Source organism: Vibrio sp. 14N.309.X.WAT.E.F5, assembly GCF_030397615.1.
GTDB classification, from domain to species: domain Bacteria; phylum Pseudomonadota; class Gammaproteobacteria; order Enterobacterales; family Vibrionaceae; genus Vibrio; species Vibrio lentus.
The window spans coordinates 115,343-230,685 of sequence record NZ_JAPNXR010000004.1; the positions used below are offsets into that span (position 1 = coordinate 115,343).

The 115,343-nt window shown below is 44.2% G+C and carries 96 protein-coding genes, 1 tRNA gene and 1 other RNA gene (2 of these 98 running past the window's edge); 37 read left to right on the top strand and 61 right to left on the bottom strand.

The annotated features are described in order from the left end of the window. The 17 genes from secA to rsmI all read right to left on the bottom strand — a co-directional run. Positions 1 to 1,031, bottom strand: partial view of a preprotein translocase subunit SecA gene (gene secA / locus OW495_RS06770; protein WP_289885717.1) — the 5' end (the start) only. Its footprint begins 1,699 nt before the window's first position; the window shows 1,031 of its 2,730 coding nt (coding positions 1–1,031); the start codon lies at positions 1,029 to 1,031; the stop codon falls past the left edge of the window. Positions 1,032 to 1,419: 388 nt separating this feature from the next. Beyond that, the gene (gene lpxC / locus OW495_RS06775; RefSeq protein WP_017087510.1) at positions 1,420 to 2,337 is read right to left on the bottom strand and encodes a UDP-3-O-acyl-N-acetylglucosamine deacetylase; all 918 of its coding nucleotides are present in this window, start codon (positions 2,335 to 2,337) and stop codon (positions 1,420 to 1,422) included. A gap of 96 nt (positions 2,338 to 2,433) precedes the next feature. Then, positions 2,434 to 3,663 (bottom strand): cell division protein FtsZ, encoded by a 1,230-nt coding sequence (gene ftsZ, locus OW495_RS06780; protein ID WP_017084771.1) that lies wholly within the window; start codon positions 3,661 to 3,663, stop codon positions 2,434 to 2,436. A gap of 31 nt (positions 3,664 to 3,694) precedes the next feature. Beyond that, positions 3,695 to 4,963, bottom strand: a complete 1,269-nt coding sequence (ftsA, locus tag OW495_RS06785) for a cell division protein FtsA (RefSeq protein ID WP_004729844.1) — start codon at positions 4,961 to 4,963, stop codon at positions 3,695 to 3,697. Continuing rightward, on the bottom strand, positions 4,956 to 5,735 hold the full coding sequence (locus OW495_RS06790; RefSeq protein ID WP_017109276.1) for a cell division protein FtsQ/DivIB: 780 nt from the start codon (positions 5,733 to 5,735) through the stop codon (positions 4,956 to 4,958). Before OW495_RS06790 ends, ftsA begins: the two co-directional genes overlap by 8 nt. Before the next feature lie 191 nt (positions 5,736 to 5,926). Continuing rightward, a complete protein-coding gene (gene murC, locus OW495_RS06795; protein ID WP_102298449.1) occupies positions 5,927 to 7,387 on the bottom strand; it encodes a UDP-N-acetylmuramate--L-alanine ligase in 1,461 nt (486 codons plus the stop codon). 13 nt (positions 7,388 to 7,400) lie between these two features. Next, positions 7,401 to 8,462, bottom strand: a complete 1,062-nt coding sequence (murG, locus tag OW495_RS06800) for an undecaprenyldiphospho-muramoylpentapeptide beta-N-acetylglucosaminyltransferase (protein ID WP_102513245.1) — start codon at positions 8,460 to 8,462, stop codon at positions 7,401 to 7,403. A gap of 12 nt (positions 8,463 to 8,474) precedes the next feature. Next, positions 8,475 to 9,671 (bottom strand): cell division protein FtsW, encoded by a 1,197-nt coding sequence (ftsW, locus tag OW495_RS06805; RefSeq protein ID WP_102513244.1) that lies wholly within the window; start codon positions 9,669 to 9,671, stop codon positions 8,475 to 8,477. 22 nt (positions 9,672 to 9,693) lie between these two features. Next, entirely contained in the window at positions 9,694 to 11,010 is a 1,317-nt protein-coding gene (murD, locus tag OW495_RS06810) for a UDP-N-acetylmuramoyl-L-alanine--D-glutamate ligase (protein ID WP_289885718.1), read from the bottom strand. A 58-nt stretch (positions 11,011 to 11,068) separates the two neighbouring features. Then, positions 11,069 to 12,151: a phospho-N-acetylmuramoyl-pentapeptide-transferase gene (gene mraY, locus OW495_RS06815; RefSeq protein ID WP_017109281.1), complete on the bottom strand. Its 1,083-nt coding sequence runs from the start codon at positions 12,149 to 12,151 to the stop codon at positions 11,069 to 11,071. Continuing rightward, positions 12,148 to 13,521: a UDP-N-acetylmuramoyl-tripeptide--D-alanyl-D-alanine ligase gene (gene murF / locus OW495_RS06820; protein ID WP_102513242.1), complete on the bottom strand. Its 1,374-nt coding sequence runs from the start codon at positions 13,519 to 13,521 to the stop codon at positions 12,148 to 12,150. The genes mraY and murF overlap by 4 nt, the downstream gene beginning before the upstream one ends. Next, the gene (murE, locus tag OW495_RS06825) at positions 13,521 to 15,005 is read right to left on the bottom strand and encodes a UDP-N-acetylmuramoyl-L-alanyl-D-glutamate--2,6-diaminopimelate ligase (protein ID WP_102513241.1); all 1,485 of its coding nucleotides are present in this window, start codon (positions 15,003 to 15,005) and stop codon (positions 13,521 to 13,523) included. The genes murF and murE overlap by 1 nt, the downstream gene beginning before the upstream one ends. Positions 15,006 to 15,023: 18 nt before the next feature. Next, complete coding sequence (locus tag OW495_RS06830) at positions 15,024 to 16,781, bottom strand: penicillin-binding transpeptidase domain-containing protein (protein WP_102513240.1); 1,758 nt, start codon at positions 16,779 to 16,781, stop codon at positions 15,024 to 15,026. Next, positions 16,778 to 17,095 (bottom strand): cell division protein FtsL, encoded by a 318-nt coding sequence (gene ftsL / locus OW495_RS06835; protein ID WP_017056040.1) that lies wholly within the window; start codon positions 17,093 to 17,095, stop codon positions 16,778 to 16,780. Before ftsL ends, OW495_RS06830 begins: the two co-directional genes overlap by 4 nt. A 3-nt stretch (positions 17,096 to 17,098) precedes the next feature. Next, complete coding sequence (gene rsmH, locus OW495_RS06840) at positions 17,099 to 18,049, bottom strand: 16S rRNA (cytosine(1402)-N(4))-methyltransferase RsmH (protein WP_017084764.1); 951 nt, start codon at positions 18,047 to 18,049, stop codon at positions 17,099 to 17,101. 228 nt (positions 18,050 to 18,277) lie between these two features. Continuing rightward, an RNA gene (gene rnpB, locus OW495_RS06845) (RNase P RNA component class A) lies at positions 18,278 to 18,717 on the bottom strand. Positions 18,718 to 18,893: 176 nt separating this feature from the next. After that, entirely contained in the window at positions 18,894 to 19,760 is an 867-nt protein-coding gene (gene rsmI, locus OW495_RS06850) for a 16S rRNA (cytidine(1402)-2'-O)-methyltransferase (protein ID WP_017106823.1), read from the bottom strand. A gap of 61 nt (positions 19,761 to 19,821) precedes the next feature. Here rsmI and OW495_RS06855 point away from each other — a divergent pair, with 61 nt between their 5' ends. The 4 genes from OW495_RS06855 to OW495_RS06870 are packed head-to-tail and all read left to right on the top strand — an operon-like array spanning position 19,822 to position 23,239. Then, complete coding sequence (locus tag OW495_RS06855) at positions 19,822 to 21,639, top strand: penicillin-binding protein activator (RefSeq protein ID WP_102513239.1); 1,818 nt, start codon at positions 19,822 to 19,824, stop codon at positions 21,637 to 21,639. Further along, entirely contained in the window at positions 21,626 to 22,024 is a 399-nt protein-coding gene (locus OW495_RS06860; protein ID WP_102513238.1) for a YraN family protein, read from the top strand. Before OW495_RS06855 ends, OW495_RS06860 begins: the two co-directional genes overlap by 14 nt. Positions 22,025 to 22,026: 2 nt before the next feature. Further along, positions 22,027 to 22,617, top strand: coding sequence for a phosphoheptose isomerase (locus OW495_RS06865; RefSeq protein ID WP_010434705.1), 591 nt, complete (start codon positions 22,027 to 22,029; stop codon positions 22,615 to 22,617). 16 nt (positions 22,618 to 22,633) lie between these two features. Continuing rightward, positions 22,634 to 23,239 carry a BON domain-containing protein gene (locus OW495_RS06870; RefSeq protein WP_102513237.1) on the top strand — a complete coding sequence of 202 codons (606 nt, stop codon included), beginning with the start codon at positions 22,634 to 22,636 and terminating at the stop codon, positions 23,237 to 23,239. A 146-nt stretch (positions 23,240 to 23,385) separates the two neighbouring features. Here OW495_RS06870 and sspB read toward each other — a convergent pair whose 3' ends face one another. From sspB to zapE, 8 genes are all read right to left on the bottom strand, one after another. Beyond that, on the bottom strand, positions 23,386 to 23,880 hold the full coding sequence (gene sspB, locus OW495_RS06875) for a ClpXP protease specificity-enhancing factor (RefSeq protein ID WP_017106827.1): 495 nt from the start codon (positions 23,878 to 23,880) through the stop codon (positions 23,386 to 23,388). Between the two features lie 4 nt (positions 23,881 to 23,884). After that, positions 23,885 to 24,520, bottom strand: a complete 636-nt coding sequence (gene sspA / locus OW495_RS06880; RefSeq protein WP_009848943.1) for a stringent starvation protein SspA — start codon at positions 24,518 to 24,520, stop codon at positions 23,885 to 23,887. A gap of 97 nt (positions 24,521 to 24,617) precedes the next feature. Next, on the bottom strand, positions 24,618 to 25,355 hold the full coding sequence (locus OW495_RS06885) for a cytochrome c1 (protein ID WP_017106828.1): 738 nt from the start codon (positions 25,353 to 25,355) through the stop codon (positions 24,618 to 24,620). After that, a complete protein-coding gene (locus OW495_RS06890; RefSeq protein ID WP_009848941.1) occupies positions 25,352 to 26,617 on the bottom strand; it encodes a cytochrome bc complex cytochrome b subunit in 1,266 nt (421 codons plus the stop codon). Before OW495_RS06890 ends, OW495_RS06885 begins: the two co-directional genes overlap by 4 nt. After that, positions 26,617 to 27,207 carry a ubiquinol-cytochrome c reductase iron-sulfur subunit gene (gene petA, locus OW495_RS06895; RefSeq protein ID WP_010434692.1) on the bottom strand — a complete coding sequence of 197 codons (591 nt, stop codon included), beginning with the start codon at positions 27,205 to 27,207 and terminating at the stop codon, positions 26,617 to 26,619. The genes OW495_RS06890 and petA overlap by 1 nt, the downstream gene beginning before the upstream one ends. A gap of 331 nt (positions 27,208 to 27,538) precedes the next feature. Further along, a complete protein-coding gene (gene rpsI / locus OW495_RS06900; protein ID WP_004740758.1) occupies positions 27,539 to 27,931 on the bottom strand; it encodes a 30S ribosomal protein S9 in 393 nt (130 codons plus the stop codon). 15 nt (positions 27,932 to 27,946) lie between these two features. Next, a complete protein-coding gene (gene rplM / locus OW495_RS06905) occupies positions 27,947 to 28,375 on the bottom strand; it encodes a 50S ribosomal protein L13 (RefSeq protein ID WP_010434689.1) in 429 nt (142 codons plus the stop codon). 247 nt (positions 28,376 to 28,622) lie between these two features. Beyond that, positions 28,623 to 29,726: a cell division protein ZapE gene (zapE, locus tag OW495_RS06910; protein WP_102513236.1), complete on the bottom strand. Its 1,104-nt coding sequence runs from the start codon at positions 29,724 to 29,726 to the stop codon at positions 28,623 to 28,625. Between the two features lie 219 nt (positions 29,727 to 29,945). Here zapE and zapG point away from each other — a divergent pair, with 219 nt between their 5' ends. The 3 genes from zapG to degS all read left to right on the top strand — a co-directional run bounded on the left by zapG (position 29,946) and on the right by degS (position 33,105). Next, complete coding sequence (gene zapG, locus OW495_RS06915) at positions 29,946 to 30,401, top strand: Z-ring associated protein ZapG (protein WP_017109290.1); 456 nt, start codon at positions 29,946 to 29,948, stop codon at positions 30,399 to 30,401. Positions 30,402 to 30,526: 125 nt separating this feature from the next. After that, positions 30,527 to 31,882 carry a Do family serine endopeptidase gene (locus tag OW495_RS06920; RefSeq protein ID WP_076670669.1) on the top strand — a complete coding sequence of 452 codons (1,356 nt, stop codon included), beginning with the start codon at positions 30,527 to 30,529 and terminating at the stop codon, positions 31,880 to 31,882. Between the two features lie 158 nt (positions 31,883 to 32,040). Then, positions 32,041 to 33,105: an outer membrane-stress sensor serine endopeptidase DegS gene (degS, locus tag OW495_RS06925; RefSeq protein ID WP_102270896.1), complete on the top strand. Its 1,065-nt coding sequence runs from the start codon at positions 32,041 to 32,043 to the stop codon at positions 33,103 to 33,105. Between the two features lie 128 nt (positions 33,106 to 33,233). Here degS and parC read toward each other — a convergent pair whose 3' ends face one another. The 6 genes from parC to nudF all read right to left on the bottom strand — a co-directional run bounded on the left by parC (position 33,234) and on the right by nudF (position 40,180). Next, positions 33,234 to 35,492: a DNA topoisomerase IV subunit A gene (parC, locus tag OW495_RS06930; protein WP_065105598.1), complete on the bottom strand. Its 2,259-nt coding sequence runs from the start codon at positions 35,490 to 35,492 to the stop codon at positions 33,234 to 33,236. Positions 35,493 to 35,495: 3 nt separating this feature from the next. Then, the gene (parE, locus tag OW495_RS06935) at positions 35,496 to 37,376 is read right to left on the bottom strand and encodes a DNA topoisomerase IV subunit B (protein WP_017106834.1); all 1,881 of its coding nucleotides are present in this window, start codon (positions 37,374 to 37,376) and stop codon (positions 35,496 to 35,498) included. A gap of 239 nt (positions 37,377 to 37,615) precedes the next feature. Next, entirely contained in the window at positions 37,616 to 38,221 is a 606-nt protein-coding gene (gene yqiA / locus OW495_RS06940; RefSeq protein ID WP_102269520.1) for an esterase YqiA, read from the bottom strand. Beyond that, on the bottom strand, positions 38,221 to 39,045 hold the full coding sequence (cpdA, locus tag OW495_RS06945) for a 3',5'-cyclic-AMP phosphodiesterase (RefSeq protein ID WP_017106836.1): 825 nt from the start codon (positions 39,043 to 39,045) through the stop codon (positions 38,221 to 38,223). Before cpdA ends, yqiA begins: the two co-directional genes overlap by 1 nt. 60 nt (positions 39,046 to 39,105) lie before the next feature. Next, positions 39,106 to 39,546 (bottom strand): DUF1249 family protein, encoded by a 441-nt coding sequence (locus OW495_RS06950; RefSeq protein WP_017106837.1) that lies wholly within the window; start codon positions 39,544 to 39,546, stop codon positions 39,106 to 39,108. 4 nt (positions 39,547 to 39,550) lie between these two features. Beyond that, positions 39,551 to 40,180: an ADP-ribose diphosphatase gene (gene nudF / locus OW495_RS06955; protein WP_017106838.1), complete on the bottom strand. Its 630-nt coding sequence runs from the start codon at positions 40,178 to 40,180 to the stop codon at positions 39,551 to 39,553. A gap of 227 nt (positions 40,181 to 40,407) precedes the next feature. On the opposite strand from nudF, the gene tolC reads away from it, so the two are divergent. Next, positions 40,408 to 41,751 (top strand): outer membrane channel protein TolC, encoded by a 1,344-nt coding sequence (gene tolC / locus OW495_RS06960; protein ID WP_102485478.1) that lies wholly within the window; start codon positions 40,408 to 40,410, stop codon positions 41,749 to 41,751. Positions 41,752 to 41,918: 167 nt separating this feature from the next. On the opposite strand, the gene hldE is transcribed toward tolC, so the two are convergent. The 3 genes from hldE to OW495_RS06975 all read right to left on the bottom strand — a co-directional run bounded on the left by hldE (position 41,919) and on the right by OW495_RS06975 (position 47,787). Continuing rightward, positions 41,919 to 43,349 carry a bifunctional D-glycero-beta-D-manno-heptose-7-phosphate kinase/D-glycero-beta-D-manno-heptose 1-phosphate adenylyltransferase HldE gene (hldE, locus tag OW495_RS06965; RefSeq protein ID WP_102513987.1) on the bottom strand — a complete coding sequence of 477 codons (1,431 nt, stop codon included), beginning with the start codon at positions 43,347 to 43,349 and terminating at the stop codon, positions 41,919 to 41,921. A 122-nt stretch (positions 43,350 to 43,471) separates the two neighbouring features. After that, the gene (gene glnE / locus OW495_RS06970) at positions 43,472 to 46,321 is read right to left on the bottom strand and encodes a bifunctional [glutamate--ammonia ligase]-adenylyl-L-tyrosine phosphorylase/[glutamate--ammonia-ligase] adenylyltransferase (RefSeq protein WP_102513988.1); all 2,850 of its coding nucleotides are present in this window, start codon (positions 46,319 to 46,321) and stop codon (positions 43,472 to 43,474) included. Between the two features lie 209 nt (positions 46,322 to 46,530). After that, positions 46,531 to 47,787, bottom strand: a complete 1,257-nt coding sequence (locus OW495_RS06975; protein WP_289885737.1) for a methyl-accepting chemotaxis protein — start codon at positions 47,785 to 47,787, stop codon at positions 46,531 to 46,533. A 97-nt stretch (positions 47,788 to 47,884) separates the two neighbouring features. On the opposite strand from OW495_RS06975, the gene OW495_RS06980 reads away from it, so the two are divergent. Continuing rightward, positions 47,885 to 48,634 (top strand): potassium channel family protein, encoded by a 750-nt coding sequence (locus OW495_RS06980; RefSeq protein WP_017106843.1) that lies wholly within the window; start codon positions 47,885 to 47,887, stop codon positions 48,632 to 48,634. A gap of 51 nt (positions 48,635 to 48,685) precedes the next feature. On the opposite strand, the gene OW495_RS06985 is transcribed toward OW495_RS06980, so the two are convergent. Beyond that, positions 48,686 to 50,203, bottom strand: coding sequence for an inorganic triphosphatase (locus tag OW495_RS06985; protein WP_102327052.1), 1,518 nt, complete (start codon positions 50,201 to 50,203; stop codon positions 48,686 to 48,688). A 207-nt stretch (positions 50,204 to 50,410) separates the two neighbouring features. Between OW495_RS06985 and OW495_RS06990 the strand changes: the two genes are divergently transcribed. From OW495_RS06990 to OW495_RS07000, 3 genes are all read left to right on the top strand, one after another. Then, complete coding sequence (locus OW495_RS06990; protein ID WP_029223333.1) at positions 50,411 to 51,091, top strand: TIGR00153 family protein; 681 nt, start codon at positions 50,411 to 50,413, stop codon at positions 51,089 to 51,091. 128 nt (positions 51,092 to 51,219) lie between these two features. Continuing rightward, complete coding sequence (locus tag OW495_RS06995) at positions 51,220 to 52,482, top strand: inorganic phosphate transporter (protein ID WP_017084749.1); 1,263 nt, start codon at positions 51,220 to 51,222, stop codon at positions 52,480 to 52,482. Between the two features lie 205 nt (positions 52,483 to 52,687). Beyond that, on the top strand, positions 52,688 to 53,299 hold the full coding sequence (locus OW495_RS07000) for a TIGR04211 family SH3 domain-containing protein (RefSeq protein WP_017080238.1): 612 nt from the start codon (positions 52,688 to 52,690) through the stop codon (positions 53,297 to 53,299). A 137-nt stretch (positions 53,300 to 53,436) separates the two neighbouring features. On the opposite strand, the gene OW495_RS07005 is transcribed toward OW495_RS07000, so the two are convergent. Both OW495_RS07005 and OW495_RS07010 read right to left on the bottom strand, forming a co-directional pair. Continuing rightward, complete coding sequence (locus OW495_RS07005) at positions 53,437 to 54,354, bottom strand: general secretion pathway protein GspB (RefSeq protein WP_289885745.1); 918 nt, start codon at positions 54,352 to 54,354, stop codon at positions 53,437 to 53,439. Further along, on the bottom strand, positions 54,354 to 56,024 hold the full coding sequence (locus OW495_RS07010; protein ID WP_198599799.1) for an ExeA family protein: 1,671 nt from the start codon (positions 56,022 to 56,024) through the stop codon (positions 54,354 to 54,356). The genes OW495_RS07005 and OW495_RS07010 overlap by 1 nt, the downstream gene beginning before the upstream one ends. A 36-nt stretch (positions 56,025 to 56,060) precedes the next feature. On the opposite strand from OW495_RS07010, the gene OW495_RS07015 reads away from it, so the two are divergent. Further along, positions 56,061 to 57,377 (top strand): multifunctional CCA addition/repair protein, encoded by a 1,317-nt coding sequence (locus tag OW495_RS07015; RefSeq protein WP_102513990.1) that lies wholly within the window; start codon positions 56,061 to 56,063, stop codon positions 57,375 to 57,377. An 88-nt stretch (positions 57,378 to 57,465) separates the two neighbouring features. On the opposite strand, the gene OW495_RS07020 is transcribed toward OW495_RS07015, so the two are convergent. From OW495_RS07020 to folB, 3 genes are read right to left on the bottom strand one after another with little or no spacing between them, the layout of a single operon-like run. Next, positions 57,466 to 58,269, bottom strand: coding sequence for an undecaprenyl-diphosphate phosphatase (locus OW495_RS07020; RefSeq protein ID WP_004735967.1), 804 nt, complete (start codon positions 58,267 to 58,269; stop codon positions 57,466 to 57,468). A 15-nt stretch (positions 58,270 to 58,284) separates the two neighbouring features. Beyond that, the gene (gene folK / locus OW495_RS07025) at positions 58,285 to 58,767 is read right to left on the bottom strand and encodes a 2-amino-4-hydroxy-6-hydroxymethyldihydropteridine diphosphokinase (RefSeq protein ID WP_017106849.1); all 483 of its coding nucleotides are present in this window, start codon (positions 58,765 to 58,767) and stop codon (positions 58,285 to 58,287) included. Next, positions 58,764 to 59,123 carry a dihydroneopterin aldolase gene (gene folB / locus OW495_RS07030; RefSeq protein ID WP_004735969.1) on the bottom strand — a complete coding sequence of 120 codons (360 nt, stop codon included), beginning with the start codon at positions 59,121 to 59,123 and terminating at the stop codon, positions 58,764 to 58,766. Before folB ends, folK begins: the two co-directional genes overlap by 4 nt. 137 nt (positions 59,124 to 59,260) lie before the next feature. Between folB and plsY the strand changes: the two genes are divergently transcribed. After that, positions 59,261 to 59,857: a glycerol-3-phosphate 1-O-acyltransferase PlsY gene (gene plsY, locus OW495_RS07035; RefSeq protein WP_004735970.1), complete on the top strand. Its 597-nt coding sequence runs from the start codon at positions 59,261 to 59,263 to the stop codon at positions 59,855 to 59,857. A 92-nt stretch (positions 59,858 to 59,949) separates the two neighbouring features. Here plsY and OW495_RS07040 read toward each other — a convergent pair whose 3' ends face one another. Together OW495_RS07040 and tsaD are read right to left on the bottom strand one after the other, a co-directional pair. Further along, positions 59,950 to 60,765 carry an alpha/beta hydrolase gene (locus tag OW495_RS07040; RefSeq protein WP_102513991.1) on the bottom strand — a complete coding sequence of 272 codons (816 nt, stop codon included), beginning with the start codon at positions 60,763 to 60,765 and terminating at the stop codon, positions 59,950 to 59,952. A gap of 124 nt (positions 60,766 to 60,889) precedes the next feature. Then, a complete protein-coding gene (tsaD, locus tag OW495_RS07045) occupies positions 60,890 to 61,906 on the bottom strand; it encodes a tRNA (adenosine(37)-N6)-threonylcarbamoyltransferase complex transferase subunit TsaD (protein ID WP_010434613.1) in 1,017 nt (338 codons plus the stop codon). Between the two features lie 258 nt (positions 61,907 to 62,164). On the opposite strand from tsaD, the gene rpsU reads away from it, so the two are divergent. The 5 genes from rpsU to OW495_RS07070 all read left to right on the top strand — a co-directional run bounded on the left by rpsU (position 62,165) and on the right by OW495_RS07070 (position 66,903). Further along, the gene (rpsU, locus tag OW495_RS07050; protein WP_004396009.1) at positions 62,165 to 62,380 is read left to right on the top strand and encodes a 30S ribosomal protein S21; all 216 of its coding nucleotides are present in this window, start codon (positions 62,165 to 62,167) and stop codon (positions 62,378 to 62,380) included. Between the two features lie 25 nt (positions 62,381 to 62,405). Further along, the gene (locus OW495_RS07055; protein ID WP_017106852.1) at positions 62,406 to 62,849 is read left to right on the top strand and encodes a GatB/YqeY domain-containing protein; all 444 of its coding nucleotides are present in this window, start codon (positions 62,406 to 62,408) and stop codon (positions 62,847 to 62,849) included. 119 nt (positions 62,850 to 62,968) lie between these two features. Next, positions 62,969 to 64,720, top strand: a complete 1,752-nt coding sequence (gene dnaG / locus OW495_RS07060; protein ID WP_102281938.1) for a DNA primase — start codon at positions 62,969 to 62,971, stop codon at positions 64,718 to 64,720. Between the two features lie 99 nt (positions 64,721 to 64,819). Beyond that, positions 64,820 to 66,664 carry an RNA polymerase sigma factor RpoD gene (gene rpoD / locus OW495_RS07065; protein WP_017106853.1) on the top strand — a complete coding sequence of 615 codons (1,845 nt, stop codon included), beginning with the start codon at positions 64,820 to 64,822 and terminating at the stop codon, positions 66,662 to 66,664. A 163-nt stretch (positions 66,665 to 66,827) separates the two neighbouring features. Then, positions 66,828 to 66,903, top strand: a tRNA-Ile gene (locus OW495_RS07070). Between the two features lie 174 nt (positions 66,904 to 67,077). Here the strand turns inward: OW495_RS07070 and OW495_RS07075 are convergent. After that, positions 67,078 to 67,941: a phage integrase N-terminal domain-containing protein gene (locus tag OW495_RS07075; RefSeq protein WP_289885750.1), complete on the bottom strand. Its 864-nt coding sequence runs from the start codon at positions 67,939 to 67,941 to the stop codon at positions 67,078 to 67,080. Between the two features lie 860 nt (positions 67,942 to 68,801). Between OW495_RS07075 and OW495_RS07080 the strand changes: the two genes are divergently transcribed. The 4 genes from OW495_RS07080 to OW495_RS07095 all read left to right on the top strand — a co-directional run bounded on the left by OW495_RS07080 (position 68,802) and on the right by OW495_RS07095 (position 74,069). Beyond that, positions 68,802 to 69,941, top strand: a complete 1,140-nt coding sequence (locus tag OW495_RS07080) for a DNA cytosine methyltransferase (protein ID WP_244268261.1) — start codon at positions 68,802 to 68,804, stop codon at positions 69,939 to 69,941. Positions 69,942 to 70,039: 98 nt separating this feature from the next. Next, positions 70,040 to 71,995: a DUF262 domain-containing protein gene (locus OW495_RS07085; protein ID WP_289885757.1), complete on the top strand. Its 1,956-nt coding sequence runs from the start codon at positions 70,040 to 70,042 to the stop codon at positions 71,993 to 71,995. Next, positions 71,992 to 73,128: a DUF3696 domain-containing protein gene (locus OW495_RS07090; RefSeq protein WP_244268260.1), complete on the top strand. Its 1,137-nt coding sequence runs from the start codon at positions 71,992 to 71,994 to the stop codon at positions 73,126 to 73,128. Before OW495_RS07085 ends, OW495_RS07090 begins: the two co-directional genes overlap by 4 nt. Further along, positions 73,125 to 74,069 carry a hypothetical protein gene (locus tag OW495_RS07095; RefSeq protein ID WP_061033559.1) on the top strand — a complete coding sequence of 315 codons (945 nt, stop codon included), beginning with the start codon at positions 73,125 to 73,127 and terminating at the stop codon, positions 74,067 to 74,069. The genes OW495_RS07090 and OW495_RS07095 overlap by 4 nt, the downstream gene beginning before the upstream one ends. Before the next feature lie 209 nt (positions 74,070 to 74,278). Here the strand turns inward: OW495_RS07095 and OW495_RS07100 are convergent, their stop codons facing one another. The 4 genes from OW495_RS07100 to OW495_RS07115 form a co-directional block, all read right to left on the bottom strand. Further along, positions 74,279 to 75,532 carry a VapE domain-containing protein gene (locus OW495_RS07100; protein ID WP_289885761.1) on the bottom strand — a complete coding sequence of 418 codons (1,254 nt, stop codon included), beginning with the start codon at positions 75,530 to 75,532 and terminating at the stop codon, positions 74,279 to 74,281. Continuing rightward, positions 75,529 to 75,717 (bottom strand): AlpA family phage regulatory protein, encoded by a 189-nt coding sequence (locus OW495_RS07105; RefSeq protein WP_061033557.1) that lies wholly within the window; start codon positions 75,715 to 75,717, stop codon positions 75,529 to 75,531. The genes OW495_RS07100 and OW495_RS07105 overlap by 4 nt, the downstream gene beginning before the upstream one ends. 493 nt (positions 75,718 to 76,210) lie before the next feature. Further along, positions 76,211 to 76,477, bottom strand: coding sequence for a hypothetical protein (locus OW495_RS07110; protein ID WP_289885763.1), 267 nt, complete (start codon positions 76,475 to 76,477; stop codon positions 76,211 to 76,213). A gap of 159 nt (positions 76,478 to 76,636) precedes the next feature. Next, positions 76,637 to 77,932 carry a site-specific integrase gene (locus tag OW495_RS07115; protein ID WP_289885764.1) on the bottom strand — a complete coding sequence of 432 codons (1,296 nt, stop codon included), beginning with the start codon at positions 77,930 to 77,932 and terminating at the stop codon, positions 76,637 to 76,639. 425 nt (positions 77,933 to 78,357) lie between these two features. Here OW495_RS07115 and OW495_RS07120 point away from each other — a divergent pair, with 425 nt between their 5' ends. Beyond that, positions 78,358 to 79,626: an O-acetylhomoserine aminocarboxypropyltransferase/cysteine synthase gene (locus tag OW495_RS07120; protein WP_102513992.1), complete on the top strand. Its 1,269-nt coding sequence runs from the start codon at positions 78,358 to 78,360 to the stop codon at positions 79,624 to 79,626. Positions 79,627 to 79,737: 111 nt separating this feature from the next. On the opposite strand, the gene glmS is transcribed toward OW495_RS07120, so the two are convergent. Both glmS and OW495_RS07130 read right to left on the bottom strand, forming a co-directional pair. Further along, on the bottom strand, positions 79,738 to 81,570 hold the full coding sequence (gene glmS / locus OW495_RS07125; RefSeq protein ID WP_017104455.1) for a glutamine--fructose-6-phosphate transaminase (isomerizing): 1,833 nt from the start codon (positions 81,568 to 81,570) through the stop codon (positions 79,738 to 79,740). A 107-nt stretch (positions 81,571 to 81,677) separates the two neighbouring features. Beyond that, positions 81,678 to 82,448 (bottom strand): DeoR family transcriptional regulator, encoded by a 771-nt coding sequence (locus tag OW495_RS07130; RefSeq protein ID WP_102513993.1) that lies wholly within the window; start codon positions 82,446 to 82,448, stop codon positions 81,678 to 81,680. 429 nt (positions 82,449 to 82,877) lie between these two features. Here OW495_RS07130 and pykF point away from each other — a divergent pair, with 429 nt between their 5' ends. Both pykF and OW495_RS07140 read left to right on the top strand, forming a co-directional pair. After that, positions 82,878 to 84,290, top strand: a complete 1,413-nt coding sequence (pykF, locus tag OW495_RS07135; protein ID WP_017104457.1) for a pyruvate kinase PykF — start codon at positions 82,878 to 82,880, stop codon at positions 84,288 to 84,290. 180 nt (positions 84,291 to 84,470) lie between these two features. Further along, positions 84,471 to 85,142, top strand: a complete 672-nt coding sequence (locus OW495_RS07140) for a GntR family transcriptional regulator (protein ID WP_017104458.1) — start codon at positions 84,471 to 84,473, stop codon at positions 85,140 to 85,142. A gap of 616 nt (positions 85,143 to 85,758) precedes the next feature. On the opposite strand, the gene OW495_RS07145 is transcribed toward OW495_RS07140, so the two are convergent. From OW495_RS07145 to OW495_RS07190, 10 genes are all read right to left on the bottom strand, one after another. Beyond that, a complete protein-coding gene (locus tag OW495_RS07145) occupies positions 85,759 to 87,642 on the bottom strand; it encodes a diguanylate cyclase (RefSeq protein ID WP_102327044.1) in 1,884 nt (627 codons plus the stop codon). A gap of 113 nt (positions 87,643 to 87,755) precedes the next feature. Then, a complete protein-coding gene (gene ilvN, locus OW495_RS07150) occupies positions 87,756 to 88,250 on the bottom strand; it encodes an acetolactate synthase small subunit (protein WP_008219984.1) in 495 nt (164 codons plus the stop codon). A 1-nt stretch (position 88,251) separates the two neighbouring features. Next, a complete protein-coding gene (locus OW495_RS07155) occupies positions 88,252 to 89,991 on the bottom strand; it encodes an acetolactate synthase 3 large subunit (protein ID WP_065105564.1) in 1,740 nt (579 codons plus the stop codon). A gap of 460 nt (positions 89,992 to 90,451) precedes the next feature. After that, on the bottom strand, positions 90,452 to 92,260 hold the full coding sequence (locus OW495_RS07160) for a long-chain fatty acid--CoA ligase (RefSeq protein ID WP_065105563.1): 1,809 nt from the start codon (positions 92,258 to 92,260) through the stop codon (positions 90,452 to 90,454). A 201-nt stretch (positions 92,261 to 92,461) separates the two neighbouring features. After that, complete coding sequence (leuO, locus tag OW495_RS07165) at positions 92,462 to 93,421, bottom strand: transcriptional regulator LeuO (RefSeq protein WP_017109318.1); 960 nt, start codon at positions 93,419 to 93,421, stop codon at positions 92,462 to 92,464. Positions 93,422 to 93,767: 346 nt separating this feature from the next. Next, a complete protein-coding gene (locus OW495_RS07170) occupies positions 93,768 to 94,823 on the bottom strand; it encodes an MJ1255/VC2487 family glycosyltransferase (RefSeq protein ID WP_102513541.1) in 1,056 nt (351 codons plus the stop codon). A gap of 94 nt (positions 94,824 to 94,917) precedes the next feature. Then, positions 94,918 to 95,442 carry a phosphatase PAP2 family protein gene (locus OW495_RS07175; protein ID WP_012603172.1) on the bottom strand — a complete coding sequence of 175 codons (525 nt, stop codon included), beginning with the start codon at positions 95,440 to 95,442 and terminating at the stop codon, positions 94,918 to 94,920. A 291-nt stretch (positions 95,443 to 95,733) separates the two neighbouring features. After that, the gene (locus tag OW495_RS07180; RefSeq protein WP_102513542.1) at positions 95,734 to 98,841 is read right to left on the bottom strand and encodes an efflux RND transporter permease subunit; all 3,108 of its coding nucleotides are present in this window, start codon (positions 98,839 to 98,841) and stop codon (positions 95,734 to 95,736) included. Next, positions 98,838 to 100,169 (bottom strand): HlyD family secretion protein, encoded by a 1,332-nt coding sequence (locus OW495_RS07185; RefSeq protein ID WP_289885774.1) that lies wholly within the window; start codon positions 100,167 to 100,169, stop codon positions 98,838 to 98,840. The genes OW495_RS07180 and OW495_RS07185 overlap by 4 nt, the downstream gene beginning before the upstream one ends. Continuing rightward, positions 100,169 to 100,828 (bottom strand): TetR/AcrR family transcriptional regulator, encoded by a 660-nt coding sequence (locus OW495_RS07190; RefSeq protein ID WP_065113143.1) that lies wholly within the window; start codon positions 100,826 to 100,828, stop codon positions 100,169 to 100,171. Before OW495_RS07190 ends, OW495_RS07185 begins: the two co-directional genes overlap by 1 nt. Positions 100,829 to 101,396: 568 nt before the next feature. On the opposite strand from OW495_RS07190, the gene leuA reads away from it, so the two are divergent. The 5 genes from leuA (at position 101,397) to OW495_RS07215 (ending at position 107,239) form a co-directional block, all read left to right on the top strand. After that, complete coding sequence (leuA, locus tag OW495_RS07195; protein WP_009847816.1) at positions 101,397 to 102,944, top strand: 2-isopropylmalate synthase; 1,548 nt, start codon at positions 101,397 to 101,399, stop codon at positions 102,942 to 102,944. A gap of 97 nt (positions 102,945 to 103,041) precedes the next feature. After that, the gene (leuB, locus tag OW495_RS07200; RefSeq protein WP_017109323.1) at positions 103,042 to 104,133 is read left to right on the top strand and encodes a 3-isopropylmalate dehydrogenase; all 1,092 of its coding nucleotides are present in this window, start codon (positions 103,042 to 103,044) and stop codon (positions 104,131 to 104,133) included. 117 nt (positions 104,134 to 104,250) lie between these two features. Further along, the gene (leuC, locus tag OW495_RS07205) at positions 104,251 to 105,663 is read left to right on the top strand and encodes a 3-isopropylmalate dehydratase large subunit (protein ID WP_102513544.1); all 1,413 of its coding nucleotides are present in this window, start codon (positions 104,251 to 104,253) and stop codon (positions 105,661 to 105,663) included. 14 nt (positions 105,664 to 105,677) lie between these two features. Beyond that, positions 105,678 to 106,280 carry a 3-isopropylmalate dehydratase small subunit gene (gene leuD / locus OW495_RS07210; protein WP_102513545.1) on the top strand — a complete coding sequence of 201 codons (603 nt, stop codon included), beginning with the start codon at positions 105,678 to 105,680 and terminating at the stop codon, positions 106,278 to 106,280. 176 nt (positions 106,281 to 106,456) lie between these two features. Further along, positions 106,457 to 107,239, top strand: coding sequence for a DUF547 domain-containing protein (locus OW495_RS07215; RefSeq protein WP_102513546.1), 783 nt, complete (start codon positions 106,457 to 106,459; stop codon positions 107,237 to 107,239). A gap of 100 nt (positions 107,240 to 107,339) precedes the next feature. Here OW495_RS07215 and OW495_RS07220 read toward each other — a convergent pair whose 3' ends face one another. After that, the gene (locus OW495_RS07220; protein ID WP_102513547.1) at positions 107,340 to 107,885 is read right to left on the bottom strand and encodes a DUF924 family protein; all 546 of its coding nucleotides are present in this window, start codon (positions 107,883 to 107,885) and stop codon (positions 107,340 to 107,342) included. A gap of 56 nt (positions 107,886 to 107,941) precedes the next feature. Further along, positions 107,942 to 108,796, bottom strand: a complete 855-nt coding sequence (djlA, locus tag OW495_RS07225) for a co-chaperone DjlA (protein WP_102513548.1) — start codon at positions 108,794 to 108,796, stop codon at positions 107,942 to 107,944. 149 nt (positions 108,797 to 108,945) lie between these two features. Between djlA and lptD the strand changes: the two genes are divergently transcribed. The 6 genes from lptD to OW495_RS07255 form a co-directional block, all read left to right on the top strand. Continuing rightward, positions 108,946 to 111,279: an LPS assembly protein LptD gene (gene lptD / locus OW495_RS07230; RefSeq protein WP_102513549.1), complete on the top strand. Its 2,334-nt coding sequence runs from the start codon at positions 108,946 to 108,948 to the stop codon at positions 111,277 to 111,279. Between the two features lie 43 nt (positions 111,280 to 111,322). Beyond that, positions 111,323 to 112,618, top strand: a complete 1,296-nt coding sequence (surA, locus tag OW495_RS07235; protein ID WP_102513550.1) for a peptidylprolyl isomerase SurA — start codon at positions 111,323 to 111,325, stop codon at positions 112,616 to 112,618. After that, on the top strand, positions 112,608 to 113,597 hold the full coding sequence (gene pdxA / locus OW495_RS07240) for a 4-hydroxythreonine-4-phosphate dehydrogenase PdxA (RefSeq protein WP_102513551.1): 990 nt from the start codon (positions 112,608 to 112,610) through the stop codon (positions 113,595 to 113,597). Before surA ends, pdxA begins: the two co-directional genes overlap by 11 nt. After that, a complete protein-coding gene (gene rsmA, locus OW495_RS07245; RefSeq protein ID WP_009847826.1) occupies positions 113,594 to 114,409 on the top strand; it encodes a 16S rRNA (adenine(1518)-N(6)/adenine(1519)-N(6))-dimethyltransferase RsmA in 816 nt (271 codons plus the stop codon). The genes pdxA and rsmA overlap by 4 nt, the downstream gene beginning before the upstream one ends. A gap of 81 nt (positions 114,410 to 114,490) precedes the next feature. Continuing rightward, entirely contained in the window at positions 114,491 to 114,871 is a 381-nt protein-coding gene (gene apaG, locus OW495_RS07250) for a Co2+/Mg2+ efflux protein ApaG (protein WP_009847827.1), read from the top strand. 29 nt (positions 114,872 to 114,900) lie between these two features. Next, positions 114,901 to 115,343, top strand: the 5' portion of a protein-coding gene (locus tag OW495_RS07255; RefSeq protein ID WP_102513552.1) for a symmetrical bis(5'-nucleosyl)-tetraphosphatase. The gene runs 361 nt beyond the window's last position; 443 of the gene's 804 nt are visible here — the first part of the coding sequence; the start codon lies at positions 114,901 to 114,903; its stop codon lies off the right edge, out of view.

Below are 115,343 nucleotides of genomic sequence, written 5' to 3' on the forward strand. Positions count from 1 at the left end.
GTACGACCAGTATGTTCATCAACGATAACCACTTCGCCTTCTTCAGTAACGATGTAGTCGACATTTTTCTCAAACAATACGTGTGCACGAAGCGCAGCATTCACATGGTGCAATAGGCTGATATTGGTTGGAGAGTAAAGTGTGTCACCCTCTTCCATCAAGCCGTTTTTGACCATTAGTTCTTCTACAAATTCTTGACCGTTTTCAGTCAGGTGAACCTGTTTTGATTTTTCGTCCATGGTGTAGTGACCTTCACCACGGTACTCTTCTGAATCTTCTTTATCTTGACGCTCTAGAGAAGGAATTAGAGTGTTAATGCGCGTATAAAGGTCAGAACTATCTTCAGCGGGGCCAGAGATAATTAACGGAGTACGAGCTTCATCAATTAAGATTGAGTCAACCTCATCGACTACAGCAAAGAAGCGCTCACGTTGAACTCGGTCTTCAGCACGGAAAGCCATGTTGTCACGAAGGTAATCAAAACCAAACTCGTTGTTTGTTCCGTATAGGATGTCAGCTTGGTACGCTTCTTTTTTCTCTGGCGGAGCCATGTTTGCCACATTCACGCCGACAGTCATGCCAAGGAATTCAAATAATGGGCGGTTTGTTTCTGCATCACGCTTCGCTAGGTAATCGTTCACCGTTATTACGTGAACACCTTTGCTTGGTAGCGCGTTTAGATAAGCTGGTAGGGTTGCGGTAAGTGTCTTACCTTCACCAGTACGCATCTCTGCAATTTGGCCAGCATTTAGAACCATGCCACCAATCATTTGCACGTCAAAGTGACGCATGCCGTAAACACGCTTCGACGCTTCACGTACCGTAGCGAATGCTTCAGGTAGAAGTTGATCTAACGATTCACCTTTATCTAAGCGCTCACGAAACTCAACCGTTTTTGCTTTTAGCTCTTCATCAGAAAGTGCTTCAAACGTTGGTTCGTAGTTATTAATTTCTTTTACAATTTTTCTAAGGCGGCGCAGTGTTCTGTCATTGCGACTGCCAATTACCTTTGTCAGCAGCTTAGTAATCATGTGCTTGGAATCTCTTCGTTCTCAGATCGTCCGCGATCTATTTTAAATGCCGTCAGTCTCTACTAGCTATGAACTAGTCTTCAGTTACTAACCAAGGATACTGAGATAAATCTAGTATCTTTGATATTGTACTTGAGAGTAGAGTTTTCAAGGCTTGAGTTAAAATTAATGCCCTTTAGTGTAAGTAATTTTCACACTAACGACCATTTAGAACACCATTTGTTTGATGTGCTTGGAACTTTTCTTTCTAATTGCTGATGGATTAAGCAGACTGCGGCCCATTGGCCAGCAATTTCCGGAGGTTAACGACACTGTATCTGGAAAATAGATACAAAAAAACCAGGCCGATGACCTGGTTTTTGAAATCTTATATTGTTGTAAACAACAATTACGCTAGAACCATACCCGGTTCTGCGAAAGCAACTGGAGAGCCAGCTTCTTCTTCGAATGTTGCCCATTCCCAAGCTTCTGCGTCAGCAAGTACTGCGCGTAAAAGTTGGTTGTTTAAGCCGTGACCTGATTTGTATGCACGGAACTCACCAATGATAGCGTGTCCACACATGTAAAGGTCACCAATCGCATCCAATACTTTATGAGTTACAAACTCATTGTCGAAACGAAGGCCTTCTTCATTAAGAATTCGGTATTCGTCCAGTACGATAGCATTATCAAAGCTACCGCCAAGTACTAGGTTTTGAGACTGAAGGTACTCAATATCACGCATAAAACCGAAAGTACGAGCGCGAGAAATCTGCTTCACAAAACCTTGTGATGAGAAATCAAACAACAAACGTTGCTCATCGGATTCAATTGCAGGGTGGTTAAAGTCGATCTCAAAGTCCATACGGAAGCCGTTAAATGGAACAAACTCTGCCCATTTATCGCCATCTTCAAAACGAATAGGCTTTTTGATTCGAATAAAACGCTTCGCTGCATTCAGTGTTTCTACACCCGCTTGCTGTAACAAGTATACGAATGGGCTTGCGCTACCATCCATAATTGGAATTTCTGGAGCATCTACTTCAACAATAATGTTGTCGATACCCATTCCGGCTAGAGCTGCGTTAAGGTGCTCCACTGTAGAGATACGTACGCCTTCGTCATTAACAAGAGCGGTACATAGCATAGTGTCACGAACTGATGCTGGATCAGCTGGGAAATCTACAGGTGGATTTACATCTGTACGACGATAAACAATACCTGTATTTGCAGCTGCCGGGCGAAGAGTAAGTGTGACTTTACGACCAGAGTGGAGACCCACACCAGTTGTTTTCACAATTTCTTTCAGAGTACGTTGTCTGATCATCTGCTTGCCTCGTTATCAGTGCTACAAATCACGGTCAGTATTTACCGACCGCGAATTTTACCATTAATTCGACGATAGTCAAATTTTGGGTATTTGTTAATCAGCCTGACGTCGTAAAAATGCTGGGATATCTAAATATCCGCTCTCTTTCTCAGCTTTAGGTGCAGCACTCTGGCTAGCGCCTGTACCTGAAGAAACAGGTGACGTTGTTGGCTGTGGTTTAACTTGAGGTTTTACCTCAGTTTTTTCCTGCAATGGTTGTGCCACTTTCTCTTCCACTTTTGCTGCTGTTTGAACAGCAACTTGAGGTTGAGGCGTTGGCGCTACTTTTGCTTTACCACCAGCAACTAAAGTAATGTCTGGTTTTTTCTCTGTGCCGATACCTGTTGCAACAACAGTTACGCGGATTTCATCCGTCATATCAGGGTCTAGAGAAGTACCAATAACAACCGTTGCGTTATCAGAAGCGAATGCCTTAACTGTATTACCCACAGTTTCGAATTCATCTAAGCGCATATCTAGGCCTGCAGTGATGTTAACAAGAACGCCACGAGCACCAGCTAGGTCGATGTCTTCTAATAATGGGCTAGAAATTGCCGTTTCAGCAGCTTCTTCAGCACGGTCTTCACCTTTTGCGATACCGCTACCCATCATTGCATGACCCATTTCCGACATCACAGTGCGAACATCCGCGAAATCGACGTTGATCATACCAGGGCGAGTAATTAGCTCAGCGATACCTTGTACAGCGTTTTTAAGTACATCATTTGCACTTGCGAAAGCTTCTAGCAATGTTACGCCACGGCCAAGTACTTTAAGTAGCTTTTCATTTGGAATCGTAATTAAAGAATCCACATGTTTAGAAAGCTCTTCGATACCTTGCTCAGCAAACGCTAAACGCTTTTTGCCTTCAAAGCTAAATGGCTTAGTTACAACAGCAACTGTTAGCACACCCAACTCTTTCGCAACTTCAGCAATAACTGGAGCAGCACCTGTACCTGTACCACCGCCCATACCAGCTGCGATAAATACCATATCGGCGCCAGTTAGAACTTCTTTAATTCTTTCTCGATCTTCGAGAGCTGCATCACGGCCTACTTGTGGGTTTGCACCAGCGCCCAAGCCTTTAGTGATATCACCACCAATCTGGATCACGCTGCTCACGCTTGTTTTACGAAGAGCTTGAGCATCAGTGTTAACACTGATGAATTCTACGCCTTCAATTGACTCACGTACCATGTGCTCAACAGCGTTACCGCCACCGCCACCAACTCCAACGACTTTAATTACTGCATCGTCAGACATTTCCATCATCGGTTCAAACATGTGTTATCTCCGTTTTTTCCTGCAACTCAGGTTAAAACTCTTTTTGTATCCAATTACGCAATTTACCAAATAAACCTGACATAGAAGGTGCTGAACGCTTAGGTTCGCTGTAATCACCCTCATCACTTATCTGACAATCTCTTGCGTAATGAAGTAAACCAACCGCCGTAGAATGATACGGCTCTTTAACATAGTCAGTTAAGCCACTAACTTCTAACGGCTTACCAACTCGAACTTGATTGCGGAAAACACGTTCCGCACACTCTACCAATCCGTCAATTTGTGCCGCTCCACCAGTGAGAACGACGCCAGCTGCAAGGTGGTGCTTAATACCCTCATCTCGTAGCTGCAATTGAACCGTATCAATAGTTTGGTTAACGAGACCCATAAGTTCAGTGTAACGTGGTTCAATCACTTCCGACAAAGTTTGTCTTTGCAAACTTCTCGATGGACGGCCACCTACACTAGGGACGTTAACAGAATCATCCTTGCTTACGAGCTCACTCAGAGCGCAACCATGGTTTACTTTTATCTCTTCAGCATCGCTCACTGGCGTGCCAAAAGCGAAGGCAATATCACTGGTTACTGCATTTCCTGCGTAGGAAAAGACTTCTGTGTGTCGCAGTGCGCCGCCAGTCCAAATGGAAATATCCATCGTACCGGCACCAATATCAACAACACATACCCCAAGCTCTCTCTCGTCGTCAGTAATTACCGCATTACTTGAGGCAAGTCCTGAAAACACGATTTGTTCTACAGTGAGACCACATCGTTCAACAGCTTTAATAATGTTTCTCGCCATGTCGCTATGGCAAGAAATTAGATGAACACTGACTTCCATTCGAACACCAGATAAACCAAGCGGATTCTTAATGCCTTCTTGGTAGTCGATGGTAAATTCTTGTGGAATCACGTGCAGAATTCTCTGCTCATCACCTATTTTAATCGATTTCGCGGTATGGATCGCTCGATCCATATCGTCTTGAGACACTTCTTCATCTGAAATAGTGCCCATGCCTTTTTCAATTCGGCTTGCGATATGCTTACCGGACAGCGAGATAAATACATTGCTGATTTGGCATTCAGCCATCAACTCTGCTTGATCAATCGCTCGCTGAACCGACTTCACTACCGACTCTAGGTCGTTTACACCACCTTTATCCATACCTCTGGATGGGCTTTGCCCTGAACCAATGATATTGATTTGACCATCAGGCAGTATTTCACCAACTAGAGCTGATATGGTCGCAGTGCCTATATCAAGACCAACGATTATGTTGTCATCTGCGGTCTTAGTCATTTCTGCTCTCTTCTAACTCTTGCTCTGGAAACCAGCCTACAGCGGCTCCCGTATCATACCTGAGGTCGATGTAGCTCACTTGATTCGCTTTACTTCCTAATTCGTTATAAAGCGAAATAAAGCGTTCAACACGCTCATCTAAAGAATCTTTACCTAGTTCTAAACGGATACCGTTATCTAGGATTATTTGCCAAGCGCGACGTTCATTAAGAACGAGTGAGGTAACGGTTAATCCTAGACTGTTAATCAAAGGAGTAATCTGTCGCCATTTTGCTATCACTTCTTGGCTGGTCCCTTCCGGGCCATAAAGCTTAACTCTATCACCCTTTAACAGGCCGATATCGCCATTAAACACTTGACCGTTTTCGTTCAGCAGCATGTTGCCATTCCAGATTGCTGCCGCTTGGTACTCAGTCAAAAATACTTTTATTGTGTCTGGCCACTGTTTACGAATTGAGACAACAGATACCCAAGGTAACGCTTCTAAACTGTCTTGTAACACCCCAATATCTTGCGACATGAAGGTGCCAATATGTTCTAACTCGCCAAAAGCATGCTGAACATCACCAGCCGTTACATAAGTTAAGTCGCCTTGAAGTACTATTTTGGAAAGAGGCAATCGCTGATCGTCCCACATCCAAGTCAGTGTGGTATAGAAAAGAAACCCAATGAATAGCAATACCACGACTAAAAAAGACCCGCCTAAGGCGTGTTTCTTGAGCGATGGTAAACTGAATAGGTGGCGGTTTTCGCTAAAAGTACTTTCTACCAAAGCCCGCATTCCCTGTCGTTGGTTCGCAATTCTATTCCCTATCTTCGTAATAGAGGTAAAAGCACTTACTTTAACCTATGAATTATACTGAGCAAAATCAAACTATCAAACGTTGATAATAAGATTTTTGGTCAATTTTAGGTCAATCGCAAGAAGTGAGCGATTGACCACAGTCTGTAGACAGTATTCTGCTACGCGTTCTGCATATTATTAATGTCTAACTGTAACGATTCGAGTTGCTTAGCAACACGACCAACATCACCTGCACCCTGCGTTAAAACAAGGTCACCGCCTTGAATGACGTTGGCTAGAACCGATGGCAGCGTGTTGATATCAGCAACGAAGATCGGATCAATCTTACCACGCCCACGAATAGTTCGACTTAACGAGCGCCCGTCTGCCCCTGCAATCGGTTTCTCACCTGCAGAGTACACATCTAATAAGATTAGAACATCAACCTGCTCAAGAACGTTAGCAAAGTCATCATACAGGTCACGCGTTCGGCTGTAGCGGTGTGGTTGGAAAATCATCACAAGACGTTTGTCTGCCCAGCCACTACGGGCAGCTTGAATTGTTACGTCGACTTCGGTTGGGTGATGACCGTAATCATCAACCAACATTGCAATACCCTTACCCGTTTCGTACTCACCAAGGTGATCAAAACGACGGCCAGTGCCTTCCGTTCCCGCCATCGCTTTTAGAATCGCTTCATCGCTGATGTCGTCTTCAGTCGCAACCGCAATCGCCGCTGATGCGTTCAGTGCGTTATGGCGACCTGGAATGTTCAATGTAATATCTAGGTTCGCTTTGCCTTCACGTACCACAGTGAACTTGCCTTGTTGGCCTTCTTGTACGTAGTTTTCAATACGGATATCCGCATCTTCTGAGAAACCGTAGGTAATCACTTGGCGGCTCACCTGAGGAATAAGCTCACGTACTACCGGATCATCAACACACATCACAGCCTGACCGTAAAATGGCAGATTGTGTAAGAAATCAATGAACGTCTGTTTTAGCGTTTCGAAATCGCCGCCGTAGGTATCCATATGATCCGCTTCAATGTTAGTAACGATACTAACCATTGGTTGCAGATGTAAGAATGATGCATCACTTTCATCGGCTTCAGCGATAAGAATACGACTCGAGCCTAGACGAGCATTCGTGCCCACACTCTTCACCAAACCACCGTTTACGAAGGTTGGATCTAAACCCGCTTCCGAGTAAATCTGTGTCACTAGCGCAGTTGTCGTGGTTTTACCGTGCGTACCTGCCACAGCAATACCATGACGAAAACGCATCAGCTCAGCCAGCATTTCAGCACGACGAACGATAGGTGTGCGCGCTTCACGAGCGGCAATAATTTCTGGGTTTTCTTCGTTGATAGCGGTTGAAACCACTACCACACTTGCGTCGGCAACGTTGCTTGCTTGGTGACCGATATAAACGGTCGCACCCTTGCTAACTAAACGATCGGTCACTGGATTTTGAGCTATGTCAGAACCTGTAATCTGGTAGCCTTCATTAAGCAAGACTTCAGCAATCCCGCTCATTCCTGCACCACCAATACCAATGAAGTGGATAGATTTAACACGGCGCATCTCTGGCACCATTGCACGGATTTGCGCTAAGTCTTGGGTATGTTCAATCGTCATCAATTCAATCTCATTATTTTGCTAAAGCTTTAATCGCTTCAGCGACGGTCACATCAGCATCAAGCTTGGCTGCTTGACGAGCTTTTGTTGCCATCATTTTTAATTCATTTCTATCAAGCTGAGCAATAGTGTTCGCTAGCTTATCAGCCGTCAATTGAGGCTGTTCAATCATTAACGCTGCGCCACATTCAACGAGGTGATCGGCATTCAGCGCTTGCTGTCTGTCTTTATGCATAAACGGAACGAAGATAGAACCCACACCGGCTGCAGACACTTCTGATACGGTTAATGCACCTGAGCGACACACTAATAGATCTGCCCACTCATAAGCTTGCGCCACATCATCAATAAATTCAGTCACTTGAACATTATCTACAGAATGTGATTTGTATTGTTCAATCACTTGCTGTTGATTGTTCTTACCGGCTTGATGCATCACAGTAAAACCGTCACCAAGCTGGGCCATCGTAATTGGCAAGGTATCGTTCAAGATCTTAGCGCCCTGACTGCCACCCATCACGAGGATACGAATATCGCCATCACGCTCTGCCATGCGTTGCTCGGGTTCAGCTAAGGCAACAACATCTTCACGTACTGGGTTACCCACCACCTCTGCAGTAGGAAACGCGCCAGGGAAAGCTTGGAACACTTTTTTAGCAATTTTAGATAGCCATTGGTTGGTTAAACCTGCCACTGCATTTTGTTCATGCAAAACCACAGGAATACCGGATAACCATGCTGCGATGCCACCAGGACCACTCACGTAACCACCCATTCCAAGCACAACATCTGGTTGCCATGCCTTAATGTGCTGTCTTGCTTGAAGTATGGCATTAATAATCTGGAATGGCGCTTTAATTAGCTTGCTAATGCCTTGACCACGCAGGCCTTTCACCTTAATGAAGTCGATCTCAATACCATGCTTTGGCACCAGATCCGCTTCCATTCTGTCCGCAGTTCCTAACCAGCGAATTTCCCAACCTTGTTGCTGAAGCTTTTTAGCCACGGCTAAGCCAGGGAAAACGTGACCGCCAGTACCACCAGCCATCACCAAAAGTTTTTTGTTTTTTTTCATCACGTTAGATTCTTATTCTACTAATTCGTTTTGATTGTCGGCTTGTTCTTTTTGTTGTACTCGGCACTCGTGATCGATACGTAGCAGCATCGAAACCGCCACCGACATCACAATCAAACTTGACCCGCCGTAACTGATCAATGGCAATGTCAGACCTTTGGTTGGAACGATTCCTGAAGCGGCACCTACGTTAACAAGCGTCTGAAATGCAAACCAAATACCAATACCAAAGGCAAGGTAGCCACTAAATAACTGGTCGTTCTCGAAGGCTTTCTTACCAATTAGAATCGCTTTAAGCACCAAACTAAAAATAAGGATCAGCACTAAAGTCACGCCAACAAAGCCTAACTCTTCAGCCAATACAGCAAACACAAAATCGGTATGTGCTTCTGGTAAATATTCTAACTTCTGAACCGAGTTACCAAGACCTTGTCCCATCCAATCACCACGGCCAAATGCCATCAATGATTGAGTTAGCTGGTAGCCACTGCCAAACGGGTCATTCCAAGGTTCCCAGAATGAGGTCACACGTCGAACACGGTAGGGTTCAATAACAATCAAGCCAACGACCGCAGCAATACCCGCGACCATCAAGGCAATAAATTGTGAAAGCTTGGCTCCTGCGATAAACAGCATGCCAAACAAGGTAACCAGCATTACAACAACGGTACCTAAATCGGGTTGGCCAAGAAGTAGTACCGCAAAGGCACCAAACACCATAATTGGCTTACCGAAACCACCGAAGAAGGTTTTTCTCACTTCGTCTTGTTTACGAACTAAATAACCCGCCATAAAGATAAACAGCGATAATTTAGCGACTTCGGCCGGTTGTAAGTTAAACAACCCAAGCGGAATCCAGCGCGATGCACCGTTAACCGACTTACCGACAGCCAATACCACGACCAGCAAAAAGAAGGATAAACCCAGTAGATACATGCTGTATTGAAACCAACGCTTCATTGGAATTTGAAGTATTACGCTGGATACGATTAACGCTAACACCAAGAAAATGGCGTGACGGAACATAAAGTGAAACGGCTGATCGGTTAAACGTGCACTGATTGGGAAGGAAGCCGACGTTACCATTACCAAGCCCGTCAGCATCAGTCCAAGAGCAATCCATACCAACTGACGATCGTAGAGCGCCTCTGGTGTGGCACGGTTAAGCCATTGCCAAATAGATTGATTAATCTCTTTCACTCTTTGCACTGAATGTCAGTCCTTCAACACGTTAGGCGTACTCATGAGCAAGTTCAGTGAACGCGTCACCTCTCGCCATGAAGTTATTAAATTGATCGAAGCTTGCACATGCAGGAGACAACATCACCATGTCACCCGACACCAATTGTGCAGAGATACTCTCGATGATGTCACGCATGGTACCAAACGTCTTAGCCGATGGATGTAATGGCATAAATTGCGCAGCATCTTCACCGAAGCAACACAGTTGTACGCGGTCTAGTTGCGCCAACACGGGGTTAAGCTCGCTAAAGTCAGCGCCTTTGCCCACACCTCCGACTAAGAGATACAAAGTACCTTGGTATTCTAATCCCGACAGAGCCGCTAATGTACTGGCTACGTTGGTCGCTTTCGAGTCATTAACCCATTTAATTTCGCGTTTGTCAGCCACAACTTGGCAGCGATGCGTTAAACCATTGTAGGCTTTCAGAGCTTCAAGGCTTTTGTTGTAATCAATACCGACTTGCTTCAATAACGCTAACGAGACTAACGCATTCGCCACGTTATGACGTCCAACCAATGTTAAATCTTGGGTGGCAAGTACTGACTTACCATTATCCACTAGCCATTCGGTGCCATCGACCATTGATACACCAAACTCTTGGTCATCAAGTCCAAATGTCACCAATGACATCGTATGGTCAGGATAAGTCTCTTTGTCTTCGCGGTTTACAATCGCGTACTGAGCATTATTAAAAATTCTTAATTTAGCGTCACGGTAGTCGGCCATGCCTTGATAGCGATCCATATGATCTTCTGACAGGTTCAAAAAAGCCGCCGCTGCAAGATTTAGACTGGATGTTGTCTCTAGCTGAAAGCTTGAAAGCTCAAGGACATACAAGTCAGCATCAAGCTCAAGAAGGTCCAAGGCAGGAATACCGATGTTGCCACCAACACCAACATTAAGACCGGCTGCTTTAGCAAGCACACCCGTTAGATCGGTCACAGTACTCTTACCATTGGAGCCTGTTATTGCCACGACGGGTTTGTTTACCGCCCAACCAAACAGTTCAATATCGCCAACAACCGGAGTTCCCGCTTGAATAACATCTTGTATTTCAGGAGTCGCTAATGCGATACCTGGGTTAGCAACCACTAAATCAGCTTCCGCTAACCATTGGCTATTCCAACTTCCAGAATGCAGCTCTACCGATTCAGGCAAAGATTCTTTTCCTGGTGGTAGCTCTCGCGTATCAATTACCTTCACATGCGTATGAGGTTGATATTTTACGAGATGTTTAACGACAGAGAGCCCGGTAATACCGAGCCCCGCAACCACTACATTTTGAATATTTTGCCAACGTTCCATTTAAACAAGATGCTCTTAATAGTTTTAAAGAGCCTCTCATTAAGAGGCTCACATAGGATTAACGAACTTTCAGCGTTGCTAGGCCAACCAGTACTAATACCATTGAGATGATCCAAAAACGCACGATTACACGCGGTTCTGGCCAACCTTTCAGTTCATAGTGGTGGTGAATCGGTGCCATGCGGAAAATACGCTGACCACGCAATTTGTAAGAGCCCACCTGCAGAATCACTGACAGAGTCTCCATTACAAACACACCGCCCATAATAACCAGTACCAACTCTTGGCGAACTAACACAGCAATCACACCCAATGCACCGCCAAGTGCTAGCGAGCCAACATCGCCCATGAATACTTGTGCTGGGTAGGTGTTGAACCATAGGAAACCAAGGCCCGCACCCACGATAGCGGTACAAACCACAACCAGCTCAGAGGTGTATGGAATGTATGGAATGTGTAGATATGCCGCGAAGTTAACGTTACCTGTCGCCCAAGCAATTACAGCAAAACCAGCCGCAACCATAACCGTTGGCATAATAGCCAAGCCGTCTAGGCCGTCTGTTAGGTTTACCGCGTTACTTGTACCCACAATAACAAAATAAGTCAGTACGATGTACAATAAACCTAGTTGTGGCATCACATCTTTAAAGAAAGGAACTACCAATTGAGTTGCTGCAGTATCGTGCCCGTGAGCATACAGAGCAAACGCCACCACTAACGCAATTGCTGACTGCCAGAAGTACTTCCAGCGAGCGATCAAACCATCGGTATTCTTACGAACCACTTTACGGTAGTCATCAACAAAACCGACCGCGCCATAACCAGCAAGTACAACTAATACAGCCCAAACATAAGGATTCGAGAGATCAGCCCACATCAATACCGTAATAATGATCGCAGCCAGGATCATCACTCCGCCCATGGTTGGCGTACCACGTTTGCTGAAGTGAGATTCAGGGCCGTCATTACGAACAACTTGGCCAATTTGTAGCATTTGCAGACGCTCAATTAAACGAGGTCCCATCCACAGCGACAGACATAAAGCCGTCAAAATACTCGCGATTGCTCGAAACGATAGGTATTCGAACAAACGGAAAAAAGAAAAGTATGGCTGTAGTAGCTCTGCAAGCCAAATTATCATGAAAAGTTCTCCTTTAAAGCAGCGGCTATTTTACTCATCCCTGCACTGTTTGCGCCTTTCACCAACAAGGTGTGTGACACGTTATTCGGCAAGCATAAGTGCTGCTCTATGTGTGCGATCATCGCTTGATGCGTTGCGAAGTGGGTGCCATTACAGACCTCACTAATCACCTTGGTATCATCACCGTAAGTGAGTACATGCTCAAAAGCGAATGGGGCAGCATATTCACCGACTTGACGGTGAAGTGCAAGACTTTCGTCGCCTAATTCAGCCATATTGCCTAAAATCAGCCAACGTTGACCTTTAAAGCTCGACAGCAGTTTAGCTGCCGCCTTCATTGCAGGCACGCTAGCGTTATAACTGTCATCTATCAGCTTGATATTCTGACTTAATTGTTGAACCTCAACTCGTCCTTTGACCGAGATAAGGTTCGCTAAACCACTTTTTATTTCATCAAGCGTTGCACCAAATTGAATGCTCAACGCTGCAGCCGCCAACGCGTTCGCCACGTTGTGCTGACCAATAATACCAAGTTCAACAGCCGTAACACCTAATGGCGTTTGCATATCAAAGCAAGCTTCGCCTTGGTCATTGATTTCGATGTTTTCAGCAAAATAATCGGCTTCATGGTTACTTTCAGAAAATGTTAGCACCGCTTTATCTGCAAGGACTTCATTCCAAAAGCCCCCACCGTTGCTCTCTAGATTAACAATAGCAGTATCACCGGCAGCAAGCCCCTGAAAGATTTCACCTTTCGCTTGTTTCACGCCATCGATAGAACCAAAGCCTTCTAAGTGAGCCGCGGCCACATTATTCACCAAAGCAACTTGTGGTTTGACTAGTTGCGTGGTGTAGGCGATTTCACCAATATGATTAGCGCCTAATTCGATCACTGCATAGTCATCGCTTGGTTCACTGCGTAACAAAGTCAAAGGCACACCAATATCATTATTGAAGTTACCTGCCGTAAACAGCACCTTGCCACGCTGTTGTAGAATACTTGCCACCATCTCTTTGACGGTCGTTTTGCCACAGCTGCCTGTAATCGCCATGGTTGGAACATTACATTGCTCATGGATCCAAGCACTTAGCTGACCTAAAGCAAGTTTAGTGTCTTCAACAACAACTTGAGTAATATTTAGGTCAAGTTTTCGTTCGACTAACAACGCGCTCGCGTTTGCCTCAACGGCTTGATGGCAAAAGTCATGCGCATCAAAGCGCTCTCCAACGATAGCGACAAACAATGCGCCTTCTTCAACGGTACGAGTATCCGTTGAAACTGCATTGATTACGGTATTGTTCGAGTTTCCTGCCTCAATCAGCTCGCCATTAACAGCAAAACAAATCTGCTCGAGTGATACATCAATCATTATGAAACACCTAAAAGTTGTAGCGCAGACTCTCGGTCTGAATAATGTACCGTTTTGTCTTTCAAAACTTGGTAATCCTCATGGCCTTTACCTGCCAGAAGAATAATGTCATTGCTGCCAGCCTGCTCTAGAGCAAACTTAAGGGCTTGATAGCGATCGTGCTCCACAAATGCAGCTTCAGGTTCACTTAAGCCAGTCAGCATATCTTTAACAATCAACGCAGGATCTTCACTGCGAGGGTTGTCATCTGAAATAATGCTTTTATCGGCGAACTGCTCTGCGGTTGCCGCCATCATTGGGCGCTTACCGGTGTCGCGATCACCGCCACAGCCGAAGATTGCCCAGAGTTGTCCAGAGCAATGCACGCGCAATGCTGCCAATGCTTTCTCTAACGCATCGGGCGTATGAGCATAATCGACAACCACTTTTGCCTTGTTCGGTGTTTGGAAAAGCTCCATACGGCCAATAACAGGCTGAAGCTGAGACGCGGTGTCGAGCAAGGTTTGCTTGTCGATACCCAACGAAAGCAAAGTCGCAAAAGCAACCAGTACATTTGATGCGTTGAACTGGCCAATTAAAGGAACAGACAGTTGCCCCTGCCCCCAGTTACCATCGAAAGACAGCTGAATACCGGTTTCTGCATAAGCAACATCAGACGCCCATACCGATTGTTGATAGCCCATTAGCGGTGACAGTGAAACGGCTATTGCATTGGATAAATCTGACACCCAAGCTTTACCGACTTCGTCATCCACATTAATGACTGCGTGCTTGCATTTGTGTTGAGTAAACAGGCTCTTCTTAGCCAATGCGTACTCTTCCATCGTGCCATGGTAATCAAGATGATCACGACTCAGGTTAGTAAATACACCAACCTCAAAATCCAACGCTTTTACTCGACCTTGCACCAAACCATGAGAAGAGATTTCCATTGCGGTATAAACCGCTTTATCTGTTGCCAACTCACTCAGTGTGCGCTGTATTTCAATAGCACTCCCCGTAGTGTTAGCAGCGGTTTTTAGATTATCTAAGAAACCATTACCTGTTGTACCCATTACCGCTGAACGTTGACCGACGAGATCAAGCCATTGAGCAATCAACTGGGTGATGGTGGTTTTGCCATTGGTGCCAGTGACACCAATCAATTTGGTCGCCTGAGAAGAATAAACACGGCCAGCTAATTCAGAGAGTATTGAGTTTAAGTCTGAAACATAAACCACAGGAACCGAGTTTAGCCATTCAACCAAGCCATGAGCTTTGTCATCGCCAGCTTGTGCAATGACGGCTTTCGCGCCTTGAGAAACGGCTTTATCGATAAACCGACGACCATCGACAGCATGTCCGATTACGGCAACAAAAATATCACCGTCCTTGATGGCACGACTATCCAACTCCAATTGCTCAACAGCAATCGACTCCAACTCAGGAGAACCAAAGTCTCCCCAAGGAGAAAGTAAAGATGACAGCGTGAGGCTATTACTCATATTGAATCCTGATTAGCTCTATTCTTGAAACTTGTTTTCATCAGCAGGGACATTCAGTATTTGCAGTGCACCCTTCATGATTTCAGAAAAAACCGGGGCTGCGACTGAACCGCCATAGTAAAGGTCACCTTGAGGTTCATTAACCACAACAACCAACGCGACTCTTGGGTCACTAACTGGAGCAAAGCCTGCAGTCACCGCGATGTATTCATCACTGTAACCGCCCGCTTCAGCCTTACGAGATGTACCCGTTTTTGCTGCGACTCGGTAACCAGGAACCGCGGCCCTTGTCGCTGTACCGCCTTTTTGAGTAACCCCTTCAAGCATTTTCAGAACCAGTTCCGCGTTCTCGCGCTTGATGATTTGCTTAGAAAAATCTTGGTCGTTACTCTTAATAATATGAATCGGTTCATACATACCTTTGTTGGCTAACGTTGCATAAGCATGTGCCAACTGCATCGGCGTAACAGACAAGCCATAACCGAACGCTAAGGTCGCAATTTCAAACTTTGACCAACGACGGCGATTCGGGAAAATACCGCTCGTTTCACCAACAAGGTTAAGCCCAGACATCTCGCCTAGGCCAACTGAACTGTACATCCCAAGCAAAGCTTCAAGTGGCATGTTAAGCGCCAGTTTCGCAACGCCGATGTTACTCGACTTCTTGAGGATCAGCGCTAAGTCAGCCTTACCTACTTTAGAAGAGTCTCGTACGCGACTACCACCGATCTGCATAATGCCATTGCCAGTATCAATAATGATATCTGGGTCTGCAGTGCCGTTCTCCAACGCCGCCAACACCACAAAAGGTTTCACGGTAGAGCCGGGCTCCATGGCATCGGTCAGCACGCGGTTACGCATCTTAAAGCTTTGTAAATCAGCACGATTGTTCGGATTATAAGAGGGGGCATTAACCATAGCTAACACGGCACCCGTTTTTACATCGAGTAGTACCGCAGAGCCTGAAGTCGCCTTGTGATCGGCCACGGCTTGCTTAATAGCGCGATAGGCAATGGCTTGTAATCGTTGATCGATCGTTAATTCGAGTGGTTTGCCTTCTTCACGCTCTTCTAAAGCAATGTTTTCAACAACGCGTCCATAGCGATCTTTACGAATCGTCCGCTTACCCGCCTCGCCCGTGAGCCATTTGTCATAGCTACGTTCAACGCCTTCCAAACCATGCCCGTCAATACCGGTCACACCGATAAGGTGTGCGCTGACTTCGCCTGCCGGGTAGTAACGTCGAGATTCCGCTTTAAGGCCAACACCCACCAGCTTTAGTTCACGAATATACTTAGCCATCGCAGGGCTAACTTGTCTTTGCAGGTAAACAAATCGACGGGATTTGTTGCTAGAGATTTTATCGATCATCGATTGGCGTTTCAGGCCAAGTACGTCGGCTAACGCATACCAACGATCAATCTGGGCCATACCATTTTTATCGAAAATCGTTTTTGGATCGGCCCATACCGCTTCAACTGGAACACTCACAGCAAGCGGTTCGCCATTACGATCTGAAATAATACCGCGAGCGGAAGGAATGGCCTTAACACGTACCGAGCGAAGGTCGCCCTGACGGATTAAGTTATCTGGTTCAATAATTTGAATATAGGCGACACGGCCTACGAGTGCAGTAAAGGCAAGAAATACGAAAGCAATCAAGACGTTGAAACGCCATTTAATAAGAATTGGATCCGAATCCTTTTCGCTCTTCACACGCTCTTTCGTTGATTTATTAACGGTTTTCGCGGGTGCTTTTTCCTTTTTACCGGTCATTTCAGTGTGATCACTACTTCTTTGTCAGAGTCTGGACGTTTCATGTCTAGCTCTCGTTTTGCCGATGCTTGAACGCGACTATGTTCAGCCAGAGCCGTCTCTTCAAGCATTAAATTTCGCCACTCATCATCAAGTTGTTCTCGTTCCACTAATGCTGTGTCTTTTTGCGTAATAGCCTGACGTGACATATGTGTCGTAAGAACGACCCCCATCGCACTCGCGAAGATACAGATAAGAAGCACCAGTGGGACTTTACCCACGGAGATCAAATCAAAAAATATTATCTTGGCTAAGTTTGGCTTGGAGGTCTTCATTGACTATAGCTTTTCTGCGATTCGTAATACTGAACTGCGCGAACGAGTATTCTCATCCACTTCATCTTTAGAAGGCTTGATCGCTTTACCAATTGGTTTTAGATCGGCACTGCCTAAGGCTTTAATTTGGTCTTCTGTTAGCGGTAAACCGTGAGGAACTTGTGGTCCTTGGCTCTCTTTACGAATAAAGCGCTTCACCATGCGGTCTTCAAGAGAGTGGAAGCTGATAACAGAGATACGACCTTGAGGAGCAAGAATGCTTGCGGCGCCTTTCAGTGCGGTATCGATCTCTTCAAGTTCACTGTTTATATAGATACGAAACGCTTGGAATGCACGTGTCGCTGGGTGCTTTTTCTCTTTAAAGCTCTTTGGAGCCACGTCTGAGATAAGCTTAGCCAGTTGACCAGTACGCGTTAACGGTTCGTTTTCTTCGTTTTCTTGATAAGCAATGATGCCTTTCGCAATACGGCGAGCATGTTTGTCTTCACCAAACTCACGAATAACCCAAGTGATATCATCAAGATCCGCTTCAACTAACCACTGAGAAACAGGAATACCCGTTGTTGGATCCATACGCATGTCCAACGGACCATCTTTCATGAAGCTAAAGCCACGTTCAGCATCATCCAACTGCGGTGAAGAGACACCTAAATCCAGTAAAACACCATCCACTTGACCAACTAAGTCATAACGCTCTGCATATTCAGCCATACCCGAGAATGGGCCATGGATAATTGTAAAACGGGGATCATCAATCTTCTGAGCTTCAGCAATCGCTTGTGGATCGCGGTCGATACTAAAGAGGCGTCCATTCTCGCCCAGTTTAGACAGGATTGTACGGCTGTGACCACCACGGCCAAAAGTACCATCGATGTAGGTACCGTCAGGTTTGATCGCAAGTCCGTCAATAGATTCGTTAAGCAATACTGAAATATGTTTGAATGCTTCTGTCATAGTCTTCTCAGTGAGTGGATTGAGCCGTTAGTTAGGCAATAATTTGTTCTATTAACGTTTTAGTGTACTGATTTCACGCCGTATCTCCACCATATTGTGTATAGGCTTTGGGAATTTTTGACCCAAGCTTATATCAGGGTGAAGGATTCTAAGGAAATCTAAATAATTTACGTCAATATAAAGCAAAAAACCCATCACTACTGTTAAGTAATGATGGGTTCTTTATATAGGTGGAGTTGACACATACGCCGGGTTCTGTTCCGCTTGCGCGGCGGTAACCATTCGTCTAGGCCTGCAATCGCTCACAGGCTCAAGCAATCTACCCGCCCCCATACGCGAGCAGCGCAATGCGAGGGCCTATTTGATCTTGCTCCGGGTGGAGTTTACCTTGCTACGAACTGTTGCCAGCCGCACGGTGCGCTCTTACCGCACCCTTTCAGCCTTACCTGTGCCTCTTCCGAAGAAATGAGGCCATCGGCGGTCTTCTCTCTGCTGCACTTGTCGTGGGCTCGCGCCCCCCAGACGTTATCTGGCACCCTGCTCTATGGAGCCCGGACGTTCCTCCCCTCTACCAGTCTCCCGAAGGACTTCAACGTCAGTTTCCCGAAGGACCTCAACGTCAGTCTCCCGAAGGACATCAGCAAAGCAGCGATTACCCGTTCAACTCCGAGGGCGGATTGTATAGAGATTAGTGTGCAGTGTCTAGCGAGATCACAAATATGCTGCAAACCATTAAGCAAGTGCACGAATTTCACACAATCCGGGCACAAAAAAAGGAGCGACGGTATTACCCTCACTCCTCACAAGCTTTTCAATACAAGTTAGCGACTCTATAAAGCGACCTCTAGTTGTCTAGATGCTCTAAGCCCCACTTGTATAAAGCGTTTTTTTTCAGGTTATAGATTTCTGCCGTCATCGCTGCTGCTTTTTTAAGGGGCAGCTCTTTGGTTAGAATACCCAGCGTGCGAGTTGCTTCGTCTGGCAGCTCTGTGCTCGCTTCTTCACGGTGACCATGAATCAGCAGTACCATCTCACCGCGCTTACGGTTCGAATCTTCTTCAATCCACTCAATAAGCTCACCAAGTGGTAGCCCTTGAATGGTTTCGAATGTTTTAGTCAGCTCACGCGCCAACACAACTTCACGGTCTGGACCTAAGATCTCTAGCATGTCTTGTAGAGAATCAGTAATACGGTGCGGAGATTCGTAGAAGATACACGTGCGTTCTGCTTTTGCGATCTCCAAGAACTTGTCTTTACGACCTTTGCTCTTTGGCGGTAAGAAGCCTTCAAAGCTGAAACGATCAGACGGCAAACCAGACGCACTAAGTGCGGTAATCACAGCACAAGCACCAGGAAGTGGCACAACTCTCACACCCGCTTGACGACATTGTGATACAAGATGGTAACCTGGGTCACTGATTAAAGGAGTACCCGCATCAGAGACTAATGCGATAGACTGACCTTCTAATAACCTTTCGACTAGAACTTGCGCTTTAGTTTGTTCATTATGATCATGTAAAGCGAACGTTCTGGTGGATATATTGAAGTGAGCAAGCAGCTTACCCGTGTGGCGTGTGTCTTCGGCTGCAATAACATCGACACTTGATAAAATTTCAATTGCTCTTTGAGTGATATCTCCCAAATTTCCGATTGGGGTTGGCACAATATAGAGAGTTGGGCTCTCTGTGAGCAAGGTTTTGTTATCTGTCATTTGTTTACCATCACTTCAACGATTAATATAGATACAAATTGATACGGAATTTAAAGAACTCATGGCAACGATGAACCATAAGAGACTCAGTGTACCACGCTTACTCACTCCAATTGCATTAGCAATTACGTTGGCGGCTTGTTCTTCAGGCCCTCAAGCACCAACGCGTGTTGATATTACACTAGATCCAGCGCAATCAACTGAAAGTTACATGATGCAAGCGGATAGCAGCAAAGGAAGCCTGCAAAACGATTGGCTAATCATGGCACTTAAAGCCTCTGTGCAGGCTGGCAAAACCGATCAAGCGACTTTGCTGATCAAACGTTTAGCAAAGCAAGAGCTTAGCGAAGTGCAACAAGCCGAATGGCAACTGGCTCGTGCTCAGTTATTAGTGAATAACTCACAACCAGACCAAGCCTATAGTCAACTTAATTTTCAGCCGTGGTGGAAACTTCCTAACGAGCAATGGAAAGATTATCACGAGCTACGCGCTAACATTTCTGAGATGAAGAAAGAGTATTTCGAAGCGAGCCGTGAGTTAGTGCTTTATTCAGAGTACATAGATGCTGATGAAGAAATCCAGCAGCAAACGGCTGACCGCATTTGGCAGAATCTGAACAGCTATTCTCAATATGAGATTCTAGAGCTTAAAACATCTCCTACCGAAGACGTTTTAGCGGGCTGGCTACAGCTTTCTATTTACATGAAGACGCTCAACTCAAATCTACCAGACCTACAGAAGACACTGTCTGACTGGTTAGCTGAGAACCCTCGTCACCCAGCAGCGCTTTATACGCCTCAAGCGATCACCGACATATTAGCGTTAGAAATCAGCAAGCCGACCAGCACAGCGCTATTACTGCCTTTAACAGGTAAGTACGGCAAGCAAGCCCAGCTCGTTCGTGACGGTTTTATCTTTGCAATGATGAATGACAAAGAGCGCGAAGAAGATGCAACGCTGACTGTTATGGATACCAACGTACAAAGTGCCGCTGAAATTAAAGCAACACTGGAAGAAAACAACGTTGATTTCATTGTTGGTCCATTGATTAAGAGCAACATCACCAAGCTTCAACAAGCTCAGAAAAATCACGAGAATTCGATTCCTGCGTTAGCTCTGAACATTCCAGCGCAACTAGAAACTGATACTAATATCTGCTACCTCGCTCTATCACCAGAGCAAGAAGTCGCTCAAGCAGCGAAACATCTTTTTGCTCAAGGCTATAAGTACCCGCTTATCCTAGCGCCGAAAGGACGTTTAGGTGATCGAGTTGAGCAAGCCTTTAAGGCAGAGTGGAAAAAGTACAGCAGCAACGATGTTGCTATCAGCTTGTTCTCAGATAAACGCCAACTGCAACGTAATGTGAATCAGGTATTCGGCTTGCAAGAGAGCCAACAGCGTATCGCTCAAATGGATGGCCTCCTTAACCTAGATCTAGAAACGGAGCCACGTAGCCGTCGTGATATCGACTCTGTCTATATTGTGGCTAAGAACTCAGAGCTCACGTTGATCAAGCCTTTCATTGAAGTCGCGATTAACCCAGATGCTGACCAACCAGCCTTGTTCTCAAACTCACGCAGCAACAGCGGTGATAAACAGTACGAAGATCTAACGGGAGTGTTCTACAGCGACATCCCACTATTGGTTGAGAACAAGAACGAGCTGAACAAAGAGCTAAACGACCTATGGCCTGCACATTCAAATGGCCAAAAACGTCTACAAGCGTTAGGAATGGATGCTTATTACCTAATGGATGCGCTTCCACAGATGAAAGCCGTTCAAGGTTACAGTATTCCAGGTGAAACCGGTGTGTTGACTATCGACAATAATTGCATCGTACAACGTGAAATCAGCTGGGCAGAGCATGGGGCTTTTTAGCCGTCAGTTTCTCTCCAAACCAACAATCACCCAAAAACAAGTGGGTGATAAATACGAGACCGTGGCAAAGAATTATTTAGTTCACCACGGTTTATCGTTAATTGAACAAAACTTCATAGCAAAGTGTGGCGAAATTGATCTTATAATGCGCCATAACAATACGGTTGTGTTTGCTGAGGTAAAATACCGCAAGCAAACACGCTACGGACATGCTGCTGAAATGGTGACAGCAAAGAAGTCACAAAAGCTGTTAAAGACAGCCAATGTTTGGCTTATGCAGCAAGGTTTGTCAGTACACTCTACAGATTTTAGGTTTGATATTGTTGCCATTGAAGGGCCGAATGACGATATTGACTGGATTAAAAACGCCATTACCCAAGGATAAACATGCTAGACAGCATTAAAGAAAGTTTTACAGAAAGTATTCAAATCCAAATTGCAGCAGCAGAAGCACTGCCTGACGCAATCACGCATGCCGCACAAGCAATGGTGGCGACCTTGCTCAACGGAAACAAAATCCTTTGTTGTGGTAATGGTGGTTCGGCGTCGAATGCTCAGCAATTTGTATCATGCCTACTTAATCGCTTTGAAACAGAGCGCCCTAGCCTACCAGCAATGGCACTTATGGCTGATAACACCACACTAACTGCCGTGGCAAACGACTACCACTATGAAGAGATCTTCTCTAAGCAAGTGCGCGCGTTTGGTCAAACTGGCGATATTCTGCTCGCTATCTCTACTAGCGGTAACAGCAAGAACATCATCAAAGCGATGGAAGCAGCGGTAACACGTGATATGACTATCATCGCCTTCACTGGTAAAGACGGTGGTGAAATGGCCGGTTTGCTTGGCGAACATGATGTAGAAATTCGTATCCCTTCACACCGTACAGCACGCATTCACGAAGTTCACATGGTGACACTGCACTGCCTATGTGACTTAATCGATCAGGTACTCTTCCCTGCTCACGAAGAGTGATAGACGGAGCATCACAATGAAATCATTAACCTCTATGAGACTGTTTAAGCTGATTAGTGTTTCGCTACTTACACTTTCCCTAACTGGTTGTGCTGGCATTTTCATTGCTGGTGCAGCAACCACAGCGAACTTAGTCACCGACACACGAACCACCAAAGAAATTTGGAACGACAACAATATTGAATTTGAAGTCGCAGCCATCACCAACAAACAACCATACCGTGGCAACGTTCGCATCACTGCCAGCTCTTACCGAGGTTCGGTTGTGTTGATGGGACAAGCAACCTCTGACTCAGAACGTCGCGCGTTTGAAAACCAAGCCAAAGACGTGGCAGGCGTAGAAAGCATCCATAATCAGGTGCGAGTAAAAGAGCCATTAACCATCAGTGCTATTAGTAACGACAGCTGGATCACCACTAAAGTGAAATCAGCCCTTCTTGCAAACGCAGATCTCAACGGCATTAAGGTTAAAGTCATCACTGAAGATTCAGAGGTATTTTTACTGGGGTTAGTATCTAGAGAGCATGCTGATATCGCGACAGAAGTTGCCCGTAATGTTTCAGGCGTAAAGCAGGTGATTCGAGCGTTCGAATATGGTGAGGAAGACGCTTCAGTCAACTAACGTTCCCTGAGTTTACTTCTGACTTGGCTCGTTAGCTGGTAAAGCCTAACGAAATGAATCAGGCGAGTAAAAATCAGAAAGCACAAAAAGAAAAAGCAGCGATAAATCGCTGCTTTTTTTGTATTTGGAGTTATTTAAAAATAACGCTATTTGATAACACGAAGGCTTGGTCGACCTTTTGCAGGGCGAGGTGGCTCAGGATCTGAGTCAGGCTCTTCCGCATCAACATCTGCCGTTGCTACGCTCAAAGACGGGCCTTTTTCTGGTTCTTCAAAAGGACTTTCTTCAATCCCTTCTTCAAACGCGTCCATGTATGCCTCTTCAGGTTCAAACATGGTACCAGCACCATTCTCACGAGCATAAATCGCTTGTACTGCATATAGAGGAACGATCACTGAGTGTGGACGTCCGCTAAAGCGAGCACTGAACGTAACAGCTTCGTTACTCAGTTCAAGTTGCCCAACCGCACGAGGCGCGATGTTCAGAATGATCTGACCATCTTGAACAAACTCTTCTGGAACTCGCACACCCGGTAGTGTTGCTTCAACAACAAGATGTGGCGTTAGTTCGTTATCAACCAACCAATCATAGAATGCACGGAGCATGTATGGTCGGCGTGGTGTCATATTAGAAATATCCATACGCTTAGCGAACGAGTCGCATCTCACGTTCAGCTTCTGTTAGAGAAGCTAGGAATGAATCACGTTCAAATACGCGGTTCATGTAAATCTTAAGCTCTTTAGAACCAGGACCAATCAGTTCGATACCAAGCTCAGGTAAACGCCATAGTAGCGGAGCAAGGTAGCAATCAATTAGGCTAAACTCTTCGCTCATGAAGTATTCATACTCAGCGAAGATAGGAGCAAGAGTCAGTAGGTCGTTGCGCAGTTTAACGCGAGCAGCTTCTGATTCTTCAGCGTTGCCTTTAACGATCTTCTCTGCAACTGAATACCAGTTGCGCTCAATGCGGTACATCATTAGACGGCTATTACCACGTGCAACCGGGTAAACAGGCATCAATGGTGGATGAGGGAAACGCTCATCTAGATATTCCATGATGATCTTTGAGTCATATAGAGCAAGCTCACGATCAACAAGGGTAGGTACTGATTTGTACGGGTTCAGTTCAACAAGCTCTGCTGGTAGATTTTTTTCATCTACTAACTCAACTTCAACACTTACGCCTTTTTCAGCAAGAACAATGCGCACCTGATGGCTATACATATCAGAAGCACTTGAGAAAAGAGTCATTACAGAACGTTTATTGGCAGCTACAGCCATGGAGCCCTCCAGTACACTTTAAATAAAAACAATGGAGGCCTAAAGCCTCCATTGAACATTAACATAATTTGGGAATTAGCACGGTATTATAGCACAATTAGTGCACATCACGCCAATACTCTTTCTTCAGTAAAATCACAATGATAGTGAAGATTACTAAAAAGGCCATTACCCACCAACCCATAGCGTGGCGTTCAAGCTGTACTGGGTCACCCGAGTAAACTAGGAAGTTAACAAGATCGCGAACCGCGTTGTCATACTCACCAGTGCTCAATTCACCAGAACCGTCAGTTTCAGTACCAACAACAACCTTAACTTCCTCACCGTCTACCATGTGAGTATCGTAGATTGGCGTTGGGATACCTTGTAGCTCTTCAAGAACATGCGGCATACCAACACTTGGGAAAACAATGTTGTTCACACCAAATGGACGAGACGGATCTTCATAGAAAGTACGAAGATACGTGTATAGCCAATCTGCGCCACGAACACGAGCAACTAATGTTAAGTCTGGTGGTGGAGCACCAAACCAGCTAGCTGCTTGGTCAGAAGGCATAGCGTTAACCATCAAGCTACCAATTTTCACTTCAGGATCGAAGATTAGGTTTTCCTTCATTAGGTCTAAAGGAATCTCTAAATCATTCGCAACACGTTCATAGCGTTGGTACTGCGTTGAGTGACAAGCGAAACAGTAGTTCATGAACATCTTAGCGCCATTTTGCAATGAAGCTTTGTCTGTTAAATCATTGTTTGCTTTGTCTAATGGTACGCCTGCTCCCGCTGCCATCGCTAGAGACGGCAACATAGCAAATAAAATTACAATCCACTTTTTCATTTGAATGTCACCCTTTCTGGTAATGGTTTCGTCGCTTCATTTTTACTGTAGAACCACAGCAGAACGAAGAACATGAAATAACCTAAGCTAAAGATTTGAGCCAGTAATGTGTATGTTGGCGTTGCTGGAAGCGCACCAAGGACACCAAGCGCAATAAAGCTTATTGTGAATTGGATGATGTTAATCAAATGCAGTTTGCTACGGTAACGGTAAGAACGCACTTTACAACGGTCGAACCATGGCAGTAGGAATAGCACAACAATAGAAGCACCCATTGCAACCACACCCAGTAGCTTATCTGGAACAGCACGTAGTACCGCGTAGAACGGCGTGAAGTACCAAACTGGAGCGATGTGCTCAGGTGTTTTCAGTGGGTTTGCAGCTTCAAAGTTAGGCGGCTCAAGGAAGTACCCACCCATCTCTGGGTTAAAGAACAGCACGTAACAGAACAAGAATAGGAAACCAGCAACACCTACCATATCTTTCACCGTCCCGTATGGGTGGAAAGGAATAGAGTCGATGATGTCGTATTTCTTAGTGTAATCCTTGTGGAATGGGAACTGAGTCTTGTAGTCGTCGCCCATAGTGCCTTTAGGAAGCTTAGTCTCGATACCGTCAGGGTTATTCGAACCAACTTCGTGCAGCGCTAGTACGTGAAGTACGATAAGCAGCAACAGTACGATTGGTAGAGCGATAACGTGCAGTGCGAAGAAACGGTTCAGCGTTGCACCAGAGATGATGTAGTCACCACGGATCCAAAGCGTTAGGTCATCACCAATTACAGGGATCGCACCAAACAGAGATATGATTACCTGAGCACCCCAGTAAGACATTTGGCCCCATGGTAGTAAGTAACCCATGAAAGCTTCAGCCATAAGCACTAAGAAGATCAACATACCGAAGATCCAAAGTAGCTCACGAGGTTTTTGGTAAGAACCGTAGATTAGACCACGGAACATATGCAGGTAGATAACAACGAAGAACGCAGAAGCGCCAGTCGAGTGCATGTAACGCAGTAACCAACCGTATTCCACATCACGCATGATGTATTCAACAGAAGCAAACGCACCCTCACCAGACGGCACGTAGTTCATTGTTAACCAGATACCCGTAAGGATTTGGTTAACCAGGACCAACATTGCCAAAGAACCGAAAAGGTACCAAAAGTTAAAGTTCTTAGGCATTGGGTATTCAGATAAGTGCTTTTTGTAAGCATTCATCGCGGGTAGACGTTTTTCTACCCAATCAAGCAATCCTTGCATTATGCGTCTCCCTCGTCGACACCGATCATGATCTTCGTGTCACTCAAATACATATGCTTTGGTACAACAAGGTTCAATGGAGCCGGTACGCCTTGGAATACTCGACCTGCCATATCAAACTTTGAACCATGACAAGGACAGAAGAAACCAGACTTAACACCCTGAACCTGTTCTGCGAAAGAATCTGGCAGGTAAGTTGGAGAACAACCTAAGTGTGTGCAGAAACCAACAGCAACGAAGAATTCCGGCTTAATCGAACGGAACTCGTTCTGTGCGTATTCAGGTTGTTGTTCAGCTTCAGATTGAGGGTCACGAAGTTGACCACCGATCGCTTTTAGGTTCTCTAGTACCGATTCAGCTCGACGTACAACCCATACAGGTTTACCTTGCCACTCGACACGAACCATTTGTCCCGGTTCCAACTTACTGACTTCCACTTCCACCGGCGCGCCTGCAGCTTTCGCCTTAGCACTCGGATTCCATGATTTAATAAAAGGCACGGCTACAGCAGCTGCTCCTAAACCACCAACAACGGCTGTTGTTGCGGTTAAGAAACGCCTGCGACCGTTATTTAAAGGCGCGTTGCTCATCCAAACATTCTCCCATTTGCTCCTTATGGATTGAAATAATTCCGAATAAAGAGCATGGCTAACAAAATATGTATTTAGTTCTATTTATTGACGGCAAATGATAAATAAAACCCTACTTTTTGACAAGATAAAGCTACCTTTTTGTAACAATCATGAGGCAAAGCGCACATTGGGTTACAAAAGCTTTCAAAATATAAGAATTTGGGAATAAAACGAGGGGGGAAAAGCGTTTAGCGGGGGCCAGAAAGACAAAAAGCCCGGCATATAGCCGAGCTTTGAACCACAATTCCAGTAATAAAACTGGTCGCGTGTATTTTTCGGTAAGGAAAAATTAACGCTTAGAGAATTGAGGTTTACGACGTGCTTTACGTAGACCAACTTTCTTACGTTCAACGCAACGAGCGTCACGCGTAACATAGCCAGCTGCACGTAGAGCAGGACGTAGAGTTTCATCGTATTCCATAAGAGCACGAGTGATACCGTGGCGGATTGCGCCAGCTTGACCTGAAATACCACCACCAGAAACAGTGATGTAAAGGTCAAGTTTCTCAGTTAATTCAACTAGCTCAAGAGGTTGCTTAACAACCATACGAGAAGTTGGACGACCGAAGTAAACATCAAGGCTACGCTTGTTGATTACGATCTCACCAGAGCCTGGTTTGATGAAAACACGAGCTGCTGAGCTTTTGCGACGACCAGTGCCGTAGTATTGATTCTCTGCCATTGTCTTAATCCCCAATTAGATGTCTAGTACTTGTGGTTGTTGAGCAACATGGTTGTGCTCAGTACCAGCGTATACTTTAAGCTTACGGTACATCGCGCGGCCTAGAGGACCACGTGGAAGCATACCTTTAACTGCTAGTTCAAGAACCATTTCTGGTTTCTTAGCAATTAGCTTTTCAAAAGTGATAGTCTTAAGACCACCTGGGAACTCAGAGTGACGGTAGTAAACCTTACCCTTAGCTTTGTTACCAGTCACAGCAACTTTCTCAGCGTTAACAACGATGATGTAATCACCAGTGTCTACGTGAGGAGTGTATTCTGCTTTGTGCTTGCCGCGTAGGCGAGAAGCGATTTCACTTGCTAGACGGCCAAGAGTTTTGCCTTCAGCGTCTACAACATACCAGTCGCGTTTTACAGTTTCTGGTTTAGCAACGAAAGTTTTCATGCTAATAATTACCTATTTAAAAAATTTACACTTAAGGAATACTCGCGTATTCCCACTGTCTAAGAGTTACCATTCATCACCCCTTCGAGTGTTGGAAAACTCTTGGCATAACGTGATTTTACTCATCGCTAGAGGCCCGCAGTAACGGTAGGTCGCAGGATTATAGAGAAGAGCGAAGAAAAAATCACCTCTTTTTGAAGAAAATCACGATTTTTTTAATTCTCTTTCGTATTCGAGATAATAAGAGCTAAATTAAGTGTTCTTTTGCCAAATATTCATGGCTCTGCATTTCGATTAAACGCGACTGACAACGTTTAAACTCAAACTCTAGCTGGCCATTGGTGTACAATTTTTCTAACTCAACTTCCGCTGAAATTATTAATTTCACGTGGCGCTCATAAAACTCATCGACTAACGCAATAAAGCGCCTCGCCGCATCGTCTGACGTCGCCCCCATCTGTAAAACATCCGCTAATAAAACCGTGTGGTAAACCTTAGATAGTTCGATGTAATCATTCTGACTACGAGCTGACTGACAAAGTTGTGCAAAAGTACCATGCAACACCCCATCACTCGCTTCAATGACATCCAACTGACGATGGTTGACTTCGATCTGCTTGAGCTTCTCTTTATCTTCACCAACCAACTGCGCGTAATATTTTTCTAGATTGATATTGGCTTGGTTATCTAATGGGTAATGATAGATCTCAGCTTGCTCTAAGGTTCTCAGTCGGTAATCAATACCGCTGTCTACATTAAGGATGTGACAGTTTTCTTGAATCAGCTTAATCGCAGGTAAAAAGCGTGCACGCTGTAAGCCATTACGATACAGATCTGCAGGTGGGATATTAGAAGTAGCCACCAAGATAACGTTACGCGCAAAGAGCTCTTGGAACAAAGTCCCTAAGATCATGGCGTCTGTAATGTCTGAAACAAAGAACTCATCGAAACAGATAATGTCGGCTTCTTGCTTTAGTTTGTCAGCCACTAGTGGTAACGGATCACTCACATTACCGAGCGCTTTCAGCTCATCATGAACTCGATACATAAAGCGGTGAAAGTGAACTCGCATTTTTTTAGTGGTCGGTAAGGCTTCGTAAAACGTATCCATTAGATAAGTTTTGCCGCGCCCTACACCACCCCAAAAGTAGAGGCCTTTGGGAGGCGTTGGCAACTCGGACTTTTTACCTAGCAATTTCTGGAATCGCGTAAGCTGAGGAACAGGGGTATTCATGTAATCTTGGAATTGATGAAAGAGTTCATCTAAAGATTTAACTGCTTGCTCTTGTGCTGGATCTCTTTGAAATCCATGTTCTTTTATATCTTGTTCGTATTTTTTAACGGGATTCATGACGACATTTCCACAATGAAAGCGATATCAGACAGCGAAGAAAAAGATGCCCAAACAGCACGAGAGATGGTTTGATGCGATGAATAAAGCAACACTAAACTGCTATCCAGCGCACACGCATTTCTCTTTATACTGCGGCTTTCTCATAGTACCATGGAGCCGTATCACGTGTAACTAAGCAGTAACAAACATGTTAAAAAACAATAATAAGGAGCTGTTATGCCTTGGATGTATGCCGTTGCCGGTTTACTAGTCGGAGTTATCTTAGGGGTCGCTATTTCTCGTCTCATGACGCCTGAATACAAAAAACAAAAGAACGTACAAAAAGAATTAGATAGTGCAAAGTTTGCCCTTGAACAGCAACGACAAGAACTTGCTGACCACTTTGCTAAATCAGCAGAAATGTTAGATACCTTAGGTAAGGACTACACAAAGCTGTATCAACACATGGAAAAAACGAGCTCAGAGCTGATTCCTAATCTGCCAGAGCAAGACAACCCGTTTGTCAAAACAGCCGCTGCCCATTCGGATAAGACGCAAGACAAGCCTTCAACTAAAGAGGCCGCTCTTGAGGAACAACCAAAAGACTACGCTAATGGTGCAACTGGTTTATTTAAAGAACAGAAGAAAGAAATCATTGATGCTCCTGATGTAGTCACAGCAAAAGCATCGTAAACATTTAACACTTCTTGAACTTTACAAAGGTTTTTGAGTCATAACTTTCACTCAGGTCATTTGAAACTTCTCATACTTATTAAACGTATAAGAGGGTTAAGACCTTAACTAGAGAGGAGTTTATGATGAAAAAACCTTTGCTTGCTTTATCAGTACTGACTTTAAGCTTAAGTTCAATCATCACCCCAATTCAAGCAACCGCCGCACTGCCATTAAGTGTGGGTAATGAACAATTACCGAGCCTAGCTCCTATGCTTGAACAAGTGACCCCCGCTGTGGTTAGTATTGCCGTTGAAGGCAAACAGGTACAACGTCAGCAAATCCCTGAACAATTCCAATTCTTTTTCGGCCCAGAGCAAACACGAGAGCGCCCATTTCGCGGATTAGGCTCTGGTGTCATCATTGATGCTAAAAAAGGCCATATCGTCACCAACTATCACGTGATAAATGGCGCTGACGATATCAAAGTGAAACTGCATGATGGTCGAGAGTATGATGCCGAGCTGATCGGTGGCGACCAGATGTCTGATATCGCATTGCTCAAATTAGAGAAAGCCAAAAATCTTACCCAGATAAAAGTCGCCGATTCAGACAAACTCAGAGTCGGCGATTTCAGTGTCGCTATCGGCAACCCATTTGGACTTGGCCAAACCGTGACATCCGGTATCGTTTCAGCGTTAGGCCGTAGCGGTCTCAATCTAGAGAACTTCGAGAACTTCATTCAAACCGATGCCGCGATTAACAGTGGTAACTCTGGAGGTGCATTAGTGAATCTTAACGGTGAACTGATTGGTATCAACACGGCTATCCTAGGCCCTAACGGAGGCAATGTCGGCATCGGCTTTGCAATTCCATCCAATATGATGAAAAACCTGACAGAACAGATCCTCGATTTCGGTGAAGTGAAACGCGGCATGCTGGGTGTGCAAGGTGGAGAAGTCACTTCTGAACTCGCTGAAGCACTCGGTTATGAATCAAGCAAAGGGGCTTTTGTTAGCCAAATTGTCCCTGAAAGCGCAGCAGACAAAGCCGGTTTAAAAGCGGGTGACATTATTGTCTCTATTAATGGCAAGCGCATTGATACCTTTAGTGAGCTCAGAGCGAAAGTGGCTACATTAGGCGCAGGCAAGCAGATTGAACTCGGCGTTATCCGCGATGGAAAAAGCAAAAACTTTGATGTGACCCTCGGCGAATCAACCAATAGCAAGACACAAGCTGAAAAGCTTCATGAAGGGCTCGCTGGCGCAGAGCTAACCAACACCAACGAGAGTGATGTTGCTACAGGTGTGAAAGTGTCGAGCGTTGCTCAAGGCTCTCCGGCTGAAGCCTATCAGCTTCTAAAAGATGACATCATCATTGGAGTCAACCGCCAAACAGTCAAAAACCTAGCGCAATTTAGAGAGATTCTAGAGAAGCAACCGGGTGTATTGGCGCTCAACATCCAACGAGGCGACCGAACCATCTACCTTGTGATTCGATAACCATTCATCACAATGTTCAAAGGGAGGTGAAGTAGGTTTGATTGAAACTTACTCAGCTTCCCTTTTCTTTAGATGAATCAAAATGCTATGCTTCACTCGTAATTAAGTCGTCCATCCATCGGTGGAGGCTTCACACCTTACTTGTTGAAGAGGGAAACATGCTGTCCTTTTTATTTCGTTCTATTTCCCTTGGACTCGTTTCAGCGGCGCTTATTCTTCTCGCATTTCCGAGCTTAAGGCCAGCGATTGTTGCTGACGTCACTAACCCTAAAGTCGATAATATCGGCTCTCTTCAGATTTCATTTAACCAAGCAGTTCGCCGCGCGGCACCCGCTGTGGTTAATATTTATAGCCGTAAATACGCTGAAAGCGATCGCAACAAGCTGCTGACTCAAGGTTTGGGGTCAGGGGTGATTGTCAGCGAAAAAGGCTACATCATTACCAATTTCCACGTGGTGGCTCAGGCTGACCAAATCGTGGTTGCCTTACAAGATGGACGAGTAGCCGCCGCACAGTTAGTCGGCTCAGATAAACGCACCGATATCGCAATACTTCGAGTCAGTGGTGACAACTTACCAGTGATTCCATTGAACCAAGATTACACAGCCAATGTGGGCGATGTGGTACTGGCTATCGGCAACCCATATAACCTAGGTCAAACGACGACCTTTGGTATTATCTCGGCAACCGGCCGCTCTTCAATCAGTGCCGATGGGCATCAAGCGTTTATTCAAACCGATGCGGCAATCAATGAAGGTAATTCTGGCGGTGCTCTTGTTAACTCACAAGGCGAGTTAGTCGGCATTAATACCGCCTCTTTCCAACAAGCAACTGATATGGAAACCTACGGTATTTCGTTTGCTATCCCCTACCCACTTGCCAATAAAATCATGCAAAAAATCATCGCTGATGGTCGTGTAATTCGTGGTTACATCGGCATTGATGGGCAAGATATTAACTCAGTGACATCACGCTTACTGGGCAATAAGAACATCGGCGGAATTGTTGTATTAGGCATAGACCCGAACGGCCCAGCAGCCGATGCAGGCTTTGAAGCTCAAGATATCATTGTCAGCATCAACAACACCCAAGTTAATGGCCGCCAAAGCGTTATGGACATTGTTACCGACCTAAGACCTGGTACGGTGATCGATGTGGGTATTTTACGCCAAGGTAAAAACAAAACTCTGAAAGTGACGATTGCCGAAGATACACGCTTGTAGGTTTAACATTACCGGCGCGATTCAAACCGCCAAAGTACACATCTAAAAATACAGATACAAAAAACCCAGCTCTCAGGCTGGGTTTTCTTTTATCTAATCATCTTATCTAATAAATATAGTAAACGTCTCTACGATTCGCTTGGGTCTTCGATATCGATGCGAGTCACACGTTGCAAACCTCTTGGCAGTAAACCACCACGACGACCACGTTCACCACGGAAGTTCTCAAGATCTGATGGTTTCAAACCAAGCTTACGTTTACCCGCATAGATAGTCAGCGTCGCATTCTCAGGGATTGCCATCAAGTGTGACACAAACTCTTCACGCTCTTTCGCTTTAGCAGAAGGGATGTTGATGATCTTGTTGCCCTTACCTTTGCTAAGCTGCGGCAGGTCTTTAATTGGGAACAACAACATACGACCTTGGTTAGTAATCGCCAAAATCTGGTTGCTTTCAAGGTCAGCAATTGGGCTTGGCAGCATCACTTCTGAAGATTGTGGTAAGTTCACCAACGCTTTACCGCTCTTGTTCTTCGACAGTAGATCACTGCCCTTACAAACAAAACCGTATCCAGCATCAGAACCGACTAACCATAGCTGTTCATTCTCTCCCATCACCACTTGGCGAATCGAAGTACCCGGACTGACGTTCAGGCGGCCTGTAATTGGCTCACCTTGGCTTCGAGCCGACGGTAATGAATGAGACTCAAGGGAGTAACTTCGGCCATCACTGCCGAGGAACACCGCTTGTTGGTTACTCTTACCCTTAGCGCTCGCTAAGAATTTATCACCTGATTTGTAGTTCAAGCCTTCAGCGTCAACCTCATGCCCTTTAGCATGACGAATCCAACCTTTCTCAGACAACACAACCGTAATTGGTTCGCTTGGTACTAAGTCACGTTCTGTTAACGCTTTCGCTTCAGCACGCTCAATCAATGGTGAACGACGATCATCGCCGTATTTATCTGCATCGGCTTGGATTTCTTTTTTGATCAGCGTATTCAAGCGACGCTCTGAACCTAGTAGCTTTTCAAGCTTCTCACGTTCAGCTTCAAGCTCTTCTTGCTCAGCTCGGATTTTAAATTCTTCTAACTTAGCTAAGTTACGAAGTTTAATATCAAGAATCGCATTGGCTTGAATTTCAGAAATGTTGAAACGGTTCATCAGGACAGGACATGGTTCGTCTTCTGTTCGAATGATCTCAATCACTTCATCGATGTTTAGGTAAGCAGCAAGTAAGCCTTCTAAGATGTGCAAACGAGCCAACACTTTATCTAGACGGTATTGCAGACGACGGCGAACCGTTGTGCGACGGAACTCAATCCACTCTTTCAGAATCTGAACTAAGCCTTTCACTTGAGGACGATTGTCTAAACCAATCATGTTCAAGTTAACGCGGAAGTTTTTCTCGAGATCTGTCGAAGCGAATAGGTGACTCATCAATTGGTCACAGTCGATACGGTTCGAGCGAGGAACCACGACGATACGCGTTGGGTTCTCGTGATCAGATTCATCACGCAGATCGTCAACCATTGGCAGTTTTTTAGCTCGCATCTGGTTCGCGATTTGCTCCAATAACTTCGCACCTGACACTTGATGAGGTAAAGCCGTGATAACAATATCAGAGCCTTCTTTGTGCCATACCGCGCGCATCTTGATGCTGCCGCGGCCTGTACGATAGATCTTTTCGATGTCCGACTTCGGCGAAATAATCTCAGCCTCTGTCGGGTAATCAGGACCTTGAATGAAACCCATCACATCTGGAAGTTCAGCTTTCGGCGTATCAATCAAATGAATCGCTGCGTTCGCCACTTCACGGACATTGTGAGGCGGGATGTCAGTCGCCATACCAACCGCAATACCTGTGATGCCGTTAAGCAAGATGTGAGGAAGACGTGCTGGCAACATCTGAGGCTCTTTCATCGTGCCATCAAAGTTTGGTTGCCAATCAACAGTGCCCTGACCTAATTCACCAAGCAGGACTTCAGCAAACTTCGACAGTTTTGCCTCGGTATAACGCATCGCAGCGAATGATTTAGGATCATCCGGTGCACCCCAGTTACCTTGACCGTCCACCAATGGGTAACGGTAAGAGAATGGTTGCGCCATCAATACCATGGCTTCGTAACAAGCAGAGTCACCGTGTGGGTGGTACTTACCTAGAACGTCACCAACCGTACGAGCTGATTTTTTATATTTCGATGCAGCAGAAAGACCCAACTCAGACATCGCATAGATAATACGACGCTGTACTGGCTTCAAGCCATCACCGATATAAGGCAATGCACGATCCATGATCACGTACATTGAGTAATTTAAATAGGCATCTTCGGTGAACTTGCGCATCGGCAATTGTTCAACGCCATCATATGTAATTTCGTTAGACATCCATTATACCTCGGCCATATCACCGTTAGTCTGTAGCCATGAACGGCGATCATCTGCACGTTTTTTACCAAGCAGCATGTCCATCATCTCGTTGGTTGCGTCGTTGTCATCGATAGTCAACTGAACAAGGCGACGAGTGTTTGGATCCATCGTGGTTTCACGTAACTGAAGTGGGTTCATTTCACCCAGACCTTTGAATCGTTGTACGTTGATCTTGGCTTTTTTCTGCGATAGTCGCTCAAGTACACCATCTTTCTCTGCGTCATCGAGTGCGTAGAACACTTCTTTACCGCAATCGATACGATACAGAGGAGGCATTGCCACATAGATATGACCCGCTTCAACCAATGCATGGAAGTGGCGAGTAAATAGTGCACATAACAATGTCGCGATATGAAGACCATCCGAGTCCGCATCGGCAAGAATACAGATCTTACCGTAACGTAAACCTGATAAATCATCGTTGTCAGGGTCGATACCCAAAGCAACCGAAATATCATGTACTTCTTGTGAAGCCAGAACTTGGTCGGCAGACACTTCCCATGTGTTGAGAATTTTACCGCGCAGTGGCATTACTGCTTGGAACTCACGATCACGAGCTTGTTTAGCAGAACCACCCGCCGAGTCCCCTTCCACGAAGAAGATTTCGGTGCGGCTTAAGTCTTGAACTGAACAGTCGGTCAATTTACCCGGCAGCGCCGGACCCGAAGCGATTTTCTTACGTACAACTTTTTTGCTTGCTCGCATACGACGGTGAGCGTTAGCAATACACGCTTCTGCAAGTAATTCTGCTAGCTGAGGCTTTTCATTCAACCACAAGCTAAACGCATCTTTAACCACACCAGAAACAAACGCAGCGGTTTGACGAGAAGATAAGCGCTCTTTGGTTTGACCCGCAAATTGTGGATCTTGCATCTTCACCGATAGAACGTAAGAACAACGGTCAAAGATGTCATCACCCGTTAGCTTAACGCCACGAGGCAACAAGTTACGGAATTCACAGAACTCACGCATCGCATCAAGCAGACCTTGGCGAAGACCGTTTACGTGCGTACCACCTTGTTTAGTTGGTACTAAGTTCACGTAACTCTCGGTGATCATATCACCGCCTTCTGGCTGCCAGATAATAGCCCAGTTTGCCATTTCAGTTTCAGCAACGAACTCGCCAACATACGGTTCTTCAGGCAGTAACGTGTAACCTTTCACACCTTCAGCAAGGTAGTCTTTTAGGCCATCTTCGTAGTACCACTTATGTTCTTCACCGCCCACTTTATCGATGAAAGTGATTTCTAAACCCGGGCAAAGTACTGCTTTCGCGCGCAGGTTATTGATAAGACGTAAAACCGAAAACTTAGAGCTATCGAAGTATTTAGGATCAGGCCAGAAGTGAACAGATGTACCGCTATTGCGATGACCACAAGTGCCAGTCACAGTCAGCTCAGTCACTGCATGACCACCCTCTAAGGCAATTTCGTGCACTTGCCCTTCACGACGAACGGTCACTTCTACACGTTTAGACAGTGCGTTTACTACCGAGATACCTACCCCGTGCAAACCACCAGAAAATTTGTAGTTGTTGTTTGAGAATTTACCGCCTGAGTGGAGCTTAGTTAAAATCAGCTCAACACCCGAGATCCCTTTTTCAGGGTGGATATCAACCGGCATACCACGGCCGTCATCGGTAACTTCTAATGATTGGTCAGCATGAAGCACGACTTTAATTTTCTTAGCGTGTCCCGCTAATGCTTCATCGACCGAGTTATCAATGACTTCTTGGGCAAGGTGGTTCGGCCTTTCTGTCTCTGTATACATACCTGGGCGGTGTCGCACAGGATCGAGACCTTCAAGTACCTCGAGGTCTTTTGCATTATATTGTTCAGTCATAATACGGAGTTTACTCAAAAAGTTTGCGTCAGTTCGCAGGCTCTAGTTTCACTAAAGCAAAATTATTACTATGAACCTTCATAGTAGAGCGAACGAGCGAAGTATTGGGGAATATAGTCTGGAAGCTGAGTAATGATGTCAAGCTAGTTCAAAAACTAAGACATCAAACTATGATATTTCACCATTGATAGATGAAATAACAGGCAAACAAGAGAAAATCACTCTGTTGGTGAAACAGGTTAAAGGTTTAGAAAGGTGACAATTTGTTGTGGGTAGCGCTCGAAATCAACAAAGCTATGATCACCGCCTTCTTCTACTGTTTGTGTTGCACCTTGGTACTTCTCTACCGCTTGTCGGTAATCCAGAACTTCGTCTTCCGTTTGCTGAAGTAACCAAAAGTCGCTCGGCTTAGCGAGAGCCGGAACCTCTAATGCCTTCAGTTCATCAATGTGTTTTGTTTCCAACACATATCGTTCATCTGTATATGGGTTTACTTGCTCACCTAAATAATCAGCAAGAAGCTCATACGGCTTCACGGCTGGGTTTACAACCACCGCTTTGAAACCATAGTGACTATTCAGCCATGTTGAAAGATAGCCACCCAAGGAGCTACCGACTAATGCGATCTGATATTGATCTTTATATTGCTCGACCAACTGCTGCAAATGAAGAGCAGCTTGTTGAGGGAAGCTCGGTAATTGAGGGGTAACAACTTTAATATCCGTACGGTGCTGAGCACAGTAATCCGCCATCACATTCGCTTTGTGAGAACGTGATGAACTGTTAAAGCCGTGAATATAAAGCAGCAGTGATGGCTTACCGGCTTGCTCATTCGAATCAGACATTAGTATCCTCCTGCAGCAAAATCAGGTAGGAATTGCCCATGAGGTAAACGGCGAACTTCTGTCGTAACCGTACCATCTTGGTGCAATTCAATCTCTCGCCAGCCTGGAGATAATGTATCAACAGCAAAGTCGTTCGAGTTTGGTTTGAATTGAACACAAGTCGATGGGGTTGCCATGACTTGTACACCATGATGATTGCGGTTCATGTCTTGATGAACGTGACCACAAAGCACCGCTTTCACATTGGTGTGCTGTTGAACCACATCCCAGAACTGCTCAGCATCTTTCAAGTTGTGTTGGTCAAGCCATGCACTACCCACCAGTAAAGGGTGGTGATGCAAAAGAACCAAGGTATTTCGCTCGGGGAACTCTGAGAGTTTTTGTTCCAGCAGATCAAGTTGTTGATCGCTCAAACGTCCATGCGGCACACCAACCACTTGAGAATCCAGCATGACCATCTGCCAGTTATCTCCTAGCAGAACGTGATCAACACACTGTATTTGTGGCGATGGTAATACACTGCCCATATTAGGCTTGAAATCGTGATTCCCTGGCAACCAATAACATGGTTTTGCCAAAGGCTGAATGCCCGACTCAAACTTTTGGTACGATTCAGCACTGTGGTCCTGCGAAATATCGCCGGTAGCTAAGATCGCTTGATAGTCAAAGTTGTGGCTAACAATGCCATCGACTACAGCACGAAAGCTATCTTGTGTGTTGATGCTTAATAAGCTGCCATTGCTCGGTGCAAATAAATGCGTGTCCGTTAGCTGCACAAGCTTAATACTGCTCTCATCAAATTTTGAAGTGTGTGATAATTCCAAAATAACAAATCCAGATACGTTACTGTTTAGACTTTAAAAGTGTTCTTAAAATAGGCTCAATTAAAAAGGAATTGGTGTACGGCTGATACCAGTTTTTAAACAAAACGTTAACCATTCCCCAAGAAATTTATTCAATTGAAATTTCTCATCCTTTTGCAGAAGCTTAGTGTTGGGATAGTCATATTTCGCTTTGACACGTGAAAAATCCCCGCTAGCGCACACTTCTGCAACTCGAGCGTCGTGATATAGCCTGACAGACATTTTTGGCAAAGGAAACACTGGCATCGCGTCACTCTGACATATATCTATTAATGTGGTGTATTTTGTGACCTCATTCACTGTCAATTGATACACCATATTAACGGCTTGGTAACAGCGAACGTCACCGACCTCATGCCCAACCGGTAACAAAGCGTTAAGTTTGGCATAATTGGTTTCGTAAACTCGCATCAATTCAGCAAGATCAACATGATACGGTTTTTTGACCGCTATATTTGGCATAACGTTAATCTATCCACTCTGACTGTAATTCTTGGTAGTTCAATTGTAGCCACTGCAGCGCAATGATCGTGGCCCCATTTTCAAACACACCCTCTTTTACTAACTGATAAGCCGCCTCGCGACTCATCACTTGCACGCGAATATCTTCACCTTCGTAATCCAATCCGTGTACACCTTTTGCTGTCGTGGCATCAACGCAGCCAACAAAGACGTCGAGTCTTTCTGAACAGCCTCCAGATGAAGGGTAATACGAAGTGATCGGTAATACAGATCCGACTTCGACTCCCGCTTCTTCCATTGCCTCACGACGGGCGACGTCTTGTGGTGATTCGTCGGTATCAATGATCCCAGCAACAATTTCGTATTGCCACGGGTTCTGATGCTCTAAAGCGCCAACACGGATCTGCTCCACGATCACAACTTCATCACGGACAGGATCGTAAGGTAACAAAGCGGCGGCATGACCACGCTCAAACATTTCACGCTCTATCGGTTGGCTCCAGCCTCCCTCAAACAACCTATGCTTGAATGTGTATTTGACCATTTTGAAAAAACCACGAAACAGCGTCTCTTTTGAGACTATTTCCACATCTTGCGGAGTAAACTCATGTCGTTGATTGTCATACTGTTGCATTTGGTACCTCACTAAGTGATCTTTACAGTTTACTCATTGTCCGAGTTAACTACCAAGGATTAGGTTCAACTTTTTATATAAATTTTATAATTAAAGTTAAGTTTTAAAAAATAAATATTGCACAAGTGGACAGTTAAATGTAAAAAAGTGCAAAGTTTCGAGTAAATTACCACCAAACTGGGTTAAACTCTTTTAAAGAAAATTCCATAAAAGGCAGGAATAGGAAAATGAAAAAACTGCTTCCACTATTTATCAGTGCAGCAATTGGCAGCCTGAGTTCGTCAGCTTTTGCTGATACGCTAGCTGAAGTTTACGACCAAGCAAAACAGAACGATCCACAACTTCTTCGTTCAGCAGCGCAGCGCGATGCCGCTTTTGAAGCAGTAACGTCAAGCCGTAGCTCTTTGTTACCGCAAATCAATCTAAACGCGAACTATGATATTAATCGTGGTGAACGTGATTACGATTCAACGGGCAACTCAAATATTGACAACAATAATTGGGGTGTTGGTGTTGGCTTCACACAAGAGCTTTACCAACGTTCTTCTTGGATCACGCTAGATACAGCTGAGAAAACTGCTCGTCAATCTGATTCAGCGTACGCGGCAGAGCAACAAGCTTTGATCCTTCGTGTTGCGACAGCATACTTCGAAGTACTTCGCGCTCAAGATAACCTAGAGTTTGTTCGTGCAGAAAAAGCCGCAGTTGCTCGTCAACTAGAGCAAACAAAACAGCGCTTTGAAGTAGGTCTTTCAGCAATCACCGATGTACATGATGCACAAGCTCAGTACGATGGCGTTTTGGCTGATGAAGTTCTTGCAGAGAACGACTTAGTTAATAGCTACGAAGGTCTACGTGAGATCACAGGTCAGGAACACTCTAACCTAAGCATCCTAGATACTGATCGTTTCTCAGCAAGCAAATCTTCAGAATCAGCTGCTGCACTCGTTGAACAAGCACAAGAGAAAAACCTGAGTCTATTGGCATCGCGTATTTCTCAAGACATCGCTAAAGACAACATCTCTCTAGCAAGCTCTGGTCATCTACCTAGTCTAACATTAGATGGTAGCTACGCATTTGCAGGTCAAACTGATACCGCTAATACTCCAACAGGAAATGGCGACTACGACCAAGATAACCTAAACATTGGTTTGAACTTAGTTGTACCTCTATACACCGGTGGTAACACAACTTCTTTGACTAAACAGGCTGAATACAACTACGTTGCAGCAAGTGAAGATCTAGAAGCCACTTACCGTAGCGTTGTAAAGGACGTACGTGCATTCAACAACAACATCACAGCTTCGATCGGTGCTCTACGCGCTTACGAACAGTCTGTTGTTTCTGCTCAGTCTGCTCTAGAAGCAACAGAAGCAGGTTTTGATGTGGGTACTCGTACTATCGTTGACGTACTAGATTCAACTCGTCGTCTATACGATGCAAACAAAAACCTTTCAGATGCTCGTTACAACTACATCCTAAGTGTTCTTCAGCTTCGTCAAGCGGTTGGTACACTGAGCGAACAAGACATTGTTGATGTAAACGCAGGTCTAAAAGTAGCAAGTAAGTAATTCTTAAATCCTTATTAAAGACTCTAACCTGAGTCTTTAATCAAGTAACTAGATTACAGTTACAAAAATGCCGCTCATTGAGCGGCATTTTTATTAACTATCAAAAGCTAGATTTACAATCTAACTATAAGCTTGAGGCTAAAGGTTTGAGACTAGAAAGCTAAGAGTTAGCCGCGACCACCTTTAATCGCTTTAATGATTTCAGTCGTAGAACAGCCATCTTCGAAGTTAAGTACTTTAACTTCGCCACCAGCAGCAATCACTTCCTCGCCACCAGCGATCTCTTCAGGTTTGTAATCACCACCTTTCACCAGAATGCTTGGCAACACCTCAGAGATCAAACGTTGAGGCGTATCTTCAGAAAATGGAACAACCCAATCAACCGCACCTAAACCAGCCAATACTGCCATACGGCGATCGGTTGGGTTCACAGGACGACCCGGGCCTTTCAAGCGTTTCACTGAGTCATCCGTATTAACGGCAACGATCAAACGATCCCCTAACTCAGCCGCGTGGTTCATGTAAGAGACATGACCAGCATGCAGAATATCAAAGCAGCCATTGGTCATAACCACTTTCTCGCCTTTCGCACGAGCACGTTTTACCGCTTCAACCAGTGCCGCTTCAGAGATAACACCGTAATCGGTATCTTGGCTACCGTGAATCGCTTCCGCTAACTCAATCGTAGACAGCGTCGATGTTCCCAACTTACCGACAACGACACCTGCCGCTGCGTTCGCCAGTGCACACGCTTCATCCAGTGGTTTACCAGCAGCAACAGACGCAGCCAGTACTGAGATAACCGTATCGCCAGCACCAGTCACGTCATAGACTTCTTTTGCTTGAGTCGGTAAGTGGAATGGTTCCAAACCTTTGCGAAGCAGCGTCATACCATGCTCGCTACGAGTAACAAGTAACGCTTCAAAATCGAACTCTTCAATTAACGCGAGTCCTTTTTCGATCATCTCTTCCTCAGTCTTGACCTTGCCAGCGACCAACTCAAATTCCGCCATATTAGGCGTTAATAATGTCGCACCACGGTATCGTTCAAAGTCAGCACCTTTTGGATCGATAAAGACCGGAACCTTAGCCGCACGTGCTTTTTGGATAAAGCTCTGTACATGCTCAAGTGCACCTTTCGCATAATCAGAGAGGATGACAGAACGTACATTAGGTAGCGCTTGTTCCATGCGAGACAAAACAAGTTCAGGATCCGTGTTCTCAAATTTGTCTTCAAAATCAAGACGAATCAACTGTTGTCCACGGCTCATCACGCGCAATTTAGTGATGGTTGGGTAATCGTCCAACTCAACAAAATCACACTTAACCTTTAATGCACCCAAGGTGTTTTTTAACACCTCAGCAGGTTCATCTTTACCAGTCAAACCAACGACATGTGCGTGACCACCAAGAGATGCAATATTCATCGCTACATTGGCAGCACCGCCTGGTCGCTCTTCGTTATTTTCTACTTTTACAACGGGTACTGGTGCTTCTGGTGAAATACGGCCAGTTGGGCCATACCAGTAACGATCAAGCATTACGTCACCGACAATAAGAACACCTGATTGACTGTAGTCAGGTAGAATTGGTTTCATTATTGATCTCCAAAAATCAAATCTGGCCAGAGTCTAGCACACTGATTACAGTGGCTAAACCATAGAAAAATCAGCAAACACCTATCACGATAGGTACTGCAATCAGTAAGCATTAACTAAGGTTAAGCTTCCATCCATTGCTTCCATGCTTGAACAACATGTTCTCTTTCCATTTCAAACTTATCAATCGCCACATCCGCATCGAGGTTGAGTAGATTACGGTGGTGAATTTCATCTCTTAATGTCGTATAAGCATTGGTCAATGCCATACCTTGTTGCTCGTCCATAATCCCTTGCGACAACAAGCTTTCAAAGATTCGGACATTGTCGCACCAACGGGTGAGCTTAGGTTTCTCGTTGCTGTATCTCAGCACTAGATATTGAGCCAAGAACTCAATATCAGTAATACCGCCCGCATCTTGTTTCAGCATGAATCGATCGGATTTTTTACCGCCTAAATGACCGCGCATTTTTTCACGCATATCCACAACGGATTTTTTGAGTGTTGCCTCATCACGAGCCAAGCACAGAACCTCATGGCGAGTTTTGTTAAACGCAGACGCCAATAAGTCATCGCCATAAATCATACGAGCGCGAGTCAAGGCTTGGTGCTCCCACGTCCACGCATCATTGTGCTGATACTCATCAAACGCATCGGTTGGGCTCACAAGCAAGCCCGATGCGCCTGAAGGTCGTAGGCGAGTATCGACCTCATATAAAATTCCGGAAGCAGTTCTGGTCGAGAAAATATGAATAATGCGCTGTGCCAACCTTAAATAAAACTGGCGTCCATCAATCTCTTTCTTACCATCAGTATAGATGTGTACTGGGCAATCGTGCATGAACACAATATCAAGATCGGAGTTGTAACCTAGCTCCCAGCCTCCAACTTTGCCATAACCAACCACCGCGAAACCGCGCCCTTCTCGATCTTTCACATGAGTGGGCTCACCGAACTTAGCCGACACTTGCAGCCATGCTTGATTAATACCCGCCTCAACAATCGCTTCCGCTAAATAAGTAAGGTGATCACTGACCTTCATAACAGGTAATGCGCCCGCAATATCCGCGGCAGCAATTCTCAAAATACAAGTCTGCTTAAACTGACGCAGACCTTCCATCTGCTGCTCCATATCGTCTTCAGGAATACGAGCAAGATAGTCACGCAACTCTGTTTTGTAGGACTCTAATGGCACAGGATTATAGAGTTGTTGAGGGTCGATAAGTTCATCTAAAAGAATAGGATAACGACCAAGCTGCTCCGAAATCATCGGGCTGGCAGTACATAGACGAACTAACTGAGTCAGAGCAGCAGGGTGTTCATCAAGCAGCTCTAGATAGGTAGTTCGAGTCACTATTTTTTGCAGCAGATGCAATACTCTAGATAAACCAAACTCTGCATCCTTCGCGGTATACAATGCTTGGAAGACTTTAGGCATTAAACGATTGAGCACTTCACGTCCGCGTGGGCCAAGCGTTTTTTTAGCCAAGTCCGCTTTAAACTGAATAATCGTTTTTGCTGCTTCTGCAGGGCTAGCGATTGCAATATCGTGTTCTAGCACTTGCTCAATCACATCCGGCTTATGGGCCATATCCCACAATTCACTAAAGTGACTCGCAATTGGGTTTGCGTCTTCTTCATCAACCCCAATCAAATCTTCAAATACCGTATGTACATTCGCCATGTGCGCACGAGTCGCGTCAATCAAACCACCCCAATCTGCAAACTGCATTGCTATCGCGAGCTGTAGCTGCTCTTGCTCGTTGTCAGGTAAGGTTTGAGTCTGCTTGTCACCCATCGCTTGCAATAGGTTCTCAAGGCGGCGTAAAAACAGATAGGCATCACGCAAGTGGCCTACCTCTTCACTCTCAAGTAAATTCAGAGCGTCAATCGCACTTAGCGTTTCAAGTAGACCTCGCCCGCGAAGGCTCGGTTCACGTCCCCCACGAATCAATTGGAAGACTTGAGCAATAAACTCCACTTCACGGATACCACCAGAACCAAGCTTGATGTTATTCGATAAGCCACGACGACGAACCTCACTGCCAATCATCGACTTCATGCGTCTTAACGATTGAATAGCACTGAAGTCGATGTAACGACGGAACACGAATGGACGTAGCATCTGGCGAAGTTCTTGGTACTGCGGATACATTTCACAGCCCATGACTCGCGCCTTAACCATCGCGTAGCGTTCCCAGTCACGGCCTTGCTCTTGGTAGTAATCTTCCAGCGCAGCATAACTCATCACCAATGGGCCGCTCTCTCCGAATGGACGCAAACGCATGTCGACGCGATAACAGAACCCATCAAAGGTTTGTTGATCAAGCGCCTTGATAATACGCTGCCCTAAGCGAGTGAAAAACTGGGCGTTGGCGATACTTCGTCGCGCGCCTTGTGTTTCACCATTTTCAGGGTAAGTGAAAATCAGGTCGATATCCGAAGAGAAGTTAAGTTCTCCGCCACCCAATTTCCCCATACCAATGATCAACATAGGCTGCGCTTCACCTTGTTCATTGCAAGGAGTGCCCCACTCTTTACTGCAAATATCGTATTGCCACTGGTAGGTCTCAAAGATCATCGCCTCAGCCAACATCGATAAGTGGCTTAAGCTCTGCTCAAGTTGCCAAGAACCCTTAAAGTCGCGCCAAGCAATGTAGGTCATTTCTCGGTTGCGGAATTGGCGCAGCACTCGTTGGCCACTCATTTCATCACCACAACCAGAAAGTAACTCGGCTAATCGCTCACGATACCCTTGAGCACGTTCATCGCACTTAAGCATGTCCGGTAAAGCGCTAGATAAAACCGAATCACGCTGCAGGCATTCACCAATGAAGCCGCTCAGGCCTAATACATACTTAAGATCGTCAACAAGTGGCTCAGGCCACGCATTAATGGCTTCACTCTGATGTTCTAGTAAATGCTCAAAAGCAGACTGCGAATGAGTGACGAGCTGAGGAGGCAATGGCATGTTTCTTCCTTGTGTAAGCTATGCGACGAACGTTCGGGTTATCGGTTCTAGTCTTCAATAGTGAGTTTTAAAACTAAAGATCAGTTATACCAAAGTTACGCCAATAAAAAACGCCCACATTAGCAATGTGGGCGTTTTATCTGTGAACTTATTGAGTTAGGCCGATGTCTCTATGAATAAGTCTTTGGGAATAAGACAAAGGCCAATGATTAAACCTTAAATTGCTTAATCTTACCGTCGAGTTCTTGCGCGTTGCTTTCCATAAGCTGAGAAGTCTCAAGAAGCTCGCCGACTACCACAACAGACGCTTCCACAAGCTCACGAACATTGGTCAGGTTGACGCTCATCTCTTCAGCCACACTACTCTGTTGACCCGCAGCTGTTGCGATCTGGAAATTCATGTCATTGATTTGGTTTACTTGGCTTACGATACCGTCAAGTTCAGAGCCGGCGTTAGTCACCAGATCCACACCTTCAGCCGCTTCAACAACACTCTTTTCCATCAGTTCTACCGCAGAGTTAGCGCTGCTTTGTAGGTGACTGATCATGTCTTGAATCTCGACTGTCGCTTGTTGAGTACGCTGCGCAAGGTTACGAACCTCATCAGCCACCACGGCAAAACCACGACCCGCTTCACCTGCACGCGCCGCTTCAATCGCTGCGTTTAGTGCTAATAGATTTGTTTGCTCTGAAATGCCTTGGATAGTACCAACAACGCTGCCGATTGAATCAACGCGCTCTTCGACTTGGTTTACCGCCGCTGCAGAGGCTGCGATGTCGGAAGACAACTCGCTCATCTTAGAAACAGATCCTTGAACAAACTTCTGCCCCGTCAATGCTTGACCTGATGCTTGTTCAGTCAATGAAGACGCACTTTGTGCATGCTCAGCGACAGTTTGTACAGTAGAGGTCATTTCGCTCATAGCTGTCGCTAACTGATCGATCTCATTGAACTCTTCTTGAGCCGAGTCTTTGGTTTCTGACATGCTGATGGTCATCACTTCCGTCAGAGCAAACAGTTCATCTGAAGAGGCAATCTGAGCGTTAACCATGTCATGCAGTTGTACCCGAGTTTTCTCAAGCTCACGTGCCACGTCGCCGTATTCATCTTTACAATCCATATGAATTGGCACTGACAGGTTCTTGTCTGCCATGGTTTTGATTACATCGTTTAGGTATTGAGTTTGGCGCAACATAACGCGCGCCGCAGCTAATAGAAGAACCACAAACACAATGATCATCAAGGCTGTTTGCCAAGCCACTTGAACTAGGTAAGTCTCGTAATGCTGCTGTGCAACTTGAGCATTGTTCGTTACTGCAAGTAATGAATCATAAAACGTGCTCGCGTCCCATAGTTGCTTCGAAATGATCAGAATCGTGCTGAATATCATCAACATGATCATTTTTGGAACGAGACGAACGTCAGAGATTACCCTTTCCCACGGCTTGAATGACAGTTTAGTCATTGTCAGTTCTCCATTAACTCTTATATATTGATGGCTTCTATATCCGCGAGATGGCTATGTCAGTCAAAGTTCGCGATTTATTTTGAGCCTCGTATGAATGTTAAATAGTATCAAAGACACAACCAAGCCGATGAGCTTATTATCACTGATTCTCTCTTTCTTAGCGCTATTTGTGATCTCAGGCTTATTGTTTGCACCGATTGATAAAGAATCGAAACAAGTCCTTATCGGCCTCGATTTTATAATCTGTAGTGTTTTTCTTTTTCAGCTCACGATTGATCTATTCAGATCACAAAACAAGAAAGAATACCTAAAAGTACACTGGATCGATTTCTTAGCAAGTATCCCGATGGTCGAGCCGCTCCGTTTCGCTCGCATTTTTCAGATCTTGCGTGTGATTCTGGTTTTGCGCTCGGGTAAACGTGTTTTCAGAGAGCTATTTCGCAATCGAAAAGAGACCACTCTCGCTTCGATCATTCTGCTTCTGGTCATTCTCTTAACCATAGGTGCAGGAACAATACTTCTGTTAGAGCACAAAGATCCTAATGCCAACATTACCACTGGCCAAGATGCTTTATGGTGGGCTTTCGTTACCATCAGTACTGTGGGCTATGGCGACCACTACCCAGTAACGAGCTCAGGAAAATTAGTGGCGTCTTTAGTTATTATTTGCGGCGTGGGCGTTTTTGGTATGATTTCAGGCTTGATTACCTCTTTAATCACCTCTCCCACTCATCATGAGAATCAACGGGCTGAAAACAAAGAGAAGCATCTTGAAAAGATCATAGAGCAACAACAAAAAATCCTCGAACGACTAGAGAAGCTTGAGCAACAAACAAAAAAATAGGGCCGAGGCCCTATTTAGAAATTCATACTTATCTTGATACAGGTGTTGAGTTTAATCTTGCCAGTAAGGCTCAACTTCGACACTGATTTGGCGCGTCTGCTCCATCGCATGCAGGATAGACACCTCTTGACGAGCCAACCAACGCTCTAGCTGAACCTTCTCATCGCCTTCTAATTTCTCAGTTAACGGCTCTAATGTTTTAAGTGCTAGTAGGTCATCAATGCCTTGCACCATATCGGCCCATGGCAAGCGGAAGCTGTTTCGCTCAACGTCATCATATAAACTCGCGAAACCAACGCCAGAATATAGATTTCGCATCAAACGGTATTGCTGCTCAATATACGCTTGGCTGGTCATCACTCGCTCAGGCGGGAAAGCTTCCATCAAGTCTGCCCATGTGCGATCGAGTTGCTGCACAGAAAACCATTCGATACCACGCCCCATTTGCTCACGCGCTTTCTCATCTAAGAAAGGTTGCCAACCACGAGACAAGATCCAGCGGCTTAGGTCTAGCAGTAAACCGGTATAACGAGCAGAGCTAAGCAAAGTCAGCAATTCTTCGCGATCTGGCAGTTGCTCTTGCATCTCTTTGAGTTCAGCGACTAAGAACTTACGCGCATCGAGCTTACGCAGCACGTGGCCTTTATCTTCGAGCAAATCTTCGAAGTGGTCATAGCTTTTCAGCCAATCGAGCTCTTGCTCAAGCCACTTCAACTCTTGACGTAAAATAGCACTCGCGCGCCTTGGCACAATGCCACCATAAATAGTGAAGGTTTGACGGATAAAACTCAGCGAGTGACTGATCTCATGCAGCGCTTCAATTGATTGGCGCTCGGTGAAGATCTGCTCGTGATAATGCCAATGAGCGAGAGCATGCTCTAAAGATTGAATGAAACACGATTCAACGGTATCACTTTTGTCAGTATCAACTAATGTCAAAGGAGTGACTTCATCTCCTTGATAACCTTGAGCAAGACGATAACCCTTAGCCGCTTTGCTAAGATTGCCTAAACGCATGCCACCTTGCTCGCAGAATTGACGAGACAAAGTAAACAGAGCATCGGTTTGACCTGATTTAAGTTCTAATTCAACTTCGCAAATCGGTTCTTGTAAACCACCAGACTCAACAAAACCTTGATCGAATGCGACCTCGACTTGACTGCCATCAGGCATACCAATCAACCACTGCTCACGTGTGAAGTTGGTAGAAAATAGAGGAGTCAGCTCAGCTTGCAGCGTTTCGATGTCTTTACCTGCTGGCCAAATATCCTCAGGATGTAAGGATAACTTAGGCTCATTGCTGTCGTGTTCTGCGTTGTATTCTGGCCTTTGATGCAGGCCAGCAACCACACGACCTGCGGTCTTAACGGTTTGTACAAACACGTCATCAAAACGTCGAATGCGCAAGCCTGTATCGTGCTTGCGTAGCCAGTTGTCAGGGGTGTCAAAGTAGATGTTACCTAGCTCGCGACAACTGTGCTGAAGTACTTTAGTTTCAGCAATTTTATTGCGTAAAGTCTCTGAAAAATCAGGAGAAACAAAAAACTTCAGTTCTATCTCGGTTTCCATAGTTATACCTTTCTGTGAAGATAGGGACAGGATATTGCCAATTTGAAAACTCAGCAAGTCAGAAATATCGCCCTTATGATGATCTAAAACAGTTTTAATGAGACATTGATTAGGTTAACATGCGCGACTTTGTAGCCATCGCTTAACATTTCACCATGAATATGGTGTATGTTGTTTTAAGGTTATTATTTATTAGGTTGGATGACCATGCCAGTAAATACAATTATGGGGTTATTTGCAAAGTCCCCAATTAAACCTTTGCAGCGTCACGTAGTATGCGTGAACGAATGTTGTTCTCACCTAGTTAATTTCTTTGAAGTTTCTTCAAAGGGTGACTGGGAGAAAGCATCAGAAATTCGAGCTCAAATTTCTCACCTTGAGAAAGAAGCTGACGTACTAAAACGTGAAATTCGCCTTAAACTTCCTCGCGGTTTGTTTATGCCTGTTGATCGCACCGACATGTTGGAGCTTTTAACTCAACAAGACAAACTAGCAAACCTAGCGAAAGACATTGCTGGCCGTGTATATGGTCGTCAACTTGTCATTCCTGCTCCAATGCAACAGAACTTCATCGCTTACGTTAAACGTTGTCTAGATGCAGCGAACCAAGCACAAAACGTAATCAATGAATTAGACGAATTGCTTGAAACGGGCTTTAAAGGCCGTGAAGTAACACTCGTTGCTGAAATGATTCATCAATTAGATGTAATTGAAGATGACACGGACGCGATGCAGATCGAACTACGCCAACAACTTATGGCGATAGAGAAAGATCTGAATCCAGTTGACATCATGTTCTTGTACAAGATTCTTGAATGGGTTGGTGGTATTGCAGATCAAGCACAGCGTGTTGGCGCTCGTCTTGAAGTAATGCTTTCTCGATCTTAAATCATACGCTAACTATATAACGAAGAGCATTTTTTAACCAAACCACTTATGCGCTGAGTATTCCTCTCGCTGAGCGGTTTTTTGCGTCTAAATTTGTTCCGCTTGTTATCAAACAACTAGGTATTACGATGGATATCCTTGCTAACTACGGCACTGTCCTGATTATTGTTGCAGCAGCTTTCGGTTTCTTGATGGCTATTGGTATTGGTGCAAATGACGTTGCGAATGCAATGGGCACTTCAGTAGGCTCTAAAGCTCTAACCGTTAAACAAGCGATCATTATCGCAATGATCTTTGAATTCGCAGGTGCTTATCTTGCGGGCGGCGAAGTAACAGACACGATCCGTAAAGGTGTTATCGAAACGTCTCTATTCGCTCATCAACCTGACGTACTTGTGTACGGCATGATGTCTGCACTACTAGCTGCTGGTACATGGTTGCTTCTAGCATCATACATGGGCTGGCCAGTATCAACGACTCACTCAATCATCGGTGCAATCATCGGTTTTGCTTGTGTGTCTGTAGGTACAGAAGCAGTAGACTGGAACAGCGTTCAAGGTATTGTGGGTAGTTGGATTGTCACACCGTTGATTTCCGGCATCTTCGCCTATCTCATTTTTGTAAGTGCCCAACGACTGATATTCGATACAGAAAATCCGTTGTTTAACGCTAAGCGTTTTGTACCTGTGTACATGTTCATTACGACAATGGTCATTGCACTTGTAACGATCAAGAAAGGTCTTAAGCACGTTGGTCTTCACCTAAGCGGCACTGAAGCATGGTTATGGGCAGCAGGTGTTTCTGCTCTAGTCATGATTGGCGGTTACTTATACATTCAAAAGAAATTTGCTAATCGCGAAGAAGACCATGGCTTTGCAGGCGTAGAAGGTATCTTCAGCGTACTTATGGTTATCACAGCTTGTGCAATGGCATTCGCACACGGTTCAAACGACGTAGCTAACGCGATTGGTCCACTGTCTGCTGTTGTTTCAACGGTTGAGCACATGGGTGAAATCTCAGGTAAGAGCACTATCGCATGGTGGATTCTTCCACTAGGTGGTATTGGTATCGTTGTTGGTCTTGCTACCATGGGTCATAAAGTAATGGCGACTGTGGGTACTGGTATTACAGAACTAACACCTAGCCGTGGTTTCGCAGCTCAGCTTGCAACTGCGTGTACCGTTGTTCTTGCTTCTGGTACAGGCCTTCCAATCTCAACCACACAAACATTGGTTGGTGCGGTATTGGGTGTAGGCTTTGCTCGTGGTATCGCAGCTCTGAACCTAGGCGTTGTGCGTAACATCGTTGCTTCTTGGATTGTAACACTACCTGCTGGTGCACTACTTGCAGTTGTATTCTTCTACGCAATTCAGGCTATGTTTACAATGTAATAGCCTTGACGTTAGTAAATATTAGCGTCAGAAAACGGTGAGCTTCGGTAACGATATGTAAATACCATGTCATTATTGACTCAAACGCACAGAAAGGGAGGCTTTGCCTCCCTTCTTTGTTGCACCGCATAAAGAAACTAAATATTATTTGCTCATTGAGGCTGACTCATACGCCTACCCAATTTGAATCGTTAAGGGATTTACTGTGAAAAAACTGATTAGCTTAGTTTTGCTCGCAATGCTTGCGGCTCCAGCTGCCTTTGCACAAGACCGTTATATTGCTGACAAACTATTTACTTATATGCATTCTGGCCCAAACAACACATTCCGTATCATCGGTAGTGTTGATGCTGGTGAAAAGATTACTTACCTACAAACTAACAAGAGCACGGGTTACACCCAGGTTCAAGATAACCGCGGCCGTAAAGGCTGGGTAGAAAGTAAGTTTGTAAGCACTCAAGAAAGCATGGCTCTGCGCATGCCTAAGCTAGAAAAAGAACTGACTGACGTAAAAGGCAAGCTTGCAAATGCTCGCCAAAGTGCAGACAGCGAGAAAGCTGGCCTAGCGAGCTCTCTAGACTCTCGTAACAAGCAAATTGCTGAACTTGAGCAAAACTACAGCGAGATTAGCCAGCAGCTAACGAGCTCTCAAACAGAGAACCGTGAGCTACGCGCTAAGCTAGACACACAAAAAGATGATCTATTGCTGAAGTACTTCATGTACGGTGGTGGTGTTGCTGGTATTGGTCTACTTCTTGGACTTATCCTGCCACACATTATGCCTCGTCGCAGAAAGTCACCAAACGGCTGGTCGTAAGCTGATCGTTTTATCTGCTTAGCCTATCTTGCGCTAAACAGAATAAATTCAGTATCGAATATCAAAAAGGAGCACCGAGGTGCTCCTTTTTATTTGTCTTGGTTTTATCTTCAAGTCACTGCGCTAATCCCTATTAACTAGCCTTTCCACTCGTATAGAGCCGGGATTTCTATCTTCTGATGATTAAACTCAATGATCACCGATTGTGGTTTAATCTCTAACAACTGAATGTCTTGTCCAATCCAATCTCCTTGCGCCACCTCATGACCGTTCACTTTGACCCAACGTTTCGTTTCACTACTTGAGTACATATGAGTTTGTAAATCTAGCTTTGGCAGTACCCCTGACAAACTACTGCCATGAGACTCTAACTCGATGACCGGAGATTCCATGCTTTCAGCTGGTCTAGAATCCATTGGCTCAGGTGCGCTTTGTTGGTCACCCATAAGAGATTCAAGCTTCAATGCTAAATCAGGTGGTAACTCACTGAGGTCTAGCCCTTGCAGTAAATCACTGTCCGATTGCAACTCATTACTGCGCTCAGGTGAGCTTGACTGTGGCGATGAAGGTTCGAAGCTCTCAGTGCTTGGCTCAGAATTAAACTCTGGATTTGGCTCAGAAACATCAGCTCGTGCAAACATGACGTTCGAGTCATTCATATCAGCGGCATTGCTGATATTCACTTGGGCGTACACCTCTTTGCGCGGCAATACTTTTAATTCGTTATGTGGGGGTGCTGTACGAATCAAAAATGGCGACTCATCTTGCGTAACTGCCACTGTTTCATTCGTTACTGGCGCCTTTGAAGCGGTCGCTTTATCTTCAGACTTAAGAGGCATTGTCTCCGTCGACTGGCTGAGCGCTTGAGCAGAGGAAGTATAAGACTGATAAGCCAGCGTACCACCGACTAACAAAGAAGGGACTAATAGTAAAAGAAGACCCATAGCGAGCGATGAACCTTTCTTTTTACTGATCGCCACAGCAGAATTTGGGACATGATGGCTTTGGTAGCCTCTAAGCTCGGATTGTTTGAGCTCTTGCATAATGCGCGACATTAGCTGGCTCCTCCATCGAGTGACATCAACTTAGGTGAATCTAGTTGAGCCAACCTTTGCAATCTTGCCAATGTACGTTTGCCCGCAATACCGTCCACAGACATCCCCTGCCAAGTTTGAAAGGCTTCAACTTTCATTTTTAATTCATTATCAAACACATCATTTCCTGAAACGACTTCACCTAACACTTCAGACAACAGTAAATCCAATAATGTTACGGCTTCGCCTTGATAGCCCTCTTTTAGGGTTTCTCTCAGTGGTTGTTTCCAAATCGCAACATAATCGCCTTGCCACACTTGTTCTAACGAGCGCTTAGGCATTACCAACAATTTCTCGTTAATGAGGAGCTCAACCGAGTCGTCAGACTCCCCATAAAGCACGGCGAATACAGGCTCTTGATCGAGTTCAAGATTAAGAACCACAGGCATCCCAAGCTCCAACAAATCCGTTAGGTTGGCCTGTTGTTGCTCACACACGAACACGCTTTGAGGTTCACTTAAACACAAACCATCACGCAAGGAGGACTGATACCCCCAAAGGGTGTAGAGATCTTTAATCGCAAGAGAACGGTTAGTCCCTTGCATTAAATGCTGTTGAATATCTTGTGGTAATGCAAACTTTGAAGGCTTCGGCTCTGCCGCTAACTTAGCCGTATCTGCCACCAATGAGCGCTGTGTATGCGCCAGTACTTCGGTTTTAGCTTCGCTTGAAGTGTTAGCCGATAACCATGAATCTATATAGGACGGGGCGAAGTTAAAAGTAGTAAAGGCTAAGCCAATGCTTAACGTCGCTAAACCAGCATATTTGAGTAGCTTTGGTGCCACGGTAACTGCGTGCTGTTTTTCAACATGATAGACATCAGCCTGAAAGGCCATGATCTGCTGGCAAGCTCGGTTAACCGTTTCATTGGAGGGCACTTGCTCACCATCATGAAAAGCGAGCTGTAGAGCCTTATCGCACACCAAATTGATAAGTCTCGGAATACCATGAGTATATTGGGCAATCAGCTTGATAGAACGATTCGAAAACAACATCTGCTCGCCACCCGCCGTTTCCAAGCGAAACGCGATGTACTTGCCAGTCTCTTCAGTATTAAGAGGCAGTAAGTGATAACGACCTGTAATGCGCTGCGCTAGCTGGCGCAATTGTGTTGTTTGTAGATGCTGTTGTAATTCCGGCTGACCAACCAACAGCACCTTTAACAACTTACGACTGTCTGTTTCTAGATTGGTTAGAAGGCGTAGCTGCTCCAATACGTCAGCAGCAAGGTGTTGTGCCTCATCGATCACCAATAAGGTTTGAATACCTTCTGCATGGCTATCCAACAAAAAATAATGAATCGCTTGGCTGAGCTGTTTGAGCGATGCTTGTTCAGGGTATTCCACCTCAAACTCATCACAAATAGCTTCTAGTAAATCCGTATTGGAAAACGTAGGGTTGAGTATAAGGCCAGCTTGAGTCTGATTATCGAGTGATGACAACATCGCTTTGGCGACCGTTGTTTTTCCTGTACCTACTTCACCAGTAAGCATCGCAAAGCCCCCACCCTCGCCTAAACCGGCTTGTAGGTTCTGCATCGCTTCTTGGTGACGCTGACTCAGAAACAAATAGCGAGAATTTGGTACAATCGAAAATGGCATCTCAACGAAGCCAAAATATTCCTTATACATGTGCTGCCCTATAATTACGATTAATGGAAAGTACCATTGCTCGCAGTAAAGTCCAGCAGTGATAAAACATTTCGAGGTGATAAGTTGCAAATATACGATAGCCTACCAAAAGACAATGGGCTACAGCGCTATCTAGTCGGTGGAGCGGTACGCGATAAGCTGCTCAATATTGATAGTTATGATAGAGATTGGGTCGTGGTAGGAAGTACCCCTCAAGAGATGGAAAGCCTTGGCTTTACTGCTGTCGGAAAAGATTTCCCTGTATTCTTACACCCAAAAACCAAAGAAGAGCATGCACTGGCTCGCACCGAAAGAAAGTCAGGTTCGGGTTATACAGGTTTCGAATGTTACTTTGCACCGGACGTCAGTTTGGAAGAAGATCTGATGCGCCGAGATCTCACGATCAACGCAATCGCCCAAGATGACAAAGGCCAACTTTACGATCCTTACCATGGCCAAAAAGATCTCTCTAATCGTATTCTAAGACACGTCTCGGACGCTTTTGTTGAAGATCCTCTTCGTGTGCTGCGTGTGGCTCGCTTCGCCGCCAAGCTTCACCACCTTCACTTCACGGTTGCACCTGAAACCATGGTGATGATGAGTGAGATAGTGCAATCTGGAGAACTGGCACACCTCACTGCTGAACGAGTTTGGCAGGAATGGCATAAATCTCTTAGTACTCCGCACCCTGAAGTGTTCCTTTCTGTACTGAAAGAATGCGGTGCATTGGCTGTTGTGTTGCCTGAAATTGACGCTCTGTTTGGTGTGCCTCAACCTGAAAAATGGCACCCTGAAATCGACACGGGCATTCACACTCTGATGGTTGCTCAGCAAGCTGCGCTATTAAGCTCATCATTACCAGTGCGTTTTGCAGCTCAAGTACATGACTTAGGTAAAGGCGTCACGCCAGAAAGTGAGTGGCCAAGCCACAAGATGCATTGCCATACAGGCTTAAAAATCATTAAGAAGCTGTCTGAAAGAGTCAGAGTGCCCAATGAATTCAGAGACCTCGCGTTATTAGTGTGCGAGCAGCATTCTAATATCCATCGTGCAGGCGAGTTAAAGCCAACCACCTTTCTCAAGGTTCTCAACAAGTTCGATGTTTGGCGTAAGCCAGATAGACTCGACGATATACTGCTTTGCTGCCAAGCCGATCATGCTGGCCGTAAAGGATTAGAAGATCAGCCTTATCCTCAAAAAGCACGTTTTGAAGTCGCTTACCAAGCAGCGCTTGAAGTCGAAGTTAAATCGATTATTGCTGATGGTTTTCAAGGTAAAGACATTCGAGAAGAACAAGAGAAACGCAGAGCTGCTGCGATTGAGCGCGCGTTATCAGAACTCTCTAATAGTTAATCTTCATTGCACTAGTAAACACACATTAAAAAACCCGCGATTAAGCGGGTTTTTCGTTTCAACTTGTAGGGTGCTGCATAAGCGCTTTTTACTGCATCATCAAGAAAGCAAACAGACCAAAACCTAGAATCAAGCGGTAGATAACGAACGGTGTCATACCCATACGTGAGATAAGCTTCAAGAAGAAGTGAATACAGATATAAGCACTGATGAAAGAAACCACAATACCCGTTAGTAAGGTGCCAACATGAATAGGGTCACCACTGGTCACTAACTTCAGGCCTAAGTATCCACCAGCCAAAGTGATGATAGGAATAGACATCAAGAAAGAGAATCGAGCCGCCGCTTCACGCGTGAAACCTAGGTAAAGCGCTGCGGTAATGGTTGCGCCAGAACGAGACGTGCCAGGGATGATCGCCATTGCTTGAGCAAGACCAATAAACAGCGCCTTTTTCCAACCCGCTTGGTATTCGTCATCACGCAAGCTTGAGTTCTTATCCACCCACCATAGCAACAGACCAAAAATAATCGTTGTCGTAGCAATTACCCATGCACTGCGCAAATAAAGCTCAACAATATCTTTCATCAACAAACCAAAGATACACGCTGGAATCGTCGCGAGAATGATCATCCACGCGAGCTTCGCTTCTTTACTGCGATCACCCTTAAACACGGAACCAAAGAATGCGCTCAAAAGAGAGACCACTTCTTTGCGGAAATAGATAACTACTGCGGCCAGAGTACCAACGTGGACCGCCACATCAAAGGCCAAGCCTTGATCTTCCCAACCTAATACAGCAGAAGGAAGGATTAAATGTGCAGAACTGGAAATAGGTAAAAACTCAGTAAAGCCTTGCACCAACGCCAACATAAACGCTTCAAAATAACTCATTACTTACCTTAAAAATTATAGTTTTATATCTACGACAGAGAGCGAGTCTAATTGCTGCATCTTCTGCCATATTTCACTGACGGTTCTTCCATCTTGCGGGATCACTCTCGCAGGACAGAGATCATAAAGTGGTTGTGTTACAAAAGGATATTTATAGATATCACTGCGTGGTAATTCTGGTTCGCTTTCAGAAACCACGTCTCCAAACAGCACAATATCAAGATCGAGCTTTCGATCTTGAAGTTTATGAGCATCTTGAGAGCGACCCCATTTAAACTCAATTTTACGAAGTTGCTGTGAAAATTCAGTCAATGAGAGTGATGTGTCGAGCTCTATCACAAAGTTATAAAACGAATGGCTTTCAAAACCTACAGGCTCACAATGATAGATCTTAGAGCATTTAAGGTCAGTCCCTAACGATTGAAGTTCTGTCCATGCCACCCTTGCATGCTTGTCGCGGTCTATGTTCGTGCCAACACCAACATAGGCTATTGTCATGCTTGACCTCGTTCGATGATCACACCGACTGCTTTTGCTTGTGGCACTGCGCCAGGCTTCGCTAAACGGATTTTAATCCAAGGCACTGAGAACTGAGTCATGATTAGTTCAGCAACTTCTTCTGCCACACGCTCAACCAATAGGAATCGGCCATTAGCAATATGATCCAGCACAGCAGTACTAACCGTCGAGTAGTCCAAAGCATCAACCACATCGTCACTCTTACCCGCAGGGCGATTGTCATGAGCCATTTCAATATCAAGCACAAGTTTTTGTTTGATCTCTTGTTCCCAATCGTAAACACCGATCGTTGTAATTACTTCTAGCTGTTCAATGAAAACTTTATCCAGTGCCATGACTTGTCCTTTTAGAGGTCGGATACCCATATTGGGGAAAAAAACGTATTATTTGCGTAATTCCGGATATGATATCAATTACTCTGGGATTGAGCATTATTTTCCCATCGTTAGGCTTATAACCGTTAAGGACAGACATGACCCCTTTGGCTCTCATCATGATCATTGCTGCCTATTTGCTAGGTTCAATCTCGAGTGCGGTCTTGATATGCCGAGTTTTAAGACTCCCTGATCCCCGAACGGTAGGTTCTAACAACCCTGGAGCAACCAATGTTCTGCGTGTTGGCGGTAAAGGCGCAGCTGCTGCCGTCCTTTTGTGTGACATGCTTAAAGGTACCATTCCAGTATGGCTTGGCTACTACCTTAATATCGACTCGATCATTTTAGGTGTTGTCGCGATAGCGGCGTGTCTTGGTCATATGTACCCAATATTCTTCCACTTTAAAGGTGGTAAAGGCGTCGCAACGGCACTCGGAGCCATCGCCCCAATTGGATTCGATCTAACGGGAATGATCATGGCGACTTGGTTGGTTGTGGCATTTTTGTTTCGTTACTCTTCTTTAGCGGCACTGGTTACTGTGTTGCTCGCACCTTTCTACGCTTGGTTAGTCAAACCTCAATACACACTGCCAGTAGCGATGCTGTGTTGCTTGATTGTGTTGCGTCACCATCAGAATATCCGCCGCCTTCTCGATGGCAGCGAACCAAAACTCGGGCAAAAAAAATCGGCTTAAACTTTCATGTCTAAGCCGAACTATTTTTAAACCGAGATACGTTTAAACCGACACAACTCTAATTCAGTCAATACTATTCGTTCTTTCAGTGCTTACAGCAGGTGTTTATCTAAAAACGCCTTCAGCATAGAGTTAACAAACTCTGGTTGCTCTAGCGAGCTAATATGACCAGCACCAGGAATGACCACTAACTCACTGCCCGTAATGCAATCGTGCATTAGGTATGACTCCAGTGCCGGACGTGGCTTATCTTCTTGTCCAACCGCAATCAAAACTGGCAGTGCAAAGTTCTCTACCACTTCAATCATGTCACGACGCCCAAAGACCATTCGACCGATTCGCGCGACTTCTTCCGCTTTATCACCTTGAAGTTCAGACAAATGCTGAGTAAAGCTCTCAACCAAAGCTGGTGAGTTTGTTTGAGCATCATTAGCAAAGAACAGTGGAACTACGGCTTCAACAATCGGTTGAGGAACCATTTTGGTTTGAGTAATGGTGTCTAACATGCAGAAGTATTTAGCATGAGCAACTTCTGGCTCTAAGCCAACAAAGGTATCCATAAGTACCAAAGACTTGATTCGAGCAGGTGCTAACTCCGCTAACTCAGTTCCCCACATACCGCCAACCGATAGGCCGACAACGGAAAACTCTTCGATTTCTAAATGATCAAGGAGATCCAAAATGTGTTGAGCGTAATCTTTCAGGTTACGCATCGAGTTCGGTGCAGCTTGTGACTCACCATGAGACCAAAGCTCTGGAACGATGCAGCGATAGTGAGCTTTTAGAGCCTCGATCTGTGGCTGCCACATTGCACTATCCCAAAGATAGCTGTGACCAAATACAACAACCGGGCCTTGACCTTCATCTAGGTACGTCATCGATTGGTTGTCTACAGTGAACTTATTCATTTTCTTCCCTAATCTCTATCAGCAATTATTTATCGACATATAGTCGGTAAGCTAGGATATAAAAACGGCCGCACAAGGCGACCGTTTATCGAAATACTATGGTTTATTTGGCGATTGGTTATGATTAAGCAATTGGTTCTAGTTGGTCAATTGGCCAACGCGGCGTAGCATGAACAGACAAATCAGCCGTTTCACCATTTTTAAGGCGTTGCATACCAGCGTAAGCAATCATCGCACCGTTATCAGTACAGAACTCAGTTCGTGGGTAGTAAACCTCGCCACCGATTTTCTTCGCTAGCGCTTCAAGCTCAATACGTAGCTGTTTGTTGGCACTTACGCCACCAGCAATCACTATACGTTTCATGCCGGTTTCCGCCAAGGCACGCTTACATTTAATTACCAAGGTCGCACAAACGGCTTCTTGGAAAGCGTAAGCGATATCAGCTCGTGTCTGATCGTCGTTGTCATTCGCACGAATGGTGTTCGCTGCAAATGTTTTTAGACCAGAAAAGCTCATGTCGAGTCCTGGACGGTCAGTCATTGGACGCGGGAACTTAAAACGACCCGGAGTACCTTTTTCTGCCAAACGAGACAGCAATGGACCTCCTGGGTAATCTAAACCCATCAACTTCGCGGTTTTATCAAACGCTTCGCCGGCAGCATCATCAATCGACTCACCAAGGATTCGATACTCACCGATGCCTTTCACTTCTACCATCATGGTATGTCCGCCAGAAACCAGCAGAGCAACAAATGGGAATGGTGGCGGGTTATCTTCTAGCATAGGAGCAAGAAGGTGACCTTCCATGTGGTGAACCGGTACAGCTGGTACACCCCAAGCATAAGCGATACTGCGACCAATGGTTGCACCAACCAGCAGAGCGCCGACTAAGCCGGGTCCTGCAGTGTAAGCCACACCATCGATGTCTTTTGACGTTAGATTCGCTTCAGCCAATGCCGCTTTAATCAGTGGAATGGTCTTTTTTACGTGGTCACGCGATGCCAACTCAGGAACCACACCACCATAATCGGCGTGCAGCTTAACTTGGCTGTATAATTGATGAGAAAGCAGGCCTTGCTCATCATCATAAATCGCAATTCCTGTCTCATCACAAGAGGTTTCAATACCAATAATGCGCATAATTTTCTCGGCACGCTTTCATCTAAAATGGGAAATTAGCGCAATATTACCCTGCCTAAGCTCTTCAAACAAATATTGTACAGACTATAATCGACAAAGTGCTTTACAAAGCCACTGTGATCGGATTAAAATTCCGCACCATTTTTGATCAAGCTGGTTAATGGCCAAACGCGAATAGAGAGTTAGCTCGATGGGTAACTTCTCTGATTTGGTACTGAGTGACCAGCGATAATGAATAACCCCTGAGGTGAAAGGCATATGCCAATAGTTAAAGTACGTGAAAACGAACCGTTCGACGTTGCACTACGTCGTTTCAAGCGCTCTTGTGAAAAAGCAGGTATCCTTTCTGAAGTGCGTCGTCGTGAGCATTACGAAAAGCCAACTACAGTTCGCAAACGCGCTAAAGCAGCAGCTCAAAAGCGTCACGCTAAGAAGCTAGCTCGCGAAAACGCACGTCGCGTTCGCCTGTACTAATAACTTAATCCATAAGGACTGAGTTATGGCTCTTATTGAACAACTCAAAGAAGAGCAAAAATTAGCGATGAAAGCCAAGGACAAACCGCGCCTTGGCACTATCCGCTTAGCTCTTTCAGCAATTAAGCAACGTGAAGTTGACGAACGGATCACTCTGAACGACGACGACATAATTGCTATATTAGTTAAAATGGTTAAGCAACGTCGCGATTCTGTTGCTCAATATGAATCAGCAAATCGTCAAGATCTTGCTGACGTGGAAAAAGCAGAAATTACTGTACTTGAAGGCTTTATGCCTCAACCGTTAACTGAAGAAGAAGTTGTTGCACTACTTGATAGCGCAATCGCGGAAGCTCAACCAGCGGGCATGCAAGACATGGGTAAAGTAATGGCTATCTTGAAACCACAAATTCAAGGGCGTGCAGATATGGGAAAAGTTAGTGGTTTAGTTCGTTCTAAACTCGCTTAATCCCAAATCAAATTGCAACAAGCCGTGCAATCCTTCGGAACGCACGGCTTGTTTGTATCTGTAACCTATTCAAACTATTATTATCCACACTCTCAGTTAGTGCATTTTTCTAAGGTTTTATGGCAGGACACATCCCGCGTAGTTTCATCGATGATCTCCTAGCGCGTCTCGACATTGTCGATATTGTGGACGCACGCGTGAAACTTAAGAAAAAAGGCAAAAACTATGGTGCTTGTTGTCCATTTCACAACGAGAAGACCCCTTCTTTTAGCGTAAGCCAAGAAAAACAGTTTTATCACTGCTTTGGTTGTGGCGTGCATGGCAATGCCATCGACTTCATTATGGAGTTCGAACGTCTCGACTTTGTTGAAGCGATTGAAGAACTTGCCTCATTTTTAGGCCTTGATGTTCCTAGAGAACAGCGCAGTGGTGAAATATCCACAGCACCAAGAGCCAACAGCGAACAAAAACGTAACCTCTACGATTTGATGGGCGGCATCAGTAATTTTTACCGCTCTCAACTGAAAATATCAGCTAACAAGCCTGCGATTGATTACCTAAAGAATCGTGGACTGTCTGGTGAAATCGTACAGAAGTTTGGCATTGGTTACGTCGCTGATGAATGGGACTTGGTTCGTAAGAATTTTGGGCAACAAAAAGAAGCCCAAGACATGCTCGTTACTGGCGGCATGTTGATAGAAAACGATAAAGGTAACCGATACGACCGATTCCGTGGACGTGTCATGTTCCCGATTCGCGATCGTCGTGGTCGAGTGATTGGTTTTGGTGGTCGAGTCTTAGAAGACGGAACACCGAAATACCTAAACTCACCAGAAACGCCTATCTTCCATAAAGGTAAAGAGCTTTACGGCCTTTATGAAGTGCTGCAAGCCTACCGTGAACCGCCGCAAATACTTGTGGTTGAAGGTTACATGGATGTCGTGGCATTAGCGCAATATGGTGTTGATTACTCCGTGGCATCATTGGGCACCTCGACAACCGGTGACCACGTTCAAATGTTGTTCCGCCAAACCAGCACAGTGGTTTGTTGTTACGACGGTGACCGAGCAGGTAAAGAAGCAGCGTGGCGCGCACTCGAAAATGCGCTTGAATACCTGAAAACAGGTAACACGCTCAAGTTTCTATTTTTACCCGACGGCGAAGACCCAGATAGCTATATAAGAGAGAATGGCCAAGAAGCCTTCGAACGACTGGTACAGAATGCGACACCGCTTTCTACTTACTTGTTCGATAATCTTATTGAGATACACAAGTTGAACTTGGGAACAACGGAAGGGAAGTCGGCACTGCGAGCACACGCAAGCGCCTTGATTAACAAAATCCCTGACAGTTATTTCCAAGAACTGCTCGAAAAATTATTGGATGAGCGTACTGGTTTTGATAACCAACTGAGACGAGCTCGTGTTCATACTAAGAACCCGACACCTCAACCGCATAAAGAACTGAAACGCACGCCAATGCGAGAAGTTATCGCTTTGCTTATCCAAAATCCGAGCTATGCTGATATGGTACCGGATTTATCAAGTGTCAAAGGCTTACAGTTGCCTGGACTAAGTTTATTCGTCGAAGTACTTGATAAATGCCACGCGCATCCCCATATCAACACAGGCCAATTATTAGAGCATTGGCGACACAATAAACATGAGGCTCTTCTGTCTCGTCTCGCGAGCTGGGAAATCCCCCTCGACGAAGACAATCAAGAAGACATATTTTTAGACTCACTGGACAACATCCTTGCCCAGTGCGTTGAAAAACAAATTGAAAACCTGCAGGCCAAAGCAAGAAGCGTCGGTTTATCAGCCGAAGAAAAAAGGGAGCTACTAGCTTTAATGCTAGATCTAAAAGCGTAACCCTGTTTGATTAGTCAGCATTTAATAAATTTGTTAACATAATTGGTTTGCATTTGAGAATGCAACGTCCTTCACCAGACCTGAAGTTGGATATCATCTATGGATCAAAATCCGCAGTCACAGCTTAAATTACTTGTTATTAAAGGCAAGGAACAAGGCTATCTGACCTACGCCGAAGTAAACGACCACCTACCTGCAGAAATCGTGGATTCTGAACAGGTAGAAGACATCATTCAAATGATCAACGACATGGGTATCAAGGTAGTAGAAACTGCACCTGACGCTGATGATCTAGCTCTTAATGATGACGATGCCAATATAGATGAAGATGCAGCTGAAGCTGCTGCTGCTGCGCTTTCAAGCGTAGAAAGCGAGATTGGCCGTACGACTGACCCAGTTCGCATGTACATGCGTGAAATGGGTACGGTTGAGCTACTGACTCGTGAAGGCGAGATCGACATTGCGAAGCGCATTGAAGATGGTATCAATACCGTTCAACTATCTGTTGCTGAATACCCAGGAACAATTCCATACATCTTGGAACAGTTCGACCGCGTACTAGCTGAAGAGATTCGCTTAACGGACCTAATCAATGGCTTTGTTGACCCAGACGACGATGGCACAGCTGCGCCAACGGCGACTCACATCGGTTCAGAACTTGCTAAAACAGATCTAGAAGACGAAGACAAAGAAGAAGCAGAAGACGACGAGGAAGAAGAAGAGGAAGATACAGGTATTGATCCTGAGCTTGCTCTTGAGAAGTTCACAGCACTTCGCACTAGCTACCAAAACCGTCAACTAGCAATCAATGAATACGGCCACGAAAGCCCGAAAGCAACACTTGCAACGACAATGATGCAAGACGTATTCAAAGAGTTCCGTCTAACGCCAAAACAGTTTGATTACCTAGTAAACGAACTGCGTACTTCAATGGATCGCGTACGTACTCAAGAACGCCTAATCATGCGTCAAACGGTTGAGTACGGCAAAATGCCGAAGAAATCTTTCATTGCTCTATTTACGGGTAATGAATCTAGCGAAGCATGGTTGGACGAAGTATTAGCTTCAGACAAGCCATACGCAGAAAAGATCAAACGTAACGAGAACGATATTCGTCGCTCAATCCAAAAACTGGATATGATCGAGAAAGAGACGTCTCTTACTGTTCAAAGCATTAAAGATATCAGCCGTCGTATGTCTATCGGTGAAGCGAAAGCTCGTCGTGCGAAGAAAGAGATGGTTGAAGCGAACTTACGTCTAGTAATCTCGATTGCTAAAAAGTACACAAACCGTGGTCTACAGTTCTTGGATCTAATCCAAGAAGGTAACATCGGTCTGATGAAAGCCGTAGATAAGTTTGAATACCGTCGTGGTTACAAATTCTCTACTTACGCTACTTGGTGGATCCGTCAAGCAATCACTCGTTCGATTGCCGACCAAGCTCGTACTATCCGTATTCCGGTTCACATGATCGAAACGATCAACAAACTAAACCGCATCTCTCGTCAAATGCTACAAGAGATGGGTCGTGAACCACTTCCGGAAGAACTGGCTGAGCGCATGCAAATGCCTGAAGACAAGATCCGTAAAGTACTGAAAATTGCTAAAGAGCCAATCTCAATGGAGACACCAATCGGTGACGACGAAGATTCGCACCTAGGTGATTTCATCGAGGATACAACGCTAGAACTGCCTTTAGACTCTGCAACGGCAACAAGCCTACGCGGCGCAACTAAAGACGTTCTTGCAGGCCTAACACCTCGTGAAGCGAAAGTACTGCGTATGCGTTTCGGTATCGACATGAACACTGACCACACTCTTGAAGAGGTTGGTAAACAGTTCGACGTTACTCGTGAGCGTATCCGTCAGATCGAAGCAAAAGCACTGCGTAAACTTCGTCATCCAAGCCGCTCAGAAACTCTGCGTAGCTTCCTAGACGAGTAATTACACGCTTTAGTGTGGTTAGCTTTTAAGCATAAAATAGAAAAGGTGAGCGTTGGCTCACCTTTTTTGTGCCTGCATGATTTAAGTGGCTAAGATGTAAGCGGAATTGCCCCTTATAGTGTCTAGACACCACTGAATGGTTCCCCTATAATCTATGCCCTACGGCCCCTTAGCTCAGTGGTTAGAGCGCACGACTCATAATCGTTCGGTCCCCAGTTCAAATCTGGGAGGGGCCACCAAATTTAGAAAGGCGTAGAAGGTTAGTACTTACTACGCCTTTTTTACATCTATAGATTATGGGTGTAGTTATGGGTGCAGTTAGCACATAACTTAAAACCTCAACTTACTGCGTACTAACTATCTAATTAAATTATGGAATACTGTGTTCGCATCACAAGCATAAGAATTTCACCCTAACGTCCCAAATAGACTGCTGTAACCTCTTCTCTCCCATGGCCTAATTCTTCGCTAATTTGTGTCCTTATTTCTTTTACTCGTTCATATAACTTACTCGGTAACTCCCCCCTCTTTGGACCACCTTTAGCAGGACATGGAAAACCGACCAGCTCAAGATAGCGTTTTTGCGCATACGCATGCCTCAATCCATGAGCCCTATCTATCCCCATTTTTATACAAGCTTGTTGGTAGCGTCCAAGCTGCGTGCTGTAGAGCGACTCCGGAGGGATTAATGAACCGGCCCCGACCCATGATTTCAACTCATCAAGCAACTCCCTCTGCTGTCGAGTCGTAATGGGGATATCTCTAGGGCGAGCCCCTTTTGTTTGAACTAATCTTAGGAACTGCCCTTTATCCGCTTCTTTCAAACGAATTTTCATTGACTCCTCCCTTCGTAAACCGAAAGCAACTTGCAACCGAAATGAAGCTTGTAAGTAAGGGTTATTGATCAGGTTTAATTGCTCTTCCTTTAGTTCTATCGACTTATCTTGGTTTGTAACATACACACGCTTAGGGATACCGAGGTTTGTATTACTAGAAGGAAGAACTCCTGGCTTACCTATTTTCTCCAGTAACCAACGAAGGTGAGCGACTCGGTTTTTAATGGTTCCAGTACTTAGGCCATTACTCATCCACATACCAATCACCACGTTCAAGTGTTTTGAACCTAAGTTATGTAATTCAAGCTTGTTATAGCCGAGCTCTTTCAAGTGTCGATCTACAAGCTTTAGAACCTTTTTGCGTTCAGCTTGTGTCGCGTATGAACCATTGGGGTTTCTCTTTAATACTTGAGTGACTTTGAACATGAAGTTGGTAGCCATAGTTCTGCTTCCTTATAAAACGTTAAGGCAAAAAAAACCGACACTAGGTCGGCTTTATACAGCTATATCAATTGTTCTAATTTCAGAGTGCAGCAACATAGTTCATTGCGATTTTGGGTTAGTGTTATTGCTCCCACTTTATTCGTTAAAAGTGCCACATCCAATAGATATGATAATAGAGCGGTGCTACTGCGTGAGAGGTTCCCGAACAACTGAACTGGCCGTAAGCCGTTATCAATTAGTACTTTGTATAGCCCGAGTGGGCTAGAAATTAGAATGCGCTAAAAGTAGTGGGTTTTATTGCAATCATCCTGACAGCGACTGCTGTATTGAAGTGATTCAACCTGATTATTGTATCTAAGGTAGTAGTAAGCAAGAAAGGAGGCGCTGAGAGCGTCTATAGCTCCGTGGTCATTCGATTAGCATTCGTAGATAAGGCTTATCAGCTTAGTATTGGCGGGCGTTGTAAGCCCTGTCACTCTTGAAGAGTGACAGGGCCCTATATGCGAACCTAAATACCCAGAGAGCGCATACCCGATACTTTGATAATTGTTCTTTGTATTTATAGATCAAACTAACCTAAGATAAACAGCATTTGGGATAGCAAATTTTTGCTTAACACAAATGACTAAGGTTACTTCTTCGGCTTCTATCATCTAAATATCACAAGAAGATATAGATGTTTCGGTGAGTCGCTAGAGAAGTGAAAAAAGATAATGCTGACCAAAGGTTATCTGGCTCAAGTACGTATGTAGAAAACGCTTTGTCAAGCTATTGCAGTTGAGCTATTATCCGCTTCCTTTCAACCATATCAATATAATGATACTGGTTGAATAGTTTAAATGTTTAAGGAGCAAAGCTTGTTAAAACCTACTAATGCTGAAGACTGTAGCCCTATCATCTTTTCTTTTTTTGCAGGAAGTGGCTTTTTAGATCTTGGGTTCGAGCGAGCAGGTTTTGATGTCCGGTTTGTAAATGAATTTCATAAACCTTTTTTTGATGCCTACCAATACTCACGAAAAGTGATGAATCACCCAGAACCTCAATATGAACACCACCTAGGTAGTATTGAAGAGTTTCTAAGTGGTGAACCCAAAAAGCGGTTAAAACAATACGTAGCTAACGCAAGACAAGATGGTTTGGTTGGATTTATTGGAGGTCCTCCGTGTCCCGACTTTTCAGTAGCAGGAAAAAACAGAGGCCGCGAAGGTGATCACGGTAAGCTTACCGAGTCCTACGTCGATAGTATTATTACGTTCAAGCCTGATTTCTTTTTATTAGAAAACGTAAAAGGCTTATTTAGCAACAAAAAACACTCTTTGTTTTATGATGAGATGAAAGAGAAGTTGGTAAAAGCAGGCTACCTATTGACTGATAGGCTCACTAATTGCGTCGAGGTCGGAACCCCCCAAGACCGAGATAGAATTTTGTTGTTTGGAATTAAACGTTCAAAAGTAAAACGTAGCCAACACAAAAAATTAATGCAAAATTTCCAATGGCAGTCCTACTTGAGATTTGATAAAGACATAGTTCTAGACAAATCCTTATGGCCAACAGTAACACCATACGCTCCGAATAGTTCTTTAGCTGTACCCAATTTTTCGAATGACTTAGAGGAATTGACTATTGAATATTGGTTCAGGAAAAATGACGTATATAATCATGCGAACTCCAAACACCATTTCAAGCCAAAGAGCGGCCTTCCCAAAATGCAGACTATTGCGGAAGGGGATGTAAGTGGCAAGTCCTTTAAAAGGCTACATAGGTGGCGTTATTCAGCAACTGCGGCATATGGTAACAATGAGGTACATTTACACCCTTACCAAGATCGAAGATTAAGCGCTGCGGAAGCTCTTGCCATACAGTCATTACCGAAAGAGTTTGAATTACCACAGAGCATGAGCTTATCGAACATGTTTAAAACTATTGGTAACGGTGTACCATTTTTACTATCCGAAGCTATAGCTAAGACAATCAAAGACTTTTTGAAAACTCTCTGATTAATAAAGTAAACCGCATACCCCCTTTTCTCCTTCATATGACACACTTTTAATCACTATGGTAATATGGCACTAATAACTTATATATTTGGTGCCTTATGAACTTTGAAGATCTGCTCGATGACATAGAACAACTCATCGACCTCCCCTTGAATGCAATAACTGCAACTACAAATGGTATAACTCTTCTATCTATAGACAGAGAAAATGGCAGATATATAGTCAAATCTGACGGTTCAAATAAAGAACAAAAACGAAACATCCGAGAACTAGAGGCCATTTTCGAAAGCTTAGATAAAGATGGCTACTGTAACGTAGAGCAAGCTCTTCAAGGATCATTCACTAGTAGACACCAACCAGAAACAATTTTTGCGAACCTTCCATACATTCAATACTTCAAGTATGAGCGTCGCAAGCACCTAGTTCTAAGAGATAGCAATCAACATGTTTTAGGTGAGATACAGGAGCTCCCGTCGAAAGAACAGAGACAAGTTCGTAAAGCTCTAGCTTCCAACAAAACATTCAGCCAAAACCTTTTAGCAGCGCAACTCGATAAAGCGCTGATTAACTTAAGTAAAGAAATTCAAAGCCTACATATTAAGCAACCAGGGTTCCTTGTCGATAGCCAAATTAGAGAAATCGTATCAGAGCTCGGCAAGATAAACGATACAGTTCAATCAACAACAGTCTCATTAGACAGTAAAGTTGAATCTGTTGACGACACTTCAACAGAACTTGCGAAAGACTCCAATTTTGACATGTCAGACTTAGTTGACCTATCTTCTGTCACAGGTGTAGACGACGGTAACAACACTAACTCAGAATCTTCCAGTGAAGAGGAAGAGGAAGAGGATAGTTCCGAGTTAATCGTGCCAAATATTAGGAGGCAAACACCAAGTCTCTACGCTCTTTACCAAAGGCTTTTGCACAATGAGATAGAAATACAGCCAGATTATCAACGACAAGATCGAATTTGGGATGACAATAAGAAGTCAAAACTAATTGAATCCATTTTAATGGGCCTACCACTTCCTATTTTTTATTTTGGTGAACGCAAAAATGACAACTGGGTAGTTATTGACGGATTACAACGAATCACAACAGTCCAAGACTTCATGATGGGACATTTCCCATTAAAGCTAGATAAAGACTCTCCAGTCATTGAAGCTAATGGAAAATTCTTTACCGACTTCGATCGTAAGTTCACTCGAGCCATAACAGAGTTTGAGGTAACTGCATATGTTATTGATATGGAAGAAGATGACAAAAGCAGCGGCAGCGTCAACCGCTTTATCATAGAGCTATTTCATCGTATAAATACTTATGGAGTAAAGTTAAGTGATCAAGAAATTCGTTCTGCAATCAACTTTGGTAGTAGTGTCTTTTATTTGAAATTTTTAGCTTCAAGTCAGACGTTTATCTCATCGACAAATAATACTGTTAACCCCAAAAGGCAGAAAGACTTAGAACTATGTTTAAGTGCTCTTGCTTTTATTATTTTTGGTTACGAAGCATTCAAAGTATCTAAATATGATGATTTTCTATCCAAAGCTATGAATTGGGTCAATAATCAAGATTTTGAAAAAGTCGAGCATGAAAACGGGCAAATCGACTACGAGTCATATTCTCCAATTATCATTTCGCTTACGTCTCAATTTGAATCTAGCCTCAAATTTAATCATGAATTATTTGGGAAAGATGCATTTAAAAAGGTTAAAAACGCACAGAAAAAAGATCCTATCAGTAAGCCTCTATTTGAAGTTCTAGTCACATTGTTTGCAAATGCAAGCAAAGAACAAAAAGAGCAAATCAAAAAGAACAAGTTTGCATTTATCGATGGTTTATATTCCGCAATAAAAAATGACTCTCGAGACTATGCTGAATGGAAAAGTCCAGCCTATGTTAACTCTGACAGAGGGCTGTACTACGCACTATCTAACTCAACAGGTAAAAAAGTAACCATTAGCTATAGATTTGAAGCTATCTCAAATATACTGGCACAAACTACTGGCTGTACTATCGACATAAAACCTCTGGCTAGGTTGGAAAAATGATGATTAATAAATTAGAACTAAAAAACTTTAAATGTTACAAGTATCGTGAGTTCAATCTGGGGCATTTGACGGTATTTTGCGGCAATAATTCAGTGGGAAAAAGTACTGCGATCCAAGCCCTAGCAATCCCATTTCAAAGCAAGTTTGGTTCTGAAGTTCTACTAAATGATAACTTGGTAGAACTTGGGGCTGTTCGTGATATCTATTCAACACACGCAGAAACAGACGACAATAGCCTAAATATTGCTTTATACGTTGATAATAATAAATGCTCGTGGGGCTTTGACGACCTGACAGAACAAGCCACTTTAAAAAACCATCTACTCAATAAGTGTATGGAGTCTGAAGCTTCCGATTTATCGCATCACTATTTTGTAGATAAAGGCTTTCAGTTCCTACAAGCCGAACGCTTTGGACCACGAGCATATCTTGAAAACAGCCACGACCAATCTATTCGTTACTGGTTAGGAGCTAAGGGTGAATATGCTTATGAGATATTGACAGATTTAACTAACAACAGTGTGCGTCTCGCATCAGGAGACAAGAGAATCTTGAAAGATGACGAAGGTCGTTCAGTTCGACGTAACATCATTAACTGGATGGCGGAGATCTCTCCTGGGTTTAATTTTGAATCTGATACAGTAAAAAATGCTGAAATCAGTCACGCTCAATTTCAAGCTTATGGGTCAGGCAAAACTAACCCAGTAAACATGGGGTTCGGATTGAGCTATTCGTTAGGTATCGTTTGTTCTCTATTACTTACTGAACCCGGTGGGCTTGTAATAATAGAGAACCCTGAAGCCCATTTGCACCCTCGCGGGCAAAGTTACATAGGTCGTTTAATTGCACGAGCAGCCTTAGCTGGGGTTCAAGTAATTATTGAGACTCATAGTGATCATCTTCTAAATGGAATCCGAGTTGGCGCACGCTTGGATGATGATTATATTGGTGATGACTTTAAATTATTTTATGTTTCTGGCGTGTCTAACAACGAAAGCAACGTCGAAGAAATAACTGTTGGTATTAACGGCGAACTATCTTCTTGGCCAGAAGGCTTTTTTGACCAACAAGCATACGATCTCAAGACATTAATGAAGGGGGAAGAAGTTACTGATTTGGGGAGACGTCGATGACTAGCGCAGCCAAAGTTAGCGTCACACAACATAGTATTAACGGTTTAGCTACCGAAAATACATTTAATGACATTGAAAATGTAGCCAACAGACTCAAAGACTCGTTAGAGCTTTATAAACGCTCAACCAATGTTGACATAAATTGTCCGAACGACTTTTTTGAATATGGGGACGTAGGTACGTCTTTAAACGATAGGCTACTGGATATCACTAATGATAATTGGGATCTTTACCTATTAGCATTCCAAGAAATGAATAAGGTAGTACTTCCCTACGTAACTAACAACAATACTGAAGGAATGATTGCAGTAATCAACCACCAAACAGCAAACCTACCTCGTCACTATTCATTTATACTGGATGATACATTCAGATGGCCAACCGTTTCACCAGGACTACATACAACATCATGGAGCAACACACTCTCACTGAATTCGCAATTTATCGCAGATAATCACGCTGACGTGCAAGAGTTCTTATCATGGTCAACGTTGAATTATGAATATCTCGATTTTCACCCGAACCTTTTGAGTACACTAGGTACAATTCAAATTGGTACATATCAAGATTATAAACAACTACTATCACACGGTTTGAACACCTTAAATCAGTCCTATCATCTTATCTCATCTGAAGCTAATCAGAATCAAGCAGATTTAAATGTTATCTCCAACTTAACAAACCAGTTGGGACAACAACTCAATTGTTCTCGGCAAGGCCGAAATAAAGTCCCTACTCAGTTTAGAAAACCACCTTTGGTTCTACCAACCGGCAATGAAACCATTAATTGTGAGTATCACTTAAAGATTGATACAAAAGACAACGGACAACCTATCCCACACGGTCGAGGAAACCCTGTCCGAATCTACTTTGGCCTAAAATCCTATGATGAGTATGAGCGTAAGCAGTTTAAACTTGCCCACATAGGGAAACACTTGTAGCCGATGTCTGCTCGTAAACTCAGAAAAGGACGAAAGAACCTTAACACTACATGTACCTATAGTTAGGACTTAATGTCCTAGCTACCTCACGAATAAAAGACAAGAAAAAGTGGGGAAGAGCTACCTCACTTCCTTCACTTTATCTTTTGGTTGGACTAAGACTTTAAGAGTGAAGGAAGTGAAGTAAATATCCAAAACAAACTTTTCTTTTACTGATCAGGCAAATGAACCAAAGGAAAAAGGTACTTGGTATAGCCATTCTGATGACGGGATTGAAGTATCCCTTCCCTAGCTAATAGTTTTAAAGCTCTTCCAACATGAGCAACATTATTATTAGGGATGGCTATCAAATCACAGATCTGTTTAGGAGCCAACCACTCTAAATTATGAGCAGAACGATTGGCATAAAGATGGATATGCTCAACTAAAAGTTGGTACCAGTTACCTTTGTCCACGTACATCTTTGAGATTTTATCTACTTTAACTTGCTCTTCTCTAGATAATACCCACGCCTCTCCAGCTTCATATAAATACTTAACTTCAAGCCAAAACTGGCAAAGATTTTCTGGATACACGAGCTCAAGACGACCTGACTTTGAGTACTCCCAACCTAGAACCTTGTTCACATCATCAATCAAGATTGGTTCGGTAAGCTCAATAACGGCATAGCGAGAATTACCAGTTTGATCTTTCAAGAAATCAGTCTCGTTAACCGTAGCAATAAAATGACTTTGTCTCGGCTTCTTGACGTCAATTCGGCTATAAGGAGGCCTTACTGTATCAACCTCCTTTGATATAAAAGCCTTCAAAGCTCCTTGGCTATTTTTGGTAGAACGCTCCAACTCACCAAGCTCAATAATCCATGATCGAATGCATGACAACACACTATCTTTGTTATCAGGGTTAAGCTCAGCCCCTTCCAAAAATGAATAAGGTACTATCTTTGCAATCCGTTCTATAAAAGCAGTCTTCACGAAAGACTGCTCTCCCTGAAGAACAGGAACAAGCTTACTTTTAAAATTGTCTTCATATATTGAGGCAATACAGCCGACTAGCCAACGCTTCAATATGATACTCGTAAGTTGAGGGTGCTTAGAGCGAATACAACCAACGACGGAATTTAACCTACTAGTACCGTCCCACATTTTATTGGCTAAGTACCTTTCTATCGGGTGATAAACATTTTCTTTAGCCAACACGTGAAAGTGATCATCTATTCCTGCTTTTGGGTAATCATACCTAGATGAAGCACTGATCAATTCGCTTCTCACGACTTCATTAGGCAGCACTTTGCCATTAGCAATTACTTCATTTTCTAAAGTCATGCCATTTAGAAATGGTTCAAAACCTAAAAAGCTCAGTAACACTTTCAGATTATCAGATGTGTTCAGGATTTTCGTCTGAGCCCCTACTTGCTTACAATCAATAAATATGGGCTCCAGTCCTTTATCAGTTTTGCTCATACAGGACCACCTTGTTGGTTTAGCCACTCAACAAAGTCAGACTCTCTCCACCCAAGACAACGACCATTGATTTGAATAGGCTTAGGGAATGACTTGTCTTTTGCCCACCAACGCCAAATTGTTCTTGGGTTACGACCAACTGACTCAGAAACCTCTTTCAAGGACATAATTCGATTGTGTGTCATAAAATCTCCTTTGCTCTCTTTAGATGACACAACTAGTGTGAAGAAAAAAAATCCAACGAGGCTATTTGCGCAAGCACTTTAGTATTACTTTGAGTATCAGAAACAGAGGAAAAGAGACTTTAACCTTACATATCAATATTTTAAAAAGGCGAAGTGAAAATTAGATATAAACAAACTGAAAAATCTTTGTAAGTAAGGCGGTTTTTGCCTTACTTATCTAAGATTTGACCAAGCGAAGCGCGGTAGAAATTCGGATTCCGAATTCGGAGAAGAGTCAGATGCAGCACCGTCAAATGAGTAATTCGGGTTCCGAATTCTGGGAAGAGTCAGATTCAGCACCGTTCAATGAGAAATTCGGATTCCGAACTCTGAGAAGAGTCAGATGCAACACTGTTAAATGCGTAATTCGGATTCCGAATTCAGAGAAGAGTCAGGTGTAACACCGTCAAATAAGTAATTCGGATTCCGAATTTTAGGAATAGTGATTGGAAACCTATAGCTTTTCTTTCCCCTTACGCCATTGATCAAACTCTTGGTGTGTCATACGTATTGTTTCTGGGTACTTTTTTCCATAGCGAGCTTTGAGTGCAAGCTTGTAACCCTGTGCTCGATTTAAGCCAATAGACTGACATAGCTCCGTAAATTTCTCTCGGTCAGCTATTCTGGCTCTATCTTTATCAAGCTGAAGACCCAATTCATATTCTCGTTGCTTAAACAGCTTCTTTGCCTCTTCATACAACTTGTAAACTTCACTCATCATGACTTCCTAATAAATAAAAACACACGCCTACCTTTACTATCGACGTCATAGTCAGTGTAAATAAAAACGTGCTCTATTTAATAAAACTAGGTTCCGATTTTTGTAACATCTGATGAATTATTCACTTCAGCAGAATGGCCCTTCTAGTCATTTATATAATTAGCGAATATTCACAATATTAGAGTTCTCCACATCAACTTGACTCAGCTTACGCTCCCATAGTTCCATCGCTTGACGCTTTTCCGCTAAATAATCATATCGGTCATAGTGCTTAGAGCTAACATCATTCAAAGCATGGTTTTGAAGCCTATCTCTTAGAATCTTGCTAATTCCTATCTCTCCCATCAATGTCTTACAAGTACGACGAAAATCTCTAGGTACAAAATGCTCTATTTCAGGGTGATCTTCTCGGTAGCGAGTGATTGCCGTACGTAGAGAATCAAGCTTCATATGATCATCTTTGTTTTGAAAGTGCGGAAATATGAAAGGGCTATCAACTGCGACCCTCTGTTGTTTCTTTAAGATCTCTAAAGTGGAAACAGTTAAAGGGATAAGATGACTGCGCTTATTTTTAGAAATTTCAGGCTGTATACACCAGGTTCGCTCTTCCCAGTTAATAGCTTGCCATTTAGAAGCGGCTAATTCATAAGGCCGTTGTCCGCCAGTATGAAAACAAGCCAGTATTAAATGTCTCATCGATTCTGAAGCTCGAACTCCTAACAAATCAAATTCAATATCGCCCATGAACTGATACAACTCGCTAAAAGTTAGGTAACGCTCCCCCACCTTTTCAGCATCTTTTTGCTTAGGTATTAATGATACAGGGTTAAGCACCAAGCCAAACTTGTCACTTCTCAGGAAGTGAGCAGGGTCATTATCATGTGAAAGCCCATAATTGAACGCCGCGTGCAAATAACTTCTTACTCGATTACTTTGTGTTGGTGCTCCACGCTCAATCATATGAGCTATGATTTCAACTATCTGACCTGTGGTTACATCACAAGCCTTAGTTCGCTTGTCGATAAAAGGATAAACTTCATTCTCAAGAGCTTTGCGTACGTTTGAAGCCGTACGCTTTTTATCTTTGATCATCTGCCCAACATAGCTCTCAAACAAAAATTCAAGTGTGCCTTTGCTCTCGTCTTCTTTCCTTTTATCCTCTCGGTTCTGCGCCTCTTTAGCCAGTTCATATTTAGGGTCTAAACCTTGCTTCAACATCAGCCCTAATTCCTGAGCTCTCACTCTAGCATCAACCAGACTTAAGGTTGGAAAACGTCCAAGCTGAATGAATAGTCTTCGTCCTTCTTTAAAGTACCTAAATACAAAATTCTTGTTATCACTAGGAAGTACCTTAACCCCTAACCTACCAGTACCTCTTGTTCTGTCATTATCCCAAACATAATAAGCACTACTCTTGGATTTAAGCCCAACGATTTCCTTTTGTGTTATAGACATTCCTTTTCCTTACATAGTGCACCCACGAAATGTGGTGTAGTTATGGGTGTAGTTAGTACGTAACTTAAAGTCAGTTTGGAAGACGAGATGAGATAAGGCAAATAGAATAACCCTTATATATCAGTAAGAATGGGAGTTTGAGACACATGTTGAGATTTAATGAAACAAGAAAACTTACGACTCATAATCGTTCGGTCCCCAGTTCAAATCTGGGAGGGGCCACCAAATTAGAAAAGCCAGAACAGTTCATGCTGCTCTGGCTTTTTGCTTTTCTAGATCTGCACACTCACGCAGTATTCCCTACAAATAACGAATCGCTCCGCACACAGTTCCAATTGCTTCTCTGTGACTAAGCTTACTTTTCTTTTATAAAAAAGGCGGCAATATGAACGTACATAAATCGTTCAATAGTTCAGGGAAGAAACATGAAAGACGAAACACTCTCGATTCACTTCGGCTACGAAACCGATCCAACAACCAAATCGGTTGCTACTCCTATTTACCAAACCGTTGCTTATGAATTCGATGATGCGCAACACGGCGCCGACCTGTTTAACCTTGCGGTGCCGGGCAATATCTACACTCGTATAATGAACCCAACCAACGATGTGTTGGAAAAGCGCATGGCAGCCTTAGAAGGAGGAATTGCAGGCTTAGTCGTGAGTGCGGGCAGCGCCGCGATCAACTACGCGATTCAAACGCTGGCACAGATCGGTGACAACATTGTCTCCACACCTCAGCTTTACGGTGGTACTTACACCCTATTTGCTCACATGCTACCAAACCAAGGCATAGAGGTTCGCTTTGCCAAAGACGACAAGCCTGAAAGCTTAGCTGCACTGATCGATGAAAAAACCAAAGCGGTTTATTGTGAAAGTATCGGTAACCCAGCAGGCAATATTATCGACTTAGAACGTGTTGCTGAGCTTGCTCACGCACAAGGTGTGCCTGTGATTGTCGATAACACGGTGGCGACACCTGTGTTGTGTAAACCTATCGATTTTGGTGCCGATATTGTGGTGCACTCGCTCACCAAATACGTTGGTGGGCACGGAACAACATTGGGTGGCGTGATTGTAGACTCAGGTAAATTCCCATGGGCAGAGCACAAAGATCGCTTCCCAGTATTTAATCAGCCAGAACCTTCTTACCACGGTGTGGTTTATACCGAGGCTTTTGGCGAAGCCGCGTTTATTGGTCGTGCTCGAACGGTTCCACTGCGTAATACAGGCGCAGCACTGTCGCCCATGAATGCTTTTATGCTAATGCAAGGTCTAGAAACTTTATCGCTACGCATGGAGCGACACACAGAGAACGCACTAAAAGTAGCAGAGTACCTTCAGCAACATGAGAAAGTGAGTTGGGTGAGCTACGCTGGTTTACCAAGGTCTGAGTTCTATCCGCTGGCTGAGAAATACATGCAAGGTAAGCCGTCTGCCATTTTATCTTTTGGCTTGAAAGATGGTTATGAAGCCGGAGTTCGTTTCTATGATGCGCTGCAAATCTTCAAGCGCTTGGTGAATATCGGCGATGCGAAATCTCTTGCTTGTCACCCTGCCTCTACAACACACCGTCAATTAAGCGAAGCGGAACAAAAGCAGGCTGGTGTGTCACCAGAGATGATTCGTCTATCAGTAGGTATTGAACACATTGACGATATCTTAGCTGATCTAGAGCAAGCACTTAATACTTAGCGCTTAATAACAGGAAAGCTAGCTCTAACACTGATCGTTAACTAACAGACACAAAAAAGCCCATCACAGGATGGGCTTCTTATTATCTAATTTTCTTAGATAGGCTGGCGATTACTCAACCGTTACCGCTTTCGCTAGGTTACGAGGTTGGTCAACGTCGGTACCTTTGATTAGCGCGACATGGTAAGACAGCAGCTGCATCGGTACTGTGTAGTAGATAGGCGCTGTTACTTCACTTACGTGAGGCATCTTGATGATCTTCATGTTTTCATCACTTTCAAAGCCAGCGTCTTGGTCAGCGAATACGTAGAGCAAGCCACCACGAGCACGTACTTCTTCAACGTTTGATTTCAGCTTCTCTAGTAGGTCATTGCTTGGTGCAATAACGACAACTGGCATATCTGCATCGATAAGAGCCAAAGGACCGTGCTTAAGCTCACCAGCCGCGTAGGCTTCTGCGTGAATGTAAGAGATCTCTTTCAACTTAAGAGACGCTTCCATTGCGATTGGGTAGAACTCACCACGACCTAGGAACAACGTGTGGTGCTTATCTGCAAAATCAGGTGCTAGCGCTTCAATCTCTTTATCAAATGCCAATGCTTTTTCAATATCAGCAGGCAATTGATGCAGTGCTTGAACGATTTCAGCTTCTTTCTCTTCATTGATACGACCTTGTAGACGACCAATTGACGTTACCATCATCAGCATAGCCGCTAGCTGTGTTGTGAAGGCTTTAGTTGAAGCAACACCGATTTCAGTTCCTGCGCGAGTCATAAAGGCAAAATCAGATTCACGAACTAGCGAAGAACCTGCAACGTTACAGATTGTCATTGCTGACATGTAACCTTTCTCTTTTGCAAGACGAAGTGCAGCAAGCGTATCCGCCGTTTCACCAGACTGAGACAGAGTCACCAATAGGCTATTCGGACGAACAACGAAATCACGGTAACGGAATTCAGAAGCAATCTCTACGTCACAGCTTACGCCTGCTAGAGATTCAAACCAGTAACGAGCTGCCATACCTGAGTTGTAAGACGTACCACATGCGATGATCTGCACGTGCTCTACCTTGCTTAAGATCTCTTCAGCTTTAACACCGATTGCATTAGTGATTACAGAAGTGTCAGAGATGCGACCTTCCATTGTGTTGATCAGCGCTGTTGGCTGCTCAAAGATCTCTTTTTGCATGAAGTGACGGTATTGACCTTTATCACCTGCATCGTGCTCTGCGTTTGATTCAACGATGTCACGCTCAACACGCTCACCCGCCACATCAAATACCGTAACATCACGACGAGTAACCTCAGCAACATCACCCTCTTCTAGGTACATGAAACGACGAGTTACGCTTAATAGTGCAAGCTGGTCAGATGCTAGGAAGTTTTCACCAACACCAAAACCGATAACGATCGGGCTACCTGAACGAGCTACAACGATACGGCTAGGATCTTTACGATCAACTGCCACCGTGCCGTATGCACCGTCTAATTGTTTCGCTGTCTTTTGAAGCGCTTCAACCAATGAATCAGAAGTACGAAGTTCCCATTCAACTAAGTGAGCGATAACTTCAGTATCCGTTTGTGAAGTAAACACGTAACCACGCTCTTGAAGAAGAGCACGCAGTGCTTCGTGGTTTTCGATAATACCATTGTGTACAACAGCAATATCACCAGACATGTGTGGGTGTGCATTCGCTTCAGACGGCTCACCGTGCGTTGCCCAACGTGTATGAGCGATACCAGTACCGCCAATGACATGTTGCTGATCAACTGCGTCTGCTAGCTCTTGTACTTTACCAAGACGGCGCACACGAGTTAGGTTAGATTCAGTATCGACTACAGCGACACCCGCAGAATCGTAGCCTCGGTATTCTAGGCGGCGAAGGCCTTCTACTAAAATTTCGGCTACATCACGTTGTGCTACTGCACCAACAATTCCACACATAGTTTTACTCCATCAATTTCGTTTATTCCTACTGGCAGCAAGCAAAGGCCATATCTTTCATTAAGATTAATTATAGGAAGATAAATGCATAATAGTTAAAATTAGGTTTAAGCAGGATCGGTTAGGATCACTCGAACGTCATGTGATTCAATACTTGCTTGGAATTCTTTGTCCAAATCTGTATCGGTAATCAAAATATCGATGTGTTCCCACGCTAATTCCAAATTAGGGATCTTTCGTCCCACTTTTTCAGACTCAACCATCACGATCACTTCTCGTGACACTTCAGCCATAACTTTACTCAGACCAATCAATTCATTGAACGTGGTCGTGCCTCTATCAAGGTCGATACCGTCAGCTCCAATAAACAATTGGTCAAAATCGTAAGCACGAAGTACTGACTCCGCGACTTTGCCTTGGAAAGAATCCGAATGGGTATCCCAAGTACCACCCGTCATTAATAACGTTGGTTCACTTTCAAGCTCATTAAGCGCATTAGCCACGTGCAATGAATTGGTCATAACAACCAAACCACGCTTAGTATTAAGCTGCTGAATCAAGGCACCAGTCGTGCTGCCACTATCGATGACAATGCGATTATGGTCGCGAATCAAATCTGCAGCGGCTTTTGCTAATGAAATCTTTCGAGTCGAAACTTGTTGACCCAGTTCTTCGTTCACAACCTCTTTCGGTAATGAAATCGCACCACCATAACGGCGTAAAAGCTGACCGTTTTTCTCTAAAGACGCCAAGTCCTTTCTAATCGTGACCTCTGAGGTTTCGAACTTAGCGGATAATTCATCAACACTAACCTCCCCCTTTTCATTCACTAGATTAGAAATTGCATGTCTTCTGAGCTGAGTGTTTCGTTTCGACATTTTAAAAAGGCCATTAAGTTTCGATGTGAAACATATTATAGTTACAACGAAACTATTTAGTCCATTTATTTTGATCCGAAAAATTAATAAATAGCGATAAAACCTTGTCCTAAGACAATTGTTAAGCAGTGATATTGAACTCATTAGGTGGTAGAATCCGCACCCGAAAAGAAAAAAAATTACAAAACTGACCGTTATTTTTCTGCAACTTTCACCTGATATATTGGTGTAAGTCACAGAAACCCGACGTTGAATCAAAATCTTTTAGTCATAAAATGACTAAAATTGATGAAAGACTTACAACTCTGAAGGACATATTGGAAGTCCCGCGCTTTTACACAACAGGCACAAAATGTTGATGTAGCGGACCAATCTTCAGAACTTAAATAAATTTCAAATTGTAACAATACTTACCGGAGAGTACCTTCCATGAAAAAGACCAAAATCGTATGTACGATTGGCCCTAAAACTGAATCTGTAGAGAAGCTAACTGAACTAGTAGATGCTGGCATGAACGTTATGCGTCTTAACTTCTCTCACGGTGATTTCGCAGAACACGGCACTCGTATCGCGAACTTCCGTAAAGTAATGGAAAACAAAGGTGAGCAACTTGCTATCCTTCTAGATACTAAAGGTCCTGAAATCCGTACTATCAAACTTGAAGATGGTAACGACGTAGATCTAGTAGCTGGTCAAGAGTTCACTTTCACAACTGACGCAACAGTTGTTGGTAACAAAGACGTAGTAGCAGTAACTTACCTAGGTTTCGCTAAAGACCTAACTGCAGGTAACACTATCCTTGTTGATGACGGCCTAATCGAAATGGAAGTTATCGCAACAACAGAAACTGAAGTTAAGTGTAAAGTTCTTAACAACGGTGCTCTAGGCGAAAACAAAGGTGTTAACCTTCCTGGCGTTTCTGTTCAACTTCCAGCTCTTTCTGAAAAAGACAAAGCTGACCTTAAGTTTGGTTGTGAGCAAGGCGTTGATTTCGTAGCTGCTTCTTTCATCCGTAAAGAAGACGATGTTAAAGAAATCCGTGAGCTTCTAAACGCTAACGGCGGCGAAAACATCCACATCATTTCTAAGATTGAAAACCAAGAAGGTGTAGATAACTTCGATTCAATCCTTGAAGCTTCTGACGGCATCATGGTTGCTCGTGGTGACCTAGGTGTTGAAATCCCAGCTGAAGAAGTAATCTTCGCTCAGAAAATGATGATCGAGAAGTGTAACCGTGCACGTAAGATGGTTATCACTGCAACTCAAATGCTTGACTCTATGATCAGCAACCCACGTCCAACTCGCGCAGAAGCGGGTGACGTTGCGAACGCAATCATGGATGGTACTGATGCAGTAATGCTTTCTGGTGAAACTGCTAAAGGTAAGTACCCAGTTGAAGCTGTTACTATCATGGCTCAAATCGCGAACCGTACTGATTCAGCTCTTAAAGCTGAACTAGGTTCTCGTCTAGACAGCCCACGTCTACGCATCACTGAAGCAGTATGTAAAGGCGCGGTAGACACAGCAGAGAAGCTAGCTGCTCCTCTAATCGTTGTTGCAACTGAAGGCGGTAAGTCTGCACGTTCAGTACGTAAGTACTTCCCAACTGCAAACATCCTTGCTCTAACAACTAACGAAAAGACAGCTGCACAGCTAGTTCTTACTAAAGGTGTTAAGCCAGTTCTTGTTGACTCTATCGAGAACACAGACGCTTTCTACATCAACGGTAAAGAAATCGCTCTACAATCTGGCCTAGGTAACAAAGGCGACATCGTAGTTATGGTTTCTGGTGCTCTAGTTGCTTCTGGTACTACAAACACAGCGTCTGTTCACGTTCTATAATCGAGAACAGCAACGCAATAAAATATAAAAGAGGGCTTCGGCCCTCTTTTTTTATGAAACAATATCTTGCCTAACTTTTCAGTACGCTGTATTATCAATACATAATAGAACTACGTACTGTTAACTTCCAATTGACTCTTTCTAAGAGACGGATTAGCAGACTAGAAATCAAATATATACATGAGGTTTGTAATGTCTAGTCCTACTCTCACTGATAAAGTATCGAAAATGATTCGCCAAGATATCCTGAATGGTGAATTGCTCCCTGGCCAAAAACTCGTTGTTGCTGATCTAAAAAGTAGATACAACGTGGGTGCATCGCCAATTCGTGAAGCCTTGGTACAATTGTCTTGGAGCAAGTACGTAAAACTAGAGCCACAAAAAGGCTGCTGGGTATCTCCGGTATCAAAGAAAGAACTTAACGATTTGTACGAAAGCCTTCGTGTTGTCTCTTCCGTTCTGCTTAAAAAAGCCATTTCATCAGGCGATGAGAGCTGGGAATTAGAAGTACTGACGTCTTACCATAAACTGTCTAAAATCCAATATGTGGCAGAAGAGTTTGACTGCGCTGAGTGGGAAGAACGTCACCAACAGTTCCATGTATCACTGCTTGAAGGCGCGGATTCAGAGAACATGTTTAAATTCTTTGATGACTTGATCAACCAAGTTAAGCGTTATCGTTTCCTAGTTCTATCGGCTGAAACAGTGACAGATGATCTGTTCAATATCGATGAACACGAAATGATCATGAAGCTAGTACTCGCTAAAAATGTCGATCAAGCGACAGAGTTGCTGGATCAACACCTGCTAAGCTCAATGAAACGAATTGAAGAAGTTATCGAAGCGGCATAAAGCCAAGATAGATTCTAACCATATAAAAACGGAGCCTAATGGCTCCGTTTTTTATTTCCAGTATTACGACTGAACTACCACCCAAAAAACTCTTTGTGATGAGTATTGAGCAGCACAACCATAGGTAAAAAATACAACGCACTCAGTTGAAAACCAAGAATGACTAATGTGCCTATGGTTAACCTCACTAAAAAATCGACAAACATACTACGCCTCTTTTCACTCGACAGTATGATCCCCAAATGCTTGCTCCAGCTAACCCAATTCGACTGTTACGCTTCAACTCATTAATAAAGCGAGCTAATCCAATGAATTAATTTAACGGTGTCATCCTTTTACTTCCGGTAAACACTCTATTTATTGCACCGTCTAACACGATGAAATCTGAAGTACAGCCATTTGCTTATTGTTCAGTTTAGCTCAAATTATCGCCAACATTAGACTTTAGTCTAACTCGCTAATGTTTGTGACACGGATCTTTCCAAAGTGAGATTTGCAGGATTGTTCAGTGTTGAGAGTAGATAAATTGCTCATTCAATAGAGATAAGTGAAGAGGGATAAGTCGGAGAAAGGATGAAGGTTTCATAGGTATTCAAACACGATTGAATACAGAGAATTAAGCGACATCAGCATGGCTTGGGCACAAAGACACAGTATTGCGACCTGACGATTTGGATTCGTAGAGCCCAACATCGGCACATTTGTACGAACGAGTACTGTTACTGGTTAAATCCGTAAAGCCGACGCTTACTGTCACTTTAGTCCCCGCGGCTAGCTCTATCTCGATGCGTAAACGATCTAAGACGCGTTTTGCTTCAGGCAGAGTGGTGTGTGGCATCAGCAGTGCAAACTCCTCTCCCCCAACACGAGCGACAAAGTCAGTAGTTCGCAGGCTGTCCTGCAAAAGCTTGGCAACACTAGCAATCACACGGTCGCCTTCATCATGTCCAAGCTCGTCATTGATTCGCTTGAAGTTATCAATATCGACCAAAGCCAAGCAAGTCGTCGCTTCGTTAGGGTAACGCTCAACTAAACGAGAATAGTAGGCGAGCTGCTCTTCGAACTTGCGACGGTTCCAGAGGTTGCTCAAAGAGTCTCGCTCGCTTAGAACGCGTAAACGGACTTCAAGTTCTTTTCTCACCGAGATGTCGACCAGTGACGTAATGTAGTAACTGATTTTGCCCGAGTTGTTTTTGACCGCGTGAACTCGCATGATCGCAGTAAAAGGAATACGAAGTTTGTTCTTACACAACACTTCCCCTTCCCAAACTTCTTCTTGCTCTAGGTGCTGCCAGATTGAATCACTAGAGAGTGTCTGTTCGGTATTTTCCAGAAGCAGTTGTAAGGCGTTCTGTCCAATGACTTGCTTTTTACTGTAACCCGTTATGTTTTCAAACTCGTTATTGATCATCATGGCACGATGTTGCTTATCAGAGATCATCACCGCTGACATACCATTCAATGCCGCTCGCGCTAACTTACTTTCCAAGCTGCGTCGTCGATAGTGAGTCACGAGATAAGCGAACGGAAAGGCAAAGATCAAAACAGTAAAGAGGACGATGATCTCTTCATGAGCAAGATCATTGAGATCGCGCTCTGCACGAGCAAGAAGCTGTTTTTCATTAAGTTGAATGAGCAAATGGACCTTTTGATTGTTCGCTAGCATAACTGTGTTAAACGCAAACAAATTACCATCCTCAAAAACGTGTCCCGCCTGCTCATTGGAGATTGCATCCCAAGTCTTCGGTGCGATGTTTTTTAGGTTGAAGCCTTTTCGTTCAGGAATAGAGTCGCCGAATAGCTTACCGCTGTTGTTACTCGCGATGTAATAACCGGCTTCATTGAGCACTTCTGCTTTAAGGTCATTATCAGGTGAATAACTAAGACGCGACGATAAACCCCATACGTCGAGATTTATAACAAGATAGCCGACTCTTTTTTCAGGTGTTTCTACGGGAGTAAAGACACGAATGACCGGAATATAAGGCAAGATTACCTCACCATGCTCAGTTTCAAGTTCAATGCCCCAGCCGCCAATCTGCTCGGCTTCTAGTTTTTGAGCGTATTCGAAGTAACTAGAGTCAGACTTATCTTGAAGCTCTTGAGGTATCGTTATATAGCCTGTTTCAGCGGAATAATTTACGCGAACCAGCTCTTTACCCGCGATATCTAACAGGTGGATCTGCGTATACCATTTCTGGTTCACTAGGACAGACTGCCAAACCTCTTCAAGTAGATCTTTGGTTTGGTTAGATGGAGAAGAAGCAAAATCAACCAAGCTTTGACTGTGACTTAACAGCCCCATCACGGAGACTAATTGGGTCTTAAGAAGATCATAATCTCGTTTGGCATACACTAACTGATGAACGGCTTGTTTCGCTGAGTAGTCGAAGCTCTGCTGTTTCACTTCTTGATAGCGTTGTAGGTAATAAAGACCTACAGCAGAAGACAGTGTGATAGAGATAATCAGCAATGTAATTATTGATTTTTTATTTCTCATTGCTAACTCAGGTGAATGGAAGTGAAGCGCGGGATTATAGCACTCTAAATAATGAACAAAATAAAAGCCGCTTAAAAAAGCGGCTTTAAAACTATTTTTCCAATAACGATCGCTTACGCTTTTAGTGCACGCTCACCGCGAGCAATGCCAACGACACCACTTCGAGCTACTTCAAGCACTTCCGTTACTTCAGATAATGCCTGAATGAACGCATCAAGCTTCTCGCTAGTACCGGCCATTTGCACCGTGTATTGCGAAGCCGTTACATCAACGATCTGACCACGGAAAATATCTGCGGTGCGTTTCACTTCTGCACGAGCAAAGCCGCTAGCGCGTACTTTTACCATCAGAAGTTCACGCTCGATATGCTCAAGCTCAGACACTTCTTGTACCTTAAGTACGTCGATCAGTTTGTGTAACTGCTTCTGAATCTGCTCAAGCTGCATTTCGCTTGAGTTAGTGGTGACATTAAGACGAGAAAGCGTTGGATCATCCGTAGGAGATACATTCAAAGACTCGATGTTGTAGCCACGCTGAGAAAACAAGCCAACCACTCGAGAAAGTGCACCTGGTTGGTTTTCCATTAATAGTGAAATGATGTGTCTCATATTATGTTCTCTCCGTTTTGCTTAGCCACATGTTATCCATACCCTCGCCTTTGATCTGCATTGGGTATACGTGCTCGGTGTCATCAACACTGATGTCGACAAATACCAGACGGTCTTTCATTGCTAATGCTTTTTCCAAGCCTGATTCCAATTCATCCGGAGATGAAATACGCATGCCAACGTGGCCATAAGCCTCTGCAATCGCAGCGAAATCAGGAACAGAGTCCATATATGAGTTAGAGTGACGACCTTGATAAACAATGTCTTGCCACTGTTTTACCATTCCTAAGAAACGGTTGTTCAGGTTAATGATCTTAACCGGAATATTGTATTGAAGCGCTGTCGATAGCTCTTGGATATTCATCTGAATACTGCCATCACCCGTTACAACAACGACTTCTTCATCTGGCTTAGCAAACTTAACGCCCATACCTGCAGGTAGACCAAAGCCCATCGTGCCTAAACCACCAGAGTTAATCCAACGGCGTGGTTTATCGAACGGATAGTACAGTGCAGCAAACATTTGGTGCTGACCAACATCCGAAGCAACATATGCATCGCCATTGGTTACTTTATGAAGAGTTTCAATAACTTGCTGGGGCTTAATACGCTCAGAAGATTTGTCATACGCTAAGCAATCACGTTCTTGCCATTGCTTGATTTCGCTCCACCAGCTTTCCATCGCTTGCGCGTCATTGGTTCCGCCTTGTTCAACAAGCAGGTTAACCATGCTCTCTAGTACTTTCTCAGCTGAACCTACAATCGGTAGATCCACTTTTACGTTTTTAGAGATAGAAGACGGGTCGATATCAATATGCATGATCTTCGCATCAGGGCAATACTTGTCTAAATTATTCGTTGTACGGTCATCGAAACGTACGCCGATACCAAAGATCAAGTCCGCATTGTGCATCGCCATATTGGCTTCATACAAACCATGCATACCCAACATACCCAAAGAGTTTTTATGAGTACCAGGGAAAGCCCCAAGCCCCATTAGGGTGCTTACGACTGGTAAATTCAGTGCTTCTGCCAATTTTAACAGTGGCTTATCTGCCTCAGAAATAACCGCACCACCACCGACGTAAAGCACCGGTTTTTTCGCTTCAAGAAGTGCCTTTAATGCCTTCTTGATCTGTCCTTTATGCCCAGTAAGCGTTGGATTATACGAACGCATTTTTATTGTTTCAGGGTATTCATAAGGAAGTTTGATTTGTGGGTTTAGAATATCTTTAGGCAGATCGATAACCACAGGACCGGGACGTCCTGTCGTTGAAATATAGAATGCTTTTTTAACAACGTCTGGGATATCTTCCGCTTTCTTAACGAGGAAGCTGTGTTTAACGATCGGACGGGATACACCCACGATGTCACACTCTTGGAAGGCGTCGTTACCAATCAAGCTATTTGGTACGTTACCAGAAATAACAATCATTGGAATTGAGTCCATGTACGCCGTTGCAATACCAGTTACGGTATTGGTCGCGCCCGGACCAGAACACACAAGTACCACACCCGGTTTACCGGTCGAACGAGTATAGCCATCTGCCATGTGGGTAGCGGCTTGTTCGTGTCGTACTAATACGTGTTTAATTTCAGCAGTTTTAGCATGCAAGGCATCATAGATATCAAGTACAGAACCACCTGGGTAACCAAAGATTTGTTCTACACCCTCTTCAATTAGAGACTGCACCACCATCTCAGCGCCGGATAACATTGCTGTTTCAGGTTTTGTTGTCATATTGCTCTCCTCACCAGTTTCCAATCACATTTGGTGAACATGTTGGGCTGGTTTTACATAGTCTAGGGCTTATTCGTAGCCTAATTCGAAATACTTCCACTTTTTCGGCTATGGCTGTCTGTCGTGATAACAACAAACAGTAATACGAAACAACTTTAACGCTTTATTATCATCTGGTCTAACACCAGAGATCCGACAATTATGTCAAAAAACCAACTATTAGCTGAAAGCATCAAATAAAACCCAAGACAAAGCCAATAGTTAGATTTAAAAACTAGTTAGCACCTAAAAAAAAGAGCTAAATATTCAAATGAATCGCAGTTTATCGATTAATTACGCCCTTATTGATGTGCGCTTTCGCACATTGTGCTGTGTCAGTAGGCATAAAAAATCCCCCTAAAAATGCAATCACATTCGTAGGGGGATTTTTAAACAACTGAAAATTTATCTAAGCAGAAAACTACTTATCTTTAGGCTTTTCATTGTACATTTCTTCGATTTCGTCTTGATACTTATCGTTGATAACTTTACGACGCAATTTTTGAGTAGGTGTCAGTTCGCCATCATCCATAGAAAATGCTTTTGGCAACAACTTGAATTTCTTCACTTGTTCAAACTTAGCCAACTCTTGCTGGAGGTCATTCACGCGCTTCTCTAGCATCTCGACAATCTGGTGATGTTTAACAAGCTCAACACGGTCGTGATACTTGATATTCAGTTCTTTGGCATACTCTTCTAGCGAGTCATAACAAGGAACAATCAGCGCAGAAACGAATTTGCGTGTATCAGCGATAACAGCAATCTGTTCGATAAAGTGATCTTTACCAATCGCACCTTCCACCACTTGCGGTGCAATGTACTTGCCGCCAGAGGTTTTCATTAACTCTTTGATACGGTCGGTAATGAACAGGTTTCCATTTTCATCAAAATGACCCGCATCGCCGGTTTTCAGGAAGCCGTGCTCATCAAAAGTCTTAGCTGTCTCTTCTGGCATCTTGTAGTAACCGCGCATCACCATTGGGCCACGAACAAGAATCTCGTTCTTCGCACCAATTTTCACTTCTGCGCCTGGCATCGACATACCAATAGAATCAGGGTTAAAACAACGATCATCCCAGCATGATACTGTCGCCGTTGTTTCTGTCATGCCGTAGCCAAGTTTTACGTTGATACCGATAGCATGGAAGAAGCGACCAATGGTCTCATCCAGCTTCGCGCCACCACATGGCATGAAGTTAATGTTGCCACCTAGCAATGCTCGAAGTTTAGATAGCACAAGCTTATCGGCTAGCGCATGGCTCTTCTTCAACATTAACGATGGTGTACGACCTTCTTGGTGACAAACAGAGAGCTTAGCCCCCATGTTCACCGCCCAAGTAAAGAGCACTTTACGGATAAACGGTGCTTTCGATACCTTCTCGTGAATCGCCGAGAAGATCTTCTCGTAGAAGCGAGGAACCGCAGACATAACCGTTGGTTTAACGTCGCTCAACGCATCACGAACTTGCATGGTGTCTTGCAGATAGCAGTTGGTTGCGCCTTTATATAGGACATAGAAAGTCCAAGCGCGCTCAAACACATGTGATAAAGGTAAGAAACACAGTGAGACATCGTCTTTAGTCAGGCTAAGACGCTCATCGTGACCTTCTAGTTGATAGCCAATATTAGTGTAATCAAGCATTACGCCTTTCGGCTGGCCTGTAGTACCAGAGGTATAGATGAGAGTGAGTAGATCATCCATGCTTGCAGCTGCGAGACGAGCGTCAAGTTCAACTTGTTGAGCTTCAGCCCCACGCGCCATAAAATCTTGCCAAGACACCGTAAAACTGTGCTCTTGAGTATCGATGTCAGCAGACATAGCGACGATGATTTCAAGCTGTTCACACTCTTCGAAGATGTTAACAGCAGCATCAAACTGAGCTTGCTCACCAACAAATAAGATCTTCACATCCGCATTCTGGATAATGTAAGAAGACTGTGCAGCGGTGTTCGTTGGGTAAATCGGCACTGTCACAAGACGAGCTTGTAGGGATGCAAAATCTGCCACAGTCCACTGAGGCATATTATTGGAATAGATACCGATCTTATCTTGAACTCTCAATCCTTGAGCCAACAATGCTAATGAAAGCGTATCGATTTGCTGTCCAAATTGTTCCCAGCTAATACCTTGCCATACATTGTCTACTTTGTGCTTCAAAGCTGTACGGTTGCCACCTTGGGCAATCTGGTCACGAAGTCTTTTTACGATATGAAAATCTAAATTGGCCATCTCTTTACCTTTGGCTTACACCTGTAAGCTTTTTTGAGCGCACAAGTGTACCTCTGATCATGGAAAAGGCAACTGATGAAGCTCAAAGTTATAAGTAATAGTACGTCTCACGCTAAGTTTTCTATCAACAAAAATAGCAGGTACAAAAAAGCCCCAAGCCAGAGTCCCAGCTTAGGGCTTACAAATCATAGGGATTAGTGCTTATTTAAGCGCTACAACTTCGCCACAGATCATCATTAATTGATCTCGTAACCAAATGTGTCCTTTATCCTTTTCACTTGATTCGTGCCAGCTTAGGAAGCCAGAAATTGCCGCATTATCGAATGGGAAATCTAGAATCTGAAGCTGATCTTTGTTCGCTGCATGCTCAACCATCCAACGAGGAGCAATCGTCACAAGCTCAGATTGACCAACAACGTAAAGTACGTTGCTTAAGCTCGTACCTTCGTAGAAAGGTGTGCAATCGAGGTCACGGTACGCTTGCTCAGAGAAGCTACGTTGACCATGAATACGAGACAGTTTTGCGTGTTTTTCGTTAAGCAGCTCTGCCGCTGACACTTCACCGTTGATACGTGGGTGAGAAGCAGAAGCAACAACAACTAATTCGTCTTGGAAGATCTCAGTGCTTGAGAAGCCTTGCTCATCAAAGCGAGCGTAATCAATCACGAAGTCGATTTCTTGGTAGCGCATACGCTCAGAAAGTTGACGATCAAACTCAGCATCCATATGCAGTTTAACGCTAGGTGCTTGGTCGTTGATTGTCGACATAATCTTAGGAGCAAAACGCATGTCACATGGGCTGCAAATCGCAAGTTTAAACAGGCGAGAAGAAGACTCAGGAGAGAACACAGAACTTGGTAGTTCGTTGCGCACTAATTGTAGAGCTTGGCGGATTGGACCAAACAATTGACGAGCACGTTGAGTCGGCTGAATACCACGACCTTGACGCATGAATAGTTCGTCGTTAAACATCACTTTTAGACGAGCAACTGCGTTACTTACCGCTGGCTGAGACATGCCCAGATTGTGAGCTGCACGCGTAATGTTTTGCTCTTGCATTACTGCATCAAATACAGTCAAAAGGTTTAAGTCTACTCCACGAAGTGTGCTTTCCATTCTGTAGCTTGCAATTGCACTCATTGCGTCTTTTTTCTCTAACATTCAAGTTGCCTCTTGTCGGTTCGACAGCGTTAAATTGGTAATGGTATGGGAATAGATAACCACTAATTCTTATATTTATCAGACCGATGTTTTTCGGATTACCACTACTATTAACCAATAATTCGCACGCTACCAACAAGATTGATAAAGAATAATTTTATTTTACCTTAATGATTAAATAACATCTAAAAATCAATTATTTATAGAGTTATAAAAAAACATAAAATGCTGCACTTATGAGTTTCATTTCGACTTATTTAGCTGTTCTATCGTTTGGTTACATTTGTTACAATTTATTGAACCCGTGAATTGTTTGGCTGGTCGATTCAGAAATAACACTTATGAGTTAGGTGAGCGATGCATAACTTGGAAAATCAACCTTGTCCCAAAGCTGCTTTCTTAGGTCTTCCTGATTCGACCAATTCCCCGCTAATACCCACTCGGTAATCGCACTGGCGACGTCTGGATAAGTGACGAACTCAGCCTGTTTTTCATTGAGCCACTCACGCAACGTCGCTGCATCCAAAAAGCTCATTGTTTGCGCCAGCCCTAATGCCTCCAGCGTAGCGACATTACTTTGCTGTTCAAACTGCCCTTCAAGCGGTTTAAGAAGCAGTTTTTTACCCAAGGTTAAGGCTTCAGATGGCAATTCAAAACCACCATTAGCCACCACTCCTGAGCACTGATTGAGGTCGAGTTGAAAGCCAGCATGACTGAGTGGTTTGAACTCAATATTTTCAACTCGGTTTTGGTCAATAACATTCGGGTGATAGCAGACAAAGTTGTGAGAAATGAACTTCATCAGAAGCTCTGAAATCGCTTCTAGATCTTCAAACGGCAAGTAGACTAAAGTGAAATCTTGCGGTGCTTTGGTTTTCTGATCACCAGTGAGCGTATGAACGATAGGTGGCAATATTGGCTGTTCAAAGTGATACCAATGCAACCCAATAGCATGCTCTGTTGGCGCAAAATGCTGAATAACGGAATGTTCAATCCAGTTGCCCCCTTCTTTAGGCACATCATAACGGAACGCATTTTGGTGGCTTATTCCAATACACGGGACACCTTGTCTTTTCGCAGCCCAAGCGGTTACCGGTTCGAAGTCATTCAATACCAAATCGTAAGGTGTAAGATCGATCTGCTTCATTTCCTTAAGGAATCGCCACATACTATTTTTGATGAAGGTCTTAGAGTACTTAACCTTACCTTGCTCACTGTAAAAGGTGAGTCCATGGCAGGTTTGATAGTTGCCAAACTCTTCCATAGAAAAGTACTTATTTTCATCCCTTCCAGAAAATAGGAAGTCGACATCAATATTATGTTGGCGAAACGCGACAGCCATTGCTCTTGCACGAGCGATGTGACCATTCCCAGTGCCTTGTACGCCATATAAAATTTTCATTCAAGTTCCTTGAAGATTAACAATTCGAGCTCGGCTGTCTTTGCCTGTATCTTTTTAATATGAACAACAGAACAAACAGCCATACGACTAAGCGCTATAAAATGAAGTAAATGGCTAGGCTTGTGCACGCTATACCTAGCGCTGCACCAATTAAGACATCCGTTAAAAAGTGCACACCGAGTAGGATTCGAGAACCAGCAATCGCTGTCGCCCAAATCAAGCTAAAGAGATAGAGACTTGGATAAAAATGTCCGATTAGAGTCGCCATAACAAATGCAGCAGCGGAATGCCCAGAAGGCAGGCTGTATTTATCTGATGGCACAATGTGAGAGTGAAGCAATGAAGAGAATTCAGCGGGTCTGCGTCGCTTAAGGGTGTTCTTGGCTAACCAATAAATCGGCAGCTCTATCGCAAAAGCGGCTAGACCAACCATTAAGAATTCACGACCTGTGTAGCCATCAGCTAACAGCGCAATCAGAGCGATCAACACATATAAGTGACCATCCCCAGTATGAGACACCGCTTTACTCAGTGTTGCATGTTGCCCGCTATAACGGTTCTTCAAACAGAAAACAGAAAATGCCACATCCCAGCGGACAATAGGTTCGATAGTACGCATACGATCTCCTTAACAATCCTTATTCAGTTAAGGCTCAAGGTATGCCACTGAAATGACAGTTAGGTGACGTTTTGAATGAACTAAAATGAATTTTGAAGCGAATTAACCGCTTTCACTAAGTAAGCTGATGGGAGCCAATAAGTTGCCGATAAAAATAAAGCGACCCAAGGCCGCTTTATTCTTCTATGTTTTGCTTCTTTATATAAGCAAACAAACGCTACTTCTATCGTGTTAATGGTTATAGCGTTCGCTAATGATAATAGAGCTCGCTAATGATAATAGCGCTAAAGGTTATAGCGCTAATGGCTCATGCTTTTTCACCAACCCAAAGTCCGCCAATATCGCGTAAGCGGCAGGGATCATAAACAACACCAGTAAGGTTGAAGCAAATATGCCAAACACGATCGAAATAACCAGAGGCTGGATAACTTGAGCCTGCAAGCTGGTTTCCGTCAACAGCGGTAGCAAACCAGCAGCGGTCGTCATTGATGTCAAAAATACCGCACGGAAACGCTCACGACTGGCTTTCACCACCGAGTCATGCACGCTATCTCCCTCATCGACGTGATGGCGAATGTATTGCACTAGCAAGATGGAATCATTGACCACGATCCCGGCAAGCGACACAAAGCCCATCATGCTTGGCATACTCAAAGCATGCCCAAGTATCCAGTGACCAACAACCACCCCAATAAAGGCCAGTGGAATGGCTAACATTACGACTACCGGTTCCAAGTAGCTTCGGAACTGATAACTCAGAATCGCAAACACACCGAATAACCCCAATAAGAAACCTTTGCCCATCGAGGCTCCGGTCTTCGCGGCGTCTTTGGCTTCACCTTCAAAATCAAAGCGTAATCCTGGGTACTTTTGAATAAGCTTGGTTGCTTCATCTTTTTGAAACTGAGCCAAAATTGCTGAAGAGCTCGCCTTCTTATTATCAATATCACCAAAGATACTGATGGTTCTCAGCCCATCGATACGTTGGATTCGTACGTAGTTACGTTGGAAATCTAGCGTTGCCAATGTCGCTAGCGGAATCTGGCTGCCATCTGCTGTGATGATTGGGAAGTTAGCCAGTTGCTGTAAATCGCCTGCCTGTTCTTTATCAAGGCGTACCTCAATCGAGATATTCTCAACACCGATTTGGATTTCATCCGCAGTCTGACCAAAGAAGGCCGCACGCAATTGGGAAGCAATCATCTGCCCATTCACATTGTAGGTTTCGGCTCCAGGGCGAAGTTTAACTAAAATCTCTTCTTTACCCATACGCATGTCATCAAGCACGCCATGCACACCATCAAACTGATTGAGGTATTCCTGAATATCCAAAGAAGCCGATTTCAATGCAGCAAGATCATCATGTTTGGCACGGATCTCGATAGCACGACCGCCCGGCCCCATCGTAGGCTGTTTGAAAACTAGCGAGATAGGATCAGCCAAATCACCGATGTCTTCCCGCCATGCATCAATGAAGTCATCGATCACCGTGTTGCGACTTTCTGCACCACGCAAGTCTAGGCGCACGGTGGCTAAGTGTGGCCCTGATTCATTGGCATCTGCGTTTGCATTGAATTGGCTGGTGATATGCTCAACCAATTTATTACCGTCCTCAACCTCTTCACTCCACTGCTCATTCAAACGTTCAGCAGACGCGACTATTTTATCGACCACTTTCTCGGTTTGAGACAGCGATGCGCCCGGTGGAAGAATGATGCGAGCCTCGGCAATATCACCATCCAGTTCAGGGAAAGGTTGGAATTTGACAACGCCACCAGCAATCAAGGCTACCGAAAGCAACAGCAGAGTCAGCACTCCGCCCATAAAGGCGTAGCGGAACGTCACGACCTTCTCGACCATGTTCATCAAGGTTGTATTGCGAAAGTTCTCAAACTTCTCTAACAACACGACTTTAAAGCGCAGCGCTGGCTTGTCATTTTTTTCTTTGTGTAATGAATGAGATAAGTGATTTGGTAGAATAAGAAACGCTTCGATTAAGCTCAGCGACAACACCAAGATAAGCACCTGAGGCACCGCTTTAAGCACCGCGCCCATTTCCCCATCAAGGAATAGTAAGCTACCGAAAATACACACAGTGGTTAGGAAGGAAGATAGAACTCCGGGAAGCACTTTCTTTACGCCGTTGTACACCGCATCATCGACGCTTTGTCCCCTATCTAAGTGGGAGGCTATCGATTCAGCTATCACTATGGCGTCATCCATCATGATACCAATCGCCATTAATAAACCGACCAGTGACATAATGTTGATCGACAAGCCCAAGTTAGCCATTAAGAACAAACCACCAAGGAAGGCTACCGGCAGACCAGCAGCTACCCAGAATGAATAACGTAAACTGAAGAACAACCACATGGTGGCGAACACCAGCACGATACCTTGCCAGCCATTACGCACCATCATGGTTAAACGATCCCAAAGTACCGACGAGAGATCATTGGTCATTTGCAGTGTCACACCATCGGGGGCAATCGCGCTTTGATCTTCAACGAATCGCGTGACGTTCTCTTTGATTCGTAACGCATCGTCTTCTTTATTCTTACTGATCTTCAAGAGAGCAGATGGCTTACCATCAAACAGAACCTTCTGCTCATCCAACTCAAAGCGATCGGTTATCTTGGCAATATCTCTCAAACGGATCACCGAACCATTCGGCGCCGATCCAACCACGATACTCTCTAATTCAACCGGCGTAATGCGTCTTTCATCAAAACGAATCAGGAAGTTTTTGTCTGGCGTCTCAACGTTACCACTCGGCAGCTTTACATTCTGACGACCAATTTGGTCTGCGATATCACCAACACTCAAACCCAACTGGCGAATGGCTTGGGTATCCAGTTCGACTCGATATTGGTGATCGGAAAAACCACTGACTTCGACTAAAGAGACATCGTAATCGAGCTTCATGGTACGTTTGAGGTCTTCGGCGTAAGCTTTGAGTTCAGGCCATGAGGTTTCGGCTGTAATCGCTATATCAACTACCGGTTCATTCCAATCCAGCTCTTGAACAACCGGCGATTCAATCTCGCTCGGGAAATCATTGATCGAGTTGATCTGAGTTTGCACGTCCACCAGCATTCGGCCAATATCCGCTTTCTCATTGAGTTTCAGAATAAGACGAGCACTGCCTTCTATCGCCTCACATTGAGTTTCTTCAATGTTGGCCAGACCATCGACGGCATCTTCCATTCGTACACACAAGCTCTCTTCCACTTCTTGTGGAGATGCACCGGGATAAACGATCGCCGCCATAATGTAAGGTGGATCATAGGCAGGGAAGGTTTCGCGCTTGATGGTTGATAATGAGGTCAAACCCATGATCAACAAACCAAGCATCAATAAGTTTGCAGCCGTCGGGTGCCGGGAGAAGAACCGAATCATGACGCATTCTCCTGAACATCCGCTGCTAATTCAGTCGGCTTTGACTCTTTGAGAAGCATGCCTTCAATCGCAGGTAAAACGTCATTGAGAATTAACTTATCACCCGCGTGCAGTTCACCGTCCACCACCACTTGGTTATCTCGACGATAAAGCACTTCAACATTCACCACTTGTAAGCGCTGGCTGTCATCCATCAGATAAACCTTATCACCGTGCAGAGCGCGCTCTGGGACAACCCAGCTAAGGTTGGCCAAGCCTTCGATCTCCGCTTTGACGAACATGCCATTAACCAAAGGAGTGGCACTGCTTGGCTGCAGAGCTGCATAATCTTGACCAATTTCAAGAATGATCCCCGCTGTGGCTTGGTTCTCATCAACGGTTTCACTGATTCTCGCCACCTTTGCAGGCCAATTGAGGTTAAGGTTGCCACTGTTTAGCTGAATACTTGCTTTGATCGGCGCTTCATAAGGGCTTGGTATGCCTGCGGCATCACGAGGGAATTGAGTAAAGCTTGAAGCTAAAGTTTGCATATCGTGAATAGAGAGTTGCGCCTCAACTTCCATAACTTTAATCCCGTGAGCAACAAACATCTCTTGCTGAAGATTAACCACTTGGTTTTGTTCAATATCGACCTGAGCAATCCGCATCGCTCTAGGTAAAGTAATGGTCGTTTTATCCAAAGAGCGTTGCGCCTCTTTTACTTTAGAGACATTCACCTTAATCACGGCTTCCGCAACACGCTTTTCATCTGGCATCAATGCAATTTGGTTATCAATATCCAATACAAGCTTCTGTTGAGACAACGCACTTTGCTGCTGCAAGTCAACATCAGATTGAGAGGTGAGCCCTTTCTTGCGCAGATCTTGTTTACGTTGCAGCTCTTTATTGCTGATCACTAAGCGGTTCTTTTCGATCTTTAGGGTCTGCTTAAGGTTATCTTCTTCTTGATTTAACTTAGCTAATGAAGTCTGGCTTGATTTAAGATCCGCTTCAGCTTGTACCAACTTCAACTCGTAATCCAAAGGATCGATCTTAAGTACCTCAGTTCCCGCAGGAATGATCTGCCCTTTTTCTAGGTCAGGATGTCGATAAACAACCTGCCCTGTCACCTCGGCGATGGCTTTCCATTCAACTTTAGGGACTACTTTGCCAAAGCCTACCGCCAACGGCGCGATCATTTGTTGTTCTAAACTGACTGTTTCAACTAGACGAGCCCTGTCTCCCGCGGGCTTAGTCGGCAGATCCGGCTTTAAGCTAATCGCAGTCACAAGGCCGATGACACCAACCGCAAGTGCTGGAAAGAAGAGTAGTTTTTTATTTATTTTCATTATCTTTTGTCCTGCACTGCAGAAGGGCTCGGTGCGTTGATAAAGCCTTCAGTCATCAGTTGAATGTTGTGTTCGATTAAACGGTTAAGAAATTCTTCATTAATCTCAATACCATGAATAGCAAGCAAAGGTGGAGGCGCAATGAACGGGAACACCATCAAGCTTATATACGACACGCGGCAGAGTTTGGGATCCATCTCTTTTCTTAAGACACCTTGTGCCACCAACTTTTCAAAAATGACATCTTGGGCTGGCTTGGCGACATCGAGGAAAACCTTTTCGAGCAACTCTCTTTGCACTTCAGAGGGAGGCATATTCATTACTTGGGCAATCAAGCGAGGAAACTTGGGTACCTTGACCATCTCTTTGTAGTAAGTCCGCATTAAATCAAGAAAGTTCTCATGGCTGCTTTCTTCAACCAACCTTTGCATCTGCAATTGCATCGGCCGTAGGGTTTCACGCAGCATCGCCTCAAATAACCCAGCCTTACTGCCAAAGTAATAACGGATCATCGCAATGTTCACACCCGCACGATCAGCAATCAGGCGTGTCGAGACCTTGTCGTACGACTGAACGACAAACAGATCACGAGCATGCTCAATCAATAATTGTCGAACATCTAAGTTCTGTTGAGGTCGCCCCGCTTTTCGTGCCGTCATGGCATCAACCTATCTCTATAATTAATCATTCGATTAATTATAGAGATAAACAGGCATAACAGTAGAAGATTAATTACTCACTATTTAATCAATTGATTAATTAATTTGGTCACGCCTGTGATTTTTTTGGTGAATCGTTCCATTAAAAAGATTTACTACAAAGTTTTAACCTACACATCAACCAAACGATAAACTAACCCGCCAATACAAAACCACCAATTAGTCGATCTAGCTAACAATCAAACAAAAAACAGCATAAACCAAACCAAAACACTGCCAATGTACGCTGATATTGGATTTTCTTGTTTGACGCTCAGAATAAATTACGGTAAATATGGTGTTAACAGTTTATTTACGGATATTTGTGTAATGATTTTTTCTTCTTCTCTACTGCTGAAACTTCTCCTTATCGTGAACCAATCGCGCGGGTAAGTTGTGGGTCAAGAACTACACAAATATTAAAACCCGCACTGAGCGGGTTTTTTTGTAACTGGCACTTTTAAAAGAACATCATTCTTAATAATAATTTGGATAGCAATCGATTCATTATCGATATAAGGAAGCACCCATGAACGATCAAGTAATAATTTTTGATACTACCTTACGTGACGGCGAGCAAGCATTGGCTGCAAGCCTTACGGTAAAAGAGAAGTTACAGATCGCTTATGCTCTTGAGAGACTGGGTGTAGATGTTATCGAAGCTGGCTTCCCTATTTCTTCTCCAGGTGATTTTGAGTCAGTACAAACCATCGCTAAACACATCAAAGACAGCCGTATTTGTGCACTTTCTCGTGCCGTAGCGAAAGATATCGACGCCGCAGCAGAAGCGCTTAAAGTTGCTGACCAGTTCCGTATTCATACCTTCATCTCAACATCAACGGTTCACGTGCAAGACAAATTACGCCGTAGCTACGATGACGTAGTAGAGATGGCAGTAAAAGCTGTCAAACATGCGCGTAACTATACCGATGATGTTGAGTTCTCTTGTGAAGATGCCGGCCGTACCCCTATCGACAACCTATGTCGTATGGTTGAAGCCGCTATTAACGCAGGCGCTAAAACCATCAATATTCCAGACACGGTGGGCTATACAGTACCGAATGAGTTTGGTGGCATTATCAAAACGCTATTCGACCGCGTTCCCAACATCGACCAAGCGATCATCTCTGTTCACTGTCACGATGACTTAGGTATGTCGGTTGCAAACTCAATTGCAGCTGTACAAGCGGGCGCTCGCCAAATTGAAGGCACAATCAATGGTATTGGCGAACGTGCAGGTAACTGTTCTTTAGAAGAAATCGCAATGATCATCAAAACTCGTCAAGAGCTTTTGGGTGTTCATACCGGCTTGGATCACAAAGAGATTCACCGTACCAGTAAGTTGGTAAGCCAGCTTTGCCACATGCCAATTCAAGACAACAAAGCAATCGTAGGTGCTAACGCATTCAGCCACTCTTCAGGTATTCACCAAGATGGCATGCTTAAGAACAAGAACACTTACGAGATCATGACACCTGAGTCTATTGGTTTGAAAAACAAAGCCTTAAACCTAACAAGCCGTAGTGGCCGAGCGGCTGTTAAGAGCCATATGGACGCTATGGGTTATAAAGACAATGAGTACAACCTAGATTCATTGTATGAAGACTTCTTGAAGCTTGCTGACCGTAAAGGACAAGTGTTCGATTACGACCTAGAAGCATTAATGCACTTCGCGAATCTACGTGATGAAGATGACTTCTATAAACTTAACTACCTAAGCGTACAATCTGGTAGTGTTATGTCTACCACCAGCATCAAACTGCAATGTGGTGATGAAGAGAAATGCGAAGCCGCTGTCGGCAATGGCCCTGTTGATGCTTTATACCAATGTATCTACCGCTTAACAGGCTACGAAATCGCGTTGGATAAGTTCGACCTTACTGCAAAAGGTGAAGGCGAAGATGGCTTAGGTCAAGCTGACATCATTGCTAACTATAAAGGCCGTAAGTACCACGGTACGGGCGTTTCAACCGATATCGTTGAAGCTTCTGGTCAAGCGTTGCTGCACGTTATCAATAGCATTCAACGCGCAGACACTATTGCTGAAATGAAGCAGCAAAAATTCGCGACAGTTTAAGCCCCCAATAACAGAGCCCTAGAGCCGATGTTGTTGGCTTTAGGGACAAAATTTAAAACGAGCCAAACAGCTCAGTAACAAGAATTAAAGGATTAACATGACAGATAAATCATACAAAATTGCCGTACTACCTGGTGATGGCATTGGCCCAGAAGTAATGCAACAAGCACACAAAGTGCTAGACGCGATTGAAAAGAAACACGCAATTAGCTTTTCTCGCGAAGAGTATGATGTTGGTGGTATCGCAATTGATAACCACGGCTGTCCACTTCCAGAAGCAACCGTTGCAGGCTGTGAAGAATCTGACGCGGTACTTTTTGGTTCTGTCGGCGGCCCTAAATGGGAACACCTTCCACCAAACGACCAACCTGAACGTGGTGCCCTACTTCCGCTACGTAAACACTTCCAACTGTTCTGTAATCTACGTCCTGCGCAAATCCACAAGGGTTTAGAGTCTTTCTCTCCTCTACGTGCTGATATCTCTGGAAACGGGTTCGACATCGTTGTTGTTCGTGAGCTAACAGGCGGTATCTACTTCGGTCAACCTAAAGGTCGTGAAGGCGAAGGCGCAACAGAGAAAGCCTTTGATACTGAGGTTTACCACCGTTACGAAATCGAACGCATTGCAAAGATTGCGTTTGAATCTGCTCGTCTACGTAACAAAAACGTTTACTCAATCGATAAAGCGAATGTTCTACAAAGCTCTATCCTATGGCGTGAAGTGGTTGAAGAAGTAGCGAAAGACTACCCAGATGTGAAACTAAGCCACATGTACATCGATAACGCGACCATGCAGCTAATCAAAGATCCATCTCAGTTTGACGTGATGCTTTGTTCTAACATCTTCGGTGACATCATCTCTGATGAGTGTGCAATGATCACAGGCTCTATGGGCATGCTTCCTTCTGCAAGCTTGAACGAAAGCAACTTCGGCCTATACGAACCAGCAGGTGGCAGTGCGCCAGATATCGCAGGTAAGAACATTGCGAACCCAGTCGCGCAAATTCTCTCTGCAGCGCTAATGCTTCGTTACAGCTTAGGCGAAGAAGCTGCGGCGCAAGACATCGAAACAGCGGTATCTAAAGCACTTTCTGCAGGCGAGTTAACAGCAGACCTTGCAGGCAAAAACCAAGCGCTGACAACCTCAGAAATGGGTGACAAGATCGCTGAGTACATCTTAGCTTCATAAGCTAGATACTTAGATTAGAAGCAAGTACATAAGAATAATATCAAGCCAAGTCAGCTTAAACTGCATGGCTTGGCTAGAAACAAACACTGGGACTGATGATCCCAAGGAAGAAAAGCTATGTCGACAAACCAGCAAGCAAAAACCTTATACGAAAAAGTTTATGACGCTCACGTTGCGGTTGCAGCGAAGGGCGAAACGCCAATTCTTTATATCGATCGCCACTTAGTCCATGAAGTAACGTCGCCACAAGCCTTTGATGGCCTGCGTGAAAAAGGTCGTAAAGTTCGCCAAGTAGGCAAAACTTTTGCAACCATGGATCACAACGTATCGACACAAACTAAAGACATTAACGCTTCTGGTGAGATGGCTCGTATCCAAATGGAAACGCTATCGAAAAACTGTGAAGAGTTTGGTGTCACGCTTTACGACCTAAACCACAAATACCAAGGTATTGTGCACGTAATGGGCCCTGAGCTAGGTATTACTCTGCCGGGCATGACCATCGTATGTGGTGACTCACACACGGCAACACATGGTGCATTTGGTTCATTAGCATTCGGTATCGGTACTTCAGAAGTTGAGCACGTTCTAGCAACTCAAACGCTAAAACAGGCTCGCGCTAAAACCATGAAGATCGAAGTAAAAGGCAAAGTCGCTGAAGGCATTACCGCAAAAGATATCGTATTAGCGATCATCGGCAAGACAACAGCCGCTGGCGGTACAGGCTATGTGGTTGAATTCTGTGGTGAGGCCATTACTGACCTTACAATGGAAGGTCGTATGACGGTATGTAACATGGCAATCGAGCTTGGCGCGAAAGCAGGCTTAATCGCTCCAGATGCAACGACATACGAATACATCAAAGGTCGTAAGTTCTCTCCACAAGGCGAAGACCTAGAAGCGGCAATTGAATACTGGAACACATTGAAAACCGATGCTGATGCAGAGTTCGATGCAGTTGTAACACTAGAAGCGGCTGACATCAAACCACAAGTCACTTGGGGAACCAACCCAGGTCAGGTTATCTCAGTAGACACACCAATCCCTGCACCAGAAAGCTTCGCAGACCCTGTTGAAAAGGCATCGGCTGAAAAAGCGCTGGCTTACATGGGTCTTGAAGCGGGTAAATCCCTATCGGATTACAACGTCGATAAAGTTTTCGTGGGTTCTTGTACTAACTCTCGTATCGAAGACATGCGCGCAGCTGCAGCAGTAGCAAAAGGCCGCCAAGTAGCGAAACATGTTCAAGCGCTGATCGTTCCGGGTTCCGAGCAAGTAAAAGCACAAGCTGAAGCTGAAGGCCTAGATAAGATCTTCATCGAAGCTGGCTTTGAATGGCGCCTGCCGGGTTGCTCTATGTGCCTTGCAATGAACAACGACCGTCTAGGTCCACAAGAACGCTGTGCTTCTACATCAAACCGTAACTTTGAAGGTCGCCAAGGCCGTGATGGTCGTACGCACCTAGTTAGCCCAGCAATGGCAGCCGCAGCGGCAATCGCTGGTCACTTTGTCGATATTCGTGAACTTTAATTAGAGGATTTAACATGTCAGGTTTTCAACAACACACCGGATTAGTCGTTCCTCTAGATACGGCCAACATCGATACTGATGCGATCATTCCAAAGCAGTTTCTACAGAAAGTGAACCGTATCGGTTTTGGTAAGCATTTGTTCCACGACTGGCGCTTCCTTGATGATGCAGGCCAACAGCCAAACCCTGAGTTTGTAATGAATGCACCACGCTATAAAGGCGCTTCAATTCTACTGGCTCGTGAAAACTTCGGTTGTGGCTCATCTCGTGAACACGCACCGTGGGCGCTTGCCGATTACGGTATTCAAGTGATGATCGCTCCAAGCTTTGCCGATATTTTCTACGGTAACTCAATCAACAACCAGATGGTTCCGGTTCGTCTTACAGAGCAGGAAGTTGATGAACTATTCCAGTTCGTTGAGGCGAATAAAGGTGCTGAGATCGACGTTGATTTAGAAGCAATGAAAGTCCGTGCAAACGGTAAAGAGTACTCGTTTGAAATTGATGAGTTCCGTCGTCACTGTTTACTGAATGGCCTAGATAACATCGGCCTAACGCTTCAACATGCAGATAAGATTTCAGAGTTTGAAGCTAAGATTCCTAGCTTCCTGAAATAAAGAAGTCTTGGAGTAGAATCACACAGTTTTGTGTTCATAAAAAAGGTTGGCCTAGCGCCAACCTTTTTTATTTGGCTGAAAGTATTTATTAGACTTAACTCTGTAATTTAACTAAAGAGCCATGAAAGAAAATCGTAAAACATAAGGTCTTAGTAGTCAGTCATCAGGAGAATGCCATGAAACAACTACTTTTTATTGTCAGCCTACTTTTCTCAACGTTAGCGTGGTCTGCGCCTAAATCCGATCTTTGGCCATACTGGAATCAAAGTAACGAAACCAATCTAGAACAGGTATCTCATCAAGATTGGCAGCTATTCCTCGATAACTACTTAGTTCAACAAGGTCAAAATACCCTAGTTCGTTACCAAGCAGCGAACACTGCCGATAAGACCAAACTCAAGCAGTACATCAAGAGATTAGAACAGGTTAATCCACTCGACTATTCAAAAGCGGAGCAGTATGCCTATTGGGTTAATCTATACAACGCCGTGACTGTCGATTTAATTCTTGATGCCTACCCAATAAAATCCATCACCAAGCTCGGCGGACTGTTTAGTTTTGGACCGTGGGGAGATGATGTAGTGAAGGTAAATGGAAAGTCGCTGACACTCAATGATATTGAACATCGAATCCTAAGGCCTATTTGGCAAGATCCGCGTACGCATTACGCGGTGAATTGCGCGAGTTTAGGTTGCCCTAACTTACAGCCTCAAGCATTTACTGCTGACAATATAGAAATACTACTAGAACAAGCGGCGACCGAGTTTATAAACAGTGATAAAGGTGTACTAGTCAACAGCAATGATCTTGAATTGTCATCCATTTACGAATGGTTTGCTGTGGATTTTGGTACAGAGAAACAGCTCATTCAGCACTTAGACCAGTATCGAACAAAGCCGGTGACGAACACTAAAAAAATCAGTTATGACTATGATTGGTCGCTTAACCAAGCAAACTAGTTTTAACGTTAAAGCTCATAAATGAAGCTAAACAAAAAGAGGCTAGAGGTTTTTATTAACCTCTAGCCTCTTTTTTATCTATTGAACCAGATTTCTACAATTAAAAGCTTGAGCCCGGTTGCTGCAAGAACTCAATTTCTTCGGCAGTTGACTCTCGCCCTAACACCTCATTACGGTGAGGGTAGCGACCAAAACGCTCGATGATGACCTTATGCTTAAACTCAAAATCCAAGTTATTCTCTAAGCCTGTCTGGGAAAAAAGCATCACAGCCTGTTCATGCATAAGCAAAGACTCACTGTGCATATAAGGCATATACAGGAAGCTTTTTTGTTGCTCGTTAAGCTGGTGATCAAAACCACCAGCGACCGCTTCCTGAGCTAAAGCTAGTGCCATCGGGTCTGCTGAAAATGCAACCGGACTGTTTCTGCCAATATTTCGAGAAAACTGATCCAGCACGATAATTTCAGCCAATCGTCCCTGTGCGTTTTGTCGCCATTCAAATAACTCACCTTGAGTCGCTGCCTTGTGCACCTCAGCAAATCGAGACTCTATCAAAACATCAATTTCTTCGCCGCCAGTAAACCAGTCTTTTGGCGTCAATTCATCGAACCAAAACTCTAGAACATTCTGATACGTTACCGTCATATAATTCCCTTTAATAAAAGCCGAGTAATTTTGTTATTACTCGGTTTAATGTTCGATTACTTAAAACCTTTGACCTTCTTTATTAGGTCATAAGCATTTTGAATTTCTTGCGATTTTTCTTTCGCGACATTCATCATTTCTGGTGGCAAACCCTTCGCCATCAGCTTATCGGGATGATGTTCATTCATCAGTTTACGGTAGGCTTTCTTCACCTCTTTACCGTCAGCACTTTCACTCACACCAAGAACCTTATATGCGTCGCCAAGCTGATTCTGTTGTGAAGCCTGTTGCCAACCTGATGATTGCCCATGGCCTTGATGACCACCAAAGCTTCCACCCTGCTGTTGAAAACGGAATGCAGCTTCTTGCATCTGCAAGCGGCGCTCTAGCTGTTCTGCAGAAAATCCGAGGCCTTGCGCTATCTTATGCAGAACCTGACGTTCACTTGGGTGCAAGCTTCCATCGGCAAATGCCGCAGATACCTGTAGCTCTAAAAAGAACTGTAGAAGATCAAAACGACCACCCGATGATATCTTCACACGCTCAAGTACATCACTTAATGGAAAGTCACTCTCTTTACCGTCACGGAAGGCATCTTGGGCAGCTTTTCGTTGCTCGCCATGCAGGTTCATACGCTCCATCATTGTAGAAGCGAGCTGAATCTCTTCAGGTGTAACTTGGCCTTTGGCTTTAGCAACATGTCCCATAACCGAAAAAGCCGCTTTAAAGAACTCGTTTTGCCTTTCTGCTTGGCTTGGTCCACGACCAAAACCAGAACTATTGAACCCCGATTGGTTTAAACGTCGAGCCTTATCAAATTGATGCCCCAAAAATAGGCCAAAAACTAAACCAAGCGGACCTCCAAATAAAAAGCCAAAAAAAGCGCCCAAAATTTTGCCAAATATTTGCATTATGTGTTCTCTATCTATGAATTTTATCTGAGTAACGCTGTCTGATGATGCTGAATGCTAATATTTCCTTTATCATAAGGAAAATGCTTTATTAATTGGATTGATACTAGATCAACCCTTCATCTAGTGACACAGGATAGTTCAACTTCATGCAATCTTTTTCCCGCACCTTGTTAGCCGCGTCTATAAGTACGGCATTATACGTGTCGACAACTCAAGCTGAAACAATCACCGATAGTAGTGTGCAGGAAATGCCCTCTATAGATCAATGCTTGATCGAACCCGCTGCCGAAAACGAGACACAACTGCCCGCTCATGTGGAATCAGATCGCTTAGAGGCTATCAATGGTGACAAGGCAATATATTCAGGTGATGTAAGAGTTACGCAAGGAAATAAAACCATCCTTGCTGATAATGTAACGCTTCACCAACAAGAAAACATCGTTGTAGCTGAAGGCAACGTGAACTTTAGTGATGGTCAAATCAAGTCTATATCAGACAAGGCGACCAATAACCTCACTACCGATGAAATGACGCTAGAAAATACCGACTACGAATTTCTTTGCGAGCCAGGTCGAGGTAATGCGGTATATATTGCGAAAACAGGCAAGGCGGTTTATGAGATCGAAGATGGCTCGATTACCTCTTGTCCTATTGGTGATAACGCTTGGCGTCTAAGAGCATCGAGCATCAGCGTCGACCAAGACGAAGAACAAGCCACCTTTTATAATCCACGCTTTGAAATTCAAAGTGTCCCAGTATTTTACTTACCGTACTTAACTGTACCTGTCGGCGACACACGTAAAACTGGTTTCTTGTATCCAACCGTCTCTTACGGTTCAAGTGATGGTTTTGAAGCAGAAGTTCCCGTTTACTGGAACTTAGCGCCAAACTACGATTTGGAAACTACTTTCAAGTACATGCAAGAACGTGGCACTCAGCTCAACAGTAAGTTCAGGTATTTGAGTGATTTCGGCTCTGGCAGCATTGAGTCTGAATACTTACCTGACGACCAAAAATACTCAGAAAAAGGCGACCGTTGGGGGGCTCAACTACAGCACTCTGGCATATTCCAGCAATCTTGGTTGTTTGAAGTCGACTACTCAAAAGTCAGTGATATTGATTACTTTACCGACTTAAGTTCTGGTATTGGTAACCGTGAAGATGGACAACTGCTTCAGGAAGGACAAGCGACCTACCGTTCACAAAACTGGGATGCCTCAGTATTGGTACGAGACTTTCAGGTTCTTACCACAAGCAACAACCTGCCTTACCGCTTAATGCCACAGCTAGAGTATAACTACTATGCTCCGGAGGTCATGGATTACCTAGATTTCGACCTCATCAGTCATATATCGATGTTCGATACCGACGCTTCTGGTAAACCATCAGCGACGCGTATGCACGTCGAACCTGGCATTACAATTCCAGTTGGAAACACTTGGGGTACTTGGACAACAGAAGCTCGATTACTTGGTACTTATTATCAGCAAGATCTTGATGGCGTTGATACAGGTAGTGGATCTGACTATGAAGGACTAGAAGAATCAGTAAGCCGTGTGATACCTGAATTTAGAAGCCACGCCGGTATCGTTTTGGAGAGAGATACCACTATTGTAGGTAACTATACACAGACGTTAGAGCCTCAAGTGCAGTACCTTTACGTACCCGAAGAGGATCAAAGCGAAATTGGCCTTTACGATACAACACTACTACAGACTGATTACTATGGCTTATTCAGAAGTCGCAAATACAGTGGCGTAGATCGAATTGCTGCGGCAAACCAAGTCAGCTACGGTGCATCATCTCGCTTCTTTGATGATGAATATAAAGAGCGTCTGAATATATCATTTGGTCAAATATTCTATTTTGATAAAGATACAAAGCAAACCCTAAACAGTGAAGGATCTGATGATAAAACTAATTATTCTTCTTGGGCTATTGAAATGGACTTCAACTACGATGACTATCTTTTCTACCATGGTGGCGTGCAATACGATATTGACTCATCTTCGATGCAACTGGCCAATAGCACACTTGAATACCGCTTTGCGGGTGGTTACATCCAAACTAACTATCGCTACGTTACAGAAGAATACATAAATGAAACTGTAGATTTTGACGTATCATCAATAACTAGAGATGGTATATCGCAAGCCGGTTTGCTTGGTGCTTACCAAATTTCACCGAAATGGAGCACAAGTGCTCAATATTTCTATGACTTAACCACACAAGAAGATCTAGAGTGGTTAACTCGTCTGAACTATAAATCAGATTGTTGGTACATCGGCTTTACCTATAGTAACCGTTTGACCAATAACATTAGTAATCCAAATACTACACCTGAATATGAAAATAACTTCAGTGTGAACTTCGGTATTGTTGGCTTTGGTACTAATTTAGGCTCCGATTCAGGCGCTATTGGGGAGAGCGGCTCTGACAACTCTCTAAGCTATGGTCGCCCATTCTTCTTAAACAACTAATTTTCTTTATTGATAAAACATCAGTAAATTTAAAGGATTACACATGACATTGTGGAAACGCACATTAATTGCTATCGCAGCGACTTGTACTTTATCAACAAGCTTTGCAGCGCCGGTCGAGCTAGACAGCGTAAAAGTTATCGTTAACGAGGGCGTTATCTTACAAAGTGACATCGACGCTTCAATGAAAACACTGCGTGCAAACGCTAAGAAAAGCGGTCAAACATTACCGTCACAAGATGTATTGAATGAGCAAGTTCTAGAAAAGCTGATCATCGATACAATTCAAACTCAAGAAGCAGAACGTATCGGTGTTCGTATTGATGATGCTCGACTTGATCAAGCAATCGAAGACATTGCGAAAGATAACAACCAGACAGTCGCTCAGCTTACAGCCTCCGTTGCTGAAGAAGGCCTGAGCTACAACGCATTTCGTGAGCAAGTAAGAAAAGAGATTGCAGCAAGTGAAGCTCGTAATGCCTTGGTTCGCCGTCGTATTAATATCCTTCCTGCAGAAGTAGACAACCTAGCGGACATCTTAGCGCAAGAAACCAATGCGACGGTTCAATACAAAATTGGCCACATTCAACTTCGATTCAATGATGACCAAACCAAAGAAGAGCTGGAAGCACAAGCGACAGATTTAGTGGAAGAACTCAACAACGGCAAAGACTTCAGCACCATGGCTTACACTTACTCTAAAGGCCCTAAAGCACTGCAAGGTGGTGATTGGGGTTGGATGCGTAAAGAAGAGATGCCTACGATTTTTGCAGATCAAATAAAAATGCAAAACAAAGGTAGCATCATCGGTCCTTTCCGAAGTGGTGTTGGCTTCCATATTCTAAAAATTGAAGACGTAAAAGGTTTGGAAACCGTTGCAGTTACCGAAGTAAATGCACGTCATATTTTGATTAAACCAACGGTTATCCTGAGTGATGATGGTGCGAAAGAGCAGCTTGAAGAAATCACTCGTCGCGTAAACGCAGGTGAAGCAAGCTTTGGTGAACTTGCGCAGCAATACAGCCAAGATCCAGGTTCAGCAGTTCAAGACGGCGAGTTAGGCTACCAAACTCCTGATTTATACGTACCTGAATTCAAGCATCAAGTGGAAACACTACCTGAAGGTAAAATCAGCGCACCATTCAAAACGGTTCATGGCTGGCACATTGTTGAAGTGCTTGATCGCAGAGAAGTAGACCGAACCGATTCAGCTTTAAAGAATAAAGCATACCAAATTCTATTTAACCGTAAGTTCAACGAAGAAGCTGGCGCTTGGCTGCAAGAAGTAAGAGCGAGTGCTTTTGTTGAAATGGTTGAGGACGACCAAGATGACAACTAAACGCCTTGTCATTACGGCAGGTGAACCAGCGGGAATTGGGCCAGATCTAACTCTGGCTCTATCTCAAGAAAGCTGGCCACATCAGCTCGTCGTTTGTGCGGACAAAACCCTACTAGCAGAGCGAGCTGAAATGTTAGGGATTAAGGTTGAGCTGTTGGACTACGACTCAACAGCGCCTAAGCAACCTCAACGCTCTGGAACACTGGTTGTGAAACATGTTCCACTCGCTGAAGTCGCCGTCGCGGGTCAACTTAATGAAGCGAACGGCCACTACGTATTAAATACATTAGAAACCGCAGCAATTGGCTGTATGAATGATGAATTTGATGCTATTGTCACCGGCCCTGTTCACAAGGGTGTAATTAACCGAGCTGGCGTTGCTTTTAGTGGCCATACCGAGTTCTTTGCAGAGAAGTCCAATACTCCACTTGTCGTGATGATGTTGGCAACAGAAGGGCTGCGTGTTGCTCTAGTAACAACGCACATCCCGCTAGCTTATGTATCTCAAGCAGTGACCGAAGACAGATTAGAGCAAATCATTGCTATTCTGCATAAAGATTTGGTCGAAAAGTTTGCTATAGAGAAACCAACTATTTACGTGTGTGGATTGAACCCACATGCGGGTGAAGATGGTTGTTTGGGTCGTGAAGAGATAGAAACTATCACCCCTACGCTAGGAAAAATTCGCCAGAAAGATGGTATTAATTTAGTTGGCCCATTACCAGCAGACACCATCTTTAATGAAAAATATTTGCAAGATGCAGATGCTGTTTTAGGTATGTATCACGACCAAGTACTCCCGGTATTGAAATACAAAGGGTTTGGTCGCTCAGTGAACATCACGCTTGGCTTACCGTTTATTCGCACATCAGTCGATCACGGTACCGCCTTAGACTTGGCAGGGAAAGGCCAAGCCGATACAGGGAGCTTTAGAACAGCGCTCACGCACGCCATTGAATTAGTAGAGAAAAAGCAATGAGAAATGATGTCCACTTAGGGCACAAAGCGCGTAAACGTTTTGGTCAAAACTTCCTTAACGATCCATACATTATTGATGGAATCGTATCGAGTATTAACCCACTACCAGGCCAGAACTTAGTCGAAATCGGCCCTGGTCTTGGTGCGATTACTGAGCCTGTTGGTAAGCTTGTCGACAAGTTCACAGTGATTGAACTGGATAGAGATCTTGCTGAACGTCTGCGTAATCACCCTGATCTTGCTGAAAAGTTAACGATCTATGAAGGCGATGCAATGAAGTTCGATTTCGAACAACTTGTTAAGCCAAACAACAAGCTACGTATCTTCGGTAACTTGCCATACAACATCTCTACACCATTGATGTTCCACCTTTTTGAGTTTCATAAAGACGTGCAAGACATGCACTTTATGCTTCAAAAAGAAGTTGTTAACCGATTGGCAGCGGGTCCTGGTACTAAAGCTTACGGTCGTCTAACGGTTATGGCTCAATATTACTGTAAAGTCACTCCTGTACTAGAAGTGCCACCAACAGCATTTGTTCCGCCACCGAAAGTAGACTCTGCAGTCGTTCGCCTTCAGCCTTATGAAGTACTGCCTTACCCGGCAAAAGATCTTAAGTGGTTAGATCGCGTATGTCGCGAAGGCTTTAACCAGCGTCGTAAAACAGTACGTAACTGCTACAAGAGCCTAATCGACAAGGAAGTACTTGAAGAGCTAGGTGTAAACCCGGGCATGCGCCCTGAGAACCTGACGCTCGAACAGTTTGTCGATATGGCGAACTGGTTGCACGACAGTCACAACGCTGACAAATAATCGAAAAAGGCTCCTACACTTCGGTGAGGAGCCTATTTTTTATGTAATACTTAAAGCATACCAACAACAAAAGGTGCGAATATGGATATATCTACGCCTTGTATCAAATGCCAAGTTCATTCTAAATATATTGAAGAACAATCTGAGCCATCTAAGAATCGCTACGTTTTCGCTTACATCATTACCATCAAAAATCTAAGTAAAACAACGGTACAACTTATGTCTCGCCGCTGGCTGATTACCGATTCCAACGGTAAACAACTCACCATAGAAGGTGATGGCGTGGTTGGACAGCAACCTGTGATTGAAGCCAATGACGAATACACATACACCAGTGGCACCGTCATCGAAACCCCAGTGGGAGTCATGCAAGGACACTATGTAATGACCGATCATAAAGGCATTGATTTCATAACAGAAGTCGACCCATTTAGATTGGCTATCCCCAATATTCTTAACTAGTACACATCTACCACTTACAGGAAAATGCTGTGTCGAATTATATTGTCGGAGACATCCAAGGATGCTTCGACGAACTTCAGTTACTGCTTGAAACCATCAACTTTGATAAACAACAAGATACGTTATGGGTCGCCGGAGACTTAGTTGCTCGTGGCCCTAAATCCTTAGAGACGTTACGTTTTGTTCGTAGCCTTGGCAGTTCAGCGAAGGTGGTATTGGGTAACCATGATTTACATCTACTTGCGGTCTCCTTAGGCCTCTTTTCAGCCAAACCAAAAGACAAGACTCAACCCATTCTCGATGCTGAAGACCGTGACCAATTGCTGGAATGGTTAAGACAACAACCCTTGATGCTAGAGCACCCAGAGTTTGTCATGACACATGCAGGCATCTCACCTCAATGGGACTTGGAACAAGCACGTACAGAGAATCGAGAGATAACGTCATTACTGAAGTCGGACCGTTGGCAGTG

What these genes read in the sequence shown, in the direction of transcription:
- OW495_RS07130 (WP_102513993.1), bottom strand. Translation starts at nt 82,448, where the DNA reads ATGTCGAAACGAAACACTCAGCTCAGAAGACATGCAATTTCTAATCTA.
- OW495_RS06975 (WP_289885737.1), bottom strand. Translation starts at nt 47,787, where the DNA reads ATGACTAAACTGTCATTCAAGCCGTGGGAAAGGGTAATCTCTGACGTT.
- OW495_RS07075 (WP_289885750.1), bottom strand. Translation starts at nt 67,941, where the DNA reads ATGGCTACCAACTTCATGTTCAAAGTCACTCAAGTATTAAAGAGAAAC.
- leuA (WP_009847816.1), top strand. Translation starts at nt 101,397, where the DNA reads ATGAACGATCAAGTAATAATTTTTGATACTACCTTACGTGACGGCGAG.
- OW495_RS06830 (WP_102513240.1), bottom strand. Translation starts at nt 16,781, where the DNA reads ATGACCGGTAAAAAGGAAAAAGCACCCGCGAAAACCGTTAATAAATCA.
- OW495_RS06920 (WP_076670669.1), top strand. Translation starts at nt 30,527, where the DNA reads ATGAAAAAACCTTTGCTTGCTTTATCAGTACTGACTTTAAGCTTAAGT.
- OW495_RS07100 (WP_289885761.1), bottom strand. Translation starts at nt 75,532, where the DNA reads ATGAGCAAAACTGATAAAGGACTGGAGCCCATATTTATTGATTGTAAG.
- OW495_RS06865 (WP_010434705.1), top strand. Translation starts at nt 22,027, where the DNA reads ATGCTAGACAGCATTAAAGAAAGTTTTACAGAAAGTATTCAAATCCAA.
- OW495_RS07170 (WP_102513541.1), bottom strand. Translation starts at nt 94,823, where the DNA reads ATGAAAATTTTATATGGCGTACAAGGCACTGGGAATGGTCACATCGCT.
- sspB (WP_017106827.1), bottom strand. Translation starts at nt 23,880, where the DNA reads ATGGATATTTCTAATATGACACCACGCCGACCATACATGCTCCGTGCA.
- OW495_RS07010 (WP_198599799.1), bottom strand. Translation starts at nt 56,024, where the DNA reads ATGTATAAGGAATATTTTGGCTTCGTTGAGATGCCATTTTCGATTGTA.
- tolC (WP_102485478.1), top strand. Translation starts at nt 40,408, where the DNA reads ATGAAAAAACTGCTTCCACTATTTATCAGTGCAGCAATTGGCAGCCTG.
- lpxC (WP_017087510.1), bottom strand. Translation starts at nt 2,337, where the DNA reads ATGATCAGACAACGTACTCTGAAAGAAATTGTGAAAACAACTGGTGTG.
- yqiA (WP_102269520.1), bottom strand. Translation starts at nt 38,221, where the DNA reads ATGTCTGATTCGAATGAGCAAGCCGGTAAGCCATCACTGCTGCTTTAT.
- OW495_RS07220 (WP_102513547.1), bottom strand. Translation starts at nt 107,885, where the DNA reads ATGACGGTAACGTATCAGAATGTTCTAGAGTTTTGGTTCGATGAATTG.
- OW495_RS07160 (WP_065105563.1), bottom strand. Translation starts at nt 92,260, where the DNA reads ATGGCCAATTTAGATTTTCATATCGTAAAAAGACTTCGTGACCAGATT.
- apaG (WP_009847827.1), top strand. Translation starts at nt 114,491, where the DNA reads ATGGATATATCTACGCCTTGTATCAAATGCCAAGTTCATTCTAAATAT.
- OW495_RS06990 (WP_029223333.1), top strand. Translation starts at nt 50,411, where the DNA reads ATGCCAGTAAATACAATTATGGGGTTATTTGCAAAGTCCCCAATTAAA.
- ilvN (WP_008219984.1), bottom strand. Translation starts at nt 88,250, where the DNA reads ATGAGACACATCATTTCACTATTAATGGAAAACCAACCAGGTGCACTT.
- OW495_RS07095 (WP_061033559.1), top strand. Translation starts at nt 73,125, where the DNA reads ATGACTAGCGCAGCCAAAGTTAGCGTCACACAACATAGTATTAACGGT.
- OW495_RS07140 (WP_017104458.1), top strand. Translation starts at nt 84,471, where the DNA reads ATGAGGTTTGTAATGTCTAGTCCTACTCTCACTGATAAAGTATCGAAA.
- glnE (WP_102513988.1), bottom strand. Translation starts at nt 46,321, where the DNA reads ATGCCATTGCCTCCTCAGCTCGTCACTCATTCGCAGTCTGCTTTTGAG.
- OW495_RS07120 (WP_102513992.1), top strand. Translation starts at nt 78,358, where the DNA reads ATGAAAGACGAAACACTCTCGATTCACTTCGGCTACGAAACCGATCCA.
- OW495_RS07020 (WP_004735967.1), bottom strand. Translation starts at nt 58,269, where the DNA reads ATGAGTTATTTTGAAGCGTTTATGTTGGCGTTGGTGCAAGGCTTTACT.
- lptD (WP_102513549.1), top strand. Translation starts at nt 108,946, where the DNA reads ATGCAATCTTTTTCCCGCACCTTGTTAGCCGCGTCTATAAGTACGGCA.
- OW495_RS07040 (WP_102513991.1), bottom strand. Translation starts at nt 60,765, where the DNA reads ATGAATAAGTTCACTGTAGACAACCAATCGATGACGTACCTAGATGAA.
- OW495_RS06950 (WP_017106837.1), bottom strand. Translation starts at nt 39,546, where the DNA reads ATGCCAAATATAGCGGTCAAAAAACCGTATCATGTTGATCTTGCTGAA.
- mraY (WP_017109281.1), bottom strand. Translation starts at nt 12,151, where the DNA reads ATGATAATTTGGCTTGCAGAGCTACTACAGCCATACTTTTCTTTTTTC.
- hldE (WP_102513987.1), bottom strand. Translation starts at nt 43,349, where the DNA reads ATGAAACCAATTCTACCTGACTACAGTCAATCAGGTGTTCTTATTGTC.
- leuB (WP_017109323.1), top strand. Translation starts at nt 103,042, where the DNA reads ATGACAGATAAATCATACAAAATTGCCGTACTACCTGGTGATGGCATT.
- djlA (WP_102513548.1), bottom strand. Translation starts at nt 108,796, where the DNA reads ATGCAAATATTTGGCAAAATTTTGGGCGCTTTTTTTGGCTTTTTATTT.
- rpsI (WP_004740758.1), bottom strand. Translation starts at nt 27,931, where the DNA reads ATGGCAGAGAATCAATACTACGGCACTGGTCGTCGCAAAAGCTCAGCA.
- murG (WP_102513245.1), bottom strand. Translation starts at nt 8,462, where the DNA reads ATGAAAAAAAACAAAAAACTTTTGGTGATGGCTGGTGGTACTGGCGGT.
- ftsA (WP_004729844.1), bottom strand. Translation starts at nt 4,963, where the DNA reads ATGACTAAGACCGCAGATGACAACATAATCGTTGGTCTTGATATAGGC.
- nudF (WP_017106838.1), bottom strand. Translation starts at nt 40,180, where the DNA reads ATGCAACAGTATGACAATCAACGACATGAGTTTACTCCGCAAGATGTG.
- OW495_RS07155 (WP_065105564.1), bottom strand. Translation starts at nt 89,991, where the DNA reads ATGACAACAAAACCTGAAACAGCAATGTTATCCGGCGCTGAGATGGTG.
- rpsU (WP_004396009.1), top strand. Translation starts at nt 62,165, where the DNA reads ATGCCAATAGTTAAAGTACGTGAAAACGAACCGTTCGACGTTGCACTA.
- murD (WP_289885718.1), bottom strand. Translation starts at nt 11,010, where the DNA reads ATGGAACGTTGGCAAAATATTCAAAATGTAGTGGTTGCGGGGCTCGGT.
- OW495_RS07185 (WP_289885774.1), bottom strand. Translation starts at nt 100,169, where the DNA reads ATGAAAATAAATAAAAAACTACTCTTCTTTCCAGCACTTGCGGTTGGT.
- leuO (WP_017109318.1), bottom strand. Translation starts at nt 93,421, where the DNA reads ATGTTAGAGAAAAAAGACGCAATGAGTGCAATTGCAAGCTACAGAATG.
- rsmA (WP_009847826.1), top strand. Translation starts at nt 113,594, where the DNA reads ATGAGAAATGATGTCCACTTAGGGCACAAAGCGCGTAAACGTTTTGGT.
- OW495_RS07110 (WP_289885763.1), bottom strand. Translation starts at nt 76,477, where the DNA reads ATGATGAGTGAAGTTTACAAGTTGTATGAAGAGGCAAAGAAGCTGTTT.
- OW495_RS07105 (WP_061033557.1), bottom strand. Translation starts at nt 75,717, where the DNA reads ATGACACACAATCGAATTATGTCCTTGAAAGAGGTTTCTGAGTCAGTT.
- OW495_RS07055 (WP_017106852.1), top strand. Translation starts at nt 62,406, where the DNA reads ATGGCTCTTATTGAACAACTCAAAGAAGAGCAAAAATTAGCGATGAAA.
- pdxA (WP_102513551.1), top strand. Translation starts at nt 112,608, where the DNA reads ATGACAACTAAACGCCTTGTCATTACGGCAGGTGAACCAGCGGGAATT.
- rplM (WP_010434689.1), bottom strand. Translation starts at nt 28,375, where the DNA reads ATGAAAACTTTCGTTGCTAAACCAGAAACTGTAAAACGCGACTGGTAT.
- OW495_RS06890 (WP_009848941.1), bottom strand. Translation starts at nt 26,617, where the DNA reads ATGCAAGGATTGCTTGATTGGGTAGAAAAACGTCTACCCGCGATGAAT.
- folK (WP_017106849.1), bottom strand. Translation starts at nt 58,767, where the DNA reads ATGACAATAGCCTATGTTGGTGTTGGCACGAACATAGACCGCGACAAG.
- OW495_RS06860 (WP_102513238.1), top strand. Translation starts at nt 21,626, where the DNA reads ATGGGGCTTTTTAGCCGTCAGTTTCTCTCCAAACCAACAATCACCCAA.
- ftsL (WP_017056040.1), bottom strand. Translation starts at nt 17,095, where the DNA reads ATGAAGACCTCCAAGCCAAACTTAGCCAAGATAATATTTTTTGATTTG.
- sspA (WP_009848943.1), bottom strand. Translation starts at nt 24,520, where the DNA reads ATGGCTGTAGCTGCCAATAAACGTTCTGTAATGACTCTTTTCTCAAGT.
- murE (WP_102513241.1), bottom strand. Translation starts at nt 15,005, where the DNA reads ATGAGTAATAGCCTCACGCTGTCATCTTTACTTTCTCCTTGGGGAGAC.
- dnaG (WP_102281938.1), top strand. Translation starts at nt 62,969, where the DNA reads ATGGCAGGACACATCCCGCGTAGTTTCATCGATGATCTCCTAGCGCGT.
- OW495_RS07180 (WP_102513542.1), bottom strand. Translation starts at nt 98,841, where the DNA reads ATGATTCGGTTCTTCTCCCGGCACCCGACGGCTGCAAACTTATTGATG.
- rsmH (WP_017084764.1), bottom strand. Translation starts at nt 18,049, where the DNA reads ATGACAGAAGCATTCAAACATATTTCAGTATTGCTTAACGAATCTATT.
- OW495_RS06980 (WP_017106843.1), top strand. Translation starts at nt 47,885, where the DNA reads ATGTTAAATAGTATCAAAGACACAACCAAGCCGATGAGCTTATTATCA.
- murF (WP_102513242.1), bottom strand. Translation starts at nt 13,521, where the DNA reads ATGATTGATGTATCACTCGAGCAGATTTGTTTTGCTGTTAATGGCGAG.
- surA (WP_102513550.1), top strand. Translation starts at nt 111,323, where the DNA reads ATGACATTGTGGAAACGCACATTAATTGCTATCGCAGCGACTTGTACT.
- OW495_RS06985 (WP_102327052.1), bottom strand. Translation starts at nt 50,203, where the DNA reads ATGGAAACCGAGATAGAACTGAAGTTTTTTGTTTCTCCTGATTTTTCA.
- murC (WP_102298449.1), bottom strand. Translation starts at nt 7,387, where the DNA reads ATGACGATTGAACATACCCAAGACTTAGCGCAAATCCGTGCAATGGTG.
- zapG (WP_017109290.1), top strand. Translation starts at nt 29,946, where the DNA reads ATGCCTTGGATGTATGCCGTTGCCGGTTTACTAGTCGGAGTTATCTTA.
- OW495_RS07190 (WP_065113143.1), bottom strand. Translation starts at nt 100,828, where the DNA reads ATGACGGCACGAAAAGCGGGGCGACCTCAACAGAACTTAGATGTTCGA.
- leuD (WP_102513545.1), top strand. Translation starts at nt 105,678, where the DNA reads ATGTCAGGTTTTCAACAACACACCGGATTAGTCGTTCCTCTAGATACG.
- OW495_RS07090 (WP_244268260.1), top strand. Translation starts at nt 71,992, where the DNA reads ATGATGATTAATAAATTAGAACTAAAAAACTTTAAATGTTACAAGTAT.
- zapE (WP_102513236.1), bottom strand. Translation starts at nt 29,726, where the DNA reads ATGAATCCCGTTAAAAAATACGAACAAGATATAAAAGAACATGGATTT.
- rsmI (WP_017106823.1), bottom strand. Translation starts at nt 19,760, where the DNA reads ATGACAGATAACAAAACCTTGCTCACAGAGAGCCCAACTCTCTATATT.
- glmS (WP_017104455.1), bottom strand. Translation starts at nt 81,570, where the DNA reads ATGTGTGGAATTGTTGGTGCAGTAGCACAACGTGATGTAGCCGAAATT.
- parE (WP_017106834.1), bottom strand. Translation starts at nt 37,376, where the DNA reads ATGACTGAACAATATAATGCAAAAGACCTCGAGGTACTTGAAGGTCTC.
- pykF (WP_017104457.1), top strand. Translation starts at nt 82,878, where the DNA reads ATGAAAAAGACCAAAATCGTATGTACGATTGGCCCTAAAACTGAATCT.
- OW495_RS06995 (WP_017084749.1), top strand. Translation starts at nt 51,220, where the DNA reads ATGGATATCCTTGCTAACTACGGCACTGTCCTGATTATTGTTGCAGCA.
- ftsZ (WP_017084771.1), bottom strand. Translation starts at nt 3,663, where the DNA reads ATGTTTGAACCGATGATGGAAATGTCTGACGATGCAGTAATTAAAGTC.
- parC (WP_065105598.1), bottom strand. Translation starts at nt 35,492, where the DNA reads ATGTCTAACGAAATTACATATGATGGCGTTGAACAATTGCCGATGCGC.
- OW495_RS06855 (WP_102513239.1), top strand. Translation starts at nt 19,822, where the DNA reads ATGGCAACGATGAACCATAAGAGACTCAGTGTACCACGCTTACTCACT.
- OW495_RS07085 (WP_289885757.1), top strand. Translation starts at nt 70,040, where the DNA reads ATGAACTTTGAAGATCTGCTCGATGACATAGAACAACTCATCGACCTC.
- plsY (WP_004735970.1), top strand. Translation starts at nt 59,261, where the DNA reads ATGACCCCTTTGGCTCTCATCATGATCATTGCTGCCTATTTGCTAGGT.
- OW495_RS07215 (WP_102513546.1), top strand. Translation starts at nt 106,457, where the DNA reads ATGAAACAACTACTTTTTATTGTCAGCCTACTTTTCTCAACGTTAGCG.
- OW495_RS07005 (WP_289885745.1), bottom strand. Translation starts at nt 54,354, where the DNA reads ATGTCGCGCATTATGCAAGAGCTCAAACAATCCGAGCTTAGAGGCTAC.
- leuC (WP_102513544.1), top strand. Translation starts at nt 104,251, where the DNA reads ATGTCGACAAACCAGCAAGCAAAAACCTTATACGAAAAAGTTTATGAC.
- OW495_RS07115 (WP_289885764.1), bottom strand. Translation starts at nt 77,932, where the DNA reads ATGTCTATAACACAAAAGGAAATCGTTGGGCTTAAATCCAAGAGTAGT.
- petA (WP_010434692.1), bottom strand. Translation starts at nt 27,207, where the DNA reads ATGAGCAACGCGCCTTTAAATAACGGTCGCAGGCGTTTCTTAACCGCA.
- folB (WP_004735969.1), bottom strand. Translation starts at nt 59,123, where the DNA reads ATGGCACTGGATAAAGTTTTCATTGAACAGCTAGAAGTAATTACAACG.
- OW495_RS06885 (WP_017106828.1), bottom strand. Translation starts at nt 25,355, where the DNA reads ATGAAAAAGTGGATTGTAATTTTATTTGCTATGTTGCCGTCTCTAGCG.
- rpoD (WP_017106853.1), top strand. Translation starts at nt 64,820, where the DNA reads ATGGATCAAAATCCGCAGTCACAGCTTAAATTACTTGTTATTAAAGGC.
- tsaD (WP_010434613.1), bottom strand. Translation starts at nt 61,906, where the DNA reads ATGCGCATTATTGGTATTGAAACCTCTTGTGATGAGACAGGAATTGCG.
- OW495_RS07145 (WP_102327044.1), bottom strand. Translation starts at nt 87,642, where the DNA reads ATGAGAAATAAAAAATCAATAATTACATTGCTGATTATCTCTATCACA.
- OW495_RS07175 (WP_012603172.1), bottom strand. Translation starts at nt 95,442, where the DNA reads ATGCGTACTATCGAACCTATTGTCCGCTGGGATGTGGCATTTTCTGTT.
- degS (WP_102270896.1), top strand. Translation starts at nt 32,041, where the DNA reads ATGCTGTCCTTTTTATTTCGTTCTATTTCCCTTGGACTCGTTTCAGCG.
- OW495_RS06870 (WP_102513237.1), top strand. Translation starts at nt 22,634, where the DNA reads ATGAAATCATTAACCTCTATGAGACTGTTTAAGCTGATTAGTGTTTCG.